The sequence below is a fragment of the Alteromonas gracilis genome (assembly GCF_043642145.1).
GTDB classification, from domain to species: Bacteria; Pseudomonadota; Gammaproteobacteria; order Enterobacterales; family Alteromonadaceae; genus Alteromonas; species Alteromonas gracilis_B.
The window spans coordinates 1-115,343 of record NZ_JBHZRZ010000007.1 but is presented as its reverse complement, the minus strand read 5'-3'; the positions used below and the strand labels follow the sequence as shown (position 1 = coordinate 115,343).

Annotated in this window: 100 protein-coding genes (1 of these 100 running past the window's edge); 53 read left to right on the top strand and 47 right to left on the bottom strand. The window is 45.3% G+C overall.

The annotated features are described in order from the left end of the window. From rsgA to ACHUFN_RS14135, 4 genes are all read left to right on the top strand, one after another. Window positions 1-402, top strand: the final stretch of a protein-coding gene (gene rsgA / locus ACHUFN_RS14150; protein WP_394223077.1) for a small ribosomal subunit biogenesis GTPase RsgA. 642 nt of this gene lie to the left of the window's left edge; only the last 402 of its 1,044 coding nucleotides appear in the window; its start codon lies off the left edge, out of view; it ends in the stop codon at window positions 400-402. 234 nt (window positions 403-636) lie between these two features. After that, the gene (gene asd / locus ACHUFN_RS14145) at window positions 637-1,584 is read left to right on the top strand and encodes an archaetidylserine decarboxylase (RefSeq protein WP_394223076.1); all 948 of its coding nucleotides are present in this window, start codon (window positions 637-639) and stop codon (window positions 1,582-1,584) included. Between the two features lie 3 nt (window positions 1,585-1,587). Next, entirely contained in the window at window positions 1,588-2,463 is an 876-nt protein-coding gene (locus ACHUFN_RS14140) for a DMT family transporter (protein ID WP_394223075.1), read from the top strand. Between the two features lie 33 nt (window positions 2,464-2,496). Continuing rightward, window positions 2,497-3,189, top strand: a complete 693-nt coding sequence (locus ACHUFN_RS14135; RefSeq protein WP_394223074.1) for a glycerophosphodiester phosphodiesterase — start codon at window positions 2,497-2,499, stop codon at window positions 3,187-3,189. 180 nt (window positions 3,190-3,369) lie between these two features. Here ACHUFN_RS14135 and ACHUFN_RS14130 read toward each other — a convergent pair whose 3' ends face one another. The 3 genes from ACHUFN_RS14130 to ACHUFN_RS14120 all read right to left on the bottom strand — a co-directional run bounded on the left by ACHUFN_RS14130 (window position 3,370) and on the right by ACHUFN_RS14120 (window position 6,230). Then, entirely contained in the window at window positions 3,370-3,798 is a 429-nt protein-coding gene (locus ACHUFN_RS14130; protein ID WP_394223073.1) for a MerC domain-containing protein, read from the bottom strand. Between the two features lie 145 nt (window positions 3,799-3,943). Beyond that, entirely contained in the window at window positions 3,944-4,852 is a 909-nt protein-coding gene (locus ACHUFN_RS14125) for a divergent polysaccharide deacetylase family protein (protein ID WP_394223072.1), read from the bottom strand. 214 nt (window positions 4,853-5,066) lie between these two features. Continuing rightward, the gene (locus tag ACHUFN_RS14120; RefSeq protein WP_394223070.1) at window positions 5,067-6,230 is read right to left on the bottom strand and encodes a murein hydrolase activator EnvC family protein; all 1,164 of its coding nucleotides are present in this window, start codon (window positions 6,228-6,230) and stop codon (window positions 5,067-5,069) included. A 266-nt stretch (window positions 6,231-6,496) separates the two neighbouring features. Here ACHUFN_RS14120 and ACHUFN_RS14115 point away from each other — a divergent pair, with 266 nt between their 5' ends. The 4 genes from ACHUFN_RS14115 (at window position 6,497) to gpsA (ending at window position 8,783) form a co-directional block, all read left to right on the top strand. Continuing rightward, window positions 6,497-6,922, top strand: a complete 426-nt coding sequence (locus ACHUFN_RS14115) for a rhodanese-like domain-containing protein (protein ID WP_394223069.1) — start codon at window positions 6,497-6,499, stop codon at window positions 6,920-6,922. 12 nt (window positions 6,923-6,934) lie between these two features. Then, a complete protein-coding gene (gene grxC / locus ACHUFN_RS14110; RefSeq protein WP_394223068.1) occupies window positions 6,935-7,195 on the top strand; it encodes a glutaredoxin 3 in 261 nt (86 codons plus the stop codon). A gap of 62 nt (window positions 7,196-7,257) precedes the next feature. Continuing rightward, a complete protein-coding gene (gene secB / locus ACHUFN_RS14105; protein ID WP_394223067.1) occupies window positions 7,258-7,767 on the top strand; it encodes a protein-export chaperone SecB in 510 nt (169 codons plus the stop codon). 11 nt (window positions 7,768-7,778) lie between these two features. Beyond that, a complete protein-coding gene (gpsA, locus tag ACHUFN_RS14100) occupies window positions 7,779-8,783 on the top strand; it encodes an NAD(P)H-dependent glycerol-3-phosphate dehydrogenase (protein ID WP_394223066.1) in 1,005 nt (334 codons plus the stop codon). A gap of 100 nt (window positions 8,784-8,883) precedes the next feature. Here the strand turns inward: gpsA and trmL are convergent, their stop codons facing one another. The 4 genes from trmL to ACHUFN_RS14080 all read right to left on the bottom strand — a co-directional run bounded on the left by trmL (window position 8,884) and on the right by ACHUFN_RS14080 (window position 12,716). Next, window positions 8,884-9,348, bottom strand: a complete 465-nt coding sequence (gene trmL / locus ACHUFN_RS14095; protein ID WP_394223065.1) for a tRNA (uridine(34)/cytosine(34)/5-carboxymethylaminomethyluridine(34)-2'-O)-methyltransferase TrmL — start codon at window positions 9,346-9,348, stop codon at window positions 8,884-8,886. A gap of 193 nt (window positions 9,349-9,541) precedes the next feature. Then, window positions 9,542-10,510 carry an alpha/beta fold hydrolase gene (locus ACHUFN_RS14090; protein ID WP_394223064.1) on the bottom strand — a complete coding sequence of 323 codons (969 nt, stop codon included), beginning with the start codon at window positions 10,508-10,510 and terminating at the stop codon, window positions 9,542-9,544. 77 nt (window positions 10,511-10,587) lie between these two features. Next, window positions 10,588-11,973 carry an ATP-binding protein gene (locus ACHUFN_RS14085; RefSeq protein ID WP_394223063.1) on the bottom strand — a complete coding sequence of 462 codons (1,386 nt, stop codon included), beginning with the start codon at window positions 11,971-11,973 and terminating at the stop codon, window positions 10,588-10,590. Continuing rightward, on the bottom strand, window positions 11,973-12,716 hold the full coding sequence (locus tag ACHUFN_RS14080; RefSeq protein ID WP_394223062.1) for a response regulator: 744 nt from the start codon (window positions 12,714-12,716) through the stop codon (window positions 11,973-11,975). Before ACHUFN_RS14080 ends, ACHUFN_RS14085 begins: the two co-directional genes overlap by 1 nt. A 211-nt stretch (window positions 12,717-12,927) precedes the next feature. On the opposite strand from ACHUFN_RS14080, the gene ACHUFN_RS14075 reads away from it, so the two are divergent. After that, window positions 12,928-13,746 carry a Spy/CpxP family protein refolding chaperone gene (locus tag ACHUFN_RS14075; protein ID WP_394223061.1) on the top strand — a complete coding sequence of 273 codons (819 nt, stop codon included), beginning with the start codon at window positions 12,928-12,930 and terminating at the stop codon, window positions 13,744-13,746. Between the two features lie 125 nt (window positions 13,747-13,871). Here ACHUFN_RS14075 and ACHUFN_RS14070 read toward each other — a convergent pair whose 3' ends face one another. Further along, complete coding sequence (locus ACHUFN_RS14070; RefSeq protein WP_159613236.1) at window positions 13,872-14,282, bottom strand: methylglyoxal synthase; 411 nt, start codon at window positions 14,280-14,282, stop codon at window positions 13,872-13,874. Between the two features lie 616 nt (window positions 14,283-14,898). Here ACHUFN_RS14070 and argC point away from each other — a divergent pair. The 7 genes from argC (at window position 14,899) to ACHUFN_RS14035 (ending at window position 22,734) form a co-directional block, all read left to right on the top strand. Continuing rightward, complete coding sequence (gene argC, locus ACHUFN_RS14065) at window positions 14,899-15,912, top strand: N-acetyl-gamma-glutamyl-phosphate reductase (RefSeq protein ID WP_394223060.1); 1,014 nt, start codon at window positions 14,899-14,901, stop codon at window positions 15,910-15,912. Next, window positions 15,909-16,739, top strand: coding sequence for an acetylglutamate kinase (argB, locus tag ACHUFN_RS14060; protein WP_394223059.1), 831 nt, complete (start codon window positions 15,909-15,911; stop codon window positions 16,737-16,739). Before argC ends, argB begins: the two co-directional genes overlap by 4 nt. Continuing rightward, window positions 16,736-17,647, top strand: coding sequence for an ornithine carbamoyltransferase (locus ACHUFN_RS14055; protein ID WP_394223058.1), 912 nt, complete (start codon window positions 16,736-16,738; stop codon window positions 17,645-17,647). The genes argB and ACHUFN_RS14055 overlap by 4 nt, the downstream gene beginning before the upstream one ends. 37 nt (window positions 17,648-17,684) lie before the next feature. Continuing rightward, a complete protein-coding gene (locus ACHUFN_RS14050) occupies window positions 17,685-18,896 on the top strand; it encodes an argininosuccinate synthase (RefSeq protein WP_394223057.1) in 1,212 nt (403 codons plus the stop codon). A 54-nt stretch (window positions 18,897-18,950) separates the two neighbouring features. Next, entirely contained in the window at window positions 18,951-20,333 is a 1,383-nt protein-coding gene (argH, locus tag ACHUFN_RS14045) for an argininosuccinate lyase (protein WP_394223056.1), read from the top strand. Window positions 20,334-20,351: 18 nt separating this feature from the next. Next, window positions 20,352-21,662, top strand: a complete 1,311-nt coding sequence (argA, locus tag ACHUFN_RS14040) for an amino-acid N-acetyltransferase (RefSeq protein ID WP_394223055.1) — start codon at window positions 20,352-20,354, stop codon at window positions 21,660-21,662. Between the two features lie 166 nt (window positions 21,663-21,828). After that, on the top strand, window positions 21,829-22,734 hold the full coding sequence (locus ACHUFN_RS14035) for an alpha/beta hydrolase family protein (RefSeq protein ID WP_394223054.1): 906 nt from the start codon (window positions 21,829-21,831) through the stop codon (window positions 22,732-22,734). Here the strand turns inward: ACHUFN_RS14035 and ACHUFN_RS14030 are convergent. Then, entirely contained in the window at window positions 22,713-23,831 is a 1,119-nt protein-coding gene (locus tag ACHUFN_RS14030; protein WP_394223053.1) for a DUF2855 family protein, read from the bottom strand. The genes ACHUFN_RS14035 and ACHUFN_RS14030 overlap by 22 nt on opposite strands. An 18-nt stretch (window positions 23,832-23,849) precedes the next feature. Further along, window positions 23,850-25,265 (bottom strand): NAD(P)-binding protein, encoded by a 1,416-nt coding sequence (locus tag ACHUFN_RS14025; RefSeq protein WP_394223052.1) that lies wholly within the window; start codon window positions 25,263-25,265, stop codon window positions 23,850-23,852. A gap of 123 nt (window positions 25,266-25,388) precedes the next feature. Between ACHUFN_RS14025 and ACHUFN_RS14020 the strand changes: the two genes are divergently transcribed. Together ACHUFN_RS14020 and ACHUFN_RS14015 are read left to right on the top strand one after the other, a co-directional pair. Next, a complete protein-coding gene (locus ACHUFN_RS14020) occupies window positions 25,389-25,967 on the top strand; it encodes a TetR/AcrR family transcriptional regulator (protein ID WP_394223051.1) in 579 nt (192 codons plus the stop codon). A 275-nt stretch (window positions 25,968-26,242) separates the two neighbouring features. Continuing rightward, window positions 26,243-26,734 carry a hypothetical protein gene (locus tag ACHUFN_RS14015; RefSeq protein WP_394223050.1) on the top strand — a complete coding sequence of 164 codons (492 nt, stop codon included), beginning with the start codon at window positions 26,243-26,245 and terminating at the stop codon, window positions 26,732-26,734. Window positions 26,735-27,015: 281 nt separating this feature from the next. Here the strand turns inward: ACHUFN_RS14015 and yghU are convergent, their stop codons facing one another. The 4 genes from yghU to ACHUFN_RS13995 form a co-directional block, all read right to left on the bottom strand. Further along, window positions 27,016-27,873 carry a glutathione-dependent disulfide-bond oxidoreductase gene (gene yghU, locus ACHUFN_RS14010; RefSeq protein ID WP_394223049.1) on the bottom strand — a complete coding sequence of 286 codons (858 nt, stop codon included), beginning with the start codon at window positions 27,871-27,873 and terminating at the stop codon, window positions 27,016-27,018. A 278-nt stretch (window positions 27,874-28,151) separates the two neighbouring features. Beyond that, window positions 28,152-28,409, bottom strand: coding sequence for a hypothetical protein (locus ACHUFN_RS14005; RefSeq protein WP_394223047.1), 258 nt, complete (start codon window positions 28,407-28,409; stop codon window positions 28,152-28,154). Window positions 28,410-28,715: 306 nt separating this feature from the next. After that, a complete protein-coding gene (locus ACHUFN_RS14000) occupies window positions 28,716-30,407 on the bottom strand; it encodes an NAD-dependent malic enzyme (protein WP_394223046.1) in 1,692 nt (563 codons plus the stop codon). A 79-nt stretch (window positions 30,408-30,486) separates the two neighbouring features. Continuing rightward, complete coding sequence (locus ACHUFN_RS13995; RefSeq protein WP_394223045.1) at window positions 30,487-33,150, bottom strand: penicillin-binding protein 1A; 2,664 nt, start codon at window positions 33,148-33,150, stop codon at window positions 30,487-30,489. Window positions 33,151-33,286: 136 nt separating this feature from the next. Here ACHUFN_RS13995 and pilM point away from each other — a divergent pair, with 136 nt between their 5' ends. From pilM to ACHUFN_RS13950, 9 genes are all read left to right on the top strand, one after another. Beyond that, window positions 33,287-34,354 carry a type IV pilus assembly protein PilM gene (gene pilM / locus ACHUFN_RS13990; protein ID WP_394223044.1) on the top strand — a complete coding sequence of 356 codons (1,068 nt, stop codon included), beginning with the start codon at window positions 33,287-33,289 and terminating at the stop codon, window positions 34,352-34,354. Next, window positions 34,342-34,920, top strand: a complete 579-nt coding sequence (locus ACHUFN_RS13985; RefSeq protein ID WP_394223043.1) for a PilN domain-containing protein — start codon at window positions 34,342-34,344, stop codon at window positions 34,918-34,920. The genes pilM and ACHUFN_RS13985 overlap by 13 nt, the downstream gene beginning before the upstream one ends. A gap of 2 nt (window positions 34,921-34,922) precedes the next feature. Further along, window positions 34,923-35,534: a type IV pilus inner membrane component PilO gene (locus tag ACHUFN_RS13980; protein WP_394223041.1), complete on the top strand. Its 612-nt coding sequence runs from the start codon at window positions 34,923-34,925 to the stop codon at window positions 35,532-35,534. After that, a complete protein-coding gene (locus ACHUFN_RS13975) occupies window positions 35,531-36,058 on the top strand; it encodes a pilus assembly protein PilP (protein ID WP_394223040.1) in 528 nt (175 codons plus the stop codon). Before ACHUFN_RS13980 ends, ACHUFN_RS13975 begins: the two co-directional genes overlap by 4 nt. Before the next feature lie 2 nt (window positions 36,059-36,060). Continuing rightward, window positions 36,061-37,833: a type IV pilus secretin PilQ gene (locus tag ACHUFN_RS13970; protein ID WP_394223039.1), complete on the top strand. Its 1,773-nt coding sequence runs from the start codon at window positions 36,061-36,063 to the stop codon at window positions 37,831-37,833. 269 nt (window positions 37,834-38,102) lie between these two features. After that, window positions 38,103-38,618 (top strand): shikimate kinase AroK, encoded by a 516-nt coding sequence (gene aroK, locus ACHUFN_RS13965; protein WP_014948032.1) that lies wholly within the window; start codon window positions 38,103-38,105, stop codon window positions 38,616-38,618. 30 nt (window positions 38,619-38,648) lie between these two features. Continuing rightward, window positions 38,649-39,716 (top strand): 3-dehydroquinate synthase, encoded by a 1,068-nt coding sequence (aroB, locus tag ACHUFN_RS13960; protein ID WP_394223038.1) that lies wholly within the window; start codon window positions 38,649-38,651, stop codon window positions 39,714-39,716. 99 nt (window positions 39,717-39,815) lie between these two features. Further along, window positions 39,816-41,303, top strand: coding sequence for an SPOR domain-containing protein (locus ACHUFN_RS13955; RefSeq protein WP_394223037.1), 1,488 nt, complete (start codon window positions 39,816-39,818; stop codon window positions 41,301-41,303). A 227-nt stretch (window positions 41,304-41,530) separates the two neighbouring features. Next, window positions 41,531-42,412 carry a Dam family site-specific DNA-(adenine-N6)-methyltransferase gene (locus ACHUFN_RS13950; protein WP_394223035.1) on the top strand — a complete coding sequence of 294 codons (882 nt, stop codon included), beginning with the start codon at window positions 41,531-41,533 and terminating at the stop codon, window positions 42,410-42,412. 2 nt (window positions 42,413-42,414) lie between these two features. On the opposite strand, the gene ACHUFN_RS13945 is transcribed toward ACHUFN_RS13950, so the two are convergent. The 3 genes from ACHUFN_RS13945 to ACHUFN_RS13935 form a co-directional block, all read right to left on the bottom strand. Continuing rightward, window positions 42,415-42,609 carry a DUF2970 domain-containing protein gene (locus ACHUFN_RS13945; RefSeq protein ID WP_394223034.1) on the bottom strand — a complete coding sequence of 65 codons (195 nt, stop codon included), beginning with the start codon at window positions 42,607-42,609 and terminating at the stop codon, window positions 42,415-42,417. 9 nt (window positions 42,610-42,618) lie between these two features. Next, complete coding sequence (locus ACHUFN_RS13940) at window positions 42,619-42,927, bottom strand: hypothetical protein (RefSeq protein ID WP_394223032.1); 309 nt, start codon at window positions 42,925-42,927, stop codon at window positions 42,619-42,621. Window positions 42,928-43,097: 170 nt separating this feature from the next. Next, window positions 43,098-43,832, bottom strand: a complete 735-nt coding sequence (locus ACHUFN_RS13935; protein ID WP_394223031.1) for a TorF family putative porin — start codon at window positions 43,830-43,832, stop codon at window positions 43,098-43,100. A 396-nt stretch (window positions 43,833-44,228) separates the two neighbouring features. On the opposite strand from ACHUFN_RS13935, the gene rpe reads away from it, so the two are divergent. The 8 genes from rpe to ACHUFN_RS13895 all read left to right on the top strand — a co-directional run bounded on the left by rpe (window position 44,229) and on the right by ACHUFN_RS13895 (window position 53,252). Continuing rightward, on the top strand, window positions 44,229-44,906 hold the full coding sequence (gene rpe / locus ACHUFN_RS13930) for a ribulose-phosphate 3-epimerase (RefSeq protein ID WP_394223030.1): 678 nt from the start codon (window positions 44,229-44,231) through the stop codon (window positions 44,904-44,906). Between the two features lie 51 nt (window positions 44,907-44,957). After that, window positions 44,958-45,965: a tryptophan--tRNA ligase gene (trpS, locus tag ACHUFN_RS13925; RefSeq protein WP_394223028.1), complete on the top strand. Its 1,008-nt coding sequence runs from the start codon at window positions 44,958-44,960 to the stop codon at window positions 45,963-45,965. Window positions 45,966-46,063: 98 nt separating this feature from the next. Next, entirely contained in the window at window positions 46,064-46,648 is a 585-nt protein-coding gene (locus ACHUFN_RS13920) for an anthranilate synthase component II (RefSeq protein ID WP_394223026.1), read from the top strand. 294 nt (window positions 46,649-46,942) lie between these two features. After that, window positions 46,943-48,109, top strand: a complete 1,167-nt coding sequence (locus ACHUFN_RS13915) for an HDOD domain-containing protein (protein ID WP_394223025.1) — start codon at window positions 46,943-46,945, stop codon at window positions 48,107-48,109. A 463-nt stretch (window positions 48,110-48,572) separates the two neighbouring features. Next, entirely contained in the window at window positions 48,573-49,781 is a 1,209-nt protein-coding gene (locus ACHUFN_RS13910; RefSeq protein ID WP_394223024.1) for an aspartate aminotransferase family protein, read from the top strand. A gap of 20 nt (window positions 49,782-49,801) precedes the next feature. Further along, window positions 49,802-50,839: an arginine N-succinyltransferase gene (astA, locus tag ACHUFN_RS13905; RefSeq protein WP_394223022.1), complete on the top strand. Its 1,038-nt coding sequence runs from the start codon at window positions 49,802-49,804 to the stop codon at window positions 50,837-50,839. Window positions 50,840-50,855: 16 nt separating this feature from the next. Beyond that, the gene (astD, locus tag ACHUFN_RS13900; RefSeq protein ID WP_394223020.1) at window positions 50,856-52,325 is read left to right on the top strand and encodes a succinylglutamate-semialdehyde dehydrogenase; all 1,470 of its coding nucleotides are present in this window, start codon (window positions 50,856-50,858) and stop codon (window positions 52,323-52,325) included. A 120-nt stretch (window positions 52,326-52,445) separates the two neighbouring features. After that, on the top strand, window positions 52,446-53,252 hold the full coding sequence (locus ACHUFN_RS13895; protein WP_394223019.1) for a DUF1338 domain-containing protein: 807 nt from the start codon (window positions 52,446-52,448) through the stop codon (window positions 53,250-53,252). A 120-nt stretch (window positions 53,253-53,372) separates the two neighbouring features. On the opposite strand, the gene ACHUFN_RS13890 is transcribed toward ACHUFN_RS13895, so the two are convergent. The 3 genes from ACHUFN_RS13890 to parC form a co-directional block, all read right to left on the bottom strand. Beyond that, a complete protein-coding gene (locus tag ACHUFN_RS13890) occupies window positions 53,373-55,541 on the bottom strand; it encodes a putative bifunctional diguanylate cyclase/phosphodiesterase (protein ID WP_394223018.1) in 2,169 nt (722 codons plus the stop codon). 12 nt (window positions 55,542-55,553) lie between these two features. After that, window positions 55,554-56,099 carry a heme NO-binding domain-containing protein gene (locus ACHUFN_RS13885; RefSeq protein ID WP_394223016.1) on the bottom strand — a complete coding sequence of 182 codons (546 nt, stop codon included), beginning with the start codon at window positions 56,097-56,099 and terminating at the stop codon, window positions 55,554-55,556. A gap of 62 nt (window positions 56,100-56,161) precedes the next feature. Next, a complete protein-coding gene (gene parC, locus ACHUFN_RS13880; protein ID WP_394223015.1) occupies window positions 56,162-58,447 on the bottom strand; it encodes a DNA topoisomerase IV subunit A in 2,286 nt (761 codons plus the stop codon). A 310-nt stretch (window positions 58,448-58,757) separates the two neighbouring features. Here parC and ACHUFN_RS13875 point away from each other — a divergent pair, with 310 nt between their 5' ends. Next, window positions 58,758-61,886 (top strand): hybrid sensor histidine kinase/response regulator, encoded by a 3,129-nt coding sequence (locus tag ACHUFN_RS13875; protein ID WP_394223014.1) that lies wholly within the window; start codon window positions 58,758-58,760, stop codon window positions 61,884-61,886. A gap of 34 nt (window positions 61,887-61,920) precedes the next feature. Here ACHUFN_RS13875 and ACHUFN_RS13870 read toward each other — a convergent pair whose 3' ends face one another. The 3 genes from ACHUFN_RS13870 to ACHUFN_RS13860 form a co-directional block, all read right to left on the bottom strand. Next, window positions 61,921-62,616: a DUF2982 domain-containing protein gene (locus ACHUFN_RS13870; RefSeq protein ID WP_394223013.1), complete on the bottom strand. Its 696-nt coding sequence runs from the start codon at window positions 62,614-62,616 to the stop codon at window positions 61,921-61,923. Between the two features lie 164 nt (window positions 62,617-62,780). Continuing rightward, a complete protein-coding gene (locus ACHUFN_RS13865; RefSeq protein ID WP_394223011.1) occupies window positions 62,781-65,927 on the bottom strand; it encodes an efflux RND transporter permease subunit in 3,147 nt (1,048 codons plus the stop codon). Further along, window positions 65,927-67,066 (bottom strand): efflux RND transporter periplasmic adaptor subunit, encoded by a 1,140-nt coding sequence (locus ACHUFN_RS13860; RefSeq protein ID WP_394223010.1) that lies wholly within the window; start codon window positions 67,064-67,066, stop codon window positions 65,927-65,929. Before ACHUFN_RS13860 ends, ACHUFN_RS13865 begins: the two co-directional genes overlap by 1 nt. Before the next feature lie 127 nt (window positions 67,067-67,193). Between ACHUFN_RS13860 and ACHUFN_RS13855 the strand changes: the two genes are divergently transcribed. From ACHUFN_RS13855 to hemL, 3 genes are all read left to right on the top strand, one after another. Further along, on the top strand, window positions 67,194-67,841 hold the full coding sequence (locus tag ACHUFN_RS13855) for a TetR/AcrR family transcriptional regulator (RefSeq protein WP_394223009.1): 648 nt from the start codon (window positions 67,194-67,196) through the stop codon (window positions 67,839-67,841). 166 nt (window positions 67,842-68,007) lie between these two features. Continuing rightward, a complete protein-coding gene (locus ACHUFN_RS13850; protein ID WP_394223008.1) occupies window positions 68,008-69,021 on the top strand; it encodes an aspartate carbamoyltransferase in 1,014 nt (337 codons plus the stop codon). Window positions 69,022-69,025: 4 nt separating this feature from the next. After that, entirely contained in the window at window positions 69,026-70,306 is a 1,281-nt protein-coding gene (gene hemL, locus ACHUFN_RS13845) for a glutamate-1-semialdehyde 2,1-aminomutase (RefSeq protein ID WP_394223006.1), read from the top strand. Window positions 70,307-70,483: 177 nt separating this feature from the next. On the opposite strand, the gene ACHUFN_RS13840 is transcribed toward hemL, so the two are convergent. The 4 genes from ACHUFN_RS13840 to glnK form a co-directional block, all read right to left on the bottom strand. Continuing rightward, complete coding sequence (locus ACHUFN_RS13840; protein WP_394223005.1) at window positions 70,484-71,410, bottom strand: Dyp-type peroxidase; 927 nt, start codon at window positions 71,408-71,410, stop codon at window positions 70,484-70,486. Window positions 71,411-71,588: 178 nt separating this feature from the next. Then, on the bottom strand, window positions 71,589-73,280 hold the full coding sequence (ggt, locus tag ACHUFN_RS13835) for a gamma-glutamyltransferase (protein WP_394223003.1): 1,692 nt from the start codon (window positions 73,278-73,280) through the stop codon (window positions 71,589-71,591). A gap of 222 nt (window positions 73,281-73,502) precedes the next feature. Continuing rightward, on the bottom strand, window positions 73,503-74,750 hold the full coding sequence (locus ACHUFN_RS13830) for an ammonium transporter (protein ID WP_394223002.1): 1,248 nt from the start codon (window positions 74,748-74,750) through the stop codon (window positions 73,503-73,505). 32 nt (window positions 74,751-74,782) lie between these two features. Next, on the bottom strand, window positions 74,783-75,121 hold the full coding sequence (gene glnK / locus ACHUFN_RS13825) for a P-II family nitrogen regulator (protein ID WP_012516988.1): 339 nt from the start codon (window positions 75,119-75,121) through the stop codon (window positions 74,783-74,785). 279 nt (window positions 75,122-75,400) lie between these two features. On the opposite strand from glnK, the gene ACHUFN_RS13820 reads away from it, so the two are divergent. Next, window positions 75,401-76,234 (top strand): hypothetical protein, encoded by an 834-nt coding sequence (locus ACHUFN_RS13820; RefSeq protein ID WP_394223001.1) that lies wholly within the window; start codon window positions 75,401-75,403, stop codon window positions 76,232-76,234. Window positions 76,235-76,302: 68 nt separating this feature from the next. On the opposite strand, the gene ACHUFN_RS13815 is transcribed toward ACHUFN_RS13820, so the two are convergent. Continuing rightward, a complete protein-coding gene (locus tag ACHUFN_RS13815) occupies window positions 76,303-77,022 on the bottom strand; it encodes an AraC family transcriptional regulator (protein WP_394223000.1) in 720 nt (239 codons plus the stop codon). Between the two features lie 228 nt (window positions 77,023-77,250). Between ACHUFN_RS13815 and ACHUFN_RS13810 the strand changes: the two genes are divergently transcribed. The 3 genes from ACHUFN_RS13810 to ACHUFN_RS13800 all read left to right on the top strand — a co-directional run bounded on the left by ACHUFN_RS13810 (window position 77,251) and on the right by ACHUFN_RS13800 (window position 80,647). Further along, entirely contained in the window at window positions 77,251-78,885 is a 1,635-nt protein-coding gene (locus ACHUFN_RS13810) for an endonuclease (protein WP_394222999.1), read from the top strand. Between the two features lie 194 nt (window positions 78,886-79,079). Beyond that, window positions 79,080-79,994 (top strand): DUF808 domain-containing protein, encoded by a 915-nt coding sequence (locus ACHUFN_RS13805; protein WP_394222997.1) that lies wholly within the window; start codon window positions 79,080-79,082, stop codon window positions 79,992-79,994. A gap of 368 nt (window positions 79,995-80,362) precedes the next feature. Beyond that, on the top strand, window positions 80,363-80,647 hold the full coding sequence (locus ACHUFN_RS13800; protein WP_394222995.1) for a hypothetical protein: 285 nt from the start codon (window positions 80,363-80,365) through the stop codon (window positions 80,645-80,647). Between the two features lie 267 nt (window positions 80,648-80,914). On the opposite strand, the gene mrcB is transcribed toward ACHUFN_RS13800, so the two are convergent. Next, window positions 80,915-83,266 (bottom strand): penicillin-binding protein 1B, encoded by a 2,352-nt coding sequence (gene mrcB / locus ACHUFN_RS13795; protein ID WP_394222994.1) that lies wholly within the window; start codon window positions 83,264-83,266, stop codon window positions 80,915-80,917. 233 nt (window positions 83,267-83,499) lie between these two features. Between mrcB and ACHUFN_RS13790 the strand changes: the two genes are divergently transcribed. After that, window positions 83,500-84,780, top strand: coding sequence for a lytic murein transglycosylase (locus tag ACHUFN_RS13790; protein ID WP_394222993.1), 1,281 nt, complete (start codon window positions 83,500-83,502; stop codon window positions 84,778-84,780). Between the two features lie 53 nt (window positions 84,781-84,833). On the opposite strand, the gene hrpB is transcribed toward ACHUFN_RS13790, so the two are convergent. Beyond that, window positions 84,834-87,542 (bottom strand): ATP-dependent helicase HrpB, encoded by a 2,709-nt coding sequence (gene hrpB / locus ACHUFN_RS13785; RefSeq protein ID WP_394222991.1) that lies wholly within the window; start codon window positions 87,540-87,542, stop codon window positions 84,834-84,836. Window positions 87,543-87,803: 261 nt separating this feature from the next. On the opposite strand from hrpB, the gene thpR reads away from it, so the two are divergent. Then, the gene (gene thpR / locus ACHUFN_RS13780; protein WP_394222990.1) at window positions 87,804-88,448 is read left to right on the top strand and encodes an RNA 2',3'-cyclic phosphodiesterase; all 645 of its coding nucleotides are present in this window, start codon (window positions 87,804-87,806) and stop codon (window positions 88,446-88,448) included. Window positions 88,449-88,565: 117 nt separating this feature from the next. Continuing rightward, window positions 88,566-89,420 (top strand): formyltetrahydrofolate deformylase, encoded by an 855-nt coding sequence (purU, locus tag ACHUFN_RS13775; RefSeq protein ID WP_394222988.1) that lies wholly within the window; start codon window positions 88,566-88,568, stop codon window positions 89,418-89,420. Window positions 89,421-89,558: 138 nt separating this feature from the next. On the opposite strand, the gene ACHUFN_RS13770 is transcribed toward purU, so the two are convergent. Then, window positions 89,559-90,077: a YgjV family protein gene (locus ACHUFN_RS13770; protein WP_394222987.1), complete on the bottom strand. Its 519-nt coding sequence runs from the start codon at window positions 90,075-90,077 to the stop codon at window positions 89,559-89,561. A gap of 250 nt (window positions 90,078-90,327) precedes the next feature. Between ACHUFN_RS13770 and ACHUFN_RS13765 the strand changes: the two genes are divergently transcribed. Together ACHUFN_RS13765 and ACHUFN_RS13760 are read left to right on the top strand one after the other, a co-directional pair. Continuing rightward, window positions 90,328-92,517 (top strand): M3 family metallopeptidase, encoded by a 2,190-nt coding sequence (locus ACHUFN_RS13765; RefSeq protein ID WP_394222986.1) that lies wholly within the window; start codon window positions 90,328-90,330, stop codon window positions 92,515-92,517. Window positions 92,518-92,881: 364 nt separating this feature from the next. Beyond that, window positions 92,882-94,792: a methyl-accepting chemotaxis protein gene (locus ACHUFN_RS13760; RefSeq protein WP_394222985.1), complete on the top strand. Its 1,911-nt coding sequence runs from the start codon at window positions 92,882-92,884 to the stop codon at window positions 94,790-94,792. Between the two features lie 115 nt (window positions 94,793-94,907). Here the strand turns inward: ACHUFN_RS13760 and ACHUFN_RS13755 are convergent, their stop codons facing one another. Both ACHUFN_RS13755 and ACHUFN_RS13750 read right to left on the bottom strand, forming a co-directional pair. Further along, the gene (locus ACHUFN_RS13755; protein WP_394222983.1) at window positions 94,908-95,495 is read right to left on the bottom strand and encodes a hypothetical protein; all 588 of its coding nucleotides are present in this window, start codon (window positions 95,493-95,495) and stop codon (window positions 94,908-94,910) included. Between the two features lie 178 nt (window positions 95,496-95,673). Beyond that, window positions 95,674-96,435 carry a hypothetical protein gene (locus ACHUFN_RS13750; RefSeq protein ID WP_394222982.1) on the bottom strand — a complete coding sequence of 254 codons (762 nt, stop codon included), beginning with the start codon at window positions 96,433-96,435 and terminating at the stop codon, window positions 95,674-95,676. Between the two features lie 303 nt (window positions 96,436-96,738). Here ACHUFN_RS13750 and ACHUFN_RS13745 point away from each other — a divergent pair, with 303 nt between their 5' ends. After that, a complete protein-coding gene (locus ACHUFN_RS13745; protein WP_394222981.1) occupies window positions 96,739-98,550 on the top strand; it encodes a cation:proton antiporter in 1,812 nt (603 codons plus the stop codon). Between the two features lie 303 nt (window positions 98,551-98,853). Here the strand turns inward: ACHUFN_RS13745 and waaA are convergent, their stop codons facing one another. Next, window positions 98,854-100,164, bottom strand: a complete 1,311-nt coding sequence (gene waaA, locus ACHUFN_RS13740; protein ID WP_394222980.1) for a lipid IV(A) 3-deoxy-D-manno-octulosonic acid transferase — start codon at window positions 100,162-100,164, stop codon at window positions 98,854-98,856. A gap of 383 nt (window positions 100,165-100,547) precedes the next feature. Between waaA and ACHUFN_RS13735 the strand changes: the two genes are divergently transcribed. Continuing rightward, complete coding sequence (locus ACHUFN_RS13735) at window positions 100,548-101,651, top strand: glycosyltransferase family 4 protein (RefSeq protein WP_394222979.1); 1,104 nt, start codon at window positions 100,548-100,550, stop codon at window positions 101,649-101,651. Between the two features lie 94 nt (window positions 101,652-101,745). Here the strand turns inward: ACHUFN_RS13735 and rpsQ are convergent, their stop codons facing one another. From rpsQ to rpsJ, 11 genes are read right to left on the bottom strand one after another with little or no spacing between them, the layout of a single operon-like run. After that, the gene (rpsQ, locus tag ACHUFN_RS13730; protein WP_014997066.1) at window positions 101,746-102,003 is read right to left on the bottom strand and encodes a 30S ribosomal protein S17; all 258 of its coding nucleotides are present in this window, start codon (window positions 102,001-102,003) and stop codon (window positions 101,746-101,748) included. Then, entirely contained in the window at window positions 102,003-102,194 is a 192-nt protein-coding gene (gene rpmC / locus ACHUFN_RS13725; RefSeq protein WP_012516965.1) for a 50S ribosomal protein L29, read from the bottom strand. The genes rpsQ and rpmC overlap by 1 nt, the downstream gene beginning before the upstream one ends. After that, window positions 102,194-102,604 carry a 50S ribosomal protein L16 gene (gene rplP / locus ACHUFN_RS13720; protein ID WP_012516964.1) on the bottom strand — a complete coding sequence of 137 codons (411 nt, stop codon included), beginning with the start codon at window positions 102,602-102,604 and terminating at the stop codon, window positions 102,194-102,196. Before rplP ends, rpmC begins: the two co-directional genes overlap by 1 nt. 2 nt (window positions 102,605-102,606) lie before the next feature. Beyond that, window positions 102,607-103,311: a 30S ribosomal protein S3 gene (gene rpsC / locus ACHUFN_RS13715; protein ID WP_014947978.1), complete on the bottom strand. Its 705-nt coding sequence runs from the start codon at window positions 103,309-103,311 to the stop codon at window positions 102,607-102,609. 9 nt (window positions 103,312-103,320) lie between these two features. Continuing rightward, window positions 103,321-103,653, bottom strand: a complete 333-nt coding sequence (gene rplV / locus ACHUFN_RS13710) for a 50S ribosomal protein L22 (protein WP_014947977.1) — start codon at window positions 103,651-103,653, stop codon at window positions 103,321-103,323. Between the two features lie 11 nt (window positions 103,654-103,664). Next, a complete protein-coding gene (gene rpsS, locus ACHUFN_RS13705) occupies window positions 103,665-103,940 on the bottom strand; it encodes a 30S ribosomal protein S19 (RefSeq protein ID WP_012516961.1) in 276 nt (91 codons plus the stop codon). A 15-nt stretch (window positions 103,941-103,955) separates the two neighbouring features. Continuing rightward, window positions 103,956-104,780, bottom strand: coding sequence for a 50S ribosomal protein L2 (gene rplB, locus ACHUFN_RS13700; protein ID WP_014947976.1), 825 nt, complete (start codon window positions 104,778-104,780; stop codon window positions 103,956-103,958). A 14-nt stretch (window positions 104,781-104,794) separates the two neighbouring features. After that, window positions 104,795-105,094 (bottom strand): 50S ribosomal protein L23, encoded by a 300-nt coding sequence (rplW, locus tag ACHUFN_RS13695; protein ID WP_012516959.1) that lies wholly within the window; start codon window positions 105,092-105,094, stop codon window positions 104,795-104,797. After that, a complete protein-coding gene (gene rplD / locus ACHUFN_RS13690) occupies window positions 105,091-105,696 on the bottom strand; it encodes a 50S ribosomal protein L4 (protein ID WP_012516958.1) in 606 nt (201 codons plus the stop codon). Before rplD ends, rplW begins: the two co-directional genes overlap by 4 nt. 18 nt (window positions 105,697-105,714) lie before the next feature. Beyond that, window positions 105,715-106,353: a 50S ribosomal protein L3 gene (gene rplC / locus ACHUFN_RS13685; RefSeq protein WP_014947975.1), complete on the bottom strand. Its 639-nt coding sequence runs from the start codon at window positions 106,351-106,353 to the stop codon at window positions 105,715-105,717. An 18-nt stretch (window positions 106,354-106,371) separates the two neighbouring features. Further along, window positions 106,372-106,683, bottom strand: coding sequence for a 30S ribosomal protein S10 (gene rpsJ / locus ACHUFN_RS13680; protein WP_010179497.1), 312 nt, complete (start codon window positions 106,681-106,683; stop codon window positions 106,372-106,374). 432 nt (window positions 106,684-107,115) lie between these two features. Here rpsJ and ACHUFN_RS13675 point away from each other — a divergent pair, with 432 nt between their 5' ends. Then, complete coding sequence (locus tag ACHUFN_RS13675; RefSeq protein ID WP_394222977.1) at window positions 107,116-109,332, top strand: GspE/PulE family protein; 2,217 nt, start codon at window positions 107,116-107,118, stop codon at window positions 109,330-109,332. 72 nt (window positions 109,333-109,404) lie between these two features. Here ACHUFN_RS13675 and acnA read toward each other — a convergent pair whose 3' ends face one another. Next, complete coding sequence (acnA, locus tag ACHUFN_RS13670; RefSeq protein WP_394222975.1) at window positions 109,405-112,122, bottom strand: aconitate hydratase AcnA; 2,718 nt, start codon at window positions 112,120-112,122, stop codon at window positions 109,405-109,407. A 441-nt stretch (window positions 112,123-112,563) separates the two neighbouring features. On the opposite strand from acnA, the gene ACHUFN_RS13665 reads away from it, so the two are divergent. Both ACHUFN_RS13665 and gpmA read left to right on the top strand, forming a co-directional pair. After that, complete coding sequence (locus ACHUFN_RS13665) at window positions 112,564-113,058, top strand: cupin domain-containing protein (RefSeq protein ID WP_394222974.1); 495 nt, start codon at window positions 112,564-112,566, stop codon at window positions 113,056-113,058. A gap of 188 nt (window positions 113,059-113,246) precedes the next feature. Next, window positions 113,247-113,993, top strand: coding sequence for a 2,3-diphosphoglycerate-dependent phosphoglycerate mutase (gene gpmA / locus ACHUFN_RS13660; protein WP_394222973.1), 747 nt, complete (start codon window positions 113,247-113,249; stop codon window positions 113,991-113,993). Window positions 113,994-114,066: 73 nt separating this feature from the next. Here the strand turns inward: gpmA and ACHUFN_RS13655 are convergent, their stop codons facing one another. Then, a complete protein-coding gene (locus ACHUFN_RS13655) occupies window positions 114,067-115,068 on the bottom strand; it encodes a branched-chain amino acid aminotransferase (protein WP_394222972.1) in 1,002 nt (333 codons plus the stop codon). Window positions 115,069-115,343 lie beyond the last annotated feature (275 nt).

Sequence of the window (115,343 nt, the reverse complement as noted above, 5' to 3'; positions counted from 1 at the left end):
TCAGGCGTAGGAAAATCGAGTCTAATCAATCAAGTTTTGCCAGACGCCGACGAACTAACAGGTGATATTTCAGATAATTCTGGGCTTGGTCAACACACGACCACTGCCGCGAAGTTACTTCATTTACCAGCCGGCGGCGACTTAATTGACTCGCCAGGCGTGCGCGAATTTGGTTTATGGCATATTCCAACCGAGCGCATTACATGGGGCTTTATTGAGTTTAGAGATTATTTGGGCGGCTGTAAATTCAGAGACTGTAAGCACTTAAATGACCCTGGCTGCTTGTTACGAGAAGCAGTAGAAGAAGGGAAGATCAGCGCTGAGCGCTTCGACAGCTACCACCGAATTTTAACCACCATGGAAGAGCAACGTCCTAGCCACAGTCAGCCACCTGGGGCGTAACCCCCTTTGGTGCCTAACGTTGTTTAAAGTAAAACTACTTAGGCGAAAAAACTTACGCATTTATTGCGTCAAACTGCATTAGCGTAAACGGCGTAGAAATCGCAAAACGTGAATGCTTATGCTTTTGTGTAAGCACTCATAACCCTAAAGTTGCTCTTAATACCACGACTTACTATACAATAACGCTATGTATGCACTGCGTTACTGCTTGCATAAAAGAAACGGAGATATTTTGTGTTAGATTGGCTTAAAGTTAATTTACAATACGTTACACCAAAGCACTTGCTTTCTCGCCTTGTGGGCAAGCTCGCTGAAGCAGAAATGGGTAGCGTTACAACCTTTTTCATCAAGCTGTTTATCAAGCAATATAATGTTGATATGACAGAAGCGCTTCACGAAGAGCCAGAGCATTACCGAAGCTTCAATAAGTTCTTCACGCGTCCGCTTAAACCTGAAGCGCGTACTATTGATGAAAACGATGACGTACTTATCCATGCTGTTGATGGAACAGTTAGCCAGTTTGGGGATATTCATAGCGACAGCATTTTTCAGGCAAAGGGCCACGACTTTAGCTTGACCACATTATTAGGCGGTAAGCCTGATGTGGCTGCGCCATTTAAAAATGGTAAGTTCGCTACCATTTACCTTGCCCCTCGCGACTATCACAGAATTCATATGCCTATTGAGGGCACGCTTACTGACATGTTGTATGTGCCGGGCGAACTGTTTTCAGTAAATCCGCTTACAGCACAAAATATACCGGGGCTGTTTGCACGTAACGAACGTGTAGTAGCCTTGTTCGATACTCCTGTAGGCAAAATGGCAATGGTATTAGTGGGTGCCACCATTGTGGCCAGCATTGAAACCGTTTGGGCAGGCACGGTTACACCACCTGCGGGTAAAAATGTTCAACATTGGTCATATGAAAAAGACAGCGAAGCTGCTGTCTTCCTAGAGAAAGGTGCCGAGCTGGGCCGCTTTAAACTGGGTTCTACCATTGTGGTATGTTTTGAAAAAGACATGATTGATTTTGAAGACCTCGCCCCTGGCATGGTGACTCGCCTTGGCGAACCTATGGCTTTTAAATCAACCGCACAAGCTTCTGCTAACGACACGCAAGTTGATGGTGAAACATCCAGTGACGAAAAGAGTGAGGCTTCACCAGAGGGCGCTGACAGCTAATTTATGGATGCTGTTAAAAAAAGTCTGATCTCACTTCACTTCACGGTAATTTTACTTGGTGGTACCGCCCTATTCTCAAGGCTGGTACCGCTTAGTGCCAGTGATATCACTTTGGTACGCTCGGTTTTTGCCTGCATAGCGCTATTTGCCTTTTTGAAACTGGCAAACAATAAAATAAAGCTTAATTCCAAAAAAGACTACGGTGTTGCCCTAGGCTTAGGCGTGTTGATGGCGCTGCATTGGGTGACGTATTTTGCTGCCATGCAATACGCTGGCGTGTCTGTGGGAATGATTGCCCTCTTTACCTTTCCAGTGATTACGGTGCTTATCGAACCTTTTTTCGAACGAGTAAGACTGGTATGGCAAGATATTGTCTCAACGCTTACCGTGGTTGCTGGCGTTTATTTGATAGTGCCAGAAACATCATTGGAAAATGATATTACCCTTGGGGTGTTAATCGGTATCGCCTCTGCCATTTTGTATTCGTTTAGAAACCTTATACACCGCAAGCACTTTAAGCACTACAGCGGTGCTCAAGCCATGGCGTGGCAAACGTTGGTTATTAGCCTATTGTTACTTCCTGTGGGAAGCGCTGATATCAGCGCTGCATCTGCTAACTCTTGGCTAATGCTCTTGCTGTTAGGTACTGTGTTTACCGCGCTTCCTCACGCGCTTATTGCCACCAGCCTACGTCATCTTAGGGCAAAAACCTTCTCGTTAATTGCTTGTATGCAGCCGCTGTATGGCGTTTTTCTTGCTATTATTTTGCTTAATGAAAAGCCCGGGTGGAGTGCACTACTTGGTGGTATTCTTATCACCTCGGCGTCGGTGTATGAAACGCTTAATACGCATAAACTGCATAACTCAAACAATTCATAACGCACAATTTTAACCCCAAGGACTCCATTGCCTATGCTTATTTTTGCGCACAGAGGGGCCAGCAAAGCGGCGCCTGAAAACTCAATTAAAGCATTTAACTTGGCTTTTAAACAAAAGGCTGACGGCATTGAGTTTGATACTTACCAACACGAAAGCGGTATTGTGGTTTTTCACGATAGAACCTTGGCTCGCCGCGCACGTGAACCAGGCTATTTACTTGATGTGCCGTGGCAGGAACTCAGCGAAATGGATATTGGCGAGGGTGAGCGAATACCTACGCTTGCAGATACCCTTAGCTGTGTTGCTTATGATAAGTGGTGCAATATTGAAATAAAGCACCTAAACAACGTAGATAGCTGGGTTAAAGAAGTTAAAGAAGCGGTGAGCCAAAGCGCTTTAGACGTCGACAAACTGCTAATTTCCTCATTCAATCATCACTGGCTTTACGCTATTTCCAAGCGCTGGCCAGAAGTAAAGATAGGCGCACTATCGGCAAGTTACGAGTTAGACTGCACGGCAAGCGCTCGCGCACTAGAGGCTTTCTCAGTAAACATTGCACTAGATGCCGTTGACAAAATTTTTGTTCAAACCGCCCTTAGCGAAGGGTTTGAAGTGTTTGTGTATACGGTGAACGAACCCAGAGATATGCTGATGCTAAAAGAATGGGGTGCAACGGGTATATTCACCAATGTGCCAGACATTGCCCTTAATGTTCTTTCTGAATAATTTTATGGAACTCGCGGATAAGTCGCCCTCACGATCGGTAATACGCAATGCTCGGCAATACACGGGGCTTTGCAATACACAGCGATCGCCCAATACGCGTTAGACCTAAAATCCAGACATAAAAAAACGAGCCAACGGCTCGTTTTTTTCATTTCGCTTAATCATTTTTGCACTTAAGCACTATTTAAACTCGGTAGATAGATGCTCTGAGAACACCGAGTTTTTGCAACACTTGCATTGTCTACACAAGCGCATATTTACCCAATGGCCCGCAACGATAAGTGCGGCACCTAGGGCGATAGTAAACGGCTCGTAATGATGCCCAAAGATATCTTTGTGCCAATAAATCGCGCCGCCAGCAAACAGCAACGCTAACGGATAGTATTTGCCGTGGTAGCGAATAGCGCCACTTAATAATGCGACAGCGCCCACAATTAACGAAAATGTGAGAATGGTTCTTTCAAACCACGCTTGCGCAAAAAAGCTTGAGCCTATAAGCGGTAGCAGAGGTACTAAAACGGGTAGCGCAAGGCAGTGCAGCGCACACAAACTCGACACCCAAATGCCAAGCTTGTCTAGTTTTGTAGGGTTCTCATCTATTGGCGTCATTACACTCGTTACCACTAAAGAAATTTGATCGCGAACATTTCGCTATGGACGTTATATTATAACAGACTCACGGAAATGAGAAACGTTCCCACATTAAATTTCGATCTTATTAGAGGAAATGAGAGGCTGAACAGCTCACTAAAAACTATTCATTGAGTGCTGTAGCAGCTATATCCGAAGCATTTTTTGGTGTGCTGCTTTGCATAAAATCCTTGTTCTGCCGCACAATCTCAATTTGTGTATCAGTATTGCTATGTTTCTTGATACCCGAAGTGAGTGCAGCTGTTTGATCTTGAGCCTTTGCGAATTGTTTTGCTACTTTGGGAGCATGTGAGAAATAGTCGGCAACAGACGTAAGGGTAAACCCTTCTTTTTCCAGTGTGGGCAAATGAGCCTTTAAAAAATTGACCGTCGCTGGATGAGGGTGACCAATAACTACAACATGGCCTTTTCTTTTTGCTATACGCTTCATTTGATTGAACTGCTTAAGCAGAAATTCAGGTTCCAGCTTATGATCTAGGAACACTTGTCGACTAGCGTTAGGCACACCCAGTTGCTCAGCAATTTCGCCACCTTTGGTAAGCACCGTAGTACGACTGTCGACAAAAAACAGCCCTTGGCGTTTTACTTCCTTAAGCAACGCTTCCATTGCCTCTTGCTGGCCAGTAAAGGCACTGCCCATATGATTATTGATACCTACCGCGTTTGGCACACTTTTCATCGCCCTACGCACGTTGTGTGTTATAGCACCAGCGAACATATCTGTAGTTAGGCCAAGGGGCCCCATATTGACGCCGTTTTGCGCTTGCATAGGCATGTGAAGCATTACCGCTCTGCCCTCTTTCTCTGCGCGGTGCGCTATTTGTGAAGCTAAAGGCGTTTGGGGAAGTATAGAGAATGTGATTTCTTTGGGGAGAGAGAAAGCAGCGATATCGGACGGCCTGTAACCCAGGTCGTCTAATATTATTATTATGTCTGTCTTTGCTTTTACTTGAAGGCTAACAAGCCCGCATAAAACAAAGATTATACAAGGCGTTAGCAGACGCAAAAGCATCTAATTCACATCCATTTTTCATCATTATTATTAAGCGCACACTACACATTACTGTGTTTTATTTTTTTCTTGAGCTTAAAGCCCTTTGCTTAAGCATACCAACAACTGCTTCAGTTTCAACATTGTTGCCTTACAAGTGCACTTAAGCCTTCATGATTCAATTCTAAATCATGCTAACGCAATGCGAAAACTAACTATTTAGCATGAAGACTAGCTAGTCTAGCCACGAAGAGGGATTAAGCGCCTTACCTTTGTGACGAATCTCAAAATACAGATTAGGATACTCTTGACCGCCACTTCGCCCAACGAGTGCAATGCGCTCTCCGCGTCTAACTTCATCACCCGCCTGCTTTAGTAACGCTTGGTTGTGACCATAAACACTCATGTAGCCTTCACCGTGATCGACAATAGCAACCAGCCCAAAACCTCGTAGCCAGTCGGCATACAACACCTTACCTGGTGCAATGCTGTTAACAGGGTCGCCTTCTGCGCCATCAATAACAATGCCTTTCCAAGACACCTGCCCTTGGCGACGACTGCCAAACAACTTTCGTATTCTGCCTTTAACTGGTGCAGTTAGCTTACCTTTAAGTTTGGCTAACCCATCCATACGAACTTCAGCTTCACGAGCAGCACGTTCTGCAGCAATGCGGGCAGCTTCAATGGCGTCTATGAGTGCTTTCTCGTCGGCCTGTAGCGACGCTATGCGCTGGTTGTCTGATGCAATGGTTTTATTAATTTTTTTAAGCGTTTTCTTACGGTCGTCTTGGCGTGTAATAAGCACAGCGCGTTGGCCCTCTTGCTCATCTTTAAGCACCGCCAGCGACTGCGCTTTTTGGTCAAGCTCTGCGTTTACCTCTTCAAGCCGTGCAACGTTGCCTTTGAAGCTATCAATTTCTTTTTGGCGAGCTTTGGCAACATACTGGTAGTAAGTAATTACACGCTCGAAGGTACGAGCATCATCTTGATAAAACAACATTTTTGCGTAGTCGTAATGCCCCGCCATGAATGCGCTTTTTAGCTGACTAGACAACAGCGATTGCTGTTTGCGGATGGCGGCCTTAAGTGTTTCTTGTTCGCCTTCGAGCGTTGCTTGCTCTTGTTCAACGTCTTTAAGCGCTTGGCGAGTATTGGCTAGCGCCTTGGCGACTTTCGCAATCTCTAACTCAGACGCCTTAAGCACATTTTCTAATTCTTGCGCACTGGCTTTATTGTTTTCCAATACCTGCTGACGAGCGCGCAGTTCGGCCTGCAGTTCAGCCAGCTTTTCTTTTTGCGCGTTAGCACCGTTTTCTTGCGCCATTGCACCACTTCCAATCGACAGAATAGCAAGTGCAACAAGGCACTGAATGATTGAAAATAATGACCGTAATGACATAACGCGTGCTTAAAACCTCAACTTATTACAACGATGACGTACTGTTTTTATCGTCACTGTTATCATTGCTACTAGATATGTTTCTCAGTGTATCTGACGGTCATTCATATGCCCAGTGCAATTTAGTCGTAATATCAATCATCTAAAGTAATTCCTACGAACCCCATAAGAACAACATTCATCTTACTGAAAGGTAGGCTGGTTTCTCGCCCAGTTTTCTATATACTTTGCACTCTTTTCATGGTCTGTAGACAGGGTTAGAGGTAATGGATCAACTAATAGAATTTGCTAGCAACAACATTATTCTTGCTGGTATTTGGGTTGCGCTGATTGCCATGTTGATATTTAGCTATATCAGTGCATGGACATCTTCGGTAAAAGAATTAAGCACTCACGAAGCAACGCTTTTAATGAATAAAGACGATGCAATTGTGCTAGATACACGCCCTGCGAAAGAATTTAAAGCAGGTCATATTTTAGGTGCCAGACAAATTAAACCTGAAGAGCTGCGTGAGAAAAACTTTAAGAAACTTGAAAACAGCAAAGACAAACCCATTATCGTAGTATGCGCTATGGGTAATCAGGCTCGTGGTACAGCAAATGCGATGATGAAAGATGGCTTCGCGAATGTGAATGTATTAAAAGGCGGAATGAACGCTTGGCAAAGCGCCAGCCTTCCCGTTTCTAAATAACAGGTAACCTTTATGAGCAAAGTAGAACTTTACACCAAGGGCCACTGCCCATACTGCCATCGTGCAAAAGCACTGCTAACGCAAAAAGGTGTAGAATTTATTGAGTACCCAATAGATGTTAAGCCAGAGTTGCGCGATGAAATGATTGAGCGCGCAAACGGTGGCTGGACTGTACCGCAAATTTTCATTGAAGATCAGCACGTAGGTGGCTGTGACGATATGATGGCTTTGGAAGCACAAAGTAAACTAAATCCGATGTTGGGATTGGCGTAAGACGTCAGCGCATACAGCAACGCACTACATTAAATTAAAACGACAATTAAATAGGAAATACCATGGCTGACGAAAATCAGACAAATAACGGCGAAGCAGCTGGCGCACAAGCGCAACAAGGTGCTCAATTCAACATTCAGCGCATCTACACAAAAGACATTTCTTTTGAGTCTCCGAATGCACCTGCGATTTTCACTAAAGAGTGGAAGCCAGAAATTAAGCTAGACATCGACACTAGCACTAACAAGCTAGACGAAAACGTGTTTGAAGTAGTGCTTTCTGTAACGGTAACAGCAACGCTAGGTGAAGAAACTGCGTTTCTTTGTGAAGTTCAGCAAGCAGGCATCTTCGCAATTGGCGAAATGCCAGACCAAAACAAAGCGCACACACTAGGCTCGTTCTGCCCGAACATGCTTTTCCCATATGCGCGTGAAACGATTTCTAACTTGGTTAACCGTGGCACTTTCCCTCCACTTAACCTTGCACCAGTAAACTTCGACGCTATCTTTGCGGCTTACGTACAAAAACGTGCTCAACAAGCGCAGGGCGAAGCGCCTAAAATGGACGCTTAATTAAAGTGGACATGAAGTCGAATTCGGTTTCAGTATTGGGGGCGGGGTCTTACGGCACCGCCCTTGCTTTTTGTCTTGCCAGAAACGGCAACTCAACACTGCTTTGGGGCAGAGATGAAAAGCATATTGCTGAAATGGCGACAAGCCGTGAAAATGCGCGATACTTGCCCGGCGCTACGTTTCCAGACTCTTTAGTTGTTAATGCAAATTTAGAAGAAGTGGTCGCTGCTAGCCAAGATATATTGGTGGTAGTGCCAAGTCATGCATTCGCAGCCATGCTGCAAAGTTTAAAGCCATTGCTTAAATCACATCAACGCATCATTTGGGCCACCAAAGGGCTTGAGCCTAAAACAGGCCGTTTACTTCGCGATGTGGCAGAAGAAATATTGGGAACTGGATATCCGCTTGCCGTGTTATCGGGCCCTACCTTTGCAAAAGAAATGGTGGCCGGTTTACCTACTGCTATTTCGCTTTCCTCTACTGACGACACATTAAGCGATGAGTTTGCTGCGAAGCTACATTGCGCGAAATCGTTCCGCGTTTACATGAACTCAGATTTTACCGGTGTTCAGTTAGGCGGTGCGGTGAAAAACGTTATCGCTATTGGTGCAGGTTTAGCTGATGGCTTAGGCTTTGGCGCTAATGCACGAACTGCATTAATTACGCGTGGCTTGGCAGAGCTTACGCGTTTAGGCGTTAAGCTAGGGGCAAACCCAGAAACCTTTATGGGTATGGCAGGCCTTGGCGACTTGGTATTAACTTGTACCGACAACCAGTCGCGCAACCGTCGTTTTGGATTGGCATTAGGGCAAGGCAAAAGTGTTGATGTTGCCATGGCAGAAATTGGTCAAGTGGTAGAAGGTTACCGCAACACCGAAGAAGTACATGTGTTATCTAAGAAAGTGGGTGTGGAAATGCCTATTTGTGAACAGATATATGCTGTGCTTTATCACGGGAAATCACCAAAAGAAGCGGCATTAGCCCTACTTGGTCGAGACCTCAAAAAAGAAGCGTAAGCACTACGCTTCTTTCTCTTTTCAACATTGTTGTTACCTTAGCGCATAGGCAACGTTTTAAGAACCGCTTTAAACGCGCGTTAAAAACCGCTTAGCTTTACTATCGCGCACCTTCATAGCCAAACTGGCGCCAGCTTTCGTACACAAACACCGACACGGCATTAGACAAGTTCATACTTCGACTGTCTGGCAGCATAGGAATACGCACACGCTGCTCGGGTGGTAGCGATTGAATGTAATCGTCTGGCAGGCCACGGGTTTCAGGCCCAAAAATAAGCGCGTCACCCTTTTGATAAGTTACATCGCTATGAAACGCTTTACCCTTTGTGGTGCATGCAAATACTCGGTTTGGCTTTGCATCTTCAAGGTAAGCTTCTAAATTGGCGTGGCGCTTAACGTGCGCAAATTCGTGATAGTCTAAGCCCGCACGACGCACGCGTTTATCGTCCCATTCAAATCCCAGCGGCTCAATTAAGTGCAGCGTAAAACCGCTATTTGCGCACAAACGAATAATATTTCCTGTGTTCGGGGGAATTTCTGGTTGATAAAGTACAATGTCGAGCATGCTTTTCTAACTTACCTTCACAATTAATAACCGCGCTATTTTATAACGAAAAGCACCGTTTCATCACCCTAACGTTTACTTTTAATCAGTGCCCAATAAATATTTACAGCTGACCTTGCCTACAGCCTCTTCTTAATGACAACATTCAAACTTAATTTCACTGCTTTAGCCATTGCCAAGGCAGTGGTCGGCGCTAGCCCTCTGTCAGAAAATCGAGAATGCGAGACAGAGAGCGTTCTCGAATTTCATCAGACTCTGTGAAAATTTCATGATAAGCGCGGGGCACAATTTCAAGCTTTACATTTGGCATTTGCTGTGCAACCCGGCGCTGTCGCTTGTTATCAATAATGGCGTCGTCGTCTGCACTTAAAACAAGTGAAGGCGTTGTAATGGCCCGTGCACTATTTTCAATTTTATTCATCGCTTGGTGCGCTGCGGCTAACCATTCAGTAGTCACCCCGCCCAGCTGAATCTCTTGCTCTTCATCATAAAGCTCTCGAAACAATGCATAACGGGTTTTACTGTGAGTAAGCTTATTGAGCGAAAAAGGGAATGCGATGTAAGGCGCTTGTCCAAAAAAGTAGCCGGCATCTTTCTTTTGCATGCGGTTAACCGCAAGACCTGTGCGAATTAAGCCGTTTGCTAGCCAATTAGGTAACGAGGGCTTAATACCAAACATCGGAGAAGCCAGCACCGCTTTTGAAAACATGTTAGGTAAACGCAATAGCGTTAACGCACCAATGGCACCGCCCATTGAGTGACAAACCAGCTGTAAAGGGCCATGCTGCATGGGTTTAACAATAGACTCTACGAAGGTGACAAAGTCGTCTACATAGTCATCAAAATGCGCTACATAGCCATGCTGGGGATCCCTTGTCATTCTATCCGACAAGCCTTGCCCTCTATGATCTAAAATGAATACCGCGAATCCATTTTGATAAAGATCGTAGACAAACTCTTTGTACTTAAGATAAGACTCGATACGTCCAGAGCAAATCACAATGGTTGCCCGAGGCGCGGTTGGAGCACAATGCGCATAGCGCACTCTTACGTTACCTTTTCCTAAGAAGTGGCCTTGCGTAACACTGTCTTGCCAAAAAGGATTAATATGCGTGGCAAAGGTGCTTGCTAAATTATTTTCAGACGTAAACGTCCAGCTCATAAATACCCTTTTACAGTGAAGTCGCACTTTCAAAAAACGACACTATTTTAACGTACAGCGTTCGTGAATATTTATCGTTACGACTTTGGAAGCGACGATGTTGGAAACGATAGCGTTACCCGCAGCCCACCGTGCTTTGCAGGTTCAGCATTAATACGCCCATGATGCAACTCCACCGCCGCTTTTGCAATGGATAAACCTAACCCGACGCCACCTGACTCGCGCTCTCTAGCAAGCGTTGCTCTGTAAAATGGCGAAAATATGCGCTCACACTCTTCATTGCTAAGCCCATCACCGTCATCGGTTATATGAACATACCAATGGTGCGCGTCTTCACTAAACGTCACTTGTGTCACTAACTTGCTATGGCGAATGGCGTTGCGAAGTACATTTTCTACCGCACGACAAAACATCATGCTATCAATCACAACAGTCTTTTGAGGAATATCTTCAATACTCATTTGCTTGTTCATGTTCGCAGCTTCAAAAGCCGCATCGGTGAATACGTCATTAAGCACTCGAGAGAGCACATGCTTTTGCATTGTCGCTTCACCTGCTTCAGCCCGACTTAATGTAAGTAGCTGACTTATCAGTGCCTCCATTCTATCGGCTTCCCGCTCAACACGAGCAAGCGTTTCGGGGTCTACATTTTGCTGATGAGCAAGACCCAGCGCCATTTGTAAGCGAGCGAGAGGAGAACGCAGCTCATGGGAAACATCGGCTAAAAGCCGTTTTTGCGAGCCCCACATCGACTCTAGCTGCTCTGCCATTTTGTTAAAATCCCGAGCAAGATGCCCTAACTCATCCAGACGTTTAGCGGCTTTGCCTACTCGCGTTTGCCAATCACCGCTTGCAAGGCGTTTCGCTGAACCTTGAATATGCAGTATGGGATTGGTGAGTGACTTGGCAAATAGCCAGCTTAGTAATGTGGTGGTAATTAACGCGATAGATAGAAACAGTACAATGGGCGGCGTTTGCTTTTCAGGCATTTCTAGCTTTACGGTAAAGAGCGCATAACGCGCGTTATCGCGTTCAAAAAATACCGGGCCCAATACTTTAAACGCACCCCGTTTTACGGCAATAGGCGACGTTTGTTCAACTAAGCGAAGCAAGTCTTCTTTGTCGTTATCGCGAAGCGGAGGACCTCCTCCTGAAATCAAGCGCTTATCACTTAAGTTTACAGCAACCAATCGGCCTCTAACGCCTCTGGAATTTCGAGCAAGAATATTAGGCAACGACATATTGTTAAAACGCCTAAACTGCATGCGGTCGATAACTAGTGTCATCGCAGCAATTTCGCGGGGCTTGATGGGCACAACCTGTAAGTCTTCAAAAAAGAGGCGGCTTCCCCATATGGCAAGCAATGATGTAACGATAAATGTTGCCCAAAACCATAAAAACAAACGCCCCATTATGGCGCGTGTGGGGCTTAGCGTGCGTAACTGGCCTAGAAGCTTTACCATTAACGGTTTCCAGCAATTAACATATAACCTACCCCTCGGATGGTTTTAATTTTTTCATCAAGGGCCACAGCGCTTATCTTTTTGCGCAAATTGCTCACGTGCATATCTATGCTTCGGTCAAACGCTTGCAGGGGCTTTCCAAGTATTTTTAGGCTTATTTCATCCTTGGTTACTCTATGGGCCGCATTAAGCATAAGTAGCCTTAAAATCAGAAACTCTGTTGTAGTAAGCGTTAACTCTACATCGTCAACTTTGGCCAGCTGACTACTGGGGCTCAAGAAAATACCGTTTACGAATAAGTCTTGCTCTGAGGCACCATTAGAAGAAGACAGGTTATGGCGGCGTACTATGGCTTTAATTCGCGCTACAAGTTCGCGATGATTGAAGGGCTTAGGCAAATAGTCATCAGCCCCCATTTCCAGCCCCAAAATACGATCGTAATCGTCGCCTCTTGCGGTAAGCATAAGAACAGGGGTGCTGTGACTAGCACGGAGCTTTTTCAATACATCGAAACCGTCTATTTTCGGCATCATCACATCAAGTAAAATAAGGTCGTAGTGGCGCCCAGATATGGCTTCAGATAGCCCTTCCTCTCCATCATTACGAACCTGAACTTTGTAGCCCATACTCGATAGATAAGTCGAAAGCATCTCTGTTAGCTCTAAGTCATCGTCAATAACAAGAATAGACTGCAAATGAAAATCTGAACTCATGGTATTAAACTCTTTAACTACTAGATTCATGAAAGTGCCTGTAAATTGTAAAAACTTCAACTTACGCTTGCGATTAGGCTTTTTTGAGCCCTGCTTACTGCACTGGCAAACGCATACTATATCTTTTCAGACCTTTACAATCATAAATCGGCGATACCTTTACATAAGCTTTACAGAGTGTTGACTGCTTTTTGATTTCAGCGCGCTACGATTAGCGTGTCTGAACAATGAGGAGACGACAATGAAAAAGTTTTTAATTGCTAGTGCGAGTATTGCAGCTATGTGCTTCGGTAGCTTCGCGATGGCCCAGATGGCTGACCATGGCATGCGTGATCACGAAATGCGAAATCACGAAATGGTTAGAAAAATGGGTGAGCAGCTAAGAGGTCTTGACTTAAGCGACGCTCAGCGCGAAGAAATAAAAGCGCTTGTTGCAAGTTACAAAGAGAAACACCCTCGACACGAGCGAAGAAAAAGCGAAAGACCGAATTTCGATATTGCAACGGCTAGTGACGCTCAAATTACTGCGTTTGTTCAAACTCAGTTTGAACAGCGAGAGGCCAAGCACTTCGCCCTTTCAAAACTTCGCCATGACATATTCAACGTGCTGGATGAAAGCCAACAAGCAAAAGTTTTAGACAAGCAAGCGAAACGCGAAGCAAAAGGCGACAAGTGGCGAAGCCATACAAGAAACGGCGGCGATCACAAACGTAACGGTTCTGGGTATGAAGGTGCAGGGTTTAAAGGTCTCGAACTGAGTGACACCCAAATCGCGGATATCGAAGCGCTTCGCGATACTTTCAAAGACACCGCAGAATCAAATAGAGAAACTATGCGTAGCTTCAAGGACGCCCAGCGACAGCTTATCCAAAGCGCCAACTTTTCACAGGACGCATGGAGCGCGCTAGTTACTCAGTATGAAGAGCAACTTATTAACGCTGGTGTTGAGCGAATTAAACATCGTCAAGCCATGTTTGCTGTGCTTACTGATGAACAACAAGCCACGCTTAACGCAAGAAAGGAAGAAGAGCGTTCATTAAGGCAAATTTTCAGACTGTAACGTTTACTGCTCCTCTCATTAGAAAAAAACGCTGGTATTGCCAGCGTTTTTATATCTCACCATTATTAGCCACCAGCTGATTGAATCAAGCAATCGCGACTTTGCGTTTTGATTTTTTTCGGCCTTTAAAAATTTGGCTTAACCGGTTTGTAGTCAGGAGATAAAAACAGCGGCGACGTTATGACAAGGTCTGCTGTTGCTGGCGTGCACGCTACGGGTACGTTCCAAACCGAACATAATCGCAATAGTGCTTTCACATCAGGGTCGTGAGGTGCTGGATTTAACGGGTCCCAGAAAAAGAAAAGCGCATCGAGTTTATTTTCAGCAATAAGCGCCCCTATTTGTTGGTCACCACCAAGTGGTCCGCTTTTATATCGCGTCACTTCAAGCCCAGTTTCACTGGCAATTAACCCACCTGTTGTGCCTGTGCCCACCAAGTTACACTGTTTAAGCACATCAATGTGCTGTTTAACCCACGCTAACAGTTCAGGTTTTTTATGATCGTGCGCTACAAGCGCTAAGGTAAGTTTGCCCATTTTCTTTCCGAGTTTAATTCAAACATCAACGGTAATGCTCACTGTTCACACCTTTGACAGCTCGTCTACTTAAGCACCAAGGCGTTTACGCCCCCCCGCTTTAATATGAACGGCTAAGTAAAACGTTCAATATTAATCAATTACCGCATTCAGTGATTTCCCGACAGATAAGTATAAATATTCAATTCTATTAATTAAGCTGTCAACTTACTGTCACATCTATAAATATATTATTAGATTTAATTTTTACACAGATTAAAGCGCAATACACAATAAAAATATTTATACATTTTTATTGCATAAACATTCAATTTAGATAAACTAGTTGACGGTTAAAGCATCCAGCCCGCTATTTTGGGTTGCGACATGATAGGAATTGATGATGACACAACCAACTCGCGTTGTTGGTTTTACCACTGACAACGAGAAAGAGTTTACCTCTCCCCTGGCTGGCTACACCATGCATAGCACACGACGATGCGTGTGCACTTCTATGCTTATTCGGTAGCACACTTTTTACCTTTGTGATGTGGTCGCGGTTAGGCAGGGATTTACGCCCAACCAGTTCATAAAGGTAAAAAGTGAATTTTTTCTCCTTTTATTGAATTTTTAAATTATGTATAGCGTTTCAATTATTGGTGCCAGTGGTTACACAGGGGCACAACTTGTTCAGTTGGTTATTCAACACCCAAAACTAGCATTAGCGGGGACTTACGTATCTGAAAATAGCAGCGATGCAGGTAAAAACATTGTAGAGCTTCACGGCAACTTGGCGCACGTTAATGCTACGCTAACGCCTATTTCAGATTCAGCCCTAAAAGACATGGCTAACGGTGTCGATTTTATATTCCTCGCTACACCACACGAGGCCAGCCACGATTGGATGTCTATCTTGTCTTCTGGTAAAGCCAAAGTGCTCGATTTATCGGGTGCGTTTAGGCTAAAAGATACGAATGTTTTCGAACAGTTTTACGGTTTCCCTCATACGCAAGCACAAAGCCTAGCTCAAGCTGTTTATGGCCTTGCCGAATGGCATGAAGCGCAAATTGCTAGCGCAAACGTTATTGCTGTTCCCGGTTGCTACCCTACTGCGAGCCTTAGTGCACTTAAACCGCTTGCTCACTGTAATTTACTTGATGAAAGCGTACGCCCTGTAATTAACGCCGTTTCCGGGGTATCGGGTGCTGGCAGAAAAGCCAGTCTAACCACCAGCTTTTTTGAGGTAAGCCTTCAGGCATACGGCGTACTTGGGCACCGTCACACTCCTGAAATTGAGGCTTATTTAGGTACACCCGTTATTTTCACGCCGCACTTGGGCAATTTTAAAAGAGGCATCTTGGCAACGGTAACCGTTAAAGTTAAAACTGGAACTACCAGCGCGCAACTTGAACAAGCGTATTCTGGCGCCTATGCTGATAAACCCATTGTGCGTTTGCGCAAGAGTTTTCCAAAAATTGATGACGTTGCTCACACCCCATTTGTTGATCTTCACTGGAAGTTAGACGAGGCATCTGGGTATGCAGTGATTACTGCTGCTATAGACAACGTAATGAAAGGCGCGGCCTCTCAGGCTATTCAGTGCCTTAACATAATGACGAAACAACCAGTAGAGACAGGGTTAGTACTATGAGTGTTTCACCTATTGTAATTAAAGTTGGCGGTGCATTACTTGACGATGCAGCGGCAATGACGCGCTTATTTTTAAGCATAAAAGACGTACAAGCCAAACGCCCTGTTGTTGTAGTACATGGCGGCGGCCCATTAGTAGAAACACTAATGGCAAGCCTTGGCTTACAAAGCACAAAAATTGATGGCCTTCGGGTTACGCCCGACGAGCACATGCCTTATATCTGCGGAGCCCTCGCCGGCTCTGCCAATAAACAGCTTTGCGCTGCAGCATTGGCTTCGGGCATTACTCCAGTTGGTTTGTCGTTACTAGACGGCAATATGGTGGTGTGTGAGCCACTGGCTGACCAATATGGAGCCGTGGGCGTGCCATCAACGGCCGATGCTTCGTTCCTTAAAAGCGTGCTTGCGCAGTCAACCCTTCCTGTTATCAGCTCTATAGGCTCAAGCCCCCATGGTAGGCTGCTAAACGTCAATGCAGATCAAGCGGCCACAGTTATCGCAGAGCTTCTTAATGCAGAACTATTGCTGCTTTCGAATGTAGATGGGGTGCTTGACGGCGACAAGATGTTAATAAACCAATTAGACGCAACCAGTATCGCCCAATACGCCTTTGATGGCGTAATTACCGACGGCATGAAAGTAAAAGTAGATGCAGCACTGGCCTCTGCAGAAAGCTTAAATAGAGCAGTTTATATTGCGAGCTGGGCTGCCGACGTCAACGACATTTTAAACAAGAAAACGGGCACACAAATACTGCCCTCAGCCCTGACAAATACTAAATCAGCAAACACGGACTTAACAAAAGGCAACGACGGAGAAGTACAATGAAACAGGACCTACTTACCTTTGCAGACTGGACACCAGAGGCAATGAAGAAATTGCTGCAATTGGCTTTAGACATTAAACAAGCCCCTGCAAGCTACAGCAATGTGTTAGCGGGAAAGTCAATTGTTGCCCTGTTTGAAAAGCCGTCTTTGCGAACCCGCGTAAGCTTTGATATTGGTATAAACAAGCTTGGCGGCCACATGGTGTATTTAGATGTGCAGTCGGGCAAACTTGCAGGCCGTGAAGATGCTGTGGACACCGCAGCTAACCTTGCATGCTGGGCTGACGCCATTGTCGCGCGCGTATTTTCTCACGATACGCTGGAAACCTTTTCAAAGGCAGCAAACGTGCCGGTTATTAACGCACTATGCGATAAATACCACCCATGCCAAGGCCTTGCCGATTACCTCACTATGTTTGAACGCTTTGGAAAAACTGAAGGTCTTACCATGGCCTATGTAGGCGACGGCAACAATGTGACTCACTCACTATTAATTGTTGGTGCGCTTTTAGGTTGCAATCAAGTTGTGGTAACACCAGAGGGTCACGAAGCTGCGCCTGAAATGGTGGCACAAGCCAAAGCAATTGCCGAGAAAACAGGTGTATCAATTGTTGAAAGCACGGACCTTAGTGCCGCCAACGGCGCAGACGTTATTTACGCAGATACATGGCTTTCAATGGGTGACGAGACGCCACTTGAAGTGATCAAAGAAAAATTCATGCCTTATCAGGTGAATGAAGCGCTGATGGAAGCAACCGGTGCAAGCTATGTAATGCACTGCCAACCTGCCCATCGCGACTTAGAAATTACAGGTTCGTTAATTGATAGCGATAAGTCGCTATTAATGCAGCAAGCCGAAAATAGAATGCATGGCCAAAACGCCATTCTTACTCAATTACTTAACGCTTAAAAAGACGCCTAAAAAGACGATTAAAAGGATTACTTAGATGCAAAACGTTAAAAAAATCGTGCTGGCCTATTCAGGCGGGCTTGATACATCGGCCATCATTCCATGGCTAAAAGAAAACTATGGCTGTGAAGTTGTCGCGTTTGCGGCCGACGTAGGTCAAGGTGATGAAGAGCTAGAAGGTCTTCACGAAAAAGCTATCGCCTCTGGCGCAAGCGAGTGCCACATTGTTGATTTAAAAGAAGAGTTCGTAAGCGACTATATCTTCCCTACTATCACTACGGGTGCGGTTTATGAAGGCGAATATCTATTGGGTACGTCAATGGCTCGCCCCGTAATCGCCAAAGCGCAAGTTGAAATTGCGCGTAAAGTAGGTGCCGATGCACTATGCCACGGTTGTACCGGTAAAGGTAACGACCAAGTGCGCTTTGAAAGCACCTTTGCTGCCCTAGCCCCAGATCTTACCGTTATTGCGCCATGGCGCGAGTGGGATATGGTAAGCCGTGAAGACCTATTGGCTTATCTTGCAGAGCGCAATATTCCAACCACAGCGTCAGCGACAAAAATTTATAGCCGCGATGCAAATGCATGGCACATTTCACACGAAGGCGGCGAGCTTGAAGATCCATGGCAAGAGCCTACCAAGCAAGTGTGGACCATGACGGTTGACCCTGAAGATGCACCAGACACGCCTGAGCGCGTAACCCTGTCTTTTAACGAAGGTAAACTGACTCATGTTGATGGTGAAGCGTTATCGCCTTATCAAGCCCTAGTAAAACTTAATACCGTAGCCGCGGCTCACGGTGTTGGACGTATCGACATTGTTGAAAACCGCCTTGTAGGCATGAAGTCGCGCGGCTGTTATGAAACACCAGGAGGCACCGTACTGCTTAAAGCGTATAAAGCACTAGAAACTATGGTGCTAGATAAAGCTGCACTTAAATACCGTGAGCAAATTGGCCTTGAGTTCTCACACGTCATGTACGATGGCCGTTGGTTTACGGCTCTTAACGATGCGCTACTTGCGGGTGCTGCTTCTTTTGCCAAGAAAGTGACTGGCGATATCGTGGTTAAGCTATACAAAGGTCAAGCTACGGTTACACAGCGCCGTTCGCCAAATAGCCTTTACTCTGAAGACTTTGCCACCTTTGGTGCCGACGATGTTTACGACCAGAAGCACGCTGAAGGCTTTATCCGCCTATTCAGCCTTTCAAGTCGTATCGAAGCACTGAAAAAACAAGGTGAACAGTAAGCTTAATTATTAACGAGTAAAGCTAAGGTAAGAACAGCATTTAAGGAGCATCACATGGCGTTGTGGGGTGGCCGGTTTGAATCCGGCGCAAGTAGTATGTTTAAACAGGTTAACGACTCGCTGCCGTTTGACCAAGTTATGGCAAGCCAAGATATTCAAGGCTCTATCAGTTGGTCGCGCGCGCTGCAAAAAGCAGGCGTATTGAGCGTTGACGAACAAGCCCAGCTTGAATCAGCACTGAGCGAGTTAAAAGCAAAAGCTGATGCGGGTGAATTAGACTTTAACGCATCTAGCGAAGAAGACATTCACAGCTTTGTTGAGGCCGCACTTATAGAGAAGCTTGGCGACATTGGCCGTAAACTTCATACCGGGCGTAGCCGAAACGACCAGGTTGCCACCGACTTTCGCCTGTGGGTACGTGAACATATTGCCTCACTTCGCGCTGATGTTTTAGGTGTGATCAAATCGCTTCTTAATGCCGCTAGCCGTCATCAAGAAGCGATCATCCCTGGTTACACGCACTTACAGCGTGCACAGCCTATACACTTTGCACATTGGTGCTTAGCTTACGTTGAAATGCTAAAGCGTGATTTAAGTCGTTTAGACGACTTAAAAGTTCGCATGAATCAGTGCCCTTTAGGCTCTGGCGCATTGGCAGGCACTACGTTTCCTGTAGACCGCTATGCTATTGCAGAAGAACTAGGCTTTGACTCGCCATGCCTAAACAGCTTAGACGCTGTGTCGGACAGAGACTTTGTACTAGAACTTTTATTTGTTGCCAGCACCAGCATGATGCACTTGTCACGTCTTGCCGAAGATATGATTTTCTATAACTCTGGCGAAGCAGGATTCTTACAGCTGGGTGATAGCGTAACTTCAGGTTCATCGCTTATGCCACAGAAGAAAAACCCTGACGCGCTAGAATTAATGCGCGGCAAGTGTGGCCGCGTGTTTGGCGCTTTGCAGGCGCTATTAGTTACCATGAAAGGCCTTCCTCTTGCGTACAACAAAGACATGCAAGAAGACAAAGAAGGCGCTATCGATACAGTAAATCAGTGGCATATTTGTTTGTGTATTGCCAGCGAGGTGCTTGACTCGTTGCAGCTTAACGAGGAGCGCTGCCGCGTTGCGGCAACCCAAGGTTTCTCTAACGCCACTGAGCTTGCCGACTACTTGGTGGGTAAAGGTGTGCCGTTTAGAACAGGTCACGATATTGCAGGGCGCGTTGTGCTTAAGGCTATCGACAAAGGCTGTGCCATTGAAGATTTACCGCTAAGCGACATGCAGGCTATTTGCGACAAAATTGAAGACGATGTTTATCCGGTACTACAGCTAGAGTACGGCGTTAATCAACGCAATATCTTAGGCGGTACCAGCAAAGAAACCGTGACGAAAGCACTGTATCAAGAGCTGGAAAACTTAGATAAGCAAGGGTAGCGAGAAGGAACTGCTTAGATGGTATTAGCGCATCATGACGGCATAAAACTGTTTCGCAGTTCACTGCCCTATATTAATGCTCACCAAGGGAAAACCTTCGTATTGATGTTTGGTGGCGAAGCCATTGAACATCCCAATCTCCCCAATATTATTCACGACATTGCCCTGCTTAATAGCTTGGGCGTGCGTGTTGTCGTGGTGCACGGTGCCCGCCCACAGATTGATCAGCGCGTTGCCCTTCGCAACATTGAAGGTCGCTTTGAAAGCGGCGTGCGTATTACCGACAAACAAACCCTTGAATGCGTAAAAGATGCCGCAGGCTCGGTACGCTCTCAGGTAGAAGCCCTGCTTACTATGGGGCTTCCAAACTCGCCCATGCACGGCTCGCAAATACGCGTGTGCTCGGGTAACTTGGTTGTTGCAAAGCCGATGGGCGTGAGAGGCGGTGTTGATTTTGAAAACACCGGCTTAGTGCGCCGAATCGATACCACCGGCATTAACGATCATTTAAACGATGGCTCAATTGTGCTGCTATCGCCCATGGGCTATTCATCAACCGGAGAAGTGTTTAACTTATCTCACGAAGATGTAGCCACACAGGCGGCTATTGCCCTTAAAGCCGACAAACTTATCGTATTTTCAAACTTTGATGGCGTATATAACCGCGACGGTCGATTGCTTCGCACTATTGAACGCCCTCAGTTGGAACAGCTCATCATGGCAGGTGATATCACCACCGAAGTTACGGTATTAAGCGCCCTTACCACCAGCGTTGCGGCAGGCGTACCTCGTGCACACTGCATCAGCTATGAGAAAGACGGCGCACTGCTTCAAGAGCTGTTCACTCGTGACGGCACTGGGTCGCTTGTGATGGAGCACCATTACGAGCAGCTGCGTGCCGCTACCATCGACGACGTAGGTGGTATTTTGAAACTAATAAAGCCGCTAGAAGAAAGCGGCGTATTAGTGAAGCGCTCTCGTGAGCGTTTAGAAAACGAGATAAACCAGTTTATTGTGATAGTGCGCGACGGCATGATCATCGCCTGTGCCGCCTTGTATTTATACCCTGAAGACGGCTGCGCCGAACTGGCCTGCGTGGCGACTCACCAAGATTATCGCGGGAAAAATCGTGGCGAGCGCATTTTAGATGAAGTGCGAGCGCGCGCTAAAGAAGCGGGTATTAGCAGCATTTTTGTGCTCACCACGGTTACCGCGCACTGGTTCTTAGAACAAGGCTTTGAGCCTGCTGACATTAGCGCGCTGCCGTCGGTGAAAAAAGAGTTATATAACTTCCAGCGGAATTCAAAAGTATTCACCCTCGCCGTTTAAGCGAGTACCTTTTTTACCACGCAAATGCGCGGGCTTACTCGCCCCAGATAAGCCACTGCATTTGCGTACTCATCGTCTATTATCATCAAAATAAATAGTCAATATATTGCATTTTCTTGGTGCAAAAGGTTTACTGGTAAGACCAGATCAAGTTACGAGATTTCCCATGTCGAGCATTACAAAGCCAAGCAATGCAAAAACTAACATTAGCGTTAAGGATATAACGATTAATTGTGTTGATAGCACGCCACTTGCTGCTTCACTCTATTCGCCTTCAAAGCCCGCAAAAGGGGCAATTATGGTGGGTCCTGCAACGGGAATTAAACGTCAATTTTATGCCGCCTTCGCCACCTATTTGTGTGAACAAGGGTTTGGCGTTATCACTTTCGATAACCGTGGTATTGGCGGCTCGGTCAACGGTAGCGTAAAGCAAAGCGACGCATCACTGGTAACGTGGGGTGAACAAGATATGCCTGCGGCGTTGGAGTCTTTGAAAATTCACTTCCCCAACGTTCCTTATTTTTTAGTTGGCCACAGTGCTGGGGGCCAGTTGCTAGGCTTGATGTATAACGTTCACGACTTAACGGCCTTTTGTAATTTTGGAAGTTCATCAGGCAGCTTAAGAAATATGCGAATGGGCTACTTGCTTAAAGCCCACTTCTTTATGAATTTTTATATTCCTGTAAGCAATTTATTGTTTGGCCACACAAAATCTCAGTGGGTAGGAATGGGAGAGCCATTGCCTAAAAAGGTCGCGCGTCAGTGGCAAAAGTGGTGCAACGGAAAAGGCTACGTGAAGACAGGGTTTGGCAGCGACGTTAACCAACACCACTACGACAATATTCAAATACCTTCTAAGTGGCTATTAGCCAAAGACGACGATATCGCTAACATCCATAATGTTCACGACATGATAAGCGTTTTTCCAAACATGGAAGCGGAAGTAGAGGAACTTCACCCAAGCGATTATAAAGTAGGAGAAATAGGCCATATGAAGTTTTTCTCTCGAAAATGCCAACACCTATGGCCCAAAGTAAGTAAATACTTTGATCAGTATTTGCCATCTAACTGATAAATCATTCCTGTATCTGCTGAGATATCGCCTTGGCAATGCGCTGTAAAGTCGTTTGATAGGGCCGCAAGGCCCTTTCTTTTTTGCACCTTAAGCCATTTACTACTCCACGCAATCGCCTCAAAAACAAAAGTTGAACTTAGCTTTTGGTACTCTGCTGCACCCATTGTTTTCATGCGTGACTGAATATGAGCGGGTGCAAAAAAGAATTCGTCGTCGTTTGAAGTGGACTTATTCCCTTTGTTCACATTCGTCTCTTGCCAATGCGTTAACCCTACGTTGATATAGCGTGAAACATTACTTTCTAAGCATGCAGTTAAATGGGCTTTTAGTTTTGCATTGCCCGACATATCAACAATGACCGTTGTCTTTTGTTCAAGCTTATCTATATCGTCGTAACTTATCACTTCGCTGTATACGTCTAACGAACGCACCGTTTCTACTCGGTGTTTAGAGGTTACGCCTATCACATTAAGGTCATCGCGTTTCATCGCAAACGCTAACCCTAAGCTAGTTTTACTGGAAGCACTTAACACCAACACCTGCTCTCGCTGTGCGTTAGGAATAGCACTCACCACCTCCCACAAACAAAATGACGTTGCATAAAGTGGCCACAGTAGCATTTGCATATTTTCTTTCGTATGAGTGCGCGCTAAAGCGTCATCGTCTTCAATCTCGCCAGCAGACGTTAATGGGCGATAGATATTGTACCCTTGGGGTAATTTCAACCGATGAGCACTGCAATCAATCAGCGTGTTATGGTTTATCGACACACTTTGCATGTGTAAATGTGTGGCGGTAGGGAAATATCCGAAGTAGCGACTACCTACAGCTACCTTATTGTTGTTTGAGTGCACCACTTTCCCTACCCCCCAAACAGGAATAATGCCCCAATTCTCATTTTTTTCGGTATTTGTTGTAGGAAAAAACTGCCAATAACCCAATGTATCGCCCACCATATAGTAGGTCAGGTTATTGGCAGTAAACGCGAACCTTTCAACTTTAAAGACCACTCCTTGTTCTAATTCATTAACAGTTTGTGCTGACACAATTCGAGAGCGTGCCAGTTCTGTTTTATCAACTTGAAACTGTTCCATTACTTATCCTTCTAATTTTTACAGTTGCCCAGCTGCTTTAAGACCGTGAATGTACGTCATAAGCTTTTGCATTGCGGGAGCCCCAGCACTTTTTAGTCGGCCAAGTACCTGCATCTTTTCCCTGTCATCTTTGTCAACGCCATGCACTATTCGAGAAAAACCATCTAATCGACAATGATAAATCCACGCTTTAAGCGCCTGATCTTCGCCCCATATCTGCATGTTTCGCAGCATGGCCGCCGTCATAGGTAACCAGTCAATATCGCGATTCGGCAGTGGTACAACTTGAGTAAGTAATTGTTTTTGCTTTTCATCTGAGTAAGCGGCTTCTACATGAGCGATAAGCGCCGCACTAAAAACTGGCTGGTAGGCGCGTACCGTTTGCGGCGTAATAACATCGCCTTCGAAAACAGGTTTCATTTCTAAGTTAGTAAGCGCAGACGCAGAGCAATCGATAACAAGCGCGTTATCTGGCATGTCCCACGTGGCATTTTCAAAGTGAAGCTTGTCTTTGCTGATGTGCGAAACACGACCGTGCCTTATGACGCTCCTGAGTGATTGCAGTGCTTTTAGCTCTATTTCGCTCACCGTTGCACCATGGAACATACAGGGCCTAACCGTTTTATCAAGGCGCAGCAGCACCCCGCTTTCCTCTAGCTTATCAAACATATCTTCAATAGAAGTAGATGCCGCTATCGCCTCCACTTGATTGGCTTGTGCACCAATGGCGTCAAAAAAGAAAGATGTGAGAGGCTGGGTGTTCTTTCGATTAAGTAACCATGCATCTCTTGATACAACCCAATGTATATTGTTTGGCGAGACATGGTTTTGTAATAACCACAGACAAGTATCTATACCTGTTTTGCCGCCCCCTATAACCACGTAGTTGCTATGCTTTGCAATATGCTGAACAACGGTATTAACCGGTGCAAACGCGACATCGTCATCACGGGTAAAACTAGGCGTATGGGTAAGTGGAATATTGGTATTTAAATAAGTGGCATCTACAATTTTTTTGTTTACCGTAACGTCGTACTGAGTGCCATTAAGCGCAGACACAAATTGTTTATTGCCTTTATATTCACACATTGGAAAATATTGAACGCGACCGCTAGGCAAAAACGTTTCATTCATAACCGCATCAAAATACGCGCTGACTTCTTGTCCTGAAGCCAGCCCCATTAACCCTTCATTCATACCACACTTATCTATCACACCGCGATTAAGTTCTTTAGAGCACACGCCATAAAACGCGGAAGGTTGATGCAAGGTAACGAAGGGATACGCATAATTCCAGTGCCCTCCTGGCTTTGCATTTTTATCAATAATCAGAATGTTAGCGTTTGTCTCGTGAAGTAGTACGTCGGCAAAGGCCATGCCTACCGCACCAGCTCCCACTATTAAATAATCGCAGGTTAATTGCTCAGTTTTCATATATAGTGTTCCTTGTGTGGAACCTGCGGGCAGGCAGGTTGAGTGTTAACCAAGAAATATAACAACGTTATAAAGCACTCTACATAACGCTGTTATATTGCGCAACATGTAAATGACGTGTTAATGAAAAAAGATACGAGACAGAAGATCTTAGATGCAGCTTCAACGTTGTTTCTTAAAGGCGGGACCAATGCCCTGAGCGTACGAGCAATTGCTGAAGGCGCCGGTATGTCTACCATTGGTATTTATAGCCACTTCAAAGGAAAGCAGGGTATTTTAGATGCGCTGTATATTGAGGGTTTTGAGCTTGTTGAACGTGAAATGTTGGCTGCAAACGGAAACACCGCGGCGGAAAAAGTGATTAATGGCTGCGAGCGAATACTCACCTTTTCTGAGACTCATGCGGCACACTATCATTTAATTTTTGCGTCGAATTTAAAAGACTACACCCCCTCTGACGAAGCCATTGAAGCTGGCGAAAAGGCGTTTATAACGTTAACGAAGCTCACCGCGGCACTGATAAAAAAAGAGCTTTCCGTAGAAGAAAAACAAGATGTGGCCATGCAAGTATGGGCGCTCAATCACGGTTATATCACGCTAAACCAGCATGAAATCAGCAACCGCATTACCTGGCACAACTGGAAAGAGCGAGCACTTCAAGCTATCCGCCTTCACGTTTATGCGCTCGTCGCCACACATTAAAAATTGGGGTCAGAGTACTTTTTTATTAATTAACTCTGACCCCATTTACTACTATTTGCTCGCTATCGGCTAAATCGTATTGCACAAACACCGCTACTTAGATGCCCACCAACGTTTGGCTTAACGAAGGCAAAATGAAGTAATTAACAATAGAGTTCGTATTACTTTTTTGCAATCTAGGTCTATCGCATGATTTCTCACGTACTAAAGTTTTACCAAAGGGCTTACTTAACGTTAGCATGACGAAGCTGCTTATCTACATTACAGGATTGCTGATGCTATGCATTATTGCAGTAGCGTTTTGGAATTCTATTGCGTTTTTAATGCAGGTTGAAGATAGAAATAGCGAGCTTACGTTTATGGGAAGTACTGGTTGGGAGTGGCACGACAAATCACAACGACTTCAAATTAAACATGTTGCAACTCAGTTACCTGCATTAAGAAAAGTTTCAAAAGAGGGTACCTACGCTTCCCTTATCACTATCACTGAGAACGGCAGTTATCGCGGTTTTGTTTTCTTCAACCAAGACTGTGAAGAAGGCACAATTGTTTCAGAGCAAGTGGCTTACGACAATTCGGGTCAAACCAAACTTGAAGTCCTTCACTGTCTGCACGGAAAATTGGTTTACATAAAAACTTGGCCAACAGCACCAACTGAAATATGGCAAGGCCGTGTGGGTGACTTTCAGTTTAGAGAGCCCCTAAACGAATGGGACTTCAAGCCCCTCCAAAAAGCCTACCTTAAAAGTGTGGCAGAGCTCATTTAAATATTGGGGTCAGAGTACTTTTTTGATTCTGGGACAGAGTTATTTTCTGCCCCGCGTCCTCTTGCAATTTGCTTAAGTTATACCAACACAGATAGTGCAATTGATATAACTAATCTACTCTGACCCCAGTTTTAAATAGCATCGCAAATATTGGGGTCAGGGTACTTTTTTTAATCTGCCGTCAGAGTAATTTAAAGCCTTCGCGTTCGCTTGTATTTCGCTTCAGCTATGCCGATACAGACATGACATTTGAGGCATTTAATTAACTCTGACCCCAATTTTTATTTTGCGGCTAATGCATCGTCTATGTCTTTAGCGCTATGACGGTTTTCTAGCTGCCCTTCTTCGCCCCACGTTTTATTTACTATGCGGCCGCGCTTAACGCCCTTTCGCTGCTCTAGTTGCTTAGCCCAACGCGCTACATTCGTGTATTCATGTACTTGAAGAAATGTGGCTGCATCATACAAATTACCCAGCACTAAATTGCCATACCAAGGCCATATAGCCATATCAGCAATACTGTACTCACTGCCCACCATAAATTCATTGTTCGCTAAGTGCTTATCAAGTACGTCTAGCTGGCGTTTTGTTTCCATAGTGAAACGATTGATAGGGTATTCCATTGGGTATGGCGCATAGCTGTAGAAATGCCCAAAACCGCCGCCAAGAAAAGGCGCAGATCCCACTTGCCAAAATAGCCAGTTAAAACATTCCACTTTGGCTTGTGCATCTTGAGGAATGAATTTACAAAATTTTTCAGCCAGGTAAACCAAAATAGAGCCCGATTCAAACAGCTTAGTCTCAGGAGAGGTTGTAGTATCCACCATTGCAGGAATTTTGCTGTTGGGGTTCACATCAACAAACCCTGACGAAAACTGATCACCTTCACCAATATCAATTAACCAAGCGTCGTATTCCGCTTCGCTAACTCCTGCCGACAAAAGCTCTTCTAGCATAATTGTGACTTTCTGGCCGTTAGGTGTCGCCAATGAATAAAGCTGCAAACCGTGCTCGCCTGTTTGTCGTGCCTTCTTATGGGTAGAACCAGACACGGGGCGGTTTATGCTCGCCCACTTGTTACCATCATCCTTGGGCACAGTCCAAATCTCAGGTGGCGTGTAGTTGTTTTCTGTCGACATAGCAATTCCTTTGAGTTGTTTGTAAAAATGGTTTTGGTGGTTAAACCTTGTGGTAATAAAGAACTACTTTTAAAGATTTATAGCTCACTGATGTCGACAAATACACGGTGATTTACGTTTATTGACATAAAAAAGCCGCGCTCAATACAACATCAAGCACGGCTAAAGAATAAAAGGCGAGCAGTCCATTGCCCGCAAACTGGTGCTATTCGAGGGCAATCGCTACTGATAAGCAAGTGACCTCAATAGAGTGAAACAATACAGTTGCTAAGGCACTGTTATTTAATGTCGTAGTAAGCATCGATGAGCTCAGACTCATCTAAATAGGTAAACATCTCGCTGTTATCATCAATAGACGTATCGATGCCTGACTGAGAGGAAGTTTTTGCAGAAGAAGCAGGCTGTGCGTCCGCGTTAATCTTTGCACTCTCACAGGCAGAAAGTGTGGTTAGAGCTGCCATGATTAACGATGTAGAAAATGAACGCCTTATAATGCGGGCGTAGAAAGAATGTCGGCTATTTTTCATTTTGGTCATCAATAACACCTCTCGCTCCTTTTTGTATCTAAGTAGAGGTATATCAACCACTGTGCCAACTAATAAAAACCATTAAGTAACAATTAGTTATATAAATAAGCGAAGTTGAAAAGGAAAATTTTGTGAAGAAATGTTGCGCATAGGTAACACCTTTCTACCTTAGGGAAAATTCGGCCACCAATACGAGTAAAATGCGTGCAATAAACGATCAAAATTTCTATTCAATGAAGAGCGCCTTGAATAAAAGCGGTTCTTACAGGTACAAAAAAGCAGGCTTGGCCTGCTTTTTTTGAGTCTTCTGTGGGTTTAAATACTAACCCGTTTATAAGGGCGGTATTCCGCTTTCCAGAAGTTACGCTCAATGCTGGCGCGCAATGCGTCGTCAGACATTTCAAGAGCAAGCCCCTGCTCCATGGCAACTTTACCCACTTCATAAGCTATCTCACGACTGATTTGCGCAATAGCAGCAAGTGGCGGCAATAGCGAACCTTGGCCTGTGTTGACTAATGGCGACGCTGCCGCCAATGCATTACTTGCAGCCATAAGCATTTCGTCACTAATAAGCTTAGCCTTTGACGCAACAACACCCAAACCAATACCAGGGAAGATGTATGAGTTGTTGCATTGCGCAATAGGGAAAACTTTACCGTTATATTCTACAGGCTTAAAAGGGCTACCCGTCGCAATGATAACTTCTCCATCGGTCCATTCAATAACCTGCTCTGGACGTGCTTCAACTTGGCGTGAAGGGTTACTTAATGGAAAGATGATTGGCAGTGCACAACCCTGCTTCATAGCGCGGATGACTTGTTCTGTAAACAAGCCAGGCTGACCTGAAACACCAATAAGAACATCTGGCTGTGCACAGTGCATTACGTCAAGTAATGACGCGTAATCACCACTAAACGTCCAGTCAGCTAAATCCGCCGTTTTCTGCTGCAGTTTCTGCTGAAAATCGCGTAGTCCTTCCATTCCCTCGCTAACCAAACCGAAGCGGTCAATCATAAAGACTTGTTTGCGTGCCTGCTCGTCAGTAAGACCTTCAAAAACCATCTGTTGGATAAGCATTTCAGCAATACCACAACCTGCTGAACCAGCCCCCACGAATACCACTTTCATATCACGAAGTTTTTGCTGCTTGGTCTTACATGCAGCAAGGATGGTTCCTAACGTAACTGCCGCAGTTCCTTGAATATCGTCATTGAAACAACACACTTCATTGCGGTAACGGTTGAGCAATGGCATAGCATTTGGCTGAGCGAAGTCTTCAAACTGAATCATGACATCGGGCCAGCGACGCTTAACCGCATTGATGAACATATCCACGAATTCGTCGTATTCTTCCTGACCGATACGAGGGTGACGAGCACCCATATACATTGGGTCATTTAATAGCTTTTCGTTATTCGTGCCAACATCAAGCATTACAGGCAAAGTGTAAGCCGGGCTTATGCCACCACACGCGGTGTACAATGAAAGCTTACCAATAGGAATGCCCATACCACCTATGCCTTGGTCACCTAAACCTAGAATTCGCTCACCGTCAGTTACAACAATAACTTTTACTTTGCGTTTGGTCGCGTTACGCACGATATCATCCAGTTGATGACGCTCTTCATACGAAACAAACAAACCGCGCGAACTACGATAAATGTCAGAAAATTGCTCACATGCATCGCCAACGGTAGGCGTGTAAATGATAGGCATCATTTCATCGATATGTTTCTGAATAAGACGGTAAAATAAGGTTTCGTTATTGTCTTGAATAGCGCGTAGATAGATGTGCTTATTGAGCGCTTCATCGAAGCTACTGTATTGCATGTAAGCGCGCTCGACCTGCTCTTCAATTGTCTCGTACCTAGGAGGAACCAAACCTGTTAAGTTAAATGCAGCACGCTCACGTGCAGTAAAGGCACTGCCTTTGTTCAGTAGGGGAGTTTCCAGCAATGAAGGGCCGGAATGAGGAATATAAAGATATCGCTGTGAATCTTCTGACATTGGTTTTCCGATATTGTGTTCAGGCAAATAGTTCACCTAAGCCTAAAGCGGCGCGCCGTGTTAACGCGCCTTTTTGTAATTAGAATATTTCTTCTGGCTCTGGTGCAGTAGTTGTATCCTGCGTGGCTGGATCTAACACTTCGTCATCGCGAACATAAGTTGTTGGTTCGGTGCCTTGCAGGAAATATTCGAATAGTGTCGTATGGTCTGTTCGTCTGGTCAACTTTCCACTGGTACGATCAATGCGAACACGCACTATATTCTCTGGTACGGGCATAGGCGTATGCGGTTTACTTTCTAGCGCATATTGCATAAATCTTATCCATGCTGGCTGTGCCGCTTTCGCTCCATCTTCTATGCCAATCATGGCATTTCCTAACCAATTAAACTTTTCAGGGTTTTTATTAATGAGGTTTTGGTTGCGTGTTGCGCGCCCCAACTGCCTCCCCATGTTATCGAACCCTACCCATGTTGTAGCCACCAAATCTTTGTTAAAGCCACTAAACCAAGTGTCTCTCGAGTCGTTCGTTGTACCTGTTTTACCTGCAATATCGGTACGTTGAAGAATGTTGCGAGCGCGCCATCCCGTTCCCAGCCAATAGGTCTTTTTATTCCAATTACCGTTGGCGCGCACTGCTGTACGCATCATTTCAGCAACCAAGAAGGCATTTTGCGCGGTAATAACCTGAGGCGCTATCACCTTTTCAATGCTCTCTTGGTCGTCGGTATTACCAAGTAAGATATCCTGATTAAGTTCTGCGGCTAGCAGCGCCTCAATATCGGTCTCTTCATCTTCTGGCAGAATTTCTGGCTCGCTTTGACTCTCACAGCGATTGCATGCCCAAACAGGGTTCGCTTTCCAAAGCTCTTCACCGTTCTCGTCAAGAACCTTGCTAATGAAGTGAGGGTTCACTAAGTAACCACCATTGGCAATAACAGACATACCTCTCACCACTTCTAGCGGAGTATGCGAACTTGAGCCTAACGACACCGTTTCATCAAGAGGAATATCGTCGCGATTAAAGCCGAAGCGCGTTAAATAATCGGCCGTTTCTCGTAAACCAACCCCACGTAGAAGTCGAACAGACACCACGTTTTTAGACTTGCCAAGCGCCTTTCGCATTCTAATTGGGCCGTCGTATTCAGCCGGCGAGTTTTGTGGTCGCCACGCCACACCTGTTGCGGCATTCCATTGATTGATAGGCGCGTCATTGATAATAGACGCAAGCGTATAGCCACTATCAAGTGCTGCTGAATAAACGAATGGCTTAATATTCGAGCCCACCTGACGCTTAGCCTGCGTAGCTCTATTAAACTGACTTTGATAAAAACTGTAGCCACCGACAACCGCTTCAACCGCGCCATTTTTTGGGTTAAGCGCAATAAAGGCACCGCTTACTTCTGGAATTTGAGAAATACGCCACTGCCCTTCTTGCTGCCTGATATAAACTACAGCGCCTTCTTGAGTGACATCTGAAGCGGTTTTAGGATCACTGCCCTGTCTAAAATCAGTAATGTACTGTCGAGCCCAATCAAGCCCATCCCACTCAACAGTTCTGGCTTTACCATCTACAGAAAACACTTCTATCGACTGCTCGTGAACCTTGGTTACAACAGATGGAAGCAGCGGTTTAATATGAGGGACTTCTTCCAGCACTTGCATAAGTGAGTCGTTATCCCACGCCTCTCTCGTTGTTTTATCACTTATGTCAAAACTCAATGGCAGCTGAGGAATGGCGTCATCTTTACTTTCTGGTGTTGGGATATTCCACAGGTAACCTAACGCGCCTTTGTAACCATGACGCTCATCATAGTCGTGAAGGTTTTGGACCACGGCGCGCTGTGCCGCTAACTGCAGATCAGAAGTTGCGGTGGCAAATACTTGGTATCCGCCCGTTTCCGCTTCTTCTTTTCCATAAATTTCTACCATCTCGTTGTAAATGGTATCTGCGAGATAAGGGGCGTCTACTTCAATTTCTGCACCGTGTTTCTTGGCAGAAACCGGCGCATTGGCTGCTTCATCGAATTGCGCTTTTGTAATGTAATCCTCGTCTAGCATACGAAGAAGCACCACGCGACGACGTTCAATTGAACGCTGCGGCCCACTAATGGGGTTTAATACCGAAGGCGCTTTAGGCAAGCCCGCAATTGTTGCTATCTGCGCCAGGTTGAGTTCGTTTAATGGTTTCCCGTAGTAAACCTGAGCGGCTGCACCAAAACCAAAAGCGCGATGCCCCAGCTCAATTTTATTCAAATATAGCACTAGAATTTCCTGCTTAGAAAGTTCTTGCTCCATGTGTAGCGCAATGAAGATTTCTTTTACTTTCCTGATGTAAGTTTTTTCGCGGGTAAGGAAGAACCCTCGCGCTAGCTGCATAGTTAGTGTACTCGCGCCCTGACGTTTTTCGCCGGTTAGTACTAAACTTACTGCTGCACGCATAATACCGATGGGATCAATTCCGCGGTGTTCGTAGAAGCGACTGTCTTCTGTTGCGAGTATGGCGTTTATTAATTCTTGAGGGACTTCCTCAAGTTTTACTGGTATCCGCCGTTTAACTCCATACTGTGAAATAAGTTTTCCGTCTTTGGTGTATATCTGCATCGGTGTTTGCAGACGTACATCCTTAAGTACAGTAACACTTGGTAGGTCAGGTTTGATATAAAAGTAAATACCTACCAGTGCTGCAAAACCAAGAAGACCTGATAGAAAAGTAAATAAAATAAGAGGTTTGATGTACTTCACTGTAACGGATACCAAGACATTTTGTTGAAATGACGTATATTTTATACGTATGTGTTATCTGTAGAACCATACGCATAACACTATTAGCGTAACATTGTACTTTAGAGCAACTACCTTTGAAACTGGACACTTGCAAATGAAATCGCTGTTCCAAAAAAAGCTGCCGCCCATTGTGGGCTTAGATATAGGCACGCGTCAAATAAAAGCGGTGTGGCTAGAACAATCGAAAGACGGGTTCGTCCTTCAAGGGTATGCCTGCGAGCCTATTAGTAAAATTGCTTTTTCAGAGCGCGACATCAAAGACTATGAGCCGGTGAGCATTGCTCTAAAGAAAATTCGCAAATCATTAAAAACAAAATTAAAACACGCGAATGTGGCAGTGGCTGGCACGTCTGTCATTAGTAAAGTTGTTTACATGGACCCTGAACAAAGCGACTACGATTTAGAAAATCAAATTGAAATAGAGGCAGACAGCTTAATCCCCTATCCGCTAGAAGAAGTCTATTTGGATTTTGAAGAGATGGGTCCAAGTCCAACGCACACGGGCAAAGTAAATGTGCTTCTTACTGCGGCTCACAAAGACTTGGTAGACAGTCGACTGCTGCTGGCAAGAGAAGCCAACTTCGAGCCTAAAATTGTTGATATGGAAAACTATGCGATTGGCAATGCATTAGACTTTTTCCATACGCCTCGTACTGAAAATGTTCCCCTTTGCTGCGTTAATGTAGGTGCGTCTTTGCTTCAAATTTGCGTAGTGAAAAACGGCAATGTGATTTACACCAAAGAACACGCATTTGGACTTAATCAGCTAATTAACGATATTAGCGCAATTCATATGGTTGAGCGTGAAACAGCCGAGCGACAGCTTTTAGACGGCACGCTTTCAGGAAACTGGGTTGAAGATACACTTCCTATATTTGCCGCCAGCCTTCAACAAAATATTAACCGAGCGCTTCAAATGTATATGAGCACGCTTCACGCCGAGCGCCCGACAAAAATACTGCTTAGCGGCGGCGGAGCGACGATTGAACCGCTAGTAGACATTTTGAAACAAGATTTGGGTTTAGAGGTGAACTGCTTTAATCCATTTAACACCATGGCAGTAAACCCCAAGCTGGATGTTGAAAGACTGAACAAAATTGCCCCGCAGTTAGCGATTGCTGCCGGTTTAGCGAGTCGGAGTTTTACGCCATGGCACATGTAAACTTACTGCCTTGGCGTGAAAAGCAGCGCCAACACCAAAAACAACAATATCTTGCTGGACTTCTTGCGGTTGCAGCTATTGTTGGCCTTATTTTTTGGTTTATCGGTCAAGCTATCGACCAGCAAATAGATAATCAAAATACTCGTAACCAGTATCTGGAGCGCGAAATTGCCGTGCTAGATGCGCAAATAGCAGAGATTAAGAAGGTTAAAGACAGTAAAAATGCTATTGAGCAACGGATGGCGCTTATTGAGCAACTTCAAGCTAGCCGCAATGTGGCACCGATAGTGTTTGACGAATTAGCGAAGCTCGTGCCGCCAGGCGTGGCGTTCGAGTCGATGACACGAAGCAATAACCGCATTGAAATAGAAGGCATAAGCGATTCAAATAACCGTCTCTCTGATTTTATGCGCGCATTAGATAACTCTAAGGTATTTGTTGCCGCCGAAATTTCCACCATTAAATCGGATAGCAGCGCCGCAAGAGCAATTAGCAACTTTACGCTGACGTTTTCCATCAACCCAAATGTTGCTCCTTTAGAAATTGAAAGTAGCGAGGCGCAGTAATAATGAAGTTTGACGTTTCGAAACTAAAAGAACTTAATGAGCTCGACTTCGAGCAAATCGCTATTTGGCCAAACGAAGTACGTATTGTTGTTGCCGCTTTCGTGGCAATTGCCGTGGGTGCGCTAAGCTACTACATGCTTATAAGCCCAAAACTACCTATTAAAGATGCCGCAGAATTAAAGGAACAAGAACTTAAACTTCAGTTTGAGGCGAAATACCGTATCGCGGTAAATTTAGAAGCATACCAAGCGCAGCTGGCACAAATTAAAGAAGACTTCTCTTCCATGCTTAAAAGTTTGCCCACCAGCAATGAAACGCCAGGGTTGCTTGATGATATCACATACGTAGGAACGGCATCTGGACTCACGTTTGAGTTGCTTAACTGGCAACAAGAAGTTCCAAAAGAGTTCTACACCGAACTACCTATTGAAATGGAAGTGAGTGGCGGCTATCACAATTTTGGGGAGTTCGTTTCAAAGGTAGCTGATTTACCTCGTATTGTTACTCTTCACGATTTTGATATTAAGAGAGAGCAAAGCGGGCTTTCTTTGAAGCTTCAAGCTAAAACCTACCGTTCAGAAAACTCGTCAGATATTGAAGGAGATGAGCAATGATTCGCTTGTGTTCATCGCTTTTAGTGTTGCTGCTAATAACTGGCTGCTCACCTAAGCTTGACGACTTGAAGGCGTATACGCAAAGCGTTAAAGAACGGGCGCAGCCTCAAATTGAGCCATACCCAGAATTTAAAACGCATCCGCCCTTTAGCTATTCTGCAAGCGCGTTAAGAAGCCCTTTCGATCGTCCTAAAAATAACACTGCTCCAGTGGCAAAGGCACGAGTAGAAAACTGTTTACAGCCAAACTTCCAACGTCCTAAAGAAGCATTGGAGGCTTATGGCGTTGACGCGCTCGCGCTTACCGGCAACTTTTCGGTGAAAGAAGACAAATGGGCGCTATTAAAAAGCAACGATGGCGTTTTACATAAAGCGAAAGTTGGAAGTCGTATCGGCTTGTTTTATGGCAAAATTACGCAAATTGGCACCGATTCAATTACTATTGAACAACTATTACCGGACGGTGCCGGCTGCTGGCAAAGGAAAACAACAACAATGACTACAGCATCGAAGGCAGGAGAGTAAGCATGGCCGAACGATACATATTTAACAAATCTCTGAATCGTAGAGCGCCTAGGTGGTATTGGCTGGCCTTTGCTGTGGCTGCAATTTTTTCAGTTACTGTATTTGTATCGCCCGTTAAAGCACAAGAACCGCGTTTGGTTGACCCCGACGCAAAGCAAAAAGCGTCGGCGATAAGTACAACTGTGACCAAAATAGATTTTACTCAGTCGGCCAACGACACCGCTGTGACCTTAGTGAACTATGATGGACAGCCCCCAAAGGTACAACTTATTGAATCACAAGGTAAAGTAAGTCTCACACTACCCAATACCAAACTAGGCGAAGATCAGCTAGTAGAGTTAAACGTCGCTGACTTTGGCACAATGGTTTCAACCATAGAAACGTTTGAAGATAAAGACGGTGCCCGAATTGAAATTAATTATGCTGGCCCGGTGACCGTTCAGCACACTGTGAAAGATGGCCTTTTACGGATTGCGATCTCTCCAATGGACAGTGAGCAGCAAGAAGCCCTAGAGGCTGAGCAAAAATACACGGGCGACCCAATCTCTCTAGACTTCCAAGATGTGCCTGTAAGACAAGTTCTTCAAATTATTGCACAAGTTAACGGGTTCAATTTGGTCACCACCGATACGGTAACAGGTAACGTTACAATTAGCCTTTCTGGCGTGCCTTGGGATCAAGCACTAGATATGATTTTGCGCGTTAAAGGCTTAGATAAACGACTAGAAGGCAATATTCTTTTAATCGCCCCAGCAGAAGAATTGTCTGCCCGTGAAACTCAAGCTCTCCAATCAAAAAAGCAAGTATCAGACTTAGCGCCACTTCACACCGTAAATATTTCTGTTAATTATGCCAAGGCTGCTGCTCTTGCTACCATCTTAAAATCAACTGAGGGCGGCATTCTTTCAGAGCGAGGTGGGGTTACAGTAGACGAGCGAACGAATACGTTGCTTATACGCGATACCTTAGCGTCAATAGACGAAGCAAGAAAAACCATTAACGCGCTCGACATTCCGGTTAAGCAGGTGCTTATCGAAAGTCGCATGGTAACGGTATTAGACGACGTTGATGAACAGCTTGGCGTGCGCTGGGGCTTTAGCGACCGTCAAGATGACAATGGCGTCTCAGGCAGTTTAGAAGGTGCTGATACTATTGCCGGAGGTGTCGTACCAAGTATTAATAATCGCCTCAATGTTAACCTGCCTGTTTCTAGTGCTGCAGGAAGCATTGGTTTTCAAATTGCGAGCTTAGTCGACGGCACCATATTAGACCTAGAGCTTTCCGCCCTAGAGTCTGAGAACAAAGGGGAAATTATTGCCAGCCCGCGTATCACGGTTGCCAATCAGCACGAAGCCTATATTGAACAAGGTACAGAAATTCCCTACGTTCAAGCAACATCGAGCGGTGCTACCTCGGTAGAATTCAAAAAAGCGGTGTTGTCGCTTAAAGTAACGCCTCATATCACACCTGATAATCGCATAATTTTAGACTTGGTTGTGACACAAGATACTCGTGGTGAAACGGTATCAACGTCTACCGGTGACGCGGTAGCAATTGATACCCAAGAAATTAAAACTCAGGTGTTAGTAGAAAATGGCGAAACCATTGTACTAGGTGGCATTTTCCAGCAAACCAGTTCTGACGGTGTTTCGAAAGTGCCGCTGTTTGGTGACTTACCTTTGGTTGGTGCACTATTTAGAAACTCATCTGAGTTACAACAAAAACGAGAGTTACTTATCTTCGTTACACCTAAAATTGTGACTGAAAGACCGTAAAGACGAAAAACTTTTGTGAAAAAAGCGCATTTTCATGCGTTTTTTTTGTTTTCAGCCCTTTTTTGTAACTAAATTTACAGGTATACGCTATTTGTTGGTAACAAAACTTGCAACGCCTTACAGGAAACTGAGATAATCCTCGCCTCGAAATTTAAGCGAGGTTTAAGGAGTGGTGCTTATTGGACACTAAATAGGCACGAGTCAATGGGTAGGCTGGTAAGGCAACAGTGCACTGCCCCTAACATGATTAAGTTGTGATATAAGCAAATATGGCTGAAAAACGTAATATCTTTTTAGTTGGCCCAATGGGTGCTGGCAAAAGTACCATCGGTAGACATCTGGCAGACGAACTTCACCTAGACTTTTTTGATTCGGATCAGGAAATTGAGCGCCGTACAGGGGCTGACATTGCTTGGATCTTTGACCTTGAAGGTGAAGACGGTTTCCGTAAGCGCGAAGAAAACGTCATTAACGATTTGACAGATAAGCAAGGTATCGTACTTGCCACAGGCGGCGGCTCAATAGTGACTAAAGCTGTGCGCAATCGTTTATCTGCCCGTGGAATTGTTGTTTACCTACAAACGACAATTGATAAGCAAGTTGCCCGTACACAACGCGATAAACGTCGTCCTTTGCTGCAAAATGAAGATCCAGAACAAGTACTTCGCGATCTTGCAGAAATGCGCAACCCGCTTTATGAAGAAGTAGCTGACTACATTGTTGATACAGACGACCAAAGCGCACGTGCTGTAGCAAACCAAATTATCAGCAAAATTGGTTTATAAATTAAATATGTAATAGGAGGTGCTACGCCCATGTCAACCTTAACTGTGGAACTTGGAGAACGTAGCTATCCTATACAGATAGAGGCTGGGCTGCTTTCGCAACCCGGCCTTTTTAATGCCTATATCAAAGGTCCACTTGCCGTTATCGTTACTAACGAAACTGTCGCTCCCCTTTACCTCGAAGCTGCGAAAGCCGCATGCGGTGACGTTCAAGTTGAAACCATCATTTTGCCCGACGGTGAACAACACAAAAACCTAGCCCAATTCGAAGTGGTTATGACACGTCTTCTTGAACTTAATGCGGCAAGAGACACCACGCTTATCGCATTAGGCGGAGGGGTAATCGGCGACCTAACAGGATTTGTAGCTGCGACTTACCAACGAGGCATACCTTTCATTCAAGTACCCACCACGCTGCTTTCTCAAGTAGACTCTTCGGTTGGCGGCAAAACCGCTGTTAATCATCCGCTGGGTAAAAACATGATTGGCGCATTTTACCAACCTGTCTTTGTAGCCATTGATACCGATTCTCTTGCCACGTTACCGCCACGAGAATTCTCGGCGGGTATGGCAGAGGTGATTAAATACGGCATTATTTACGACGCACCGTTTTTTGCGTGGCTTGAGGATAATGTTGATGCGCTAAGCTCATTAGATACACAAATTCTTACCCAAGCTATCTTGCGCTGCTGTGAAATTAAAGCAGATGTGGTTGCAAAAGATGAAAGAGAAGGCGGCTTACGCGCTATTTTAAATCTTGGTCATACCTTTGGCCACGCCATTGAAGCAGAACAAGGTTATGGCAATTGGCTACATGGCGAGGCCGTGGCCGCTGGTACTATACTTGCTTGTAAAGCAGCAGAGGCGTTATCGTGGTTTGAAGCGTCAGAAACGCGTCGTGTATCAGCATTGTTTGAAGCGTTTTCGCTGCCTGTTAAGGGGCCTGAAAGCATGAAGAAAGGCGACTACGTTAAACACATGAAACGCGATAAAAAAGTAGAAGCGGGCAGTATTCGATTCGTGCTTCCACAAGGTATTGGCAAAGCGGTTGTTACCAAGGACGTCACCGACGAGATTCTTGCAGACATCCTCTCTTAGCTTTAGCCCTCGCGACACACAAGCAATGCACAGCTCCTTTTAATACCATGCATTGCTTGCCATACAATTAACAGCAACGGTGAATAAGGGCAAACTCCCATGCAAAGTGAACTGCATGAACGTTTGGAATATTTGGTCAATTACTCTTCTCAGCTGATTTTTGTCAGCGGTGAATCTATTGCTCAACAACAAAAAACCCTTGAAGCCTTTGTCTTTCAACAGCACGACGACACTGAAATTGCATATTTAACCGCGCAAGAGAATATGGAGCCGTCAGACTATCGCCGTCAGCTTTGCAGGCAGTTACTTGGGCAAGTAGTGGGTAGCTTTGTTCGACCGTTAAATGAATTACTTTCTGATTTAAATCGCCACGAAGGCCCTATTTTAATTGCGATAACCCAGGCCCATCATCTTCCTGACGCCCTACTTCAAGAACTTTGGAACCTAGTACTTCAGAGCCGCTTTGCAGGAAATAAGCAGCATTTGAACGTGCTTCTTTTTGCAAATAACGACTGGGCAGAGCGCGCTAAGCAGTGGCTTCCAGCAAAAAATACAGAGACCCCACTTATTATCAGTAGCCAATCGGTAATGAGCGAGCAGCCAAACTTCGAATCTGAACTTGATAAGATGATTGCTTCACGACGAGAGGCCTTTCAAGCACATCTAGAAAATCGCCAGCGAGAGAATACGCAAACCTTCACGAACCCATTAAAAACCAAGTGGTTTTATTTAGCGGTTGCATGCGTTTTTCTAACAACTTTCTCTGGCCTTATTTATTGGCAGTATGGCGACAAATTGGGGTCAATATTTGCGCCTATTGAGCAGCAATCAGATGAACCTGATAATAATCAGGTGGTGCCAGGCTCGGCCTATAAAACGCTTATCGGCCATGAAGAGACAGATAAAAGTGACAGTGCGTCTGGCGCTGAAAACACAGAGTTAGAAAGCGAAATCCTGTCGGCTTCGCCCGCGCCAAAGAATAACGAAGGCTCGCAAAGCTTTAATGCTAACCTACTTTCAGATACTAACAATAGTAGAAGCACAGACACGGTTGAAACTGACGGTGACTCGCTCGTTACCAATTGGGAAACTGCGGTTTCATCGCTTCCACAAGTACCGACACCTTCAGAGCAACAAGCTAACAGCCAACCATTAAGCAATGCTCAATCTGTTAACGAAGCTACTTCGCCGCTAAACAATAAAGACATTGACGGAACAGCGGCTTTAGAACAAACCAGGCTAAGCAACGACCTTACAACTTCAGATAAATCGCCAACGAACAACGCGCCCGCTGCGCAAGAAAGTTGGATTTCCGCAAACGACTATGCCATTCAAATGCTAGCAATGAAGAGTGAATCTGTACTAAATGCATTTCTAAACGAAAACAATTTAAGTGAAAAAACGCGAATTTATAAAACGATACGCTACGGCGGTGAGTGGTTTGTCGTTGTTCACAAAAGCTCTTACGCCTCTTTATCACAGGCACAACAAGCGCGCTCAGCTCTACCTGAGTATCCAGGAAAACAAAATGCGTTTATCAAACGCGGGGACCAGATACTTTCTGAAATGAGCAAAGCCCAAAATTAAGTCGTTTTGAAACTAAAAAACCCCCATATTTTTCGGTAAATTGGCAAAATTTGATTCTTGCGACACTTGTTGGTTGTCCGTTTTACTGATGAAAGTTACAATCTACCTTTAGCGTGGTGATATCTGATGCTGATCAGCATAAAAGTATAAAGACGACCCTTTCCCTTGGAACGGCGGCGCACGGAAAAACCACCGTCTTCATTCCGTCTAGGTAGTAACGTTTAAGCATGATGCAGAAAAAAAACCGGGCTTTTTTAAAATGGGCCGGTGGCAAATACAGCTTGGTTGAGCATATTCAGGCCAGATTACCGCAAGCCAATAAACTAATAGAACCGTTTGTTGGTGCAGGATCTGTTTTTTTGAATACGCAGTACAAACGCTACTTGCTAAATGACATCAATCCAGATCTCATTAACTTATACAATTTTCTAAAAGCCCAGCCCGATGCACTCATCAATGATGCTCGCTCTTTTTTCGAGTCAAAGTATAACGAAGAGAACATGTATTACGCGCTGCGAGAAGAATTTAACGCCACCCAAGACGAATATTATCGCGCCATTTTATTTCTTTATTTAAATCGACACGGATACAACGGGCTTTGTCGTTACAGCCTTCAAGGGCGATTCAACGTACCTTTCGGACGCTATAAAAAGCCCTACTTTCCAGAAGACGAGATGTTCGTATTCTCAGAAAAGTCGCAAAAAGCCACATTCACCTGTCTTCCTTTTGAGAAAGTATTTTCAAGAGCAAGGCGTGGTAACGTGATTTATTGTGACCCACCCTACGCGCCTATTAGCAAAACCGCGGCATTTACAAGCTATGCCGCGAGAAGTTTTGGACAAGAATCTCAAGAAAAACTTGCCGAGCTTGCTACCCGTGCGGCTAAGAAACGGGGTATACCTGTACTGGTGTCTAATCACGACTTACCGTTAACGCGAGCGCTATATCAGGGTGCCGACTTTAGCATGCTGTCAGTAAAGCGTTCTATCAGCCAAAACGGTGCAAAACGACAGCCAGTTGATGAAATTCTGGCATTTTTCCCACCCGCAAAGGTCGTTCCTAAGCGCAATACCCGTAAAAAAAAGCCGTCAACACGCTCTTCGTTATAGTCTCAGAAGCCTGCGTACCACTTTACGAATATAAACAGCGAAACAACAAATAGCGCGACTAAAGCTACGCCAATTACAGCGAAACTGATAAATGTGCCTTTGGTAAAGTCACGCTCATAGTTTTTATGGCTTTGAACGCCAAATAAGCTTGCGACTACACTCCCTAGAACTGACCAAAAACCAGTACCAGATTGCATAATGCCCCCTTATGCGTCGTTAGCGGGTGAAGTAAAATCTCGATTACCATCGTCGCTGTGCAGCAACTCAAGTAAATCTAAAAAGTGAAATTGGAATGAGGGAGATTTACCAGCAATCCACGATAACCAACTTACTTCCTCGACGCCATCTTGATAGCGGGCGCATTGATTTTGGATGTGACTCGCAGGTAGCTTGGGATTGAATTCAGTAACAGGTTGAAATTTACAAACAGACGAGTGCGAACTAGGCGTGCTGGTTACTGAAACGCCAACTAGCGCGACAGCTCCGCAGACTGCTAAAAAAGGAAGAACTTTCATCCTGAATACCCCTTACACTCGTTTAAAAATTAGTCTCATTATAATCAAAACCGAGTTGTGGACAAGCTAAAAATTAGTCGCCTAAAAAATGAAAAGCCTAACTGACTAACATTAGGCTTTTAGTTCTCAACGTTAAATCTAAAGGCCAATCCGCTGGCCTCACAAAGCGCTTACAGTTCGAAATCCATCGAGTAAGCAACAGTAAACTTCACTTCGTCATTGTCTAGTGCATCTTCACCAACGTCGTCCAAATCAGTGCCTGTTACTGCAAAGCTAAAGCCATCTTTAGCAATGGTTACGCCGTAATCTGCATAATTGTCCGTACCGTCACCAAAGTTAAACGCATCTACGAAGTCACCGTCGTGATAACCCACGTGGAACGATAGCTCGGTGCCGTTAAGAATTTCCGTGCTGTAATCTAACGATGTGTAAGAGGCTTTACCAAATCCAAAATCTTGGCCTTCACCTTCATCAGCTTCAGTGTGCGCTAAAAGATAAAGCGTAACGCTAAAGCCGCCCATACCTAATGAACCATAGATTTCAGCAAAATCGAAGTTCGCTTCAGCATCGTAGTTGTAGTATAGGTAACCGAAGTCGTATACAAAGCCGTCTGCTTCACCAGAAAAGCCAAAGTACATATCATGTTCGTAAGAATAAACATCGTCTGATGCATAACTTACGTTCGATGCCCATGTACCCGCGTAAAAGCCGCTTTCGTGCGCATAATCGATACCACCTTGTATCGCAGCTTCGTTAATGGTTTGCGTTAAACCACGCCAAATGTAGTTGCTTGTTCCGCTAGCATTAGCAGTGAATGTACCTTCTGCGTAACTTGGCATAGCACTTAACAGACACGCTGAAGAAATAGCAGCGGCAAGTATTGTTCTTTTTGTAGATGTTTTCATGTGTGTTCTCCAGTCAAATTCAATCTTGTTGTAATTCGTTTTTCTGTCTGTGTTTTTATTTTTGGACTGAATAACGCAAAGTTAATGCCCATTTATGGTTCATCAAAAAACTCCACCCTCAAAAAACTAACCAATTGAATAAAAAGCTATTTTTTATGATTAATTATTTGAGAGGCGAAATTAAGAAAGGGCTCCTTTACATAAAAACGCACCAACATAACGCGTACTCACCAAAATTGGGCAGCCATTTAAGCAAGCGTTTTATTGTTAGTTTCAGTGGAATGGGTGCTGATTGAGACTACGCATAGTAAAAAAGCAAGGATTTGGGTAAACTTTCGCAACCCTGAAACGTGAGTGGCAACGCACCCTGTTATTTTTTGACTTAAAGGACACGCAATGAAACCATTTCTAATTGCCCCATCAATACTTTCCGCCGACTTTGCTCGACTTGGTGAAGACACAGAAAAAGTATTAAAGGCAGGCGCCGATGTGGTGCATTTCGATGTGATGGATAATCACTATGTGCCGAACCTTACGTTTGGGCCAATGATCTGCGAAGCATTAAGAAACTTCGGAATTACCGCACCTATTGACGTGCACCTTATGGTTAAACCCGTTGATGACTTAATTGAGAAGTTCGCTAATGCAGGGGCCAGTTATATTAGCTTCCACCCAGAAGCCTCTGAGCATATCGACCGCTCTTTGCAGCTTATTATTGATGCCGGCTGTAAGCCTGGGTTGGTATTTAACCCGGCAACACCGCTCCATTATCTTGATCATGTCATGGACAAACTACACCACATTCTTATTATGTCGGTTAATCCTGGCTTTGGTGGCCAAAAGTTTATTCCAAGCACATTAGATAAAGTACGCGCAGTGAAACAACGCGTGCTTGAAAGTGGCTACGATATTCGAATTGAAATTGACGGTGGCGTAAAAGTAGATAACATTCGCGAAATAGCTGAGGCGGGTGCTGATATGTTTGTGGCGGGTTCGGCCATATTCTCTCAGTCCGATTACAGCGACGTCATTAAACAAATGCGAAATGAACTAGCGTCAATCTCTCAAGCTTAAATTTTCAAAGCATTTAATAAATAGTATTTAACGTATTACAGGTATAAAGAAATGAGTAATAAACCCGTTGTATTAAGTGGCTGTCAGCCTTCAGGACAACTTACCCTTGGTAACTACATGGGTGCACTTAAACAGTGGGTTTCCATGCAAGACGATCACGACTGTTTATATATGATTGTTGATTTGCATGCTATCACCGTTAGACAAGACCCTAAGCAGCTTGCTGAAGCTTGTTTAGACGGCCTTTCTCTTTACCTAGCTTGTGGTATTGACCCTCAAAAAAGTACGCTATTTTTACAATCGCACGTGCCAGAGCATGCACAGCTGTCATGGGTGCTAAATTGCTACGCCCAAATGGGCGAGTTAAATCGCATGACCCAGTTCAAAGACAAATCTGCGAAAAACGAAAACAACATCAACGTGGGTTTATACAGCTACCCTGTGCTTCAAGCGGCTGATATCTTGTTATATCAAGCCGACAAGGTTCCGGTAGGTGAAGATCAAAAGCAGCACTTAGAGCTTACGCGTGATATCGCAACGCGAGTAAATAACTTATACGGCGATGTATTCCGTCTACCCGACCCGTACATTCCAGATTTCGGCGCACGCATTATGAGCTTGCAAGAGCCTGAAAAGAAAATGTCTAAATCAGACAACAACCCGAACAACTTCATTGGCCTTCTAGAAGAGCCTAAGAAGCTGGCTAAGAAAATAAAGCGCGCGGTTACAGACTCTGACGAACAAGCCAACATTTACTTTAACCCAACAGAAAAGCCTGGCGTGTCTAACCTACTGACTCTGCTTTCTTTAGCTACGGGTAAATCGATTAAAGAGCTTGAGCCTGAATATACGGATAAGATGTACGGCCACCTTAAAGGCGATGTCGCTGATGCAGTGGTTGCGCTACTTGAACCCATTCAGGCTCGCTATGCAGAAATTAGAGCGGACAGAGCGTACTTAGACGATGTGATGCGCCAAGGTGCAGAGAAAGCGTCAGCCAGAGCGGCTGACACATTGGCTAAAGTGTATAAAGCCGTTGGCTTTATTCCAAAGCCTTAATTGTTTAACTTCCCACGCCATTGAAACCATGAAGGGTAAATTCAGCCCTTTATGGTTCAAACCTAAACAAACTAGAAATACCAAGGATTAGCGCTGCTGTGTTGCTGTTGATTGATAACTTCGATTCGTTCACTCATAACCTTGCTCGGTATTTCACAGAACTCGGTGCAAACGTTGAAGTAGTGAGAAATAACGCACTCACAATTGACGATATCTCGCGCCTAGCGCCATCCCAACTTGTTATCTCTCCTGGGCCATGCACACCTAATGAAGCTGGAATCAGCTTATCTGCAATTGCCCACTTTACAGGGAAAATTCCAATGCTAGGCGTGTGTTTAGGCCATCAAGCTATTGGCCAAGTCTTTGGTGCTGATGTGGTGGGCGCGCAAGAAATAAAACACGGTAAAGTATCGACGTTGAAGCATCACAATACCGGGCTATTTACCGGCCTTCCCGATACATTCAACGTTACGCGATATCACTCGCTGGTGCTAGACCCTGCGTCTCTGCCTTCTTCACTGAATGTCGATGCATGGTGTGAGACAGCACATGGAACCCAAGAAATCATGGCTATTTCGCATAGCCAGCACCCGATATGGGGAGTGCAGTATCATCCCGAGTCATTGCTCACTGAACATGGCCACAGTGTGCTTGAGGCCTTTCTTCAATTCAAAATGACTTAAGGAAATACGTTACGTGCCGATACGCATTCATAGTGTAAAGGTTTCGCCTAAAAGGCAGTATTACTCGCAATTCACTGATTTTTCGTTTAACTTTTCATAGCAACATTTGGTCAAATCACCAAATGAGAATTATGTTCGACTAACGCAAAATTTAATCAGTGGGCATTCCAAACGCGTAGCCTTTTCGACCGCTGACAGCCACGTCAATAATGGTAGTAATGAAAGTGATTAAGGCCTCTGATGTACGATAACATTGCCGTTCAACAAAAAGTAATGAGCAGGAGTGCTTTTAAAATGACAATGGGGGCAACCACACCGCCCACGATAGACGATCGCTTTGAAAACATGCTTGTTTCGCCCGAGCGAGTGCTCGAGATGCTAGGGAGGCGTCGAGTAGGTGAAGTGAGCTTTGAACAATCAGAGCAAGGTGATGCTCGCAGGCTGCTGCTTAACGTTGAAAAGGTTGCCATCGAGAATAAACGCTTACAAGAAAAGACCGAAGCCTCTTATCTTGAATCAGTGAGTCATAACCTTCATGAAATATTGCTTAGTGAACTCACTGAGCAGCTAAGTAACACTGAAGAACTTGCTAAAAATGTGCTCAACTTGCCCGAAAACATTGGTGAGCTGCTTGACGCACTGTCTGTAAAAGCGTGTTCAGTGTCTAAATTAGAGCCCATTGCCGCATCTATACCCTGGCTATACGATGAACTGATTGTAGTGGTGAACACGCCTCAATTTAGACGTAAAGACTCACGCGGGCGTATCATCGTGGTTGAAACACTTCGAACTGCCCTTAGCTTTTTAGGCATTGAGAATTTACGGACATTAATACCCTCGCTAATTTTAAAGCGTGCAATGCCGCAAATCACCGATCCTTACCCATTGATCAAGCAAAAGCTTAACCCATATGCGACGGGAGTAGCCATTACGGCCAAACGTCTTGCTGCATTTAGCGATGTAAACAAAAACCAAGCTTACACATTGGCAGTGCTCAGCAATTTAGGTCGCTGCGTAGTTACTCGGCTTTATTTCAAATTGTTCGACAAAATTCAACTGCACTTGTTACGAGAGTGTCAAAAAGACAAAGAGCAAAAACGCCATGAAGCCTTGTTAAGAACGGCTCCTTCCGCTAATCACCTTATTGCTTTGCAACAAGAGTTTGCCGACGCCGTTAGTGCAGACATTTTAGCGTGGATGCAGCTAAGCCGCCTGCCTATAGCTGAGCCTATGCGTGCGTGCGCTGACAAATTGCCAGCGCAGCCAAAAACGCTAGGCAAAATACTTCACCAAGCGCGAACGTACACCCAAATAAGAATGCTGCATCAGCTTAAACTCGTTGAAATGAAAGAAGTGAAGCCACTTTTTGTGGAGCAACGATATCCAGCAGGCTCTCTCGAAAAACTTAAAGCGATTGATATATTCACTCTCCCTTTAGTGAAAAACGACGACAATCGTTAAATATTTTATGGATATTCATGCATTAGTTATGCAGATTTTGCCTAAATGTGCACCCAAATCCTTAAAATCTTGCCTCTTCCCTATAAAATTGCCTGTTTGTGAACCTATTAAACGGGTAAATTATTTCATTTTTTAATCGTTTTTCTTTTTATTAAAAAGGCAATAAAACCACCACGTGGCCTTTTCCTAAGCACGCTGAGCGATTATTCCCAATTGATATAGCTCAGTAATTAATAGTTATTCACTTTTCCTGCAAATTAAGCCACAGTCCTTATAAATAAAGGGCTGCAGCCTGTTGCATAGAAGACAAATGTTAAAAAAAATGGCATACTGTAAAACAAATCCGATTAGTTTTTACGCGCCCAATTAACGCTTATCGAGCAAAGTGGTACTAAAATGTGCTCTAAATTTCGACAAGCAAAATCACACAGTGTGATTGGCGCCCAACGCAGAGGTAACAAAGATGAACGTAACTCGCGCTACATTTGATGATGTAATGGTTCCTAACTATAACCCGGCAGGTATGGTACCTGTTAGAGGTGAAGGTTCACGTGTATGGGATCAAGATGGAGCTGAGTACATCGACTTTGCAGGCGGTATTGCAGTAAACGTTTTAGGTCACTGCCACCCAGAACTCGTGAAAGCACTTAATGAGCAAGGCAGCAAGCTTTGGCACCTAAGTAACGTATTTACAAACGAGCCAGCACTTCGCCTAGCTAAGAAACTTAATGACGCAACATTTTCAGATAAAGTTTACTTTGCTAACTCTGGTGCAGAAGCTAACGAAGCGGCTTTGAAACTGGCTCGTCGCTGGGCACTTGATAAGCATGGTGAAGATAAAAACCAAATCATTGCATTTAACAAAGGTTTCCACGGTCGTACTTTCTTTACCGTTACAGTTGGCGGTCAAGCGGCTTACTCTGATGGCTTTGGTCCAAAGCCTGGCGCAGTTGATCACTGTGACTACAACGATCTTGCTGCCTTTGAAGCACTAATTTCTGACAAAACTTGTGCGGTAATGATGGAGCCTCTTCAAGGTGAAGGCGGTATCATTCCACCTGATGCAGATTTCGTGAAAGGCGTTCGTGAGCTATGCGACAAGCACAATGCGTTACTTATTTTTGACGAAGTTCAGTCTGGCGTTGGCCGTACTGGCCACCTATATGCGTACATGGGCCTTGGCGTTACACCTGACATCCTTACCACTGCTAAATCGCTTGGCGGTGGCTTCCCAATTGGTGCCATGTTAACTACTGCGGAAATTGCTGCACACCTTAAGCCAGGTACACACGGTAGTACTTACGGTGGTAACCCGCTAGCGTGTGCTGTTGCAGAAAAAGCGCTAGATATCGTAAATCAGCCAGAAGTGCTTGAAGGTGTGCTTAAGAAAGAAGCGCTTTTCCGTGAACTTCTAGGTGCAATTAACGAAAAGTACAACGTATTTGAAGAAGTACGTGGTCAAGGCATGCTATTAGGCTGTGCACTAAATGAAAAATACCAAGGCCGTGCACGTGACTTCATGATGGCAGCAACTAAAGAGCACCTAATGTGCTTAGTTGCGGGTATGAACGTAATTCGTTTTGCTCCTTCACTGGTAATTCCTGATGAAGACATCAAAGAAGGTCTTGCTCGTTTTGAACGCGCCGTTGCTGCCGTTGTAAACGCCGAATAATTACAACACGAGTAGCGAACATGAATATCATTCGCCCTATCACAAAGGCCGACTATAACGCGCTTAAAGAAATTGCTGTTGAATCGGGTATAGGCTTTACGTCTTTACCCGTCAACGACGAATTACTACAGCGTAAAATTGACCGTGCAGAAACTGCGTTTAACAAACCTAACGTAACCGAGCCCGGTGATGAGTCGTACTTGTTTGTAATGGAAGACACCACGACTGGACAGGTCGTGGGTACTACAGGTATTGAGGCTGCGGTAGGCATTGACGATGCGTTTTATCACTACCACCTGAGTAAAGTTGTACACGCCTCTCGCGAGCTAAACATTCATAACACAGTAGACATTCTAACGTTTTGTAATGACTACACAGGTGTCACTGAAATATGCACGCTATTTCTTCGTGAACAAGCTCGTGGCGGTATTAACGGACGTTTCTTATCGAAGGTTCGCTTTTTGTTCATGATGGAGCATCGCGAGCGCTTTTCTGAGACGGTGATTGCTGAAATGCGTGGTGTTAGTGATGAAGAAGGCAGTTCGCCGTTTTGGGAATGGTTAGAGACCCATTTCTTTTCAATGGATTTCCCCACGGCAGATTACTTAACCGGTATTGGCAATAAGGTGTTTATTGCCGAGCTTATGCCGAAATATCCTATTTACGTAAACTTGCTAAGCAAAGAAGCACAAGAAGTGATTGGTGAGGTGCACGAGAAAACGCGCCCTGCTCTACAGCTACTTGAAGAAGAAGGCTTTTCTTGCCGTGGTTACGTAGACATTTTCGATGCAGGCCCGACGGTTGAAGCAAACTTAGGTCACATCCGTACCGCTCAATCTAGCTTAAAACTTCCTGTTGTTATTGACGATAGTGCCGCTGCTCAAGGGCAAACGCATTATATTATTAATACATCAATATCAGACTTTCGTGCAGTAGCCACCGAGATGACGGTAAGCGAAGAGAAGCAAGTTGCTGTGCTATCTCGCCAAGCTGCTGCTGCATTGAATGTTAAAGAGGGTGAACACGTACGCTTTGCCCCTGTTGCATTCAGAGATTAAAATAAGGACACCCACTATGCTACATACACATTTTATCAACGGTGAATGGGTTGCCGGACAAGGTCACGACTTAACGTCAATCGACCCTGCAAAAAATGAAGTAATTTGGGAAGGTAAGTCTGCGACGACTTCTCAAATTGACAGTGCCATCAGCGCTGCGCGCACCGCACTTCCTGCGTGGAGCATGAAGACAGTTGAAGAGCGCCTAGAAATCATCAAGGTTTACGGCACGAAGCTTGAAGAAACCAAAGCTCATCTTGCTAAAGTTATGGCAAAAGAGACGGGTAAGCCAGAATGGGAAACGGCCACAGAAGTTGGCGCCATGATGGGGAAAATCGGTATTTCTGAAAAAGCGTATTTTGAGCGTACTGGCAATGTTGAAAACCCAATGCCTGTGGGTAAGGCGTTTATTCGCCATAAGCCACATGGCGTTGTAGCAGTATTTGGCCCATATAACTTCCCAGGTCATCTACCAAACGGTCACATTGTTCCTGCACTTATCGCAGGCAACACAGTAGTGTTCAAGCCAAGCGATTTAACACCTATGGTTGCACAAGAAATGGTGAAACTGTGGGAAGCAGCTGGCCTACCTGCTGGTGTACTTAACCTTGTACAAGGTGAAGTAGAAACAGGTAAAGCGCTAGCGTCACACAACGATATCGACGGCCTATTCTTTACTGGCAGCTCACGCACAGGAAAAATCTTGCACGAGCAGTTTGCTGGACACCCGGGCAAAATCTTGGCTCTTGAGATGGGCGGTAACAACCCTCTCATCGTGAAAGACGTGTCAGACGTTGATGCCGCAGTACACGACATCGTTCAGTCGGCTTTCATTACATCAGGCCAGCGCTGTACCTGTGCACGTCGTTTATTCTTGCCAGCCAACGCTCAAGGCGACGCCATTCTTAAGCGTCTAATTGAAGTGACCAAAAACATCAAAGTGGGCGAGTATGACGCTGAAGATCAGCCATTTATGGGCGCAATGATCTCAAGCAACGCGGCTGCACTTATGGTGAAAGCACAGCAGGAACTTGAAAACCTTGGCGGTAAAGTATTAGTTCGCCTTGAACAAAAAGACGAAACTAAAGGTTTTGCTACACCAGGTATTATTGATGTTACCGACATGCTGGCGTCACTGCCTGACGAAGAACACTTTGGCCCACTGCTTAAAGTGATTCGTTACACAGATTTTGATGCTGCTATTGCTGAGGCGAATAACACTAGCTTTGGTCTTTCGGCAGGCCTTATTGGCGATAGTGAAGAAGATTATCGCTACTTCTTCGCACGTATCCGCGCAGGCATTGTAAACTGGAATAGACCAATCACGGGTGCAAGCAGCGCAGCACCGTTTGGTGGTGTTGGTGATAGTGGTAACCACAGAGCAAGCGCGTTTTATGCCGCTGACTACTGTGCATACCCTGTTGCATCAGTTGAGCTTGAGAAAGTCACCATGCCGGGCAAATTAAGCCCTGGCTTGTCGATGTAACCCAAGCATTTCATTGCATAATAAAAGGGCCGGTACGCTTCATGTGTCGGCCAGTTTAGCTTTAACATCATACGAACTATTCACTTTAAAATAGTCAACGACAGAAAGGACCCTACCGCCATGCATAGCAACATTGATACGTTGTTTAGCAACATGTGGGACGATTACGTGACCATCACTCCCTCTGCGCACAAAATACACGCGCTTTTAGCAGGTGAAGAGAACACGAACGACATCGTGAACGACCATGTAGCTTTTAGAACTTTTGCTCTTGATAAAACTCGCCTAGACAAACTTGCTGCTCACTTCTTAGCACTGGGTTACGAAGCTAAAGGCGATTATGACTTTGAAGCGAAAAAGCTTACCGCAAAACACTTTGAACACCCTGACGACACCAAGCCTAAAGTGTTCATTAGCGAACTACGTGTTAATGAGCTTTCTGAGACAGCACAAACTATTATCAAGAAGCTTGTTGATCAAATGCCTGAATCTATCGTAGAGGCTGATAACTTCTTATACTCAGGAAAGCATTGGGATGTCACCAAAGCAGAATACGACACCCTGCTAAACGAGTCAGAGTACGCAGCGTGGATGGCTGCATGGGGCTTCCGTGCTAATCACTTTACTGTAAGTGTTAACCACTTAACGCGTACAAATGAGCTTACCGATGTAAACACTCTGCTTAAAGAAGCGGGTTTTGTACTTAACACCTCAGGCGGCGAGATTAAAGGCGGTCCAGACGTGTTCTTGGCGCAATCGTCAACGATGGCCGACCGCGCAGACGTGGCATTTAGCGACGAGACCGTAGCGATACCAAGCTGCTTCTACGAATTTGCGCAGCGTTACGAAATGCCAGATGGCAAACTGTATAAAGGCTTTGTTGCTGCATCGGCAGATAAAATCTTTGAAAGCACAAATGCGAAATAGCCAACTCGGTTATGTGTGAAAAAAGCCCAATATTGGGCTTTTTTTGTTTGTCTGACCCATCCAAATGTCATAAGCTAGAAGGTGCGATAGCTCGCTTAAACAACGCCTGAAAATCCCAGTCTATCGGCACGTTTCCCACGTATGACGAGCGATAAATTGATCGTAAGGCATAGGCTTGCCGAAGTAGAATCCTTGCATTAGTTTTATATCAGCTTGCTCCATAAAAGGTAGATAAGACTCTATCTCAACGCCCTCGGCCACCACATTTATTTGTAAGCTTTTCAACATACCAATTAAGCCAATAAACAAAGCATTGGCTTTACTGTCTTGATGAATGCCTTGAATTAGGCTTTTATCCACTTTTACCACTTCAAACTGAAAGCTACGCAAGTAACTCAGGGATGAAAATCCACTGCCAAAGTCATCTAACGACAATTTAAATCCCTTATCACGTAAGCTGTTTAAGGCTCTAAGTGCTGCTTTTTCATCGCGAATAAACACCGATTCGGTCAGCTCAAGCTCAATATACTCAGGAGAGACATTGTTAGCCGAACATATTGAAAAAGCTTGCTCTGGGAAATGTGGGTCAAGCATTTGATTTGCGCTGATGTTTACGGAAAGCGGTATAGAATCTCCCTGTTGAGACTCCATAATAGAAATGTAGTCACACGCTGCCTCTAAGGCTTGAAGACCTATAGCACAATCTAGCTTATGCTCTTCTGCAATAGGAATAAACACCGCGGGCGATACCACACCGTGTAAGCCAGAAATCCATCGGCATAACACTTCTCCGCCTTTCAGCTCTCCATGTAAATCATATTTGCCTTGAATATAGAAATCGAGAAGGTGGTTTTCTACCGTTCTGCGCAGATCGTTCACCATACTGACTTGCTGCGTCATGCTCTCGTAAAGACCTGGCTCATAGACGAATACCTGCCCTTTGCCCAACTCCTTAGCGCGATACATGGCTGCATCAGCACACTGCACTAAGCTTTCAATTTTTTTGCTGTGCTCGGGAAATTCAGCAATACCTATGCTTGCTGATAATCTCAACTCAGCAGACTTAACCCTAATAACGTCTTCTTCAATCGCATCAATAAGGTGTTTCGCTTTTTCGGTAACCTCGTCAATATTTTGGTTCGGCAGTACAGTAATAAATTCGTCGCCGCCCCACCTTCCAACGTCGCCAGTACGGCCAAACACTCCAGTAAGGAGTGCACCCACGCGCTGTAACTCGATATCTCCCCGTTCATGCCCTGCACTGTCATTCACAGCTTTAAACCCATCAAGATCGATAAAGACCAAAACAAAGCGTTTGTCTTGCTGTATATAAGTTGAGATGGCATCACGCAGTGCATTTCGATTAGAAAGCCCCGTTAACTCGTCTTGTAAGGCTAGCTGTCGAAGCTTTGCTTCACTGCGTTTCCGGTCGCTAATGTCCCGCATCGTGGCAATCAGGTATGGCGTTGTATTGTGGTGTGGTTCAAACAGCGCCACGGAGATATCGACCACCCTAATCTCTTCACGCCCATTTCTTATTTTCGACTCAAAACGAACTTGTTTGTCTAGTGACAACTGAGCCTTGTCTATTTTTTCTGCTATGAATAGTTCATTGAAATCCTGCCCAGTGCACTGCTCTTTTGATGAAGCCGCAATTAAGTGAATGAAAGCATCGTTACACTCTGTGATGATGAGGTCGGGTGATAGCACTAACATCGGCTCACGAGAGCTAGCAAAGGCAGAGGCCATTAAGTGGAAAGACTGCTCAGCCATGCGCTGTTGGGTAATGTCTTTTGTAGTCCCTACAATATGTAATGCTTCACCTGCTCTGCCGCGCTTTAGCACACGCCCGCGTAACCTTACCCACTGAAAGTCTTTTTCAAGCTTTAAGCGAAAGGAAAACTCTATTCGATCGCGATTACCATGAAGCGCCATACTCCAGTGAAATTGAAGGCCGTCTAAGTCATCTTCGTGCACGCGCTCTGCTAGCTGGAGTAATGTACCTGCCCATGTAGACACACATTTAGCGTGAAGGGAAAAAGAGCGAATTTCCATGATGTCACTGTGGGCTTCCCAACTCCAAAACGACTCTTGGGATGCCCATAGGGCCAGTTCTAATTCTTTTTGTGCAATTTGGCTTTTTTGCAAAGTCACAAACAAGTTTTGCGTTTTTTTCTGTAATAACGTTTCGGCTTGTTCTCTGGCGTTGCGTTCGCGCTTCAAGCGCCTTTCCAGCAATGCTTTTGGATCTTTACAGTGAGATTCACCGCGCGATGTTTTATCTGACATTGCGCTCACCAATTAAACGAGAGAGATACTAAATTCGTAGGTATGAGGTGTATCGAGTTGATGAGTTTCCCTTTCCAATTTGCATTGGTAGTGCTCTGCAGCAGCGTCCATCAACCCTTCTGCCATAGCGTATAGCTCCCTTTCCGAGTAGTACTGTAGTCGCATAGCATTATCGGTGCGAGACAACACTTTAAAGCGAGGGAGGTCTGCATCGGGGTAAAGCTTTTTTACTTGAACGTGAATATCATCATCAAGGTGAGCCAGCATATCAAGCATATCAAGCATATCGTCGGTATTAGCCAGCACATCGCCATGGGCTTTGGCTAGCTTACCGAATAGATAGAAACCGAAGTCATAAAGAAGTTCGTTTTCAGACTTACCCGTTTTCTCCACCAGCACGCCTAATAGGCGCTGCATCTGTTCAAACGGGTAATAGCCCACTGCTGTATAAGCGCCGTCGTTCTCTAACTCAGCTTCCATGATGACATCATCAGCGAACTCAGGAGAGACTTTCTCCTCTAGCATATCGATTAGCGATGTAAAAACTATGCCTAGCATGTAAACTCCTCATCCATTACATTATGAGTGTAGTTCACCTAAGCATAAGAACAACTTAAACTTTATGACAATTCTTCTGGTGTTTCATCCTTGCTAGGTAACACAACCTCTATCGTATCAACGCGTTGTAAACCTCGCGGCAGTTTATTCCCTCTGCGGCCCCTTTCTCCCTGATAGTGGGTTAAATCATCGGCTGACAGCGTCATATTGCGTTTCCCAGCTGCAACTTTGATGGCTGCGCCATCGGGCACCACAGCAAGCACTTTCACAAACTCTTCACGAGACTGTGATTTCGCAGACGGAATATTAATGAGTTTGTTCCCTTTACCTTTGCCAAGGCTTGGTAAGTCGCGAAGCGGGAACATTAGCATCCGTCCTTCATTTGAAATGCTTAAACACCAGTCTGAATCAGGGTTTGTCACAGGTGTTGGTTTCATTACTTTTGCTGCAGTAGGTAAGGACAAGTAGGCTTTCCCCGCCTTGTTCTTACTCACCATGTCTTTAAACGTTCCAACGAAGCCATAGCCAGCGTCAGAGCCAACTAAGAATTTGCTCTCATCTTGTGCCATGATGACATGCTCGAACGACTCGCCCCCGACAATGCTGAAACGCCCCGTTAGCGGCTCACCTTGGCTACGTGCAGAAGGCAGTCCGTGCGCATCACACGAGAAGGTACGCCCCGAACTATCCATAAACACCGCAGGCTGATTGCTTTTGCCTTCGGCGCTAGAAAGGTAGGCGTCGCCCGCTTTGTAACTCAAGCCTTCAGCATCTATGTCATGCCCTTTGGCGCATCGTGCCCATCCTTTTTCAGACAGCACAACGGTTACTGACTCAGCAGGTACAAGCTCTTTTTCAGACAAGGCTTTCGCTTCACCACGCTCAATAATTGGCGAGCGTCTGTCGTCGCCGTACTTCTCAGCGTCTGAAAGAATTTCTTTCTTAATAAGGGTTTTAAGGCGGCGATCTGAGCCCAGAAGCTGCTGTAGCTTGTCGCGCTCTTGGGCAAGTTCATCTTGCTCGCCCTTAATTTTCATTTCTTCTAATTTGGCTAAGTGACGAAGCTTCAGTTCAAGAATAGCTTCAGCTTGTTTATCACTTAGTCCGAATCGCGACATCAATTCTGGCTTTGGTTTGTCGTAGGTGCGAATAATTTCGATGACTTCATCGATATTTAAAAACGCAATTAACAAACCTTCTAAAATGTGCAAACGCGCCAGAACTTTATCTAAGCGATATTGTAAGCGCCTAGTCACGGTATCTTTTCGATACTGTAACCACTCAGATAAAATAGTGCGCAAGTCTTTAACCTGAGGTCGACCGTCTAAGCCAATCATGTTCAAGTTAACGCGATAATTTTTCTCAAGATCGGTAGTCGCAAACAAATGCTGCATAAGCTGCGTAACGTCAATGCGATTCGAACGTGGTGTTATAACTAAGCGAGTTGGGTTTTCATGGTCAGACTCATCGCGAAGATCGCTTACCATTGGCAATTTCTTTGCCTGCATTTGCGCAGCAATCTGCTCTAAAATTTTGGCGCCTGAAGCCTGGTGCGGCAACGCTGTAATCACCACATCACCATTTTCTTCAGCGTATACCGCGCGCATTTTGATTGAGCCACGTCCCGTCTCATAAAGCTTTTTGATATCGGACTTAGGCGTAATAATTTCTGCTTCGGTTGGGTAATCTGGCCCATTCACATGCTCTAAGACGTCGCTAAGCTCAGCTTTGCTGTTATCGAGCAACATGGCACACGCATTGGCCAGCTCTCTTACATTGTGAGGAGGAATATCGGTGGCCATACCTACCGCAATTCCTGTCACACCATTAAGTAAAATATGAGGTAAACGCGCAGGCAGAACGCTTGGCTCTTCCAGTGTACCATCGAAGTTAGGCACCCAATCGACCGTGCCTTGGCCAAGTTCGTTCAGCAGTACTTCAGAGAAACGAGACAGTTTAGCTTCGGTATAACGCATGGCGGCAAACGATTTAGGATCATCTGGTGCACCCCAGTTCCCCTGCCCGTCAACCAATGGGTAACGATAAGAGAATGGCTGCGCCATAAGTACCATGGCTTCATAACACGCTGAGTCACCGTGCGGGTGAAACTTACCGAGTACATCACCTACGGTTCTTGCCGACTTTTTATATTTGGCATTCGCACTTAACCCCAAGTCAGACATTGCATAAATAATACGGCGCTGAACAGGCTTTAAGCCGTCTGAGATATGAGGAAGTGCACGGTCCATGATGACGTACATGGAATAGTTAAGGTAAGCGTCTTCGGTGAAGCGTCGAAGAGGAAGTTGCTCTACCCCATCGCGATTAATGATGATCTCGTCACTCATGATAGTTTTTTCGTTTTGTTATTAATACCAATGCGCTCATGATAGTACGGCATTCGATTGCTGGTGTTTTAGCGCACCACTTTGTGAAAGCACGCGAGCGTGAAAGACTATTGTGGGGTAAACCGCATTTGTGTGCAATCTTTGAAAGCAATTGTCACAGCCCAGATAGGTATAATTTAGTATCACCACGAGTTAAGTGTTTGTTTTGTTATTCTTCAAATAGAGTGGTTAAATAGAGCTGGTCGAAAAATTGCCATTCAATTTTCGCCCTATAAACTCCAATGTATAAGGTAATGAAGTACAGGTAATCATGGCTAGCTTTCGCGTATTCTTTTTTCTCCTCTTTATTGTAGGTAGTTGCTTGCCGTCTATGGCCAATGCGCAGCATATCGAACAGCTTTTCGATGAAGAAAGTACGTTAGATTTATCTGATTCACTGTTTTTCTTATTTGAAACCGATTATCAGCTTACCATTAGCGATGTATCTAGAAGGCGTAATGACTTCCTTATGCACCCTCACGACAACCCAAACTTTGGGTTTCGCAATAATGGTATTTGGTTGCTCACCACTGTTGCCAATGTTTCCAACGAAAAGAACTGGGTCTTTTCAATAAATTTTAGCCAACTCGACAGTGTCGATTTTTATTTGGTACAAAATGGCAAAGTTATTAAACAGAGTCATCAGGGCAAAGCGCAAAAAGAGCAGCGTTTTCGTGTGCCCACTTTTCGCGTTGAATTAACAAATAGCGACCCTGTCGATTTATACATTCGCGTTGAAAGTAGCTCGTCGAGTTTGATTGCGCCCCTTCGTATACAGACCGAGCCACTTCACAATAGTTACTTCCAAAAAGACAGTTTGCTGTGGGGCTTGTTTTACGGCGGGTTACTGGTTCTTGCCATTTATAATTTCGCCCTGTTCTTTGGGGTGCGAGAAAAAAGTCTATTGGCTTATGTTGGCTATATCTTCGCGGTAATTCTGTGGCAGTTTGTCTGGGGTGGCCATACCCACTTATTGTTTGGTCAAGGCATACCCTCGTGGCTCGTTGGTCACTCAGAGCTCTTCTTCGTCGTTATTGGTATTAGCTCGGGCGTTTTTACCATGACGTTTTTGGAAACCGAAAAGTACGCAACAACGTCGCACCCTATTATTAGCCTTTTATTGGTTTGTCTGGCGTTGACCGGACTAGTTTGCTTTATCGACCTATTGCCGCCTATTTGGAAACACAACTTGGTATACGGCATAGGGATAGTGGCTATTTTGAGCTACATCTACGCTGGTTTCGAAGCCTTCTTCAATAATTTCAAACCAGCACGCTATTTCATATTCGCTTGGAGCATGTTGGCTTCAGGTGCCATTTTAGGCCTATTTAGCCTTGTAGGCATATTGCCGTCTAACGACATTACTACCTATTGCTTTCAGGTGGGAGTGTTCCTTCAAGCTGGGCTCTTTTCATTTGCTTTGATGGAAAAAAGCAGAGGGCAGCTTGAAAGTGAAGTCGAACAGGCGACGAACGACTTACGCAACAACATGGAGCTTATTGAAGAGCAAAATGCTCGATTAGATATAGCGCGAAAAGATGCAATAAAAGCCAGTAACGTTAAGTCTCAATTTCTCGCAAATATGAGCCATGAAATTCGCACGCCACTTAACGCTATTTTGGGTTTTAGTAAGGAATTGAATAACGCATCACTACCAACCGATCAGCAAGAGCAAGTTAGGATAGTGAACACTGCGGCTGATAATCTGCTTACCATTGTTAACGATGTGCTCGACTTTTCAAAAATAGAAGCCGGTAAACTACAAATCAACAATCAGCCATTCTCGCCTAATAAACTGTTGGAAGAAATGGTCACTATTATGGCGAAGTCTTCGCACAGTAAACGCATTGAGTTTGTGTTTGATTTGAACCCATTGCCTGAAAAGCTCATAGGCGATGTATTTCGTATTAAGCAGGTGTTAAACAATCTTCTTAGCAACGCCCTGAAATTCACCTCCAGTGGAACCATTATATTTTCGGTTAGCGGTCGCTCTTTGCCTCACGGTATTCACGAAGTAAACATCACCGTTGAAGATACGGGTATTGGAATTAGCCGTCAGGATAAAAAGAAACTATTTAATGCATTCTCTCAAGTAGATGACTCCCTAAATCGCAATTATCAAGGCACAGGGTTGGGCCTTGTCATCAGCCGCGAGCTCGTTCGTTTGATGAACGGAGATTTGAACCTTAAAAGCGTGCTTGGTCAAGGTTCTACCTTTAACGTGTCACTGCGCATGAACCAGTTAAGTCAAAAATATGCATTAACAAAAAGCGACGACTGGAAAGGCAAACATGTAGTTATTTTCGACCCTGTTCCGGCCACCCGCCGCTCAAGCGCTAATATGATGTCGAAATTAGGTGCCAATATAACGTCTGTAGAATCACTAGACTATTTAGCCAAGCTAAACGGCCAATATGACTTCTTTATGGCTACTGTCCCTGTCAGCAAAATGAACCTTCGAGATACCTACTTAAGCCGGTTCGTTCAGTTTCCAGCTAAAAAGCGTATCCTATGGTACTCAGGCCCAGACCCATTTACTCAATACCCCAGTTTGTCACAGCACTTCCACTCGCAAGTGCGCATGCCCATGACCCTCACCAAGCTTGATAGCCTGGTGCATAATCACACCACGCCTGCCAAGAATGCGATGTATGAAAAGATTAGCAGCTTACCCAAAGCAAGCATTTTGGCTGTCGACGACATGGAAATGAACCTTAAGCTGTTGCACACCTGGCTTGATCAATCCTCTGTAGAACTCACCACCACGATAAGTGGCCAAGACGCGGTGAATCAGTGTCAGACCCAAGAATTCGATCTTATTTTAATGGACGTGCAGATGCCTGGTATGGATGGCCTACAAGCCACCAGAGAAATTCGCAAGTCTCCTCTCAATATGGGAACCCCGATTGTGGCCGTTACAGCGCATGCGTTTAAAGAAGAGCAAGAGCGGCTTCTGGCCTCTGGTATGGATGATTATCTACCCAAGCCTATTGAAGTTGAATTGCTCATTAACCTAATTAAGTCATGGTGTCACGATGTTGAACCTGGTGAGATAGTATTCCCGTCTATCGATTGGCAACTTGCGCTAAAACGCGCAAATCAAAATCAGGATACCGCAAAAGAAATGCTAGATGGCTTTGTGGCGTTGCTACCAGAAACAATTGAAAGACTGTCCGCTCTGTGGGATGAACAAGACTACAATGGGTTAAAAACTGAAGTCCACAAACTACATGGCGCATGCTGTTATACCGGCCTTCCACGAATGCAGCACCTAGCAAATGAAGCGGAAAGCTCGCTAAAACTAGGGCAACACAAGCTGGTGAAAGAAAACATACCTGCCTTAATCGCTGAGGCAAAGAAAGTGTTGAATGAGAGCCAGTCGCGTGCTGGCGACATGTAAAGAAAATTAGCACCCAGTGCGGTGCTAATTGTTGTTAGTCTGCTTCTATGCTTTGTCTGGCTTGCTGACACTGAGCGATTAGACTGGCAAATTCGCTGGCGTCGCGATCTAGCTCAGAGCTGGCAATAAAAATATCAAAACCAAGGCGCTTTCTCAGCTCTACCATTCGGTGGGCTAGCATGGCTTTAATGCCTTTTACAACGGTACCGTCTTCCATGACGTATTGTTTGTCATCAAACATTGATTGCTCGTAACAGCTACCCGATGCACAATTTCCATCTGTGTTTCGCATTAGTAGCGGTCGCTGTTCCATTAGCAAGTGTGTGGCAAGCCTTGGTGATATTGTATTAAGAAAGTCGGTATAGCTTTTAAGTTTAAAACCGATGGTTTCAAGCGGGATGTGGTCAAGCCCCTGTCGTACCCGAGGACAATCTGCGCGTTGTAAGTTATCCCAATGAATACGCCAGCTTCCTAGACGGTGACGATAAGTTATATAGTCTTTCGCTATTTCTAAGCTGTAGGCTGGTTCACGAAGTTTAAAATACCCAACCAGCAAACACACCAGTGCAGCACTGGTTAGAAAAATACCCGCTAAGAACAACCAATCAGGTAAAAATGCCAGCCACAGGGCAGCAGCGAACAACCCCACACAGCCCAGCACTAAGCTGGTAATGCCGTTACTTTTAGACGCAGCTCGAATATAGATAGGATCAACACTAGTGCCAGACATAAAGATACACCACCAACATGATTACGGCCCAAACGATATAAAGCCTTATGCGTTTACACTTTACGCAGTCAGTATGCCACCAACGTAATAGTAAATTTGATTTTCGCATACGCTTTACAGCCTAATTTATACGTTTGATTAAAACAGATAGTTTACCCGTAAATTTATGCCAATGTATGATTTCTATATCGATAGCGTTGAAATGCCGCGACGATTGTAGGCGTGAAGACCAACGACAATATCACCGAAAAGCCCACGCCTCCGGCCAACACTACAGCTAACGGCGGCCAAAAGCTTCCTTCACTGAACAGAAGCAGCGGAATTAACCCACCTACCGTTGTGAAAGTGGTAGACAGAATATGACGACTACAGCTCATCGTCTCATCAACAATAGCCTTTGTGTCTCCCTGCTTAGCTTTGGGGTTAGCATTGATGGCGGCAATTACCACGATAGAGCCGTTAATCGCTACGCCTATTAGGCCTGCGCAACCTAGTAATGGGTTAAATCCAACTGGCAGCCCAGAAATCCACAAACTAAACATGCCAAGTCCCACAGAAAGGATGGCTACCAATCCAATAACCCCAGCCATGCGCAAGCTGGTAAATGTTAAAATAAGCGTTGTCACCATTAGCACCAATAGTACTGGGGCGTAAGTCGCAAGTTTACCTAACGCCTGCTGCTGCTCATCGGCGTCACCGGCTAAATGAATTCTATAACCTTCCGGCAAAATTAATCGCGTTTCGAGTAAATCTCTTAATTGGTTACTGGCATCAATAGCTGGAACACCAGGCAGCAAAAACGCCTGAATCCGATTCAGTCTTTCACCGTCCACTCGGGTAATACTGCTGGTTGCAGGTTGCAGTGCTAAATTTGTTACTGCCGCCAACGGCGACCAAGAAATGACGTTATCGCCTGCAACGGGAATAGGCATAGCATCCACGCCAGTTACATTTTGCCTAAATTCTTCGTCTAGGCGCACGCGCACTGGAATTTCTTCAGTACTTTCAAGCACCGAGCCGCCTGTAATACCAGAAAAGTTAATTTGCATTTGGTTGGCAAGTTCCGACAGGGTTAGGCCAAGGTAAGACAAATTGTCGCTGTCAGCGTTAATTTTTAGTTCCGGCTCTCCCATGGAAATACTGGTGATTGACTGAGATATTCCGTCAACTTCCGACATTAGCATGCGGACCTTATCGCCCAAATCGTTCAACACGTTTAAGTCTGGACCAAAAACTTCAACCTCCACAGGCGCAGCAATGGGCGGCCCCTGTCCGAAAGCGCGCACCACAACTTGCACTTCGGGGTATTTAACATCGAGCTCTCTTTGCAGTTTTCCCACGAGTGCCGCAGCATCGTCAACCGATACAGTAGACACCACCGCATTTGCGAAATAGGGCGTGTTATCCCGGGTCATCAGCTGATTGTAATATACAGACGGTGCAGACCCCCCAACTAACCAGCTAACCTGCTTCACACCTTCTTCACTGCGAATTGCGCTATCAACTTGTTTTACGTAGTCCGTCGTATTTTCGATACTGCTTCCCTCTTTGGTCCACAGGTAAACTTCAAATTGATCTCTATCTGCGCTGGGAAAAAATACGCTAGCTAGCGTTCCTGACAATACAAACCCCGACAAACATAGGGCACTGATAACAGGCAGAACTAAAACAGGTTGTTTTATCCACCTGCCTAGCTGCCTTTTAAACGCCAAGGTTAGCTCGGGCGCTTGAAGCCCCACTTTCCACCAAGACTGTGATGCCGTATTTTCTTGTGTCACGCCGTCGTGCTTAGGCAAAAAGCGTGCAGCTAAAGCTGCAATAATGGTTAGCGAGATAAACAACGACCCAATAAGCGCCATGACAACACTGATGGCAATTGGCCCCACAAAATCGCCAATGTTTCCATCTAAGAGGAAAATTGGCATAAAGCCTAAAATGGTAGTCAACGTTGAGGCTAGAAGCGGCACGAACAAATGAGCAACACTTTTAGCCATTGCGCCAACCCGCGTTAAATTGGGATCTTGCAAATTAATACGAATTTCATCGGTAATAACAATGGCGTTATCGATTAACAGGCCAATAGCTATGATCATGCCGAAAATAGACATTTGATGAATTTGCTCGTTGTAAAAGCTTAACGAAAACAGCGCAAACGCGGCACACAAAGGCAGAGCAAGGCCCACTATCCACGCCGCGCGAAAACCCATAAACAGCAAGATAACCATCATAACCACCGCACAACCCATCAATAGATTCATCGATAGGTCAGCTAAGCGGGTTGTCGTATATTCATTCTGCTCAAACGCTACGGTGGCGGTTAATGTACCGCTAAAGTCTCGGTTAAATTGCTCAACCACGGCTAGGGCATTTTCAGTCCACACATCTGAGCGAAGCGAAGGCTGCATACGAGCTGCCACAAAAATTGACTCTTCCCCATTTAAAAAGGCCACCTCGCTTCGAGGTGTCGTGAAACTCCGTTCTACCGACGCGACGTCTTCCACACGCAGATAGCGACCTTGTTCGTTAACAAGAGGAATTGAAGCAATCATGTTTACGCCATTTAAGCCCTCGCCTACTGTAAAACGTAAGTTGCTTTGCTTCGAATTCAGCATGCCTGCGGGCAATTTAGGGTCGGCGCGGCTAATTAAATTACTGACTTGTTGCAGTGTAAGTCCGGTAGCCGCCAACTTGATTGGGTCTATGTCTACGCTAATTTCCTCTTGAGGCGCACCGTACACACGTACAAGCTCAGTGCCATTTACATTGCGCAATCGGTCAGTTAGCTCTTGCGCCAAACGAGCGGTTAACGTAATGGGGGTGTTTTCAAAGTGATCAGCCCTCAAAGATAGCAGCAAAGTAAACGCTGTAGCGCCACGCTTCTCATCGAACACGGGAGCCATAGCTCCTTCTGGGAAAAACGCAGCCGCGGCGCCTATGGCATCGCGAATTTCACTGAAAAGTTGCTCATTAGTGGTATTGTCAATCCAGTCTTGCGTTTCGATTGAAATGATGGATATGCCCGCGCGAGACGTTGATTTTACTTCTTTTATTTCAAAGATTTCGCGAAGCCTATCTTCAAGCACATCACTGACTAAGGCTTCAACTCGTTCTGCAGACGCTCCGGGGTACTGAGTAATAACAAGGGCATTGCGAGTATCTATGCGCGGGTCTTCAATACGAGGTAGAGCACCTAACGCAGACAGTCCAGCGGTTATTAATACTAATAAACTCAGAACCAGCAAATGCCCTCGACGGTAAAACAGTGTGTACCATGGGTACGTTTTGTCAGAGTCGAAATTAAATGACTTCATTAATACGCCCCAGCTTGATGTTGACTAGGAATGGCCACCATTTGTCCTGGCGCCAATTTATGCGTGCCTTCGTTAACGTAAATCTCGCCATCTTTTAGCGCACCGCGCACGAACGCGTTGTTGCCATCGGTATACACTACTTCAACTACACGGGCTTCTAATGTCGCGTTTTTCTCGCTAGATAGCACGAACACTCGCCATAATCCTCTAAGCCCGTTGCTTAGCGCATTCACAGGAAGCCAGCTTCCCGTTTCTTTATGAGCTCGAAAACCTGAAAGTATTGCCATATCACCAGGACGAACCCGCTCATTGCTATTTAATGTGACAAGAATATCAATGGTTCGGGTTTGAACATTTCTCACCGGCAGGCGCTGGGTTACCGTACCCGCTACATCAATGTCTCCAACTCTTACAAGTACAGGCTCGTTAACATCAAACTGTTCAACAACATCGGCTGGCACAGCAAAACGTGCCTGATAGTTTTCGATACTGGTTATGCCAAATACTGGACTACCAGCATTGACCACGCTGCCTTCATCAAAGAAACGGCGATTAACTACACCAGCAAACGGCGAAATCAGCGTGGTTTTTTCTATCTCTACATTTAAGGAGTTGAGCGCCGCTTGCACTTCTCTCACTTGCGCTTTAGCCACCTTCAAGCCAGCGTCTGTTTCATCGAGCCGCTGTGCTGACTCAAGCTTCTTTTCAACCAGTGATACTGCCCTTTCACTGTTTACTTTTGCTAGTGCTAAATCGGCATTGGCGCGTTCAAGCGACGCTTGAAGCTCGCGTTTTCTGGCGTTCAGCCTTTGAACATCCTGGCGGGCGAGCATGTCGCCTTTATCCACAACGTCCCCTTCTTCAACCAATAAATCTGTTACCTGCCCTGCCACATCGAAAGACAGTAAGGTTGCTTTTGGCGATTCGATAAGTCCAAAGACATTAATGGGCGTTTCAAAGCCAGTTTGAATTTTTACAGTGCCAGTGGATACGGAGACTGGAATTCTTGCTTCAGGAGTTTGCGTAGCATTGCCTAAACCAGCTGTCATTAGAAGAATGACTAACGCTGCAGTAAAAACGACAATAGAAATAATAAGGGTAAATTTGCCACTTTTCGAAGGCGTTGTTGCAGCTGTCATAACAGTTCCTTTCACTATTTTAGCATGTGCCTTAGGCTACATTTGCATACTTATTGTGCTATGCTAGTATATAAATACTAGACCGTCCAGTTTGATATATAAAATTTAACAAATAGCGAGATGTCACGTGGCTACCACTAAAAAGCAAGGCCGACCAAAAAGTGAAGAGAAATATCATCTGATATTACACGCAGCGTCTTGTCTCTTTCTAAAAGAAGGCTTTGCTAACACGTCTATGGATACGGTTGCAAAAGCATCAGGCGTTTCAAAACAAACGGTCTACTCTCACTTTGAAAGTAAAGATTCGCTATTTAAAGCTGCGATTAGCTCTAAGTGCAGGTCATATCAACTCGACACTCAGCAACTTATTGATGCTACATCGGGCTCCCTTTCACTGTTCGAATGTTTACTAAAAGTAGGCAGCCAATTCGTGCGGTTATTGCAAGACCGCGAAGCCCTTGCCATATTTCGAGTAATTATAGCTGAAGCTGTAAATAGCCCCCATGTTGCGACGCTATTTTATCAAGCTGGCCCAGAAGCTTCGCTGGCGACCTTAAGCGACGTCATTGAAAAGTTTGGTCAAGGCAGTCTTAGTAAAGCGTTGGCCCACCAGCTTGCCATCGACTATTGCGCGCTACTAAAAGGTGAATACCACACCATGATGCTTTGCGGTATCAAGTCTCCGCTAACAGATGAAGAGATTAGTCTGCATGTGAATAGTGCGGCTGAAAAAATTTTATTACTCTTCAAACACTACACTCAACAACCAGGCTAGACGCATTTTTTAGGCCTTGTCACATTCAGGCTAACTACTTTGCATTGCACCACCAAGGGCATAACAAAAACTTTAGATAACGTAGGGCAAAGATGACCTCGCCCTAATGACTTGTTTAGAGCGGTATTATACACTAGCGCCGTTTTCGTTGATGATTGAGAAGCGCATGTCTGACTTTACTGGTAACCACATTCTTTCGGTTAATCAATTCGATCGCGAGGCCATTGAGAAAGTGTTCTCAGTTGCCGATTCCATGCAGCCCTACGCTAAACGCCAAAAGCGAACGACCGTCCTAGAAGGCGCTATTCTCGGCAATCTATTCTTCGAGCCAAGTACCCGTACTCGCGTGAGTTTTGGCACCGCATTCAATTTGTTGGGTGGTGAAGTAAGAGAAACCACAGGCATGTCTAGCTCTGCATTAGCTAAAGGCGAATCGTTATATGACACAGCAAGGGTGTTAAGCGGTTATTCAGACATTATCGCTATGCGCCACCCTGCGGCTGGTTCAGTTGCAGAGTTTGCCGAAGGTAGCCGTGTTCCCGTTATAAATGGTGGTGACGGCGCAAACGAACACCCCACGCAAGCGTTACTTGACCTCTTTACTATCAAACGTGAGCTTGAGTACAACGGCCACGGCATTGACGGCCTGCACATCGCAATGATTGGCGATTTGCGCTACGGACGAACCGTGCACTCGCTGTCTCGCCTTTTGTGTTTGTTTAAAAACATTCGCTTTACGCTTATCTCACCTAAAGAATTAGCGATGCCACAGCCAATTATTGATGCCATTGAAAATGCGGGGCATCAGTTGATTATCACCGATACCCTTGAAGGGAACATGGATGCGGATATTTGTTATCAAACGCGCATTCAAGAAGAGCGCTTCCCGTCTCAGGAAGAAGCCAATAAATATCGGGGTAAATTCCGCCTTAACCAGTCGATTTACACCAAACACTTTCAGTCGAAGACCGTTATTATGCATCCACTTCCCCGAGATTCACGTATGGAAGCCAACGAGTTAGATAACGATCTAAACCTTAACCCAAACCTCGCCATCTTTAGGCAAACCGATAACGGTGTTCTAGTAAGAATGGCTCTATTCGCACTCACTCTTGGTGTAGAGAATCTTCTCACTAAGTACGAGCGAGACGTGGTTTGGTACAGCAACAAGAGTAAGTAATTACATGCAAAAATCTGAAGCCCTATTTACCCGTGCCCAAAAAACCATTCCTGGTGGCGTAAATTCACCTGTTCGCGCATTTAAAGCGGTAGGCGGCACGCCTCGCTTCATTACCAAGGCTGATGGCGCTTACATGTGGGATGCGGATGGAAAGCAATATATCGATTACATTCAGTCTTGGGGCCCTATGGTTCTTGGCCACAACAACGAAAAAATTCGCGAAGCGGTCATTGAAGCATCGTATAACGGCCTTTCATTTGGTGCGCCAACAGAAGCTGAAGTGATCATGGCTGAGCTAGTTAGCGAACTTGTGCCATCAATGGAAATGGTGCGCATGGTAAATTCTGGAACAGAAGCTACCATGTCAGCAATTCGTCTTGCTCGCGGCTACACCAGCAGAAATAAAATTGTTAAGTTCGAAGGTTGTTACCACGGCCACGCCGACTCACTTTTAGTGAAAGCTGGCTCTGGCGCACTAACCTTGGGTGTACCGAGTTCTCCGGGTGTACCCGCAAATGTGGCTGAACATACGTTAACCGTTGAATACAACAATCTTGAAAGCGTTAAAGAGATTTTTGAAGCCCATGGCGATGACATTGCCTGCATCATCGTAGAGCCTGTAGCGGGCAACATGAACTGTATTCCTCCTGTTGAAGGTTTTCTAGAAGGCCTTCGCGCCATTTGTGACCAATACGGCAGTGTACTTATCTTTGATGAAGTAATGACAGGCTTCCGCGTATCGCGTGGTGGTGCGCAAGAGCGCTACAATGTTAAACCTGACTTAACCTGCTTGGGTAAAGTTATTGGTGGCGGTATGCCGGTAGGTTGTTTTGGTGGACGACGCGATATTATCACGCACATTGCACCAACCGGCCCAATTTATCAGGCTGGTACACTTTCAGGAAACCCAGTAGCAATGGCTGCCGGCCTTGCCGCGCTAACGCAAATTAAACAACCGGGCCTGTATGATTCAATTTTCGAAAACACGCAAGCGCTGGTTGATGGTTTCCAAGCCATTGCTAATAAACACAATATTAGTCTAACTACTAACATTGCCGGCAGCATGTTTGGCATTTTCTTCACTGATGTAGAAAAAGTCACAAACTACCAGCAAGCAATTAACTGTAATACTAAGCAATTTAATAAGTTCTACCATGGAATGTTAGAGCAAGGCGTCTACCTAGCCCCTGCGTCTTATGAAGCTGGCTTCGTATCAAAAGCGCATGACGCTACAGTAATTGAGAAAACACTCGCTGCGGCAGATAAGGTATTCTCAACGCTTTAAGTTTATCGCTTGCGAAAAAGCACCAGTCACTAATACGCCCTCTTAAAGGCGTATTAGTGCAGCTACAAACTGCCAAAACAAGAACGTAAATACGCCCCCTTTGAAAGTACGGTGCATTCAGAAATATAGAGAAGCGCTGTTGTACTCTGATACTGCCTTTAGTTGCGTGATAAAAGCTTAAGATTCAGATAATTTCGCTTGGCTACGAATGAAGCCTACAGATGGGGCAAAGAACGCAGCACCGGTTTCTGCGCTAGTGAAGTCTAACCAGCGATCGTAATCTCCTTCCCCGTTGCCATATATTTGGCTATGAAGCATTTGCTTGAATGGCCGTGCACTTGCACTACAACTAACGAAAAATAAGCCTTGAGAGGCCATATCCCCGTAAGGCATGCCTTGCTTGATCAGCCTAGGCTCATCGCCATCTAGCGCAGCACTGCTTGCTCTAACGCTGTGCGAAGACGCCGATTGCTCACTACTTTGCAAGTTATGTTCTTTCGTTGTACCCATTACCTGCTCTTGCTGGCGGCTTGAAAGGCTATTCCAGCGTCTTAAATCATGCCGATAACGCTGAATATGAACATAGCTACCGCCACTAAAATCTGGGTCGTCTTCACCAATAATGCCTACTTTTCTGCGTTTCATACCACGAGGATTGTCGGCACCATATAAAAAGCCGTTTAAGTCACGGCCGTCTAAATACCTGAAGCCTCGAATTTGCTCCACCAGCTCGACGTGAATGCGCAGCAAGTCCATCACTTCAATGCCCACCGCATGGCAAATATCAAGTCGGTCGGCGCGAATTTGAATAAAGAGATCGCAGGGCATGGTAGGTGCACTTCTGTCTTCACACTGCATGTCAGGAAAGGGTGCAAGCTCAACGGGTATCAAGCCAGGATAGACTTCAGCCCAATAACCAGTGCCAATAGCGACAACGCCAGTTACCATGGCTTCATAGTGCTCGTTTTCGAAATGCTCAAATATATCAAGCACACGCGACAGCTTAGCGCGTACCGCTTGGCTATCGTCATCAATTACGTTCAGTAACAAATACTGTGCATGTAAATTTGGCTCAGCGCAGAGGCCTTTTTGTGGTTGTGTCATTGCCGCTCTTGTTGTTATTTACGCCGTATTATGACGTTTTGCTGCTGGCGATCACTCGCCGCGCGTTGTGTTGCGAACACTTTATATTCTAGCAACTGCTTCAAGCTTAGAAACCTTTTTAAGCGAAGCCACGCAATGGCGGCTTAAAACACACCGCTCATTATTTACTCTAGTGTGCTTAATAGCCCGCTGCTTGTCCATCTTTTCGGCTTTCAGACGCACCGAAATAGACGCCTTTTTGCTCATCCCATGCGATAGCTTGATAGCCGCCAAAGGCACCAACAACGCGCTGCAGCTTGTGTCCTCGCTCCATGAGATCGCGCTGAACCGTTTCACTAAAGCCAGCCTCTAAACTTACATAGCCGCCATCAGTCATTAACGCCCCGGTCGGGCTACTAGAGCCACTGTGCAATATTCTTGGGGCATCTCCGGCTTCTTGTAAATTCATTCCGAAATCGAGAACATTAACAATAATTTGCGCGTGCATTTGAGGCTGAGTTCCGCCCCCCATCACGCCAAAACTCATAACAGGATTACCGTTTCTTGTAACAAAGGCGGGAATAATGGTGTGAAACGGGCGTTTACCCGGGCGGTATTCATTAAAATGGCCTTCTTCAAGCGTAAACATTTCGCCCCTATTTTGAAGAATAAAGCCAAGTCCAGGAGGGGTCATTCCAGACCCCATGCCGCGGTAATTACTTTGAATTAAAGACACCATGTTGCCGTCTTTATCTGCAACGGTAAGATAGATAGTATCACCCTCGTATATGCCCGCATCCACACGATTTGCTGCTTTTTCATTATCAATAAGCTTCTGGCGCTTGGCCGCGTATTCCTTCGAAATAAGCCAGTCGACGGGAATATCATTGAAGTCTGGGTCTGAATAAAACTTGGCGCGGTCCTCAAAAGCGAGTTTTTTGGCCTCAACAAAAGTGTGAATATAGTCAGCTGAATTAAACCCCATACCCTCTATATCGTAATGCTCAAGCACATTAAGAATTTGCAGTGCAGCTATACCTTGGCCGTTAGGCGGCATTTCCCATATATCGTAACCGCGATAATTAGCGGAAACTGGCTCTACCCACTCTGAGGTATGCGATGACAAATCCTGATATGACAAAAAGCCGCCTTGCGACTTCATGTAAGCGTCTATCGTGTGGGCTATATCACCTTTGTAAAAGGCGTCGCGTCCGCCCGTTGCAATTTTTTCATAAGTTACAGCAAGGCCGGGGTTCTTAAAGATATCGCCTTTTCGCGGCACCTTCCCATTAATAAGGAAAGTTTCTGCAAAACCGTCGTAGTGACCAATGCGCTCTTGATTCATTTGCCAGTAATACGCAATGACTTCTGAAACAGGGAAACCCTCGCGGGCATATTTAATGGAAGGGGTGAGCAGCGTTGACATAGGCAGTTTGCCAAATTTCTCATGAAGCGTAAACCAGCCGTCTACTGCACCGGGTACAGATACAGGCAAAGGGCCAAACTTTGGAATTTGGTGCTGCCCGCGTTCGGCAAACACTTCTTTGGTTAATTGCCTTGGCGAGCGGCCTGAAGCGTTTAGCCCTACTAGTTTTTCTTCTTTTGCATCCCATACGATTGCAAATAAATCGCCACCAATACCGCTACCTGTTGGTTCGACCAAACCTAACATAGCATTTGCTGCAATTGCTGCGTCAACCGCACTACCGCCTTGCTTTAAAATATCTAACGCAACTTGTGTGGCTAGAGGCTGGCTGGTGGCTGCCATGCCGTTTTTTGCAATAACTTCTGAGCGACTTGCAAAGGGGTGCCCCGTTATTCTGTCGTAGCCCAAACAACTGACACTAAACACAATAAGCATCAACGATAGAAGTCGCTTGGTAGCAATCATAATGGTCCTTTTCTTAAACGTTGCCGATAAATAATCTAGCGTAAGCGCATCGCTTCATAGTGTAGCCTTATTGTCACATTACGCCTAGGCCCTTTTCCCCCACAGTATTCTCATACCTACTCTGGTGCTTTATCAAACGAAAAAAGCCCCGCACGTGCGGGGCTTAAACGAAGTAAAAAGGCATTATTATTGTTTTATTTCATTTGCCTAATCAAGACTCTCTTATGAACGGCTGCCTGTGAAGTCTGGGTATGCTTCAAGACCACACTCGCTCATGTCTACGCCGTCGAATTCTTCTTCTTCGCTGACACGTACACCCATTACCGCTTTAATGACTAACCATACAATTAGGCTCACTACGAATACCCATACAAAGATAGTCGCTGCGCCAATTAGCTGACCAGAAATGCTTGAACCATCGTTTGTGAAAGGAACAAGAATAAGGCCAAGTAAACCTACTACACCGTGAACAGAAATCGCACCCACTGGATCGTCAATTTTAAGCTTGTCTAGCGCAACAATGCTAAGCACTACTAAGATACCGCCTAAGCCGCCAAACAGAGTTGCTTGAAGCGGAGTTGGCGTAGACGGCTCTGCTGTAATGGCCACAAGACCTGCTAGCGCACCGTTAAGTACCATTGTTAGGTCAGCTTTACCGAACAGAATGCGAGCAACGATAAGTGCAGCAATGGCACCACCTGCCGCCGCAGCGTTAGTGTTCATAAATACGATAGCCACTGCGTTTGCACTTTCAACCGTTGCAGTAGCCAATACCGAACCACCGTTAAAGCCAAACCAACCCATCCAAAGGATAAATGTACCCAAGGTTGCAAGCGGAAGGTTTGCACCTGGAATGGCGTTAACTTTACCGTCGGCGGTGTATTTACCTTTACGAGCACCTAGAACAAGTACACCAGCAAGAGCTGCAGCTGCACCAGCCATGTGAACAATGCCTGAACCTGCGAAGTCAGAGAAGCCAAGGTCGCCAAGCGTATACATACCGAATACCGTTTCGCCGCCCCACGTCCATGCACCTTCCATTGGATAGATGAAACCTGTCATCACAACCGCAAATGCTAAAAATGCCCAAAGCTTCATACGCTCGGCAACTGCACCAGATACAATAGACATTGCTGTTGCAACAAATACTACTTGGAAGAAGAAGTCAGCAGAAGGTGCATATGTTGCTGGCTCTTCAGCTACACCTGTTGCGCCATCAGCCATGATACCGCTTAGGAATGGACCCCAGTCGCCGCCACCGTACATGATGCCGTAACCGCAAATCATGTACATTGTGCAAGCAATGGCAAATAGCGCCACGTTTTTAGTCAGAATTTCTGTGGTATTTTTCGCTCGAACCAAACCCGCTTCAAGCATTGCAAAACCTGCCGCCATCCACATAACCAATGCACCGCAGATTAGAAAATAAAAGGTATCTAGCGCATACCCAAGTTCAAAAGTGATTTCCATTATTGTGTTCTCCGCAAATTCTTCGTTTTGGCTTACAGCGCGTCGCTATCCGACTCACCAGTTCGAATACGAACGGCATGTTCAAGGTCATAAACAAATACCTTGCCGTCACCAATTTTGCCTGTTTTGGCTGCGCCAACGATGGCTTCAACCAGGCGTTCTACTTGATCATCCTGAACAGCAATTTCCAGTTTGACTTTAGGTAGAAAATCCACCTGATATTCCGCTCCGCGGTAAAGTTCAGTGTGCCCTTTTTGACGTCCAAAGCCTTTCACCTCGGTCACGGTCAAGCCGTCGATGCCGATTTCTGAAATGGCTTCACGAACATCATCTAGCTTGAACGGCTTGATGATAGCTGTGACTAGTTTCATGAGTTGCTCCCAGTTATTTTGTTTATTCTGTAATTTATGGTCGTGTTTCCAACTGCTAGTAGCTAAACCAAGAGCCATGCCACAAATATTTAATCATTAAAATCATATATATACACTTAAACGCATCATTCATGCACAAAAATAATGCACACTATTGGTGCATGGCTGAAAATTTGCCCAACAATGAAGCGATACAAGGTCACGGTGAGTTAAGGAGCCTAAAAAGTACGATAAATTAGGACGGAACTATTCGCGTAACCCTATGGTCTGTTGATTACTATGACGACTATCACCTCAACTTTTTTTGCACCACAGCGCCAATGCGAAACTCACGCTAAAAACAGAAAAGCCGCGTGGCGTCCGCTATTGGTTTCAACTTGTATTCACGGGGTGGGAATAGTTGCGGTTGTTGTCGTATCTCAATTAAGTATTGATGACCGAAACATGCGAATAAAAAAGCAGGCGCCCCGAGCAGAAATAAAAGCGAGGCTATACTTCCCTTCTGCACCTAAAGCGAAGCCAAGTACACCTGCGCTTTCTACTCGTTCTACTGAGGTAGACACACAAGAAAAAGCAGTAGCCCCACTTCCTGTTGAGCAACCTCTCACAACACCTGAAGAGCAGATAAAATCTGATGTTGCTTCCGTAGACGACCCAGTTAGGTCACACCCAAAACCAGAGACAAAGCGCAGCGGCGACATTCAGAACACTGGGCACAAACCAATGCAAGATAGTGGGCAGCAACCACCTGCAGTTTCAACAGATGCTAACCGACGAGCTGGCTCGTTAAACTTGTCGGTAAAAAGCGCTACCGCCAATTATCTTGATAAGTATCACAACAACAATGTTGCACAAGATGCCAAGCAAGCTGCAGCAGATTACCAGCAACGAAGAAACAGCCCCACTTTGAGCGGACCGAGTACTCAGCAAATTTTAGCGAATGAGAATAAGCGCCCTTCTAAGCGGGTTAACTGCAGCAGCACAACAAACAAGACATTGGCCTTTTTAAGCGGCATTGCTGGAGGCACCTTAGAATGCACCAAAATGGACGACCACAAGCGTTTTGTTGACGCTAGAGTTCAAAAACGCCCTTTAGACGAAAACTCAAATTAATAGCGAATTACCTAATTTGTGCTAAGCGTTTTAAAAAAGTGTGTTTCACTTAAGAGCGCGCGCTGCGACTATTTTCTTTTGTAGAACTTGGGCGGCTGGCCGAAATACGCTTTAAAACGCCGGCTGAATGCTGCGACATCGTCGTAACCTGTAGCTAAGGCAATACTCAGCATTGGGGTATCTGTGTTCCGTAGCAATGCTCTTGCCTTTTCCATTCTTGCTTTAACTAAATAGTCGCGCAGGCTTAACCCTGTCGCTTCTTTAAAACGCGTTTTAAACTGGGTAGTTCCCATGTAGGCCATTCGAGCAAGCTCTGTCTGTGTAAATCGTTGAGCCAGATCGCGGTGAATATGGCTGATCACTGGCGTTATACGCTGGTCGACACTTCCTGCTTTTGCAGAGGTTTCTAACAGCGCTAAAAACAGTGACACCATTTGCGAGTGGCCATGGTGTGCCACCTGACTCAACTGAATTTCTGCGAAAGATAAAAAGGCTTGTAACGCTGAGTCCACATGAAAAATAGGCTGCAGCTTGTCGTTTACGTTAATTGGCACAGTGTCCAGGTCGGCAACAATAAATTTTGATACCTCGGCAGCGCTAAAGTAATGCATTTCTTGCGGCGCAATACACACCCCTTCACCCACGCCCACCCGCCCACTAAAGTTATCAATGTCTATTTTTATGTGGCCATTAATTGGCAGAACTAACTGAAAGAAGTCATGCTTATGGTAGTGCACTTGCTTGGTGTACGAGCGTAATGAAAGTGACGGTAGAGGGCTGTCAGACACAATGTAGTTCCTTATTAAAAAGCCGCGTGAGCGCCATAACTTTCAAAGGTATATCGTCTTTTTCCATCAATTTTTGTTAAAGCTGCCGACGATAACGTGCTGGTAGATTAAGCACTTTTATTCAATTTGTCATAATTACGTGCAATATTAAGCACGCCTAGGAAGGCAAGAACACTACATTAAGGGACGAATATTATATTTAATAATAAAGAAAATATTGGAAAATAAATGAATATAACTTTACGTCATTTCATGGGCGCAGCAGGTGTACTTTTGCCTGCTATTGCCGTGGGCCAAGTAACGAACGGTGATTTTGAAACTTGGACTTCTGGCTCTCCCAGCGCCTGGACGACAATAGATGCTGGCATTTCTGTCGCAGAAAGTTCGGCATACGCTTTTTCTGGAAATACTTCCGCTGCGATCACTGTAAATACAGCTAGCCAAAGTTCAACTGACTTTCGTCAAACAGTAAGTGTGACCGCTGGTGAAAACTATGCGTTCTCGGTGAGGGTATATCACACTGAGGGAGCGGTTAAAGCCCGCTTATTCGTTGATGGGTACCAAGGCTATTCAGACAATACCGTAACAGGAAGCTGGCAGCAATTAACCTATTCTTACACGGCTTCGACAACCAAAGACATAGAGGTTGGCTTGCGGTTTTATGATCAAACGGGTTTTGATGGCTCGGAGGTTATATATGTAGATACATTCGAACCTACTAGCGCTGGCGCTGGTGGCAATAGTGGAGGCTCAGGCTCATGTTCCGGCAATTCAGGAACGCTGAGTTTAACCACTGACAATTACGGTAGTGAAACCACCTGGCAAATTACTAACTCAAGTAGTCAGGTTGAGGCGTCTGGCGGTAACTACGCCAGTAACCAAAGTTACTCAGAAGCCGTTTGCTTAAATGATGGTGATTATACCTTTACGATAAACGACGCTTATGGCGATGGCATTTGTTGTTCGTTCGGTTCAGGTAGCTACAATTTGGTTATAGGCGGTGTGTCTGTAGCCAGCGGTGGCTCATTTGCTTCGAGCGAAAGCACCAGCTTTACACTTGGCACATCAGGTGGTGGCGGAAGCGGTTCTGACCTGACCGGGTACTATGCAAGTGCAAATGGCCTGACTGGCTACTCACTAAAAACCGAGCTTCACAATATTATCAATAATCATAGCACGCAGAGTTACAGCGACCTTTGGACGTTCTACATTTCCTACAATAGCGATAGCTATTATGAAAATGACGGCTCCATTTTGGATATGTACTCGGAAAAACCATTTACTAACGATTCGTACAACTTTACAGCCGGAACAAATCAGTGTGGTAGCTATAGTGGTGAAGGCGATTGCTATAACCGTGAACATGCGTTCCCACGCAGCTGGTTTGGTGGTGCGGTGTCGCCTATGAATACAGACGTTCACCACGTTTTTGCTACAGATGGTTTTGTAAACGGGCGCCGTAGTAGCTACCCCTACGGTGAAGTAGGCAGTGCTACTTATACCTCTTCAAACGGTTCGAAATTAGGTTCTGGTACGTCAGCGTCTGGCTATACCGGTACTGTATTTGAACCTATTGACGAGTTTAAAGGCGACTTTGCGCGTGCGTATTTCTACATGGCAACGCGCTATGAAAACGTTATTGCGAACTGGGAAAAGAACAGTACGTATGGCGATGCCGTTCTAAATGGTACGAATAATCAAGTATTTGAGAACTGGTTCCTTAATCTTCTTTTGAGCTGGCACTTACAAGATCCAGTAAGTCAGAAGGAGATAGACAGAAATGATGCTGCGTTTAGCTTCCAAAATAACCGTAATCCATTTGTTGATCATCCAGAGTTCGTAAACCAAATTTGGGGTAATTAACATAAACAAAAGAAGAGCACGCCCGTGCTCTTCTTCTTTTAATATTGTCCACTTCTAAACGCTAAACCTTTGTAAAATTTTCAAATATTACGGCTTAGTTGTCTTTTTTCCACATGCTATATTACCAACAAGTTGAGTAGGCTAAACTACTACTCAATAGGCACTACATTCAACAAAAATAAAGGATACTCACTGTGGCTGCAGCTAACTTACTTGCCCTACTTGATGATATTGCGACATTGATGGACGACATTGCAACAATGTCGAAAGTGGCTGCACAAAAGACAGCTGGCGTGCTGGGCGATGACTTAGCCGTAAACGCCGACCAAGTTCAAGGCGTAAAAGCAGACAGAGAACTTCCCGTAGTTTGGGCTGTAGCCAAAGGCTCTCTTATCAATAAAGCCATACTTGTGCCGGCTGCGCTCGCCATTAGTGCTTTTGTACCTTCTCTTATTACCGTGTTGCTTGTGCTTGGCGGTCTGTATTTGTGTTTTGAGGGGGCAGAAAAGCTGCTACACAAATACCTTCCACACGAAGACGAACAAAAAAACCGTGAAGCCAGAATTGAAGCGCTCGCTCATGAAGAAGTTGATATGGTGGCGTTTGAAAAAGATAAGATTAAGGGCGCCATACGCACCGACTTTATCCTGTCTGCTGAAATTATTGTTATTGCGCTAGGTACTGTGACCGATGCAACACTTACCACGCAAATTGGGGTTTTAGTGGCCTTAAGCCTGGCAATTACTCTTGGCGTTTATGGCCTTGTTGCTGCACTGGTCAAAATGGACGACGTTGGCCTTTACTTACTACGTGACTCGCTGACCAGCTCAATGAGTAGCATGAAACGTTTTACAGGCAGAGCGCTCTTGGTCACTGCGCCTGCGCTTATGAAAACACTTGCCGTTGTTGGTACTGTTGCCATGTTTTTAGTGGGCGGAGGCATACTTACTCATAGCATTGGTTTTTTACACGTTGTCACAGATTGGTTTACTGCCCTTGTTCCAAGTGCTCAGCTGGTCATGTCTATACTCGCCGATGGGGTTGTGGGTATTGCGGCCGGTGTAATTATTGCGCTAGTGGTGACTGTGGTCTCTAAATTTAAAAAGTAACCCCCCTCTAATTAGCGCTTATTTACTTCCTTCCCACCTCATAAGCCAGCTATTTTTACCAGTTAGCGTAGTAAATTTTTTACTGCGCTAACTTCTTTCCTTTTACGTTAGTCATTTTGACCACACCGCTTAAAAAGACGCTATTTTTTAGTACTTTTATTACCCTTAAGTTTTCTTCTTTGTTTTTTATTCAATTTTAAAACCATAAAATTCAAATACTTAAACCAATATGCCGAGTTGGCACATCCCTCGCTATAAACTAATTGTTAATTGATAACGACTTATTATTGAAACCTTAAGCAACATGATGGCTGCCACGCAGTATGTTCCAAGTGCAGTGTCTAACTTTAAATTTTTAGGAGATTACTATGTTTATCGGTCGCAAAACTTTCACTGCACTTACTCTGGCTACAAGCGTTTTGACTGCATCAGCATTTGCTAACGACGCACAAAATAACATTGTGTCACATACTGACTTTATTGTTGAAAATGCGATGGTAGATGTGAAGCACAATCTAGCGCTTGGCGTGACATACGACGTACTAACTGCAAGCCACAAATTCGAACCAGAGGTGGAAGAAGTTAACACCTTAGTTGCAGAAATTACGATTACGCCGATTGAGCCTGTTAGCTTGAACGATAACGACGCATAAGGAGATTGCACATGTTAACCGCCGCTACACTATTTATGGTGGTACTCGGCCCGGTGATTGCGTTTATAGTAAGTGCGCTGGTGTTTTCTACAGCGCGCATATTCCTTCAAAAAGGTCACTAATAACGCAATAAAAAATAGATAGGTGCCTTAACCGAGACTACCGTTACCTAATTTGCCTCCCTGGCTTTTTCTCCAGAGGGAGATAGAAAGCACGGACTGTGTCCCAGCCAAGTGATTGTGTTTTCTATCTTCTTACTGGAGTTTTTTATCCGAATATACGCTCCCACCAGCTTTTATCTTCTTTATCGCCATTCTTGTCTACCGGACGTCCCGAACAATCTTGCTGAGGTGGAGGAAGCACGTCCAATATAGCAGGAACACTTAGGCTACCTGCGCACCCTGCAACAACTACTGCGCCAGTCTTCGAGTCGAAATGTGCTATTCCTAGGCCTTTTGGAAAACGTCTAGACAATGACTTGGGCGATTGAGATTTCATATAGCTTACAAAGACAGGTAGCGCGCCACCCGCCCCCGTTAAATTAACGGGCTGATTGTCGTCGTTGCCAACCCAAACCGTTACCACATTATTTCTGTCAAAACCGCTAAACCAACTGTCGCGGTAATCATCTGTTGTCCCTGTTTTACCCGCCATATTCACATTGCCAAAATTCCAGCCTATGCGCTTGGCAGTGCCCTCTGTTGTTACCTTGTACAACGCGTAGTTGAGTAAGTAAGTTGCTGCTTCATCGGTGCGCTGAGCAAAAAACTCCGCCTTTTTCCAAAGCAGTGCATTATCAGATGTCACCACCGACGTTACCGTGTGAAGCGGGATATAACGACCATCGTTTGATAACGTCTGATACATTTGGTTCGTGCTAAAAGGCGTAAGCTCAAAAGCACCAAGGGTAAGAGACGGCACTTTATCAACAGGTGTAGTGACACCCAAGCGCCCCAATGTGTTGGCTATTGCATCTAACCCCACCTGCATACCTAAATTAACGGTAGGAATGTTCAATGACTCGACAAGTCCTTGTAACAACGGCACCTGCCCTCTAAACGCTTTATCATAGTTTTGAGGGGACCACGTTTTTCCGTTTTTATTCTCTAACGTAATTGGCTCGTCTTTGAGCGGTGTTGCCAAGTTAAACTGAGTGGGGTCTTCAAGCGCAGTCAAATACACCGCAGGCTTAATTAATGAGCCTATCGGACGTTTTGCGTCTAATGCTCGGTTGAAGCCGTTAAACGCAAAGTCTTTCCCGCCAACTATGGCGCGCACTTCGCCGCTTGCGCTGTCTGTTACAACCATTGCGCCTTGTAGCGGTACACGCCTGTTTTGTTGCAGGCCATCTAGCGTACCTGATAACGCTTTCTCGGCGCGGCGCTGTGCAACAATATCTAGCGTAGTAAATACTTTAACGCCTGAATCTCTTAGGCTTGGCTCTGCTAATATTTCATTTAGCTCACGGCGAACCTGCTCCATAAACGCAGGGTGCTTACCGCTTGCAAGGCTTGCTCCACTCGCTAAACCTAGCGGCATGTTTACGTAGCGCTCGTATTCTTGACGGCTTAATTCATTTTCATCAAACAACATGCGCAATACTAAATCGCGGCGTTCTTTAGTACGCTCTGCATATTTGCGAGGGTTGTAATATGACGGGCCTTTGATAATGGCCACCAAGGTAGCAATTTCTGGCGTACTTAATTCGTTTGCAGGTCGGTCAAAATAAAAATAGCTAGCTAGCCCAAAACCATGTACCGCCATGTCGCCGTTTTGGCCAAGGAATACTTCGTTTAAATATGCCTCTATAATTTCAGACTTGCTGTAGCGCGCGTCTATGATTACCGCCATGATGGCTTCTTTCGCTTTACGCACAATTGAACGCTCGCGGGTTAAGAACATGTTTTTAACCAGCTGCTGGGTAAGCGTGCTGCCGCCTTGAACCGTTCTGCCTGCGGCAATATTAGCCATTAATGCACGCAAAATTGAAAGCGGTGCAACCCCATGGTGATTATAAAAATTCCTGTCCTCAACCAAGGTTAATGCTTTTGGTAGCATTTCGGGAATGGTGTCTAACGTCACCAACATACGGTCCTCATGCGAGCCACTGGTCATACGGGTAACCAGCCAAGGCTCTAACTTAACCGAACCGTAAGGCCGACCTTGTGACTTATCGTATATTTCACCAATGCGCGCTCCTTCCCACGTCACGACTAAATGACGCAGCGGCTCTGCGCCTTCAGGAAATTGAAACGCTCGACGCTGTACATTCAGCACCTTATTCTGATAGCTATATTCACCGCTATTATTAGCAAAGGTTACTTTGCGATAGCCCAGCAAATCCAATTCATCAATGACTTCTTGAGGTGTTATCTCCTCGCCCTTGCTGATTTGAAGAGGACGAGCAAAAATTTGCGCCGGCACTTCCCATTTGTTTCCAGAGAAGGCGTGCTTAATTTGTGCATCAAGATAAAACGCGTACGCACCAAGCACCACAAGCCCAATAAGGGTTAATCGCCAAAACAGCTTGAAAAACCACGAGCGCTTAGTTGTGCTCTTACCATTTGCAGTTGCTTTGCTTTTTGAAGATGAGTTGTTTTTAGTCTGTCTTTTTGCCACGTGAAAACGCCATGAAAATCATTGGGGTGACATCGCACTCATTGCGATATGGATTTAACGCTCGCTTCATTAGAGCGGTGTAATTGAAGTGCAAACATTACCATTCAGGCCGCATCTCAACAACTGTTTCAAATTGTACACACTGCAATTCTCCCTGCTTCAATAATGAATTTTACTCGCGTTTCACGGTCACAATGCGATAGCATGCAGGCAAGTAACACAGGAACCGTACTATGCGCTTAGCTTCTTTTCAGTCTTCTTTTTTCTCTACGTTTTCATTTAATCGTGCAGTGTCATGCACGTCATTGCTACGCACATCAATTGCACTTCTATTTGCAGGCGCAGCTATAAACCCCGCGTTTGCAAATGATCAATTCGCCAGCTGCACCGCCACACTTGCCGACAAAGCAAAGCAAGAGGGCGTTAGCCAGCAAATTATCGACGATGTGTTTCCTCGCCTTGTTCATCAAGACCGTGTAATTGAACTGGACAGAAGCCAACCTGAATTTGTACAAACCTTTCCAGGGTACTTCAGCAAGCGTGTTACCAACTGGCGTACCGAGAAAGGGAAAGAAATGTACGCTAAGCACGAAGCGCTTTTGCACAAACTTAGCGATAAGTACGGCGTGCCGCCTCACTACCTTCTTGCGTTTTGGGGTTTAGAAACGAACTTCGGTTCGTACAAAGGTAAGATGCCGGTACTCGATTCACTTGCTACCCTTGCGTGCGACAAGCGAAGAAGCAAGTACTTCACTCAAGAGTTTTTGGTTGCTGTGAAGCTGATGGAGCGAGAAAAACTGCAAAAAGAAGATATGATTGGCTCGTGGGCTGGCGCAATGGGTCATACGCAGTTTATGCCATCGGCCTACACGCATTATGCTATTGATGGCGACGGTGACGGACAAGTTAATTTATGGGCAAGTGAAGAAGACGCGCTATCTTCTGCGGCTAACTTTCTTGCCAATCTTGGCTGGGAACGCGGCTTTCGTTGGGGCCGAGAAGTGCAATTACCTAAAGACTTTAATTATCAAGAGTCGGGTTACAAAAACAGAAAAACGCTCAGCGAATGGAACGCGCAAGGCGTGAAGAAAGCCGATGGCTCAGCGCTTGGTGAAGGTGACACCTCAGCCTATGTTATTGTGCCTGCTGGGCACAACGGCCCTGCATTTATTGCGTATAAAAACTTTCGCGTCATTATGCGCTGGAACAACTCAGAGTTTTATGCCATTGCTGTAGGCGTGCTGGCCGACCGCATAGCGGGGGCTTCTGGCATAAAAGCTACGCTACCTGACTTGCCAGCATATAACCGCAAAGACATTATTGCGCTTCAAAGCAAACTGAATGATTTGGGCTTTGATGTGGGTAAACCTGACGGCATTATAGGCCCAGCCACCCGTGAAGGCATCCGTAACTATCAAATAAGCAACAACATGATTGCTGACGGATTCCCAGGCCTTGAAGTAATGGCTGCACTTAACGTAAAACTTGAGCGCGATAAAGCTACGCAGTCTTAATGACTGCGGGCTAGCATCAAAAAATATTAACGTAGCCGCTTAGGTTCTGGCGGCTACATATGCTTTTTCGTTTTACTGGTGGGTGCTGAATTGGCAGGGTCGTCTGGCCAAAAATGCTTCGGATAGCGCCCCTTCATCTCTTTTTGAATTTCTTTATAACTTCCTTGCCAAAACGCGCCTAAATCACTGGTGGTTTGCAATGGCCTTCCCGCTGGCGACAGCAGCTCGCAAACTACCTTTACTCGCCCGCCAGCTATCGTTAAAGGCGAGCTTTGCGAATACAATTCTGGCATTTTGACCGACAGCACCACATCCCCATTGTCGCGATAGTCTAGGCTAGCCTCTCTACCCGTTGGAATAGTCACATGAGTTGGCAATAGCGTAGCCAGTGCATCTTGCTGAGGCCATGAAAGCCCGTTGTTCAGCGCTGATTTCCACGGCAGCTGCGTTAGCGCTTTAATGCTCTTACAATTTTTCAGGGCTGGTATTAAACTGTCTTTTGCCTTGTGCAACAGGGCACTTAACGACAACGGCCATGGTTCAGGCTCATCAAAGGCCTTTTCTTGTGGCAAGTTAAGCTTTGCCGCCATTTCAACCCTTCGCCACCACTGCCAGTCTGCATCAGGCAGCGGCCAATCAGATAACGGCAACGCATCAAGGTAAGCAAACCACGCCTCGCACAATGCATCACCCCAAAATTCACTATCACGGCTTTTTTCCTGCCCTGAAACTGGCGCGCTATTTAGCGTTATTTCGTAAAACCCCGTGGTAACGCGTGCTTCCATTATACCAGTGTCGCTATTAAGACCAACACTGCGCTTTTCTCTAAACGCTTCGGGGAAGGCTAAGCGCAACCCTTTTTCTGATACAGGCTGCGCTAAGCGAATCGCGACGGTACTTTTTATTAGCTGCCCTTCGAGTACCGCTAGCCATGATGAACCACCACCACTTTCTTCTTCAAAGGAAGTACTGCTACCTGTAGTCACAAGCTCTGCGCCTTTTCCGCTCGCAAGCTTGTATTCAATAACTGTGCCCTTGGCAGAACGTCCCTTTGTTGCGCTTTGGCTACGCGCTTGATTGCTTGACGAATTACGCCTAAAACCCACCTGCATTGGAAAGGCGATGGCGATGCAAAGGCCCAGTGCCTGTTCATCAAGTAAATGAAGCTCCGCTTTGAAGGCAGAATGTTTTTTATCAGCATCAAACACATAGCGCGCATATCGCGAAGCCTGCTTTTTAAGCTGGCTACGAGTTTTTGCGTCAGCTTGAAGTAGCGCCTCCATCACATGCGCTGCATCACTTACACTCATATTGCTTTCGCTTAAGGCCACCACAAAAGGGGCGGCGTAACGAAGCGCGTCGTTTTCGTTGGCAGTAAGCCCTTCAATGCCCTGTTTTACCGTTAGCAACAAATGCGCTAAGTGCGGCTGACACGGCAATTGCGCAAGCGCTCTTCCATAAGGGGAAATGGTTTGATTCGCACTATCGGGATTTTGGGGTACGCCGTGGCCGCCTTTCTCGTTTTTGCTATGCGAAACAGCATTTACACGGCGAAGCTTTTGCTGTGCTACGCGCAGCTGGGCCTGTGTAGGTTTGGTTAAAAGAGCGAGCGTGTCAGGCGTGCTTCCCCACGCCAAAGTATCAAGTAAAAAGCTGCTTAAGTCTTCTTTTTCTATTTGCGCCGCGTTGTGTTTCGCCAAGCGCTCGAAGCTGCTTTGACTGCACAAACGATAGCAAGTCCCGGCCATTACGCGCCCTGCTCTACCCGTTCTTTGTATTGCAGACGCCTGTGAAATACGCTGCTGCGATAGCGCCGTAATATCACTAGACGGATGATACTGGGCACTGTTTTCCCACAGGCTATCAATAACTACCGTTACGCCTTCAATGGTTAAGCTAGTTTCGGCAATATTGGTAGATAATATAATTTTGCGCCTGCCGTTTTGATCTGGCGAAATGGCGCTTTGCTGCGCCGATTTACCCAATGCGCCATACAACATATGAAGGGCAATATCATTACTCTCGGTCAACGCTTTAATGTCGCGGGCAACCGCATTAATACTTCCTCTACCCGGGAGGAAAACCAATACATCGCCATCGTGTTCGCTTACAGCCTGCTTTAAAACACTGCAGGTCTTCTGTACTAGTTCTTGAGGCGTAGCATCTTGGGTGTAACGAATGTCCACGGGAAACATACGCCCTTCGGTATTTAGGTTTGCCACCGGCAGTGCACTATGTTCGCCAAACAGGTGTTGAAGCGGCTCAATGTTTAACGTTGCCGACATCACAATTAAACGCAAATCATCGCGTAGCCCAGACTGAACCTCAAGCGCTAGCGCCAAACCAAAGTCGCTGTGAATGCTGCGTTCGTGAAACTCGTCGAAGACGATAGCCGCTATGCCTTCTAATTCAGGATCTTGCTGAATCATGCGGCTCAGCACCCCTTCGGTTATGATCTCAAGTTTGGTAGCTGACGACGTCTTTGCTTCACCTTTAATGCGGTAGCCAACCGTTTCACCTACGTTTTCATTTAACTGCTTAGCCAAGTAATCTGCTAAATTTCTTACCACCACACGTCTAGGCTGCATAAGCAAAATTTTACCTTCAAGTGGCGATTGCAGTAATGAAAGCGGAAGCACGGTAGATTTACCCGCGCCTGGCGGTGCGCCTACAATAACGTTATTAGCAGCAAGTGCCTGTTGTAGCGGTGCAGCAAGTTCGTAAGCGGGCAAATGGGAAAACGGCTGTAACATAAAGGGCATAAAGGTGTTATAAGTTTATAGGTATAGTGTACCTGATTTGACGATTGTAACTGAACTTCAGCCTTCTTTTTAAACCCTTCATGTTGACGTATTGGTCTTGGCTTAAACACGGGTGTGGTTGATGATTTAGAAAGCGCTTTAGAAATCCATTGGTAATATGTCGTTTGCGCCGTGTTAAGCTTAAACACATGACCATGCATCCTGCTAACGGCGTTTAACGGTGATGGACAATCTTAAAAACCAAATTAAAGGAAGAAAGCGATGCGATGCTTTATTGGTTTAGATCTTAGCGCAACAGAAAAACTTGCCCTTGATAGCTGGCGGCAGCAGGCTTTGCCAGAGATTATGCCAAGGCAATGGCTTAAAAATGCTACGGCAGGGTCGCGAAAGCATGGTAAGCAACAAAGCGAGAGCCAAGGGCCAGCACTGCCTTACGCATTACCTGCAGCAAACTTTCACATAACGTTAAGCTTTCTTGGTGAGATAAGTCATCGACAACACGAAGCGCTTACTTACGAACTAGATCAGCTTATAAGCGAGCCCTTTTCTCTTACCCTCGATGCCACAGGCTTATGGAATGGCCCTAAAATATTATTCGCAGCCCCAAGCAATACACCAAAAGCGCTTAGCGAGCTTGCTAAGCTATCAAGAAAGGCTGCACGAAAAGCTTCTATACAAGTAGAAAGTAGAGAATATAAGCCACACGTCACCGTAGTTAGAAAGGCTACGTCTACGTTACCTTTGCCACTTTATAGTCCTAATGTCGATGTACATGTTTCTGCCTTTCACCTTTTTGAATCTGTCTCTACGCCTCAAGGGGTTACTTACCCTATTCGCCAATCTTGGCCGTTGAAGCACAACATGTCGGTTCGTGAAAAGTTAAGGCGCGGCATTACCGATGAATGAACCCATCTTCATTATGAGTTATTCAAAATTATGCTGTTGCCTCGCGCTTGTATCGCTTTACTTCAATTGAACTGAGCGGTAAAAAGGTTGCCTGTTTTTTTTAATCGCACTTTTTCCATGCAACAAACCTTTAGATTAGTTATTGATTGCCCCGACCAGATTGGGCTGGTTGCTAGCGTCTCGCAGTTCTTAGCAGATCACAACGCTACCATTGTTGAAGCAAGCCATCATACCGACTTGCAGACCGGCCGATTTTTCATGCGCCATGAAATTAGCACTGACTCACTCAAGCTTGATCATCAAAGCTTCGTTCAAGAATTCACGCCGCTTGCGAATGAATACCAAATGAACTGGAAGCTAAGCGACTCAAATAAAAAGCAACGGGTTGCGCTATTGGCCAGCCTTGAGTCTCACTGTTTAGTTGACCTGCTTCACCGCTGGCATACAGGCGAACTACACTGTGATATTCCCGTGATTATTGGCAACCACCCGCAAATGAAACAGTTTGCTGACTGGTACAAAGTGCCTTTCCATTGGGTAGACTTTAAGGCACTGGGAAAAGAGGCCGCGTTTGCGCAAATCGCCACCTTGCTGCAAGAGTACAAGATTGACTTAACTGTGCTTGCCCGCTTTATGCAAATCTTGCCAGACACGCTTTGCCAAGAACTACAAGGTAAAGCCATAAACATACATCACAGTTTCTTACCAAGCTTTGCTGGCGCAAAACCTTATCAGCAGGCCTACGACCGCGGCGTGAAGCTTATTGGCGCCACTTGCCACTACGTCACTAAAGACTTAGATGAAGGCCCTATTATTGAGCAGAGCGTAAAACGTATTAGCCATAGCGACAGTGCAGCTGACATGGTGCGCAAAGGTAAAGACTGTGAGGTAACCGCGCTTGCTCACGGTGTTCGCTACCACTTAGAAGACCGCGTGATCATTCACAGAAATAAAACGGTGGTGTTTGCGTAAACCTTTACGCTTATAAAACAAAAGCTCGGCAGTGAAACCACTTTCGAGCTTTTGTTTTTGCTTACTTTGCCCTATTTACACATGCACTTTTATATTGCTGAACCCGTCGTCACCATAGGCTTCCTGCAACCTCGCTTTTCACACCGGGCTTACGCGCATTGCGCGTCTAAGCTTTATGTAATACCACAAGTTCGATGCCGCAAATAACGCTTCGGTAATGGCTAAACCCCAAGTTCCAGTGATAATACCGTAAACAGTAAAGTTAAGTGATCCAATAATCATGCATACTCGAAGGCCAGCTTCCTTACAGTGAAGCTCACCAAAGCGATACGCCATAAACGTGAACGCTGGCATGGTTTCAATTAGTGACGTTTTGCCTGTTAAGTTGTTTACCGTTAGTACTATGCACATCATTGTGATTAGGGTGACGTACGTTGCTAGCGGTGAAAGTAGCTGTTGTTTAATTAAGCGATAGCTGGTACTCATTCCTGCCACTGTTATAACGATAGCTCCCCCCCACGCTTGCTCAAAAATTAGCAAGGCACCAATGGCCACGCAAAGCCCTAAATTGAGAAACAGAAGTTTTCGCTCAGTGTTCGACCAAAAAGACGCTAATGCGAAAGCAACGGGAAACGCGTGAAGAAGAAGTTCAAACATGATGCTCACTGCCAAACAAAGGTGGATAATATTGCTGAGAACAGCATTTCAGGACGCGCGCAGTGTAAATTCCATACAGCACAAAGCCAATTAAAATATGTACGATTTCGACGAATTGCATATTTGCGCGTTTTCTTATCGAACCGATGTGTTGCAAGGAATTAGGTCAAAGAGCATTTAACTTATTTTTACATTAACTTAAGATGATAATTGTCAAAAACGTATAGATAAAAAACAGACAGGAAAACTCATGGGTAAGTTTAAGTCATCACTCACCGCTTTGGCGGTTGTGGTAGCGCTCGGTGCATGTTCAGAGCAAAAAGCATCAGAAACGGCCACCACCGATGTTAAAAATACGGCAACATCTCAGCAAGCACAGTTTGACAACGTGCTGCTTCAAGAATTCAAAGGCCCTTATGGCGGCGTGCCAGCTTTCGACAAGATGAAGCTAGAAGATTTAAAGCCAGCGCTAGAAAAAGCGATGGAATTAAACCTTAAAGAAATTGAAGCTATTGCAAATAACGAAGCACCGCCAACGTTTGAAAATGTCATTGTTGAGATGGAACGAGCGGGTGCAGAGCTTGACCGCGTATTCACTTACTACGGCATTTACAGTGCTAACAAGTCAAGCCCAGAGTTCCGTGAGATTCAAGCTGAAATGTCACCGAAGCTTTCGGCGTTCTTTACTCAAATTACGCAAAATGAAACGCTTTTTGAAAGAGTGAAAACGGTGTATGAGTCTGACGAACTAAAATCACTGACGCCGGAAGAGCAGCGTATCACGTGGATGACTTACAACAGCTTCGCACGCAATGGCGCAACATTAGATGGCGAAGCGAAAAAACGATACGCCGAAATCAATCAAGAGCTAGCTACGCTGCACACTAAGTTCTCTAACAACGTTTTAGCTGATGAAGAAAACTACGTTACTTACATCACTGAAGAGCAACTTGACGGCCTTCCGGCATCGTTTGTAAAGGCGGCTAAAGCGGCGGCAGAATCTCGCGGTGAAGAGGATAAGTACGCCATTACAAACACCCGTTCGTCTATGGACCCATTCCTTACGTACTCCACAAATCGCGAACTTCGCGAGAAAGTATGGCGCACGTATTATAACCGTGGTGATAACGCTGACGATTTCGATAACAACGAAATTATTAAGCGTATTCTAACCCTTCGCGACGAACGCGTAGAGCTTTTAGGTTATGAAAACTATGCGCAATGGCGTTTAGAAGATCGCATGGCCAAAAACCCAGAAAACGCCATGGATTTGATGATGAAAGTATGGCCAGCGGCCATTGCTCGCGTTGAAGAAGAAGTGGCTGACATGCAGGCCATTGCAGATGCAGAAGGCGCAGACATTACCATTGCTCCATGGGATTACCGCTTCTATGCAGAAAAAGTGCGCCAAGCGAAATACGACCTAGACTCTAACGAAGTAAAGCAGTACTTACAGCTTGATAAGCTTCGTGAAGCTATGTTTTACGTTGCTGGTCGCTTGTTCAACTTCAACTTTACGCCTGTTGAAGAAGGTAAAGTACCTGTTTTTCACGAAGACGTAAAAGTATGGGAAGTAACGGACAAAGATAGTGGCGAGCACATCGGCCTTTGGTATCTTGACCCGTTCTCGCGCCAAGGCAAGCGTTCTGGTGCTTGGGCAACCACGTATCGTTCTTATACCACCTTTGACGGCAAGAAAACTGTATTGTCTTCTAACAACTCAAACTTTGTGAAAGGTGCTGACGGTGAAGCTACGCTTATTTCTTGGGATGACGCAGAGACCTACTTCCATGAATTTGGACACGCCCTTCACTTCTTAGCGTCTGACGTGGAATATCCGTCGTCACATTCTGGCGTGCGCGACTACACAGAGTTCCAGTCTCAGTTACTAGAGCGCTGGTTAACCACCGACGAGGTAGTTAATAATTACCTAGTGCACCATGAAACAGGAGAGCCAATTCCTGCAGAGCTGGTTGAAAAGATTAATAATGCGTCGACCTTCAACGAAGGCTTTAAAACCACTGAGTACATGGCCTCTGCCATCATGGACCTGAAGTACCATACTACAGATCCTAGCAAGATTGACCCTGACACTTTCGAGCGCGAAGAGCTTAAGAAGCTAGGTATGCCTGAAGAAATCGTTATGCGTCACCGCTCACCACACTTCGGTCACGTATTCTCTGGTGAAGGTTACGCGGCTGCTTACTACGGCTACATGTGGGCAGAAGTACTCACCGCCGATGCTGCTGAAGCCTTTATGGAAGCACCGGGTGGTTTCTACGATAAGGAAGTGGGCGATCGCTTAGTGAAATATCTTTTTGCTGTACGCAACGCCATGGACCCAGCTGAAGCGTATCGCAAATTCCGTGGTCGTGATGCCAAGGTAGATGCACTCATGCGCGACCGAGGCTTCCCTATTCCTAAAGAAAACAAAGAGTAAGTGATTCACCCTAAGCGGTTAAGCACTTTTTACCAACGGTAAATATTGGCTCTTTCAAGGCTCCCAACGTTTGTTAACGTGGGAGCCTTTCTTTTTCCCCGTGCACAAGATGTAATCTTTCTTATTGACCTGCTGGTTAATCATACTTCACAATCTCTTATCTCTAATTTACTAGCGAAATGTATAAATGTTGCCGAGGATCGGTCGATAAACTGTTCATACTTACATGCATAATAAAAGCATTTACACATGAATTAGATAGTAACTAGCCCGCGCTACGAATTAGTTTTAGGCGTTGCTGCATGAAAGGCACTACGTCATCTTTATTCAATATTTTCAGCATTAACTTACGTGGTCGAAAGTCATGACTTTCAGTATAAAACAAAAACTCATTCTCTCTCTTATTGTTGCTGTGCTCGCCGCTGCTATTCTTGTAGGTTCTATTAGTCAATGGATAGCCCGCGACCTCGTTAAAGAAAACATGGAGGAAATGCAGCTTCCCTCTTTGCTTAATCAGGTTGGTAACCGCGTAGACCGAGAAGCTAGTGTGATGCTAACTGTTGCACACAGCATTGCTTCAAACCCTGATATTCTTGCGTGGTCTACTGCAGGTGCGGACAGCGCTGGCGAACGCAGACTTCTTAGTTACCTTAAAAACATAGTTGAGTTTAACGATTTAACCGTGGCCTCGTTTGTGGATCGAACTACCTATAAATACTGGAATCAAGACGGCTTCCTACGCGTATTGCAAAACGACAAGCTTGATGGCTGGTTTTTCGCTTATAAAGATAGCGGCGAGCCTATCTCGCTGAGTTTGTACAACGAACCCGGCAAAGGCTATCGCCTTTTTGCTAACTATCAGCAAGTTAACGGCAGAGGGATGTCGGGTGTAGCGAAATCAGTAGATGAACTATTGGCAATTATCAACGCCGTAAAAATTGCACAAACTGGGTTTGTGTTTCTTGTTGACGGTAACGGCACTATCATTGCTCACCCAAATGCAGAACTTCTTGGCAAAACAAAGCTTGCCTCTGTGAGTGACTCTCGTTCAGCAAGTCAGCTTCTTAATCGCCAAGGCTTTTCAATGGCCACCAGCGATAGTGACGGCGAAACGCAGTTGTTCGCGAGCACTTATGTAGAGAATGCAGGTTGGTACGTGGTTGCTCAAGTACCCGAGCACGAGCTTTATGCATCGCTTGATGCGGGCAGCCGCCAAATCATTTTCTGGGCTTTAGCGATTGCAGGTGCATTCGCCCTAATAGGGATCTGGCTTGCTGGCACGCTTACCAAGCCACTCGAATCGTTAGCAGATGTTTTCCAACAGCTTGGACAAGGGCAAGGAGATTTACGCTCGCGAATTCCAATGCCGGAACAAAAGGAAATTGCTCGATTAGTTGAAGGGTTTAATAACTTTATCGACCACCTTCATGGCACCATTTCTCAAATGGCTAAAACAAGTCATGCCCTAAAAGCGTCAGCTAAAGATGTGGCGATGCAGTCTCACCAAACAGAAAGCTCTACAAAGAGCCAGCGAGATCAAACATTACAGGCAGCTACGGCGTTATCAGAGATCGGTAGTACCGTTAACGAGGTTGCACACTCCGCTACTCACGCAGCGAAGAATGCGAATTTAGCGACCACAAACTCAGCGCATGGCAGAGAAATTACACAGCGTGCCGTGCATGCAATTGAAGGGCTTTCAAATCAGATTCAAGATGTGTCTCGGGTAATTCAATCACTAGATGAGCACACTGCAGCCATTGGCGGCATTCTCGATACAATACGAGGCATATCTGAGCAAACAAATTTGCTTGCATTGAACGCTGCAATTGAAGCTGCGCGCGCCGGGGATCACGGTAGAGGTTTCTCGGTGGTGGCTGATGAAGTGCGAACACTTGCGCAACGCGCTGCACAAGCGACCGACGAGATTCAGGTGAAAATTGATAAATTCCAGCAAGACTCGAAGTCTGCGGTTTCTCAAATGGAATCGAGTCGTGCGCGCACCACGGATGTGGTAACGGCGACCAACGAAATTGATGTGCTTCTTCAGAATATCGCAGAAGAGATTGAGCATATTAATGATGTAAATACGCAAGTTGCTACAGCAACGGAAGAGCAAGCTACGGTGGTTGAAGATATTAGCCGAAACATTAACGACATCAGTGCATCTAGCGAAGAAACGCTAAACGCCACAAAAATACTGGTAAGAGTAAGTGACAAGCTCGACGATTTAGCGCAAGAGCTTTCAGCTGAAGTTAGCAGATTTAAGCTATAGTCGATTAACCTAAGTTTGGTGTAAGAAAGAAAGGCGAAGCGCTTTTATGCGCTTCGCCTTTTTTACTTTTACGATCTAAGTGGTACACGCTGTTTTTCACAGCGAATGTAACTTGCTAGAAAGTGATGGCGTACTGCACCCTAACTTGGCTATCTCGACTAGCCCGCCACGCGATCTCTTGCGAGGCCCCGTCACTTTCCCACGACTCTCTCACTGCTCCTAAGGTAAGAAGGTGCGTATCCTCTTTAAATGGAATTTCCAGATAAACGCCAGCGGACGTGCTGGTCGGCAGTTGTATTCTGTCGGTTACAGGTATGCTTAATTCGTGTCGTGGACGTACTTTGTGGCTTAGCCCAACTCGATAGTCGCCGCTGTCCCACCAGCTTACCACTTCAAATTCGTGGCTTCTTACGCGCTGCGACAATACGCCATATTCCAACAAGCCTTTGTTATAGTGAACAATTGCTTCAACGTTGAACATGGGTGTAATTTTTTGGCTAAACGCTAACTGATATTGCTTTTGCTTACAGCCTTTAAATTTAATCCTATTTTTGGTTAGCGTTAACGAGAATGTGTCGTCACTATCAGAGTAGTTGTTCAGCCACTGCTCGGCTTTCTCAACTAAAGAGGCATTAGCTGCCCCCGCCATAAATACTGACGGGCAAATACATATTGCTAAAAGGGACTGGGTAAAACGTCTCATTTTCGCCGCCTCTTCAATTGTGGTTGGATACAAATGACTCGAACACAATTTCAGTATAGACAGGAAAATGACTTATTGGGTATTAGCCATTTTACTAAAGCTGTCTAAAAAATAACTATCGATGCGGTGACGTACTGTGAGGTCGCTATGCTATGAAGATGATAACCACGCCCGTCTACTATTTAGGTTTTGCTGTGGCACGAGATAAAGATGCTTTGCGATCCTCTGTCGCTTCTTCACTGAACCAATAAAATCCTTCGTTATCAACGCAAACGCCTTCTACTTGTTTGAATTGCTTTAGCGGCCAGACATCAAGCAGGCTAAAACTCGTCGATACGTGCGCCATGAAAGTAGAAAAATTGCCGAAGGGGTCTGACTTGTAACCAGTGATCACGAATTTATTTCGACGTTTATCGAAGTCTACTCCCGTCACAACGCCAGGAAGGCCTTTTATAGAGGCAAACGGACTAATGGTTTGCACGGTTTCAGCTTCGTTTACGCGGTAAATATGCGTGATACCTGTGCGCCAACTCTTTGAAAACAGCAGCAATTCATCAGCGTATTTAACCATTGCTTCTGAATCGAAGTCGTGAGCATAGGGAATATTGTTTGATGCGTCGTTACCGGCGTATTTGAGGGTAATTGAGACAATGTCATTCACATTGCGTCTGTTCACTTTATGAATTTCAACTTGCTCTCTTGTACCTCTGTTATTTCCCACATCTGCAATATAAAAAGAAGTTGCATCACCGGTAATCGCTTCCCAGTCTTTATTTGTAAGCGCAAGTTTAATTTGCTCGACAATGTCGCCTTGATAATTAGCTTGATAAATTATTGGAGCATTACCCGAGTCATTAACGGAGTAGAGAAAGTCTGCTTCACAAAAGAGCCCCGAAGTTTCTGACAGCGCTTCTGGTAGCTCTACTGTGCTATTAATCATTAATGGTGCGCTAGGAGTTGGATATTGAACCGCACACGCTGAGACAAACAAAAATGAACTACAAAGAAGCGCATATCTAGAAAAAGTGTTCAACGGAAAGCTCCACAAAGATCTGTTGGTAACAAATAGTATCAAACCTATCGGATATCTAACACGCATTTTAGGGCGCTAAATGTGGTCTATTGGTCTAAACTTCTAGCCCAAGCGTATATCGCTATAAACATAGTCTGTCCTAAAGTGTCTGTATGACAAATATTTAGGTTGATATACCATGGAATAATATTAACACGTTAAGGATTTACCTTGTCAGACCCGCTTCTCTCACTCGTTGCAGTAGGATTGCTGTCAATTACTTGCCAATACTTGGCCTACAAAGTGAGGCTACCTGCTATCTTGCCGCTGTTAATTGTTGGTATCTTGGTAGGCCCAGTTTTTGGTGTGCTAAATGCAGACGACTTGTTTGGTAACTTACTGTTTCCTGTCGTATCACTGTCGGTTGCTATCATCCTATTCGAAGGCTCGCTAACGCTTAAATTTAGCGATATTGCCGGTCATGGCAATATGGTGAGGAACCTATGCTCAATTGGGGTAGTTGTAACATGGCTGGTAGCTGCCATGGCGGCGCATTACAGTTTAGATTTGTCGTGGCAGCTGTCTTTTTTGTTCGGTGCAATTGTTACCGTTACCGGCCCAACCGTAATTGTGCCTATGCTCAGAACGGTTCGGCCTAAAACAAACCTCGCAAACATCCTACGCTGGGAAGGTATTGTCATTGACCCCATCGGTGCGTTACTGGCGGTACTTGTCTTCGAGTTTATCGTTGCATCGCAAGAAACAGCGATAACCCACACCTTAATTGCTTTTGGGAAAACCATAGGCATTGGCTCGGTTTTAGGGCTCGCTTCCGGGTATTTACTAGGCCTTTCAATCCGAAAAGAGTGGATACCGCACTATCTACTTAACACCGCGGTGTTAACCGTTATTTTAGGTGTGTTTGCCGCCTCAAATTATGTGGCGCACGAATCTGGTCTGTTAGCGGTTACCATCTCGGGGATGGTGCTGGCAAACATGAAAGATGTGGACGTAGAAGACATTCTAGAATTTAAAGAAACATTAAGTGTTCTTTTAATTTCGGGCTTGTTCATTTTGCTTGCTACCCGTTTAAATCTGCAATCAGTAGTAGATGTTGGTTGGGGGTCTATCGTTGTTCTTGCCGCTATCATGTTTATTGCAAGACCCTTGTCTGTGCTGGCCTCATCGATAGGCACCGGGCTTAAATTAAACGAACTCGCACTTCTAAGCTGGATTGCGCCAAGAGGCATTGTTGCCGCAGCGGTTTCTGCGCTATTCTCGTTAAAACTCGAGGAAATTGGTTACGAAGGCGCAAGTATTATTGTGCCCATTGTATTCATGGTAATTATTGCCACGGTGGTCGTTCAAAGCTTAACATCGCGCACGGTGGCGTCTCTTTTGAAAGTAAGAGCCCCTGCACCCACGGGTTACCTCATATTTGGAGGCAGTAAGTTTAACCGCGCGCTTGCCATTGAAATGATCAACCAAAAGCTAGATGTCACTATTGCCGATACCAACTGGGATGCCATTAAAGAAGCAAGAATGAAAGATATTCCGGTTTATTTCGGTAATCCTATGTCAGATCATGCTGCAAGGCATCTTGATCTGAATACTTTCGGCACTGTCTTAATTATGTCGCCCTATAAACAATTAAACCCACTTATCGCTTACCATTTCGAATATTCAATGGGCAAAGATAAAGTATGGGCCCTTACTAATAACGAGCAGTCTACTCGTCCTAGTCACCAAGTCAGTGAGCAATATGCCAAAAAACTTACTTTGTTTGATGAAGGGGTCACCTATGGATATTTAGCTTCTGCTATTGCTCGCGACGCTAAAGTGAAAACGACTCGCATAACTGAGGAGTTCTCATACGAGCAGTATGTGCAGCAATACGGCGAACGTGCTACCCCGCTTATCGCTATTAACAGTGAGGGTAGAAGCTTTACTTTCATTAACGGAAATAGCATACAACCCAAAGCAGGTTGGCGCGTTATAAGTTTAGTTGAACCTGAGCTGAAAGAAGAGAAGATGGAAAAATAGGTTAAGAAAACCTCCTGCCCACCGGCAGGAGGTCTCTCCCTGGAAAACGCGTAATCCAGTGCCCTCATTACAAGATGCATTATTATTTGGATTTTACTGTAATTACGCTGTCGTAGGCTTTATAGCAAGCGGCGAACCAATTTATAAAAGTATAAATAAAACAGAATCTTACACTTATTTATTTATACTCAAAGCTAATACTTACCTAACAAATTAACTGTTTTGGTGCGTGGGACGCACTATTGCGGGGTTCTTTTTTTGTTCAATATCAATTATTTGCGACGTTAGACAGCTTAACGCTTGTCAACTCACATAGTTATAAATACATGATAGTGTAGAATCTAGAGCACCGCTGTTGTCTTGCAACACCTTTTTCCCTGCATCTCCTGCTTGCACCGCCTTGCTGGGTGATTCCAGCCATGTTGCCACTTTAGAAGCTATTTGCGCAGCATTCTCAACAATGTAAAGTGCGCCGCAGTCTTGCAAGTAGTCACAAATGACCGGGTTATTGTACGTGTGAGGCCCCATTAAAATTGGTAGCGAAAAAGCTGCTGGTTCAAGGGCATTGTGCCCGCCTTTGTCAGCAATTGAGCCACCAACAAATGCAAAAGACGCCACTGCGTAAGCGTTATTCAATTTACCCATTTGATCAAGTAGAACAACATTCACGTGGTCAGGGACCTTTTCGGTAACTGAACTTCTCACAAATTGTAGCCCGTGCTTTTCTAGTAGTTTAGCCGCGCTCTCGAAGCGCTCAGGGTGTCGCGGAACTATAACAACTCGAAGCTGTGGCTCTATTTCCCACAACGTTTTCACAGCTTCAATTATCTCGCTCTCTTCACCATCATGCGTACTTCCTGCCACGAATACAGGGCTTTCACTATCTTTCAGCCCTAGGAAGTTGATTGAGGTTGAACCGACGGAAGCGGCCTGATCAAACTTTATATTGTTGGTCAGCGTAAGCTTGTCTTGATCAACTCCAAGCCATGCGTAGTTCTTGAAGTCACGTTGCCCTTGCGCGCAAACATGAGACAGCTTGGCTAACATTGGATTAAAAAGCTTACTGATTTTTTTATAACGCCTAGCAGAACGGTCAGTCATTCTGGCGTTGATAACGAATACAGGGATATCTCGCTTCCAACATACATCGATTAGATTTGGCCATAATTCGACCTCTGTAATCATGACGGCTTTAGGTTTTACTCGATTTAGCATCGCCGACATCGTAAACGGTAAATCATAAGGTAGATAAAAATGATGAACCGTGTCTGCGAAAATGTCTGTTACGCGGGCTGACCCCGTAGGTGTAGTGGTTGTTACCGTAATTTGTGCGTCAGGCTCTTCTTGCATAATGCGTTTAATGACGCACGACGCTGCTACCACTTCGCCAACAGACACACAGTGAAACAGGTATCCGTTTTGTTTTTGCGGCTTGGCAACTAGACCAAAGCGTTCAAAGCGACGTCGATTGACACCTTTGCTTTTCTGAGCGCCTTTTAGCAGGAGATGAATAAACGCGAAAGGAATGGCCAAAGCCAAAACTATCGAGTACAGCCACCGACACAAGGTTTCAGATAAAGTAGGTTTATAGCCATGTGAACTGGCAACACCCATAAAGACTTCCTTTTTTGGTATTAGTTTTTCCGGCAGTACTTTTTAGCGCAGCTTAACGTATGTAGCCAAACGCGTTACACCGATGTAAATCATTCCGCGACGAGCCTAGGTATTACTTACCAATACGCTCATTCCTAATCGAGTAAGCACTTGCTTACTTTCAATATTGTAATAGTTAAAAATCTAACGTCTAGGCTAAACGTGGCTTATCCATTGGTTTAGTGTGACATCCGCAGTCTTATTTGCTTTGGCACCTGTTTCACGATTGTAGCGTGAAATATTGTGTAGTGGACGATAGAAATTATCGAGAAGAGTCAAAGTAAAACGGTCTTATTTAACCAACTGGCGTATATAGTTTATTAAATAAATTTTAAGGAAGACATTTGAGCAACAGCGTTTTACACATCGAGCTTGGGACACATTTGCACGGCACAGCTGAACAAGTGACTTACCTAATAAATGCGTTGGAACACTATGATGACTTATCGCAACATTTGATTTGCGCTGAAGACAGTGACCTTCGGCATACGTCATTCAAGCACTGTACAACCCACACTATTAAGTACGCAGGTGGATCAGATTTTCTTTGTGTCAAACGGTTGCTTGAAGTGGTAAATTCAATAAATCCAGCCATTATCCATGTGCATAGCGAACGCGGGCTAGATGTCTGGGGTGCCATGCTGGCAAAAATTTCTGGTATTCCTACCGTTTGCACCAAACGGGCAGATACCCCCGAAACTCACTTTTCATTCTACAAATATAAACAGTTCGATGCTGTTATTAGTATTTCTCAAGGCGTGCAAAACGTAGTGTCATTACACTGTGAGGGTGTAAAACACCAATGTGTTATTTACCCTGCTGTAGACATAAAACAATATTCGCAAGCTCGAAACAGGGCATGGCTGAATAAGACGTTTTCTATTCCAGATAATCACTTCGTTGTGGCCAACTTTGCCCAATACATTTCACAGAATGGTCAAGCCGATATCATCTTAGCGATGCATGATGTGTTGAATGAACATGAAAACGTGACTTGTCTACTTTTTGGAGAAGGAAGCTTGAAAGACAGCTATCAGTCGCTCATTGAGCGCCATAATTTAGGTGACCACGTAAAACTATGCGGGTTTACTGATGACGTCGCCAAAATACTGCCCAACATTGATATCCTTGTACATCCTTCATACTCCGAGGGCCTTGGAGATATTTTACTTCAAGCTGGCGCAAGTAAATGTGCAGTGTTATCAACTCCAGTTGGCGGTATTCCAGAAATTATTAAGCACAAAGAAACGGGGGTGATGATGGCACCTGGTGATATTGATGGCATAGGAGAAAGTATAATCAGCTTAATTGAAACACCAGAGAAACGAGCACAGTACGCTGAAGCTTTGCATCGGTATATCGCAAGCAAGTTTACTATTCAGAGAATGGCTGAAGCTCATGCAGACTTGTACAGCACCTTAATATTAGAAGGGAAAGAGCAAGCCTAGGAATAAGGCGGAATTAAGAATATTGAGCATGTTCGACAGACACAAAAAAGCCGCTCGAAAGCGGCTTTTTTAAGACTTTTAAAAAAGTTAGCGATTAAACGCCAGCTTTTTCAACAACGTCAACTAGCATCCAAGATTTGTTCTTAGATAGCGGGCGACATTCACGTACTGTTACTACGTCACCTTTATTGCACACGTTGTTTTCGTCGTGGGCGTGAAGCTTAGTAGAGCGCTTGATGAACTTCCCGTAGATTGGGTGCTTAACAAAACGTTCAACTACAACAGTGATGGTTTTGTCCATCTTGTTGCTAACCACACGACCTTGTACTGTACGAATTTTTTGCTCAGTCATTACGCATCAGCCTTTTGAGTCAGAATGGTTTTAACACGCGCGATGTTACGACGTACTTTTCTCAACTGATCAGTTTTTTCAAGCTGACCTGTTGTGTGCTGCATGCGTAGGTTGAACTGTTCGCGTAGCAGGTTAATCAACTCTGCGTTCAGCTCTTCTACGCTCTTGTCTTTCAGTTCAGTCGCTTTCATTACATCACCGTCCGAGTTACAAAGGTTGTTTTAAATGGCAGTTTAGCCGCTGCCAATTCAAACGCTTCGCGTGCAAGATTTTCAGGAACACCTTCCATCTCGTAAAGAACACGACCAGGCTGAATTTGGCATACCCAGTACTCAACGTTACCTTTACCTTTACCTTGACGCACTTCTAGAGGCTTCTCAGTAATTGGCTTGTCAGGGAAAACTCGAATCCAAATTTTACCTTGACGCTTAACGTGACGAGTCATAGCACGACGCGCTGCTTCGATTTGGCGCGCAGTCATTCGACCACGACCAACTGCTTTAAGGCCGTAAGTACCAAAGGCAACAGTGCTACCCGCTGCGAAGCCGCGGTTGCGGCCTTTGTGCATCTTACGGAACTTCATGCGTTTTGGTTGTAACATGATTAGCCCTCTCGCTTAGCGTTGCGGCCTTTCTTCTTAGGTTGAGCAGCTGGTGCTTGCTCTTGAGTTGTAGGTAGACCACCTAGAACTTCACCTTTGAAGATCCATACTTTAACGCCGATGATACCGTAAGTAGTTGACGCTTCAGAGGTTGCGTAATCGATGTCCGCACGGAAAGTGTGCAGAGGAACGCGACCTTCACGGTACCATTCAGAACGTGCAATCTCTGCACCGCCCAAACGGCCGCTAACTTCAACTTTGATACCTTTCGCGCCTAGACGCATTGCGTTTTGTACTGCGCGCTTCATAGCACGACGGAACATAACACGACGCTCTAGCTGGCTAGAGATGCTGTCAGCTACTAGCTGGCCATCTAGCTCTGGCTTACGTACTTCAGCGATGTTGATCTGAGCTGGCACGCCGGCTAGCTTAGATACATAGTTACGCAACTTCTCTACGTCTTCACCTTTCTTACCGATTACAACGCCTGGACGAGCAGTGTGAATAGTCACACGGATGCTCTTAGCAGGACGCTCGATCACGATTTTTGAAAGTGAAGCGTTCTTTAGTTGCTTAGTCAGATACTGACGTACCTGATGATCGTTATACAGGTTGTCTGCATAGTCTGCAGTATTAGCGTACCAGGTAGAAGTCCATGGTTTGCTGATACCCAGGCGTATACCTGTAGGATGTACCTTCTGTCCCATTATCTACTCCTAGTTATCCGCTACAACCACAGTGATGTGACTGCTGCGCTTGAAGATACGATCAGCACGGCCTTTAGCACGTGGCTTGATACGTTTCATAGTTGGACCTTCGTCAACGAAAACTTTAGACACGCGTAATTCGTCGATGTCTGCGCCTTCGTTGTGCTCTGCGTTAGCAATCGCAGATTCCAATACTTTCTTTACTAGCGCTGCGCTTTTCTTCGGGCTGTACGCAAGAAGCTCTAGAGCTTTCTCAACGTGCATTCCGCGAATTTGATCCGCAACCAAGCGTGCCTTTTGAGCCGACGTGCGGGCAAAACGGTGTTTAGCTAATGCTTCCATCTTCCTACCCCTTAACGTTTAGCTTTCTTATCCGCGACATGGCCGCGGTAAGTACGCGTTGGCGCAAATTCGCCCAACTTGTGGCCGACCATTTCGTCACTAATAATGACAGGTACATGTTGGCGACCGTTATGGACCGCAATGGTCAACCCAATCATATCTGGGATGATCATAGAACGACGAGACCAAGTTTTGATTGGTTTACGTTCGTTCTTTTCCACTGCAGCCTCTACCTTCTTCAGCAAGTGAAGGTCAATAAAAGGACCTTTCTTGAGAGAACGTGGCATGGTGAATCCTCGCTATTACTTGTTTCGACGACGTACGATAAGCTTATCAGTACGCTTGTTGCTTCGGGTTTTCTTACCTTTGGTAGGAACACCCCAAGGAGTTACTGGGTGACGACCGCCTGATGTACGACCTTCACCACCACCGTGTGGGTGATCAACCGGGTTCATGGCAACACCACGAACGGTAGGACGAACACCACGCCAGCGTGTAGCACCAGCTTTACCTAGTGAACGAAGCATGTGCTCTGCATTGCCAACTTCACCGATAGTGGCGCGGCAATCAGATAGAACTTTACGCATTTCGCCAGAGCGTAGACGTAGGGTAACGTAGTTTCCGTCACGTGCTAGGATCTGAGCGTAAGCACCAGCAGAACGTGCGATTTGTGCACCCTTGCCAGGCTTCATTTCAATTGCGTGTACAACAGTACCTACAGGGATGTTGCGCATAGGTAGCGTGTTACCAGACTTGATCGGAGCATCCGAACCAGACTGGATTGCATCACCTGCTTGCATACCCTTAGGAGCCAGAATGTAACGACGTTCACCGTCTGCGTACAATACTAGTGCAATGTTTGCAGAACGGTTTGGATCGTATTCTAAACGCTCAACTTTAGCTGGAATGCCGTCTTTGTTGCGTTTAAAGTCGATTACACGGTAGTGTTGCTTATGACCACCACCGATGTGACGAGTGGTAATACGACCATTGTTGTTACGACCGCCAGATTTGCTGTTCTTTTCAAGCAAAGGTGCGTACGGTGCACCTTTGTGCAGGTCAGGATTTACGACCTGAACAACGTGACGACGACCGGCAGAAGTTGGCTTAGCTTTCAATAATGGCATTTCTAATCCCCTTCTTACTCAGCACCACCGACAAAGTCGATGTCCTGACCTTCTTTAAGAACCACGTAGGCCTTTTTCCAGTCGCTGCGCTTACCGAAAGACATGCCGTGACGCTTGGTTTTACCCTTAACGTTCACAGTACGAACACCTTCAACTTCAACTTCAAACAGTTTTTCAACTGCAGCTTTGATTTCGGCTTTGTTCGCGTCTTTAGCTACTTTAAATACAACTGTGTTGTTCGCTTCAGCAGCCATTGTAGACTTTTCTGAAACGTGAGGTGCTACTAGCACCTTCAGTAGACGTTCTTCTTTCATGCTAACGCCTCCTCAAGTTGTTTAACCGCATCAGCAGTCATTAGCACTTTTTCAAATGCAATCAGGCTCACTGGGTCGATGCCTGCTACGTCACGTACGTCAACTTTGTACAAGTTGCGCGCCGCTAGGAACAAGTTCTCATCAACTTCAGGAGTAACGATTAGAACGTCATTTAGTTCATATTCGTTAAGTGCAGAAATAAGAGCTTTAGTCTTAGGTGCGTCAACACCGAACTTCTCTACAACAACCAAACGGTCTTGACGGATTAGTTCAGACAGGATGCTCTTAATCGCACCGCGATACATTTTCTTGTTAACTTTTTGGTCAAAGTCACGAGGCTTTGCTGCGAAAGCACGGCCACCGCCAACCCAAATTGGGCTACGGATTGTACCAGCACGCGCGCGGCCAGTACCTTTTTGACGCCATGGCTTCTTACCGCCACCACGAACTTCAGCGCGAGTTTTCTGCGCTTTTGTACCCTGACGAGCACCTGCACCGTAAGCTACAACTACCTGGTGTACCAGGGCTTCGTTGAATTCACGTCCAAAGGTCGCTTCGGATACTTCAAGAGCGCTTTGCGCGTCTTTCAATGTTAATTCCATCAGTTCACTCCCCAGACGTTACGCTTTAACAGCTGGCTTTACGATTACATCGTTGCCAGTTGCGCCAGGTACGGCACCTTTAACTAGGATAAGGCCGTTCTCTACGTCAACACGTACCACTTCCAAAGACTGAGTAGTCACTTGCTTGTTACCAAGCTGACCAGCCATTTTCTTGCCTTTGAATACTTTACCTGGTGATTGGTTTTGACCAATTGAACCAGGAGCACGGTGTGACAAAGAGTTACCGTGTGTCATACGCTGAGAACTGAAGTTCCAGCGCTTGATAGCACCTTGGAAACCTTTACCTTTTGATGTACCAGTTACATCAATCTTTTTAGTGTCGTTAAAGATTTCAACAGTGATTTCACTGCCTACTTCAATATCGGCACCTTCGTTTTCTTCTAGGCGGAATTCTACTAGAGTGCGTCCAGCTTCAACACCAGCTTTAGCAAAGTGTCCTGCTTCAGCTTTGTTGATGCGGTTAGCTTTCTTAGTTCCAGCAGTAACCTGAAGAGCGCGATAACCGTCAGTTTCCTCAGTACGAAGCTGAGTAACGCGGTTTGGGGTCGCTTCAATAACAGTCACAGGGATAGACGTACCATCTTCAGTGAAGATGCGAGTCATACCCACTTTACGACCGACTAGACCAATCGCCATTGTTATAACCCTCTCTTATTAGCCCAGGCTGATTTGAACATCAACGCCAGCAGCCAAGTCCAAACGCATCAACGCGTCAACTGTTTTATCAGTTGGCTCGATGATGTCTACCAAACGCTTGTGAGTACGGATTTCATATTGATCACGCGCGTCTTTGTTAACGTGCGGAGAAATCAGAACTGTATAGCGTTCTTTGCGAGTAGGTAGAGGAATAGGACCACTTACCTGAGCACCAGTGCGTTTCGCAGTTTCAACGATTTCAGCCGTAGACTGATCGATCAACTTGTGATCAAACGCTTTCAAACGAATGCGAATTCTTTGATTTGGCATCGATTAAGCTCCAATCGAAAGAACAAAAAAATTCACCCTTTCTCTTCCACTTATTTCGGAAAGAAAGGATGTGCGTAAACCGATGGTTCCCAATTGGAACCCTGTTCTTTTTTCTAGCACGCCAGCAACAGGCTAATCAGTGATGATGAATCCGTTACTTCGGCAACCACCCTAAAAGCAGTGAGGTCGCGGCTAAAAATTACGTGCCCTAATTGGGCAGTGGGCGCGAATTATACAGAAAGGCGGAAGCAATGCAAGAGGCAGTTTGCTTTTTAAACACATATTTTTGCGCTATACCAGTGTATGTAACTGTCTATAAGTAGTATTGTTGCTTTCGTGGTATAGGTATATGTTAGTACCCTACACGTTAGTCGCGAGTTTTAGTGTCTTAAGCAAAACGGATGTAGCGCAAATCTTATTAGTAGTGAGAATATGGAAGTAGAGAATAACCAGCAAACATTTGCACAAATTAAACGCATCCTAAACAACCATTCCACGTTGTTGGATGCGTATGGATTGTTAGAGCCAATTATACTTGATTTGTTCGACGCACAGCGTATGAGTATTTTTCAGCGCCGACGCCAGCATCAAGATTTAGTCGCGCGTTTTAAAACGGGCAAAGAAACACTAGAAATAAAAGTACCTATCAGTCCGATGTCAATTGCAGGTTACGTTGCTCTGTCGCAGAAATCGGTAGTTATTGACGACCCTTACAATCCCGCTCTATTGCAAAGCATACATCCTCGTTTACGCTTCGCTGACAAATTCGATAAAGGCAACGACTTTAAAACGCAAAATATTCTTTGTGTTCCTATTATGAATGCTGGCGTTTTGATGGGCGTTATACAAATCATCAATAAGTCACATGGCGGTTTTACCGAAGAAGACCTTAAGCTTGGCAACGCATTGGCGCTTATATTGGGAGACAAGTTCAGGTTTGAACTCGGCGGAACAAATGACCCGTTCGATCTCCTCGTTCATAAGGGGCTGATAGAGGAGGCAACGCTAAATGATATACAAGAATCGACGCCTGACATTCGCGCTCTTATTCAACGTCTTATCTCAGAACAGCGGATTTCTGAAGAAGAAATAGGCAACTCGCTATCTACTCATTATCAAGTGCCATTTCTTCCTTACCTGCCTGAAAAATACCACAGGTTTGAAAATGAAAGCCGCTTAAATGTTTCTTACCTTAAACGAAACTATGTGGCCGTTATAGCCGATGCGCATGACAAACCTATTGTATTGATGGCCGAGCCAAACAATGCCGCGCTACTCATGGAAATAGAAAGCGCTATGGGCATCGATAGCTATGAAATAGCGGTGAGCCTGCCTAGCTTAATTCTTCAATACTTGGGGGAGAACAGTGGCGGTGGCGGCCCTGGCGAGATGAGTGACATTCTCGACGAGATTGGCTCTTCAACGGAAGATAACGACGATCAGGTAGATGAGCTATCGGACGATGCACCTGCAGTGGTTCGTCTAGTTAGTAGGATTTTACACGACGCGAAGCGACTAAACGCCTCGGATATTCACATTGACCCTGAGAAAAACGCTCCTACGCGCGTTCGAATGCGCGTTGATGGGGTGTGTCGCGATATGAACCAAGTGCCTAACTCGCATCACAGTGCTGTTATTGCTCGCATAAAGATTATGTCGAACTTAAATATAGCGGAAAAGCGAGTGCCGCAAGACGGAAAGCTTGCCTTTAGAATGAACGGCCAGCTGGTAGAAGTGCGTGTAGCCACTATCCCCACGGTAGCAGGTGAAGGCGTGGTCATGCGTATTCTTGCCTCTGGCGGGGCTATGCCAATCGAAAAAATGAACTTAGCGCCGACTAATCGCTCGCGACTAGAAGAGATGATTAAAAAGCCACACGGCATTTTACTAGTAGTAGGTCCTACAGGTTCAGGTAAAACCACTACGCTTCACGCTATATTGGGATATTTGAACACGCCTGAAAAGAAAATTTGGACGGCTGAGGACCCGGTGGAAATCACGCAACCCGGCCTACAACAGGTTCAAGTAAGCCCTAAGATTGGTTTTAACTTTGCTGCGGCTTTGCGAGCGTTCTTACGAGCTGACCCCGATATTATTCTTATCGGTGAGATGCGTGATAAAGAAACCGCGCATGCGGGTATTGAAGCGTCACTGACGGGTCACTTGGTATTATCGACACTGCATACTAACTCTGCGCCCGAAACCATCACCCGTTTACTCGATTTAGGATTAGATCCTGTCAACTTCTCAGATGCCTGCGTTGGCATATTAGCACAGCGACTTGTTCGAACATTGTGCGGCAGATGCAAAGAGAAATACATTGCCTCTGAAACCGACATGGCTTTTATCGAGCGTCAGTATGGCAAGGCCCATTTAGACGAACTAAACATTCCGACTCCCCTTGAACTTTATAGAGCGAAAGGGTGTGAAGAATGCGGTAATACAGGCTACAAAGGGCGAACAGGTGTACATGAATTGCTTGGCATGACTCCAGAGCTTCGCTCGTTGGTTTACAAAGAAGCAAGCGTGGCAGACATGAAATCACAAGCAGCGGCAGATGGCATGCGCACACTCGTTCAAGATGCAATTTTCAAAGTACTAAAAGGCGACACCGACCTAGCACAAGTGCAAATTGTGGGCGGTGAATGATAGCGTTTCTTTTGAACCACTGATGAAACACGCTAGCAGTAGCGTTAAAAACTACTGCTAGCGTAGTGCTATTTACTTTCTTAAGTATTCTCTTATGACGTAATGCAAAATTCCGCCGTTCTCAAAGTAAGTAAACTCGTTTGATGTATCAATTCTAATATCCATCATAAAGGTGGTGGTTTTTCCTTCATCAGATACCGCTTTAACTTCGACCTCGGTTTGTCCACGCTCTACCGCATCAATTGAGAATGATTCGTTACCTTTAAGTTCTAGCGAGCTTGCACTGTCACCCGATTTAAATTGCAGTGGTAAAATTCCCATACCAATTAGGTTTGAACGGTGAATTCTCTCATAGCTCTCTGCTAAGACCGCTTTTACACCCATAAGTGAAGGACCTTTTGCCGCCCAGTCTCGGCTTGAGCCCGTACCGTATTCTTTGCCGCCAATAACAATGGCTGGCACGCCATTGTCTTTGTACCGCATGGCTGCGTGGAATATAGACATGCTGTCACCACTTGGGTAGTGCGTGGTTGCACTGCCTCTTGTACCGGGCGCAAGCTGGTTTTGAAAACGAACATTAGCGAAGGTGCCTCGCATCATGACTTCATGGTTACCTCGGCGTGAACCATAGGAATTAAAGTCCTTGGGCTCCACACCTTGTGCTTGTAGGTACTCGCCCGCAGGGCTGTCGTCAGCAATGGCGCCTGCTGGTGAAATATGGTCAGTTGTGATTGAATCGCCAACTTTAACCAAGCACCGCGCGTTATCGATGGCAGTCAACGCTTCAGGTTCTTTACCCATCACTTCAAAGAACGGTGGATGCTTGATGTAGGTCGACTCTGGCCAGTCGTAAACCGACGTTTTGCTAACTTTCAGTTCATTCCATTCACCGCTACCTTTAAACACATCGGCATACTTCTCTTTGAACAAATCGCCCGTAACGTTTTCAGCAATATATTGCTGAATCTCGTCTTCCGTTGGCCAAATATCTTTCAAGTATACGGGCGAACCGTCATCGGCTTTGCCAAGGGGCTCTTTAGTAATATCTACATTCATATTACCCGCTAATGCGTACGCAACAACAAGCGGTGGAGATGCCAAATAATTCGCTGCGACATCAGGGTGAATTCGTCCTTCAAAGTTGCGGTTACCTGACAACACAGACGTTACCGTAAGTTTGGCTTTGCGGATAGCGTCGGTGATTGCGTCTGGAAGCGGACCTGAGTTACCAATACATGTAGTACAGCCATAGCCTACTAGGTTAAAACCTAAAGATTCGAGCGGGTCCATAAGGCCTGCATCTTCCAAATACTGCGTAACAACCTGAGAGCCGGGAGCAAGTGATGTTTTAACCCAAGGCTTGCGAGTTAATCCTTTTTCCGCCGCTTTTTTAGCGAGCAAGCCAGCACCAACTAGAACGGATGGATTAGAGGTATTGGTACAACTTGTAATGGCCGCAATAACAATGGCGCCATCCTCTAAGTTAAACTTACTGCCTCTAAACTCTGCAAATGAGTCGTGGTCTTCGTCCACTTCATCGGTAGTACCTAAGCCAGCTTCTGCAATAAGGTCAGTCTCTTCATCTAGCACTTTTACGTCAATTTGAGAGCGGTGCCACTCTTTGAAGGCTTCTGCTGCCTTATCCAGTGCAATTCTGTCTTGTGGGCGTTTCGGCCCTGCCAGCGATGGCACTACGTCATCTAAGTTAAGCTCTAGTGTTTCGTGATAATCCGCATCTTTTGAATGGTCATCGTGCCACAAGTGATTGAACTTCGCATACGTTTCAACAAGAGCGATCTGCTCTTCATCTCTGCCGGTTAGTCGAAGGTAATCTAACGCCACATCATCAATTGGGAAAATGCCACAGGTAGCGCCGTATTCGGGAGCCATGTTGGCAATGGTAGCGCGGTCAGCCGTGGTGAGGTGTTTAAGTCCTGGCCCGTAAAACTCCACAAACTTACCTACAACGCCATGCTCACGTAGCTGTTGGGTGATGGTTAGCACCATATCAGTAGCAGTAACGCCAGCAGGCAGCTTTCCTAACAGCCTGAAGCCCACCACCTTTGGAAGTAACATAGTAACAGGTTGACCAAGCATAGCCGCTTCGGCTTCAATACCGCCAACGCCCCAACCCAATACGCCAAGGCCGTTTATCATCGTAGTGTGAGAATCGGTGCCAACGAGAGTATCGGGGTAAACGATGGTTTCACCGTCTTGTTCTTTGGAAAATACACAGCGTGCCAAATACTCTAAATTAACTTGATGAACAATCCCGCGTCCGGGCGGAACGACTTTGAAATTATCAAAGCTAGACTGGCCCCATTTTAGAAATTGGTAACGTTCTTCGTTTCGCTCAATTTCGATGGCGGTGTTTTTCTCTAACGCGTTTTCCTCGGCAAAATGATCGACCATTACCGAGTGATCTATAACAAGCTCTACTGGATTAAGGGGATTAATCGCCTGAGCATCTCCGCCAAGTCGGTTGACCGCGTCGCGCATGGCGGCTAAATCGACAATAGCAGGCACACCTGTAAAGTCTTGCAGAATTACTCGTGCAGGAACAAATGACACCTCATGGTCTACATGGTTTGTAGTATCCCATTTTGCCACTTGTTCAATGTCGCTACTGTTAACAAACTCTTGGTCTTCATGACGTATCAAGTTTTCTAACAAAATTTTGATACAAAAAGGAAGCCTGTCGAGCGCATATTTATTACCGATACCGTCAAAATTGACCGCCTTGAAGTTTTTGCCGCCCACTTCAAGCTGCGAAAAAGACTTATATTTCATACGCTCTTCATCCTTCTTTGCCTGTTCGTAAAATTATAGACATTTCAACCTTACTGGCACTTTCGCCATGATCACGGCTTTACTTTGTCGCGTTATTTTTTAGTTTGTACGACGTGAACATGAAAAATAGTTCACCTGGAAAATGTGCTTAGTACTTCGGTCATTGGAAACCTTACTTAATTGAAATTTCTGCATTGTTATAGTCAGTTAAAATGGGCTTCAACAATATGTTCTTAAGACTTGAGTGCTTTTGTGATTGCACATAAGACATCTATATAAGTGAGTTATTCTCAAGAACCGTTTCTTTTAACAAACCGCAGATATTTACATTAATGCAACATTTCTATTTTCTTATATAGTACCGGACGGTATGCTTGAACAACTGTAAATCACTTATATTTCGACTCATGAGCAACACGCATAAACATTGGAAAGCTCATTGTGGCAAAAAACAACAACGTGCCTGAAGTAGATATGACTCACCCGTTAGTTAAGAAATACAACCTCGCCCCTCATCCAGAGGGAGGTTATTACCGTCAAGTTTTTCGTTCTGAACATGAAACCAAGTCGTTTGTGCATAACGCTAGTCGACCTGCTCTTACCCATATTTATTTTCTTTTATTAAAGGGGCAAGTAAGCCGTTTTCACCGGGTGCTGCATGACGAGGTGTGGAATCACTACGAAGGGGCACCTTTGCAATTATTCCAGCTTCAACAACAACAATTGTGGGAACGTCGAATTGGTGGACAAGGTAACGAGTATGTTGAAGTGGTTAATGCGGGTAACTTTCAAGCCGCCACTACAATGGGGGATTACTCGCTAGTAGGATGCTCTGTAGCACCGGGCTTTGACTTCGAAGATTTCAGTTTTATTGAAGAGCCGTCAATGCAAGAGTGGATAAAAGTTGCCCACCCTGACTTAACACGCTTTTTATAACGAATAACACAGCGGTTATAAAACTGTTCTTTGATCACACGTCTTACCTGCGATTTAGTACAACCATAAACTGGATTTTTAAGCGCCGATCAAGGATGATAACGGCAGATTTTTAAATATACGTCTGAACGTCCAACTTCTGGAATTATCTCAGACTATTTCACTCTAACGCCGCAGGTAACCCAACTATGTATAAATTGGTACTTATTCGTCATGGAGAAAGTCAGTGGAACTTGGAAAACCGTTTCACAGGCTGGCACGACGTTGACTTGACCGACACTGGTGTAGCGCAAGCAAAGACCGCAGGTCAGCTTCTTAAAGATGCTGGATTTACATTTGATCAGGCTTATACGTCTGTGCTTTTACGTGCCATTAAAACGCTAAACATTGCACTTGAAGAAATGGGTCAGCACTACCTTCCGGTAGAGCGTCACTGGCGCCTGAATGAGCGTCACTACGGTGCACTAACTGGCCTAGACAAAGCTGAAACTGCAGCGAAGCACGGCGAAGAACAAGTTAAAATTTGGCGTCGCAGCTTCGATATTCCACCGCCAGCCGTTGAAGATGACAGCGAGCACTTCCCTGGCCACGATCCTCGCTACAACACTGTTGATGCTGATATTCTACCTCGCGGTGAAAGCCTTAAACTGACTATCGAACGCGTACTACCATACTGGCATGACGTAATTCGCCCAGACATCCAAGCGGGCAAGCGCGTTATTATTGCCGCCCATGGTAACAGCCTACGTGCCTTGGTTAAGTATCTTGATGGTATGTCAGACGAAGAAGTATTGGGTCTGAACATTCCTACAGGTGTACCGCTAGTATACGAACTAGACGAAAACCTTAAGCCAATCTCAAAAGAGTATCTTGGCGATGCTGATGCTATCAAAGCGATGATGGATGCTGTGGCAAAACAAGGCCAAGCAAAGTAAGCATAATTTGATGTGCTAATACAAAAAAGCCAGTGTAGCAATACACTGGCTTTTTTATTGATTTTTAGCAGTCTTAGCTTGGTACTTTCACCAACCAGTTGTGGGTGTCTTCTGCTTTACCCCACTGAATATCATTTAGTGCCTGTCTTAGTTTCATTGTCACTGGGCCTGCTTCACCACTACCAACCTGATATTCCTTATCATTGTGGATAAAGGTTCCTACAGGGGTTAATACCGCTGCTGTGCCTGAAAGCGCCGCTTCAGTATTTGGTTTAGCTGAACGCTCGAGTAACTCGTCAACAGTAATGTCACGCTCACTCACTTTCATGCCATGGTCTTTGGCAATTTGAAGGATAGTGGCGCGGGTTACACCGTGCAAGAAACTAGAATCTAGCCCTTTGGTAATAATTTCATTACCATCAATAAGTAAGAAGTTAGCTGCGCCCGTTTCCTGAACGTCACCATTAGGACAGAAAAGAATTTGGTCGGCTTGCACTTCTGCACGAGCTTTAAGGATAGGCGGTAACGCACTGGCGTAGTTACCACCGCTTTTTACCATGCCCATGTGTGGTGCACAGCGCATACCTGTTTCATCGAGTAACAAGCGAAGTGGCTTTAAACCGCCAGCGAAATAATCGCCAACCGGCGATAACAATACATATAGCATTGAGTTTGCTGATGGCGCCGCTGCTTTACCGATAGACGCTTCCGTACCAATATGCGTAGGACGGATGTACATAGAGCCAGGAGGCTCTGGAACTTCAGACGCGTACTTAGCCACGATATCGATGATCATCTTCTCCACTTGCGCCTTGTCGATTTCTGGCAAGTTCAAAAGGCGGCTACTTTGCGCAAAGCGCTCAATATTTTTATCCATTCTAAAAATATTGATGCTGCCATCTTCGTGCTTGAATGCTTTCAAACCTTCAAAACAAGTACTTGAATAGTGAAGCACGTGTGCACCAGGATGCAGTTGAATGCTGTCTGCGCTGACAAATTCGGTGTCAGTCCATTTATCGTTGACAAAGGTAGCAAGTGCCATTTGTGGCATAAATACTGTACCGAATACGGCCATTGGTTCGTCCTATTTACTTCGACTAAAAAAATATCCGATAGAGTTTACCAAAAAACGTTCACTTTGCTAAAAGTAAGTAGAATCTATTGGCGCTTTTATTTTAGAAGATCGTCTACAAATACTGACGGCAACATAAATATTGGGGTCAGAGTACATTTATCTGACCGCAGAGCCTGTAGGAGAACTAAAGTACTCTGCCCCTGAGGGATCCCCACGAATTTAATTTCATACGATTCCAGCCCAGGCCTTGTCGGTAATGGAGCTGTACCATTTGA

Bases quoted from the DNA above. Each gene is read 5' to 3' on its own strand.
- ACHUFN_RS14140 (WP_394223075.1), top strand. From the start codon at position 1,588: ATGGATGCTGTTAAAAAAAGTCTGATCTCACTTCACTTCACGGTAATT.
- ACHUFN_RS14135 (WP_394223074.1), top strand. From the start codon at position 2,497: ATGCTTATTTTTGCGCACAGAGGGGCCAGCAAAGCGGCGCCTGAAAAC.
- ACHUFN_RS14130 (WP_394223073.1), bottom strand. From the start codon at position 3,798: ATGACGCCAATAGATGAGAACCCTACAAAACTAGACAAGCTTGGCATT.
- ACHUFN_RS14125 (WP_394223072.1), bottom strand. From the start codon at position 4,852: ATGCTTTTGCGTCTGCTAACGCCTTGTATAATCTTTGTTTTATGCGGG.
- ACHUFN_RS14120 (WP_394223070.1), bottom strand. From the start codon at position 6,230: ATGTCATTACGGTCATTATTTTCAATCATTCAGTGCCTTGTTGCACTT.
- ACHUFN_RS14115 (WP_394223069.1), top strand. From the start codon at position 6,497: ATGGATCAACTAATAGAATTTGCTAGCAACAACATTATTCTTGCTGGT.
- grxC (WP_394223068.1), top strand. From the start codon at position 6,935: ATGAGCAAAGTAGAACTTTACACCAAGGGCCACTGCCCATACTGCCAT.
- secB (WP_394223067.1), top strand. From the start codon at position 7,258: ATGGCTGACGAAAATCAGACAAATAACGGCGAAGCAGCTGGCGCACAA.
- gpsA (WP_394223066.1), top strand. From the start codon at position 7,779: ATGAAGTCGAATTCGGTTTCAGTATTGGGGGCGGGGTCTTACGGCACC.
- trmL (WP_394223065.1), bottom strand. From the start codon at position 9,348: ATGCTCGACATTGTACTTTATCAACCAGAAATTCCCCCGAACACAGGA.
- ACHUFN_RS14090 (WP_394223064.1), bottom strand. From the start codon at position 10,510: ATGAGCTGGACGTTTACGTCTGAAAATAATTTAGCAAGCACCTTTGCC.
- ACHUFN_RS14085 (WP_394223063.1), bottom strand. From the start codon at position 11,973: ATGGTAAAGCTTCTAGGCCAGTTACGCACGCTAAGCCCCACACGCGCC.
- ACHUFN_RS14080 (WP_394223062.1), bottom strand. From the start codon at position 12,716: ATGAATCTAGTAGTTAAAGAGTTTAATACCATGAGTTCAGATTTTCAT.
- ACHUFN_RS14075 (WP_394223061.1), top strand. From the start codon at position 12,928: ATGAAAAAGTTTTTAATTGCTAGTGCGAGTATTGCAGCTATGTGCTTC.
- ACHUFN_RS14070 (WP_159613236.1), bottom strand. From the start codon at position 14,282: ATGGGCAAACTTACCTTAGCGCTTGTAGCGCACGATCATAAAAAACCT.
- argC (WP_394223060.1), top strand. From the start codon at position 14,899: ATGTATAGCGTTTCAATTATTGGTGCCAGTGGTTACACAGGGGCACAA.
- argB (WP_394223059.1), top strand. From the start codon at position 15,909: ATGAGTGTTTCACCTATTGTAATTAAAGTTGGCGGTGCATTACTTGAC.
- ACHUFN_RS14055 (WP_394223058.1), top strand. From the start codon at position 16,736: ATGAAACAGGACCTACTTACCTTTGCAGACTGGACACCAGAGGCAATG.
- ACHUFN_RS14050 (WP_394223057.1), top strand. From the start codon at position 17,685: ATGCAAAACGTTAAAAAAATCGTGCTGGCCTATTCAGGCGGGCTTGAT.
- argH (WP_394223056.1), top strand. From the start codon at position 18,951: ATGGCGTTGTGGGGTGGCCGGTTTGAATCCGGCGCAAGTAGTATGTTT.
- argA (WP_394223055.1), top strand. From the start codon at position 20,352: ATGGTATTAGCGCATCATGACGGCATAAAACTGTTTCGCAGTTCACTG.
- ACHUFN_RS14035 (WP_394223054.1), top strand. From the start codon at position 21,829: ATGTCGAGCATTACAAAGCCAAGCAATGCAAAAACTAACATTAGCGTT.
- ACHUFN_RS14030 (WP_394223053.1), bottom strand. From the start codon at position 23,831: ATGGAACAGTTTCAAGTTGATAAAACAGAACTGGCACGCTCTCGAATT.
- ACHUFN_RS14025 (WP_394223052.1), bottom strand. From the start codon at position 25,265: ATGAAAACTGAGCAATTAACCTGCGATTATTTAATAGTGGGAGCTGGT.
- ACHUFN_RS14020 (WP_394223051.1), top strand. From the start codon at position 25,389: ATGAAAAAAGATACGAGACAGAAGATCTTAGATGCAGCTTCAACGTTG.
- ACHUFN_RS14015 (WP_394223050.1), top strand. From the start codon at position 26,243: ATGCTATGCATTATTGCAGTAGCGTTTTGGAATTCTATTGCGTTTTTA.
- yghU (WP_394223049.1), bottom strand. From the start codon at position 27,873: ATGTCGACAGAAAACAACTACACGCCACCTGAGATTTGGACTGTGCCC.
- ACHUFN_RS14005 (WP_394223047.1), bottom strand. From the start codon at position 28,409: ATGACCAAAATGAAAAATAGCCGACATTCTTTCTACGCCCGCATTATA.
- ACHUFN_RS14000 (WP_394223046.1), bottom strand. From the start codon at position 30,407: ATGTCAGAAGATTCACAGCGATATCTTTATATTCCTCATTCCGGCCCT.
- pilM (WP_394223044.1), top strand. From the start codon at position 33,287: ATGAAATCGCTGTTCCAAAAAAAGCTGCCGCCCATTGTGGGCTTAGAT.
- ACHUFN_RS13985 (WP_394223043.1), top strand. From the start codon at position 34,342: ATGGCACATGTAAACTTACTGCCTTGGCGTGAAAAGCAGCGCCAACAC.
- ACHUFN_RS13980 (WP_394223041.1), top strand. From the start codon at position 34,923: ATGAAGTTTGACGTTTCGAAACTAAAAGAACTTAATGAGCTCGACTTC.
- ACHUFN_RS13975 (WP_394223040.1), top strand. From the start codon at position 35,531: ATGATTCGCTTGTGTTCATCGCTTTTAGTGTTGCTGCTAATAACTGGC.
- ACHUFN_RS13970 (WP_394223039.1), top strand. From the start codon at position 36,061: ATGGCCGAACGATACATATTTAACAAATCTCTGAATCGTAGAGCGCCT.
- aroK (WP_014948032.1), top strand. From the start codon at position 38,103: ATGGCTGAAAAACGTAATATCTTTTTAGTTGGCCCAATGGGTGCTGGC.
- aroB (WP_394223038.1), top strand. From the start codon at position 38,649: ATGTCAACCTTAACTGTGGAACTTGGAGAACGTAGCTATCCTATACAG.
- ACHUFN_RS13955 (WP_394223037.1), top strand. From the start codon at position 39,816: ATGCAAAGTGAACTGCATGAACGTTTGGAATATTTGGTCAATTACTCT.
- ACHUFN_RS13950 (WP_394223035.1), top strand. From the start codon at position 41,531: ATGATGCAGAAAAAAAACCGGGCTTTTTTAAAATGGGCCGGTGGCAAA.
- ACHUFN_RS13945 (WP_394223034.1), bottom strand. From the start codon at position 42,609: ATGCAATCTGGTACTGGTTTTTGGTCAGTTCTAGGGAGTGTAGTCGCA.
- ACHUFN_RS13940 (WP_394223032.1), bottom strand. From the start codon at position 42,927: ATGAAAGTTCTTCCTTTTTTAGCAGTCTGCGGAGCTGTCGCGCTAGTT.
- ACHUFN_RS13935 (WP_394223031.1), bottom strand. From the start codon at position 43,832: ATGAAAACATCTACAAAAAGAACAATACTTGCCGCTGCTATTTCTTCA.
- rpe (WP_394223030.1), top strand. From the start codon at position 44,229: ATGAAACCATTTCTAATTGCCCCATCAATACTTTCCGCCGACTTTGCT.
- trpS (WP_394223028.1), top strand. From the start codon at position 44,958: ATGAGTAATAAACCCGTTGTATTAAGTGGCTGTCAGCCTTCAGGACAA.
- ACHUFN_RS13915 (WP_394223025.1), top strand. From the start codon at position 46,943: ATGACAATGGGGGCAACCACACCGCCCACGATAGACGATCGCTTTGAA.
- ACHUFN_RS13910 (WP_394223024.1), top strand. From the start codon at position 48,573: ATGAACGTAACTCGCGCTACATTTGATGATGTAATGGTTCCTAACTAT.
- astA (WP_394223022.1), top strand. From the start codon at position 49,802: ATGAATATCATTCGCCCTATCACAAAGGCCGACTATAACGCGCTTAAA.
- astD (WP_394223020.1), top strand. From the start codon at position 50,856: ATGCTACATACACATTTTATCAACGGTGAATGGGTTGCCGGACAAGGT.
- ACHUFN_RS13895 (WP_394223019.1), top strand. From the start codon at position 52,446: ATGCATAGCAACATTGATACGTTGTTTAGCAACATGTGGGACGATTAC.
- ACHUFN_RS13890 (WP_394223018.1), bottom strand. From the start codon at position 55,541: ATGTCAGATAAAACATCGCGCGGTGAATCTCACTGTAAAGATCCAAAA.
- ACHUFN_RS13885 (WP_394223016.1), bottom strand. From the start codon at position 56,099: ATGCTAGGCATAGTTTTTACATCGCTAATCGATATGCTAGAGGAGAAA.
- parC (WP_394223015.1), bottom strand. From the start codon at position 58,447: ATGAGTGACGAGATCATCATTAATCGCGATGGGGTAGAGCAACTTCCT.
- ACHUFN_RS13875 (WP_394223014.1), top strand. From the start codon at position 58,758: ATGGCTAGCTTTCGCGTATTCTTTTTTCTCCTCTTTATTGTAGGTAGT.
- ACHUFN_RS13870 (WP_394223013.1), bottom strand. From the start codon at position 62,616: ATGTCTGGCACTAGTGTTGATCCTATCTATATTCGAGCTGCGTCTAAA.
- ACHUFN_RS13865 (WP_394223011.1), bottom strand. From the start codon at position 65,927: ATGAAGTCATTTAATTTCGACTCTGACAAAACGTACCCATGGTACACA.
- ACHUFN_RS13860 (WP_394223010.1), bottom strand. From the start codon at position 67,066: ATGACAGCTGCAACAACGCCTTCGAAAAGTGGCAAATTTACCCTTATT.
- ACHUFN_RS13850 (WP_394223008.1), top strand. From the start codon at position 68,008: ATGTCTGACTTTACTGGTAACCACATTCTTTCGGTTAATCAATTCGAT.
- hemL (WP_394223006.1), top strand. From the start codon at position 69,026: ATGCAAAAATCTGAAGCCCTATTTACCCGTGCCCAAAAAACCATTCCT.
- ACHUFN_RS13840 (WP_394223005.1), bottom strand. From the start codon at position 71,410: ATGACACAACCACAAAAAGGCCTCTGCGCTGAGCCAAATTTACATGCA.
- ggt (WP_394223003.1), bottom strand. From the start codon at position 73,280: ATGATTGCTACCAAGCGACTTCTATCGTTGATGCTTATTGTGTTTAGT.
- ACHUFN_RS13830 (WP_394223002.1), bottom strand. From the start codon at position 74,750: ATGGAAATCACTTTTGAACTTGGGTATGCGCTAGATACCTTTTATTTT.
- glnK (WP_012516988.1), bottom strand. From the start codon at position 75,121: ATGAAACTAGTCACAGCTATCATCAAGCCGTTCAAGCTAGATGATGTT.
- ACHUFN_RS13820 (WP_394223001.1), top strand. From the start codon at position 75,401: ATGACGACTATCACCTCAACTTTTTTTGCACCACAGCGCCAATGCGAA.
- ACHUFN_RS13810 (WP_394222999.1), top strand. From the start codon at position 77,251: ATGAATATAACTTTACGTCATTTCATGGGCGCAGCAGGTGTACTTTTG.
- ACHUFN_RS13800 (WP_394222995.1), top strand. From the start codon at position 80,363: ATGTTTATCGGTCGCAAAACTTTCACTGCACTTACTCTGGCTACAAGC.
- ACHUFN_RS13790 (WP_394222993.1), top strand. From the start codon at position 83,500: ATGCGCTTAGCTTCTTTTCAGTCTTCTTTTTTCTCTACGTTTTCATTT.
- hrpB (WP_394222991.1), bottom strand. From the start codon at position 87,542: ATGCCCTTTATGTTACAGCCGTTTTCCCATTTGCCCGCTTACGAACTT.
- thpR (WP_394222990.1), top strand. From the start codon at position 87,804: ATGCGATGCTTTATTGGTTTAGATCTTAGCGCAACAGAAAAACTTGCC.
- purU (WP_394222988.1), top strand. From the start codon at position 88,566: ATGCAACAAACCTTTAGATTAGTTATTGATTGCCCCGACCAGATTGGG.
- ACHUFN_RS13770 (WP_394222987.1), bottom strand. From the start codon at position 90,077: ATGTTTGAACTTCTTCTTCACGCGTTTCCCGTTGCTTTCGCATTAGCG.
- ACHUFN_RS13765 (WP_394222986.1), top strand. From the start codon at position 90,328: ATGGGTAAGTTTAAGTCATCACTCACCGCTTTGGCGGTTGTGGTAGCG.
- ACHUFN_RS13760 (WP_394222985.1), top strand. From the start codon at position 92,882: ATGACTTTCAGTATAAAACAAAAACTCATTCTCTCTCTTATTGTTGCT.
- ACHUFN_RS13755 (WP_394222983.1), bottom strand. From the start codon at position 95,495: ATGAGACGTTTTACCCAGTCCCTTTTAGCAATATGTATTTGCCCGTCA.
- ACHUFN_RS13750 (WP_394222982.1), bottom strand. From the start codon at position 96,435: ATGATTAATAGCACAGTAGAGCTACCAGAAGCGCTGTCAGAAACTTCG.
- waaA (WP_394222980.1), bottom strand. From the start codon at position 100,164: ATGGGTGTTGCCAGTTCACATGGCTATAAACCTACTTTATCTGAAACC.
- rpsQ (WP_014997066.1), bottom strand. From the start codon at position 102,003: ATGACTGAGCAAAAAATTCGTACAGTACAAGGTCGTGTGGTTAGCAAC.
- rpmC (WP_012516965.1), bottom strand. From the start codon at position 102,194: ATGAAAGCGACTGAACTGAAAGACAAGAGCGTAGAAGAGCTGAACGCA.
- rplP (WP_012516964.1), bottom strand. From the start codon at position 102,604: ATGTTACAACCAAAACGCATGAAGTTCCGTAAGATGCACAAAGGCCGC.
- rpsC (WP_014947978.1), bottom strand. From the start codon at position 103,311: ATGGGACAGAAGGTACATCCTACAGGTATACGCCTGGGTATCAGCAAA.
- rplV (WP_014947977.1), bottom strand. From the start codon at position 103,653: ATGGAAGCATTAGCTAAACACCGTTTTGCCCGCACGTCGGCTCAAAAG.
- rpsS (WP_012516961.1), bottom strand. From the start codon at position 103,940: ATGCCACGTTCTCTCAAGAAAGGTCCTTTTATTGACCTTCACTTGCTG.
- rplB (WP_014947976.1), bottom strand. From the start codon at position 104,780: ATGCCATTATTGAAAGCTAAGCCAACTTCTGCCGGTCGTCGTCACGTT.
- rplW (WP_012516959.1), bottom strand. From the start codon at position 105,094: ATGAAAGAAGAACGTCTACTGAAGGTGCTAGTAGCACCTCACGTTTCA.
- rplD (WP_012516958.1), bottom strand. From the start codon at position 105,696: ATGGAATTAACATTGAAAGACGCGCAAAGCGCTCTTGAAGTATCCGAA.
- rplC (WP_014947975.1), bottom strand. From the start codon at position 106,353: ATGGCGATTGGTCTAGTCGGTCGTAAAGTGGGTATGACTCGCATCTTC.
- rpsJ (WP_010179497.1), bottom strand. From the start codon at position 106,683: ATGCCAAATCAAAGAATTCGCATTCGTTTGAAAGCGTTTGATCACAAG.
- ACHUFN_RS13675 (WP_394222977.1), top strand. From the start codon at position 107,116: ATGGAAGTAGAGAATAACCAGCAAACATTTGCACAAATTAAACGCATC.
- acnA (WP_394222975.1), bottom strand. From the start codon at position 112,122: ATGAAATATAAGTCTTTTTCGCAGCTTGAAGTGGGCGGCAAAAACTTC.
- gpmA (WP_394222973.1), top strand. From the start codon at position 113,247: ATGTATAAATTGGTACTTATTCGTCATGGAGAAAGTCAGTGGAACTTG.
- ACHUFN_RS13655 (WP_394222972.1), bottom strand. From the start codon at position 115,068: ATGGCCGTATTCGGTACAGTATTTATGCCACAAATGGCACTTGCTACC.